Here is a 111646-nt window from a genome sequence, read left to right on the forward strand (position 1 = left end):
CCGCCGGAGCCTTGACGCCACCCCGCCGCCCTGGCTTCTCGCCCCGATGAACAGCCTCGATGCCTTCGCGCAGGACAAGCTCGCCGCGCTCGAAGCCGGCGCCCTGCGTCGGCGGCTCACGATCACCGGGCGCGGGCCGGAGGCCGCCGCATCGCGGGGAGGGCGGGCGCTCGTCTCGTTCTCGTGCAACGATTATCTCGGCCTGTCGCACCATCCCCGCGTCGTCGCGGCGGCGCAGGCGGCGGTGGGGGCGCATGGCGCCGGGGCGGGGGGCTCGCGCCTCGTCACCGGCAATCACGCGGTGCTCGCCGCCCTCGAAGCCCGGCTCGCCGCCCACAAGGGCAAGGACGCGGCCCTCGTCTTCGGCAGCGGCTACCTCGCCAATCTCGGCATCACCCCGGCGCTCGCCGGCCGGGGCGATCTCATCCTCCTCGATGAACTCTCCCATGCCTGCATGTGGGCGGGGGCGCGGCTCTCGGGGGCGACGGTGCTCACCTTCCGCCACAACGACGTCGCCGACCTCGCGGCGATCCTTGCCGAACGGCGCGCCGGCCATGGGCGGGCGCTGATCCTCACCGAGCGCGTCTTCTCCATGGATGGCGACCGGGCGCCGATGCAGGACATCCTCGCCGTGGGACGGGACCGCGAGGCCTGGACCCTGGTGGACGATGCCCACGGCCTCGGCATGGTCGAGGACGGGCCGCGCGCGCCCCTCGAAATGGGCACGCTGTCGAAGTCGCTCGGCTCCTATGGCGGCTATCTCTGCGCCTCGCAGCCGGTGATCGACCTGCTGACCAGCCGCGCCCGCAGCTTCGTCTACACGACGGGCCTGCCCCCGGCCTCGGCGGCGGCGGCGCTGGAAGCCCTGGCGATCCTCGAAGAGGAGCCGGAACGTTGCGCCCGGCCGATCCTGCTGGCCCGCCGCTTCACCGCCCGGCTCGGCCTGCCGGAGGCCGAGAGCGCCGTGGTGCCGGTGCTGGTCGGCGCCGCGCAGAAGGCCCTCGACCTGTCGGGCAAGCTCGAAGCGGCGGGGTTCCTCGTGGTGGCGATCCGCCCGCCGACCGTGCCCGCCGGCACGGCGCGGCTGCGGGTGGCGTTCTCGGCGGCGCACAGCGAATCGCAGGTGGATGCCCTCGCTGAGGCGGTGGCGCGGTTCAGGGCCGGTTGAGCCCGGCTTCGCGAGACGCTACGCGAGGCTCCAACGAGAGAGAGGAAACGAACCCCATGGACGCCACGACCCTGCGCAGCCTCCAGGCCCCCCTGAAGGACCAATATCGCAACGCCCCGGATTCGGCCGTCATCACCCTGAAAGCGAAGGGCACGCTGGACGACGGCAGCATCGCCTGCAAGGTCGAGACGGGCCGCGCCCTGGCCGTGGCGGGGCTCCACCCGGCGACCGGCGGCTCGGGTGCCGAGCTCTGCTCCGGCGACATGCTGCTCGAAGCCCTCGTCGCCTGCGCGGGCGTGACGGTGAAGGCCGTGGCCACCGCCCTCGAAATCCCCCTGCGCGCGGGCACCGTTTCGGCCGAGGGCGATCTCGATTTCCGGGGCACGCTCGGCGTCGACAAGGAGGCCCCGGTGGGCTTTCGCGATATCCGCCTGTCCTTCACCCTCGACACCGACGCCTCGGAGGAGAAGCTGGCGCAGCTCCTCAAGCTCACCGAGCGCTATTGCGTCGTGTTCCAGACCCTGAACCACAAGCCGGCCCTGTCGGTGGCGCTCACCACCGCCTGAGGCGGTTGCGCGGACGGCCGCGCCGCTGCATCAGCGGCGGCGATGGCCGACCCACACCTTGCGCTGCCGATCGAGGCGGCGCTTCCCGATCTCCAAAAGGCCCTCGCGGCCCGCAACGCCGCCGTGCTCGTGGCGCCCCCCGGCGCCGGCAAGACCACGCGCGTGCCCCTCGATCTGCTCGACGCCCCCTGGCTCGGCAAGGGCAAGATCGTGCTGCTGGAGCCCCGCCGCCTCGCGGCGCGGGCCGCCGCCGCCCGCATGGCGAAGACGCTGGGCGAAGAGGTCGGCGGCACGGTGGGCCTGCGCGTGCGCCTCGGCTCCAAGATCTCCGCGCGCACCCGGATCGAGGTGGTCACGGAGGGCGTGTTCACCCGGATGATCCTGGACGATCCCGAACTCACCGGCATCGGCGCGGTGCTGTTCGATGAGTTCCACGAACGCTCCCTCGACGCCGATCTCGGCCTCGCCCTGGCCCTCGACGCGCAGGGCGGCCTGCGCGAGGACCTGCGCATCCTCGTCATGTCCGCGACCCTCGACGGGGCGCGGGTGGCGGGGCTCCTGAACGACGCGCCGGTCGTGGCCTCCGAGGGCCGCGCCTTCCCGGTGGAAACCCGCTACCTCGACCGCGATCCGAATCGCCGGATCGAGGACAGCATCGCCGAGGCGGTGCAGCGGGCGCTGCGGGCCGATCCCGGCTCGGTGCTGGTGTTCCTGCCGGGGCAGGCCGAGATCCGCCGCACGGCCGAGGCTCTGGCCGGGAAGGTCGGGCCGGAGGTGATCCTCGCGCCCCTCTACGGCGCACTCACCCCGGCCGAGCAGGACAGGGCGGTGAGCCCCGCGCCCCCCGGCCAGCGCAAGGTGGTGCTCGCCACCTCCATCGCGGAAACCTCGCTGACCATCGAGGGCGTGCGCATCGTGGTCGATTCCGGCCTCGCGCGGGTCCCGGTCTACGAGCCCGGCCTTGGCCTCACCCGCCTCGTCACCGCGCGGGCCTCGCGGGCGGCGGTGGACCAGCGCCGGGGCCGCGCGGGCCGCACCGAACCCGGCATCTGCTGGCGGCTCTGGGCCGAGGCCGGCAACGGCGCCCTGGAAGCCTTCGCCAAGCCCGAGATCCTGTCGAGCGATCTCGCCGGGCTGCTGCTCGATTGCGCCGCCTGGGGCGTGCCCGACCCGCGCAACCTCGCCTTCCTCGATCCGCCGCCGGCCCCGGCGCTCGCCGAGGCGCGCACCATGCTCGACGGGCTGGGTGCCTTCGATGCGGACGGGCGCCTCACCGACACCGGCCGGCGCCTGCGCGCTCTGCCGCTGCCGCCCCGCCTCGCGCGGATGGTCGCGACGGCCGCGCAGGACGGGCGCGGCCGGGCGGCGGCGAATCTGGCGGCGGTTCTGGTGGAGCGCGGCCTCGGCGGCGATGCCGTCGATCTCGACGAGCGCGTCGAGCGGTTCGCCCGCGACCGGGGCGGCCGGGCGACCGACATGCGCCGGCTCGCGGAGAACTGGGCGCGCATCGCGGGCGCCGGCGGACCCTCCGAGCCCAGCCCAGCGGGCCCGCTCCTGGCGTTGGCCTTCCCGGATCGCGTCGCCCGCGCCAGGGGCCGCGAGGGCGAGTTCGTGATGGCGAGCGGCCGGGCCGGGCGGCTCGATGCCGCGAGCCCGCTCGCACGGGGCAGCTACATCGTCGTGGCCGACCTCGCCGGCAGCGCCGCCAACGCGCGCATCCTGGCCGCCGCCGCCATCGCTGCCGAGGACATCGAGGCCCTGTTCGCGGACCGGATCGAGGCCGTCACTCAGGTGACCTTCGATTCACAGGCCGCCTCGCTGCGCGCCCGCTCGGTGCGCCGCCTTGGCGCTGTGAACCTCGGGGAAAAGACCTTGCCCGTCCCGGCCGACGAGGATTCGGCCACGATCCTCGCCGAGGGCATCGCCCGGCTCGGGATCGAGCGGTGGCCCTGGACATCCGCCCTCTCGCAATGGCGCGCCCGCGTGAACTTCCTCCGCGCGGCCGAAGGTGAGGCGTGGCCGGACCTTTCGGACGCCACGCTCACCGCCACGGCGGGCGAATGGCTCGCCCCGTCCATCGTCGGCCGCACGAGCCTCGGGGCGATCGGCGCCGACGACCTCGCCAACGCCCTGCACGGCCTGCTGCCCTGGGGGCTTCGCGCCCGCCTCGACACGGCCGCCCCGACCCATGTCGAGGTGCCGACCGGCTCACGAATCGCCATCGATTACGCCGCCGAGGAACCCGCCCTGTCGGTGCGGGTGCAGGAACTCTTCGGCCTCGACAGGCACCCGAGCGCCGGAGGGCGGCCGCTGGTGCTCCATCTGCTCTCGCCGGCCCAGCGCCCCATCCAGATCACCCGCGACCTGCCGGGCTTCTGGCGCGGCTCGTGGGCCGCCGTCCGCGCCGAGATGCGCGGACGCTACCCCCGCCACCCCTGGCCGGAGGATCCCCTCGCCGAGGCGCCGACCCGCCGGGCGAAGCCACGGGGCACCTGATTCACCCATGAGGATGCGATGACCGACACCACGGAACGCGACGACCCCGAAGCCTCGGGCTGGGTCCATATCGAGGACGAGGGCTTCATCGCCACGGTCGGCCCGCTCTACGTGCGGGATGGCGTCTATGCCTTCCGCGCCTCGCAGAAGCACGCCAACCTCATCGGCGTCGTGCATGGCGGCATGCTGATGAGCTTCGCCGACCGCGCCATGGGCGTCACGGCCATGGCGGCGGCCGACGGGGCGAGCTGCGTCACCATCCAGCTCGAAATGAAGTTCCTCGAAGCGGGCCGGATGGACGATTGGCTGACCTGCGAAGCCACCGTGGTGAAGCGCACCGGATCCCTGGTGTTCATGCGCGGCGAAGTCCGCGACGGCGAACGCCTCGTCGCCACGGGGGACGGCGTGTGGAAGATCCTGCGCAACCGCAAAGGCTGAGGCTCGCCCATGGTTGAGGCGCCCGCTCGGCGCTATCTTGCAGCGATGAGCGAAGACGCCGCCCCCGATCCGGCCCTGAGCCGCCTGAGCGCGGCCCTCGGCAGCCTGCCCAAGCGCGGCCTGCCGCCGGTCGAGACGTGGAACCCGCCCTATTGCGGCGAGATCGACATCCGCATCGCCGCCGACGGGACGTGGCACCATAACGGCTCGCCGATCCGCCGGGAGAAGCTGGTCCGCCTGTTCTCGACCATCCTGCGGCGGGAGGCGGACGGACGCACCGTCCTCGTCACCCCCGTGGAAAGCGTCGGCATCGTTGTGGAGGACGCGCCGTTCCTCGCCGTCGAGATGGCGGTGGAGGGCGAGGGGCCGGAGCGCAGCATCGCTTTCCGCACCAACGTCGATGACCTCGTGCGCCTCGATGCCGACCACGCCCTGCGCTTCGAGCAGGATTCGGAGGGCGGGCTGAAGCCCTACCTTCATGTCCGGCGGGGCCTCTGGGCGCTCGTGACCCGCGCCCTGACCTACGACCTCGTGGACCTCGCCGAGGAGCGGGAGATCGACGGCGAAGCCTGGCTCGGGATCGCGGCCGGGGGCACGTTCCACCGGATCGCCCCGGCGAATCAGGCGTGAGCCCGGCACTCTCTGAATTCCTCGCCCGCGCCGAGGCGGGCCTTTCGCGCGAGCCGCCGGGCCCGGACGATCCGACCTCGAACCCGCGCGGCGACCACAGCATCGACCCGGACGGCGCGGCGGTGATCCCGCCGCCGCCCCATCGCCGGGCGGCGGTGCTGGTGCCGGTGCTCCACCGTCCCGAGGGCCCGGCCCTCGTGCTGACGCAGCGCGCCAGCGGCCTGCGCGACCATTCCGGGCAGGTCGCCCTGCCGGGGGGCAAGATCGACCCCACCGATCCAGGACCCGCCGAGGCCGCCCTGCGGGAGGCGCAGGAGGAGATCGCCCTGGCGCCAAAGGACGTGCGGGTGCTCGGCTATCTCGACCCCTATCTCTCGGGCACGGGCTTCCTCGTCACACCGGTCATCGGGCTTGCCGCGCCCTCCGCGCCGTTCCGCCCGAACCCCACCGAGGTGGCAGAGGTGTTCGAGGTGCCGCTTTCCTTCCTGATGGACCGGGCGCGGTATGTCCTCCAGTCGCGTGAATGGAAGGGGCGGCAGCGCTGGTTCTACGCCATGCCGTTCGGCGAGCGGCTGATCTGGGGCGTCACCGCCGGCATCCTCAATAACCTGCGCGAGCGGCTTTATCCCGAGAATCCGCCGGTTTACGGCGACAGCGGAGACCGGCCGCGCTAGTCTCGGATTCGTATCGCAGCGTTCCGCCCCGCGAAACATCCTCTCACCGACACATCCATGCTTCGCCGCTTCATCGAAGAGTTCGGCCTCTTCCTGATACCCTTCGGCCTGTTCCTCGTCCTGCTTGTGGTGACGGGGCGCAATCCGTTTAGGTTGCACCACTGGACCAAGCAGGGTACGCGGCTCGTTCTGGCCGGGCTGTTCGTGGTGATCGCCTCCTTGGTCTACGAGGGCCTGTTCTCGACCCGCAGCGAAAGCGGATACGTGCCGCCGCACATGGAGAACGGGCACCTCGTGCCGGGGCAGTTCCGGTGAATCGCAGCCTCGACACGGCGGGTCCGGCGGCGCTCCTCGCCCGTCCGAGCGTGCGTGCCACCCTGGCCGCCCTCGCCGCGCCCGGCGAGGAGACACGCCTCGTCGGCGGCTGTGTGCGCGATGCGCTCCTGGGCTCGGCGGCCTCCGACATCGACATCGCGACGACGCTCCGGCCCGAGGCGGTGATGGAGCACGCGCGCCACGCCGGGCTGAAGGCCGTGCCGACGGGCATCGAGCACGGGACGATCACCGTGGTGACGCCGCAGGAGCCCATCGAGGTCACGACCCTGCGGGAGGACGTCGAGACGGACGGGCGCCACGCCGTGGTGCGGTTCGGCGGCGACTTCGCGCAGGACGCCGCCCGACGCGACTTTACCATCAACGCCCTGTCCCTCGGCGCGGACGGGGCGCTGCACGACACGGTGGGCGGCCTGGACGACCTGCGCGCCCGTCGCGTCCGCTTCATCGGCGAGGCGGCGACCCGCATCCGTGAGGACGCCCTGCGCATCCTGCGCTTCTTCCGGTTTCACGCCCGCTTCGCCGAAGCCGAGCCGGATGGGCCGGCGCTCGCCGCCTGCATCGCCGCCCGCGATGCCGTCGACGGCTTGTCCCGCGAGCGGGTGCGCAACGAATTCCTGAAGCTGCTGCTGGCCCCCGGCTGCGTCCCCGTGGTGACGCTGCTGTCCGGGACGGGCCTGTTGCAGCGGATCAGCGGCGGCGTTGCGGAACTGGGGCGCCTCGCCCGCAGCGCGGCGGCAGGGCAGGGGGCCACGATGCGGCTCGCGGCGCTGTGCGTCCACGCCGCCCACGATGAGCCGCGCCTGCGCGACAGCCTGCGCCTCTCGAATGCCGAGACGGCGCAACTGGACACCTACGCCGCGCTCCTCGCCGCGCTTCACGGCCGCGAGGGGCTCGGCATGAAGGACGTGCGTGCCCTTGCCTCGGTTCATGGCGGACGCATGGTGGGGGAGACGTTGGCGATCCTGGCTGGCGAGCCGCGCCCACGCCCCGACGAAGCCGCCCTGGCGGAGGCCGCCCGCTTGGCGGGTGGGAAGGGCGATCCGGTCTTTCCCCTGACCGGCGGCGATCTCGTTCGCGAGGGTCTTCCCCCCGGCCGCGCCATCGGGAAGGGCCTCGCGGCGGCGAAGGCCGAATGGCTCGCGCTCGGCTGCCCGGAGGATGAGGCTTCGCGCCAAGCCCTGCTGGCCCAGGCGCTGGAGGCCGCGCGCCCATAAAAAAACGTCCCCGGCCAATTGGACGGGGACGTTTGAGAAGTCCGACGATGCGGTGAAGCTCAGAGCTTCAGCAGCGCCTTGGTCTCGCGCAGCTGCACGATCTGAGCGTTCAGCTCCTCGCGCTTCTGCAGATCCTCGGTGGCATCGTATTGCATCTGGATCGCCTCGATGTCGCGATCGAGGGACGCGGCGTTCAGCTCCTCGATGGGAGCGGCGCGCTCGGCGAGAACCGTCACGCCCTTCGGCCCGATATCGGCGAAGCCGCCACGGACGTAGATGCGCTTGCCGGAGCCCTGGCTCTCGGTGACGACGATGACGCCGACCCGGAGGGAGGTGAGGACCGGGGCGTGACCCGCCATCACGGTCATCTCGCCCTCGATGCCGGGCAACTGAACGGCGTTCACTTCGCCGGAATACAGCGTCCGCTCGGGGCCGACGAAATCGAAGTGGAAGGTGGCCATCGTCTCAGAATTCCCGCCTCAAGCTCTCTTCCCGATCACGGGAAGCGTGGCCCCTCCCCGAGAGCGGGGAGGGGACGACTTGCCGGCTTACGCCGCCTTGAGCTTCTTGGCCTTCTCCTGGGCCTGCTCGATGGTGCCGACCATGTAGAAGGCGGCCTCGGGCAGGTCGTCGTAGTCGCCGTTCACAAGGCCCTTGAAGCCCTTGATGGTGTCCTCGAGGGCCACCTGCACGCCCGGCGAGCCGGTGAACACCTCGGCCACCGTGAAGGGCTGCGAGAAGAAGCGCTCGATCTTGCGGGCGCGGGCCACGGTGAGCTTATCCTCTTCGGACAGCTCGTCCATGCCCAGGATCGCGATGATGTCCTGCAGGGCCTTGTAGCGCTGCAGGGTCTGCTGGACGCGGCGGGCCACGTCGTAATGCTCCTCGCCGAGAATGGCGGGCGAGAGCATGCGCGAGGTGGAGTCCAGCGGGTCCACCGCCGGGTAGATGCCCTTCTCGGCAATCGAGCGCGACAGCACGGTCGTGGCGTCGAGGTGGGCGAACGAGGCGGCGGGCGCCGGGTCGGTCAGATCGTCGGCCGGCACGTAGATGGCCTGCACCGAGGTGATCGAACCCTTGTTGGTGGTGGTGATGCGCTCCTGCAGGGCACCCATGTCGGTGGCCAGAGTCGGCTGATAGCCCACCGCCGAGGGGATGCGGCCGAGAAGCGCCGACACCTCGGAGCCCGCCTGCGTGAAGCGGAAGATGTTGTCCACGAAGAACAGCACGTCCTGGCCCTCGTCGCGGAACTGCTCCGCGATGGTCAGGCCAGTAAGGGCCACGCGGGAGCGGGCGCCGGGGGACTCGTTCATCTGGCCGTAGACCAGGGCGCACTTGGAGCCCTCGGCCGAGCCGCCATGCTCCTTCGGATCGACGTTCACCTTGGACTCGATCATCTCGTGATAGAGATCGTTGCCCTCGCGGGTGCGCTCACCGACGCCGGCGAACACCGAGTAGCCGGAGTGAACCTTCGCGATGTTGTTGATCAGCTCCATGATCAGCACGGTCTTGCCGACGCCGGCGCCGCCGAACAGGCCAACCTTGCCGCCCTTGGAGTAGGGGGCGAGCAGGTCCACCACCTTGATGCCGGTCACGAGGATCTGCGCCTCGGTCGACTGGTCGGCATAGGAGGGGGCCGGCTGGTGGATGGCGCGGTAGGTGTCGCACACGACCGGGCCGAGCTCGTCGATCGGCTCGCCGATGACGTTCATGATTCGGCCGAGGGTGTTCATGCCCACCGGAACCTTGATCGGCTCGCCGGTATCCGTGCACTCTTGGCCGCGGGTCAGGCCCTCGGACGTGTCCATGGCGATGCAGCGGACGGTGTTCTCACCGAGCTGCTGGGCGACCTCAAGGACGAGGCGGGCGCCGTTGTTCTTGGTCTCCAGGGCGTTCAGGATCTCGGGCAGGTGGCCCTCGAACTGCACGTCGACCACGGGGCCGATGACCTGGGTGATCTTGCCGACCTTGTTGGAGCCGGCGCCGGGGAGTGCGGTGTTCGCCATTGTCTGCCTACCCTTCAATCTGTGCGGACGGTGCCGATACCCTTAGAGGGCCTCGGCGCCGGAGATGATTTCGATGAGCTCCTTGGTGATCATCGCCTGACGGGTCCGGTTGTAGACCAGCGTCTGCTTCTTGATCATCTCCCCCGCGTTGCGGGTGGCGGAATCCATCGCGCTCATGCGGGCGCCCTGCTCGGAGGCGGCGTTCTCCAGGAGCGCCCGGTACACCTGCACCGCGAGGTTCTGCGGCAGCAGGGTCTCCAGGATCACTTCCTCGGAGGGCTCGAACTCCAGCGCGGCGTTGCCGCCGGGCTTGGCCGTCGTCTCGGTCGTGGCCGGAAGCTCGGCCGGGATGAGGCGCTGCGCCGTGGGGATCTGCGAGATCACCGAGCGGAACTCGGCGAAGAACAGCGTCGCCACGTCGAACTCGCCCGCATCGAAGCGCGCCACGATCTTCTGCGCGATCTCGGAGGCGAAGGCGTAGTCCACCGGCTTGTTGCCGCGGATGTCCATGCTCTCCACGATCTGGTCGCGGAACTGGCGGCGCAGGAGGTCGAGGCCCTTCTTGCCGATGGTCATGAACTTGACCGTCTTGCCCTCGGCCTGAAGCTTCAGGGCATGCTCGCGGATGGCGAGGCGGACGATCGAGGAGTTGAACGCGCCGCAGAGGCCGCGATCGCCCGTGCAGACGACGAGCAAATGCACCTGCTCCGAGCCGGTGCCCGAGAGGAGCTTCGGGGCGTTGTTGCCGCCGATCATGTTGCCGGCGAGGTTGCCCAGCACGCCGGACATCTTCTCGGCAAAGGGGCGGCCCGCCTCGGCGGCCATCTGGGCGCGGCGCAGCTTGGCCGCGGCGACCATCTGCATGGCCTTGGTGATCTTCTGCGTCGCCTTCACCGAGGTGATGCGGTTCCGCAGGTCCTTCAAGCTCGCCATCGAGTGAGGTCCAGGTCCGTTCCTAGGGGCCTCTCCTCCCTCGCGGAGGGAGGAGGCGGATCGTGCCCGCCCCGATCAGGCGAGCGCAAACCTGATCCCGGGCGATCCCGGGATCAGAGGGTCTTGGGTCAGGCGACCGCCTTGGCCACGCTCTCGACGACGCTCTTCAGCTTGCCGGCGTTGTCGTCCGACAGGTCCTTCGAGGCGGCGATCGAGTCGAGCAGGTCCTTGTGCTTGGTGCGCAGGGTGCTGAGGAGCTGGTCCTCGAACGGGCGCACCTTCGCGAGCGGCATCTTGTCGAGGTAGCCGTTCACGCCGGCGTAGATCACCGCGACCTGCTCTTCCATCTTCAGCGGCGAGAACTGCGGCTGCTTCAGGAGTTCGGTGAGGCGCGAGCCACGGTTCAGCAGCTGCTGGGTCGAGGCGTCGAGATCGGAGCCGAACTGAGCGAAGGCCGCCATCTCGCGGTACTGCGCCAGCTCGCCCTTGATCTTGCCGGCGACCTTCTTCATCGCCTTCGTCTGGGCCGAGGAGCCCACCCGCGACACCGAGAGGCCGACGTTCACCGCCGGGCGGATGCCCTGGTAGAACAGGTCGGTCTCAAGGAAGATCTGGCCGTCGGTGATCGAGATCACGTTGGTCGGGATGTAGGCCGACACGTCGTTGGCCTGGGTCTCGATGACCGGCAGGGCGGTCAGCGAGCCGTTGCCGGCGGCGTCGCCCATCTTGGCGGCGCGCTCGAGCAGGCGGCTGTGGAGGTAGAACACGTCGCCCGGGTAAGCCTCGCGGCCCGGCGGGCGGCGCAGCAGCAGGGACATCTGGCGGTAGGCGACGGCCTGCTTGGACAGATCGTCGTACACGATCACGGCGTGCATGCCGTTGTCGCGGAAGTACTCGCCCATGGCGCAGCCGGCGAACGGCGCGATGAACTGCATCGGCGCGGCGTCGGAGGCGGTGGCGGCGATGACGATCGAGTATTCCAGGGCGCCCTGGTCCTCGAGGACCTTCACGAACTGGGCCACCGTCGAGCGCTTCTGGCCGATGGCGACGTAGATGCAGAAGAGCTTCGACTTCTCGTCGCCGCCCGCGGTATGGCCCGGCTTCTGGTTGAGGATCGTGTCCAGGGCGATGGCGGTCTTGCCGGTCTGGCGGTCGCCGATGATCAGCTCGCGCTGGCCGCGGCCGACCGGGATCAGGGCGTCGATGGCCTTCAGGCCCGTGGCCATCGGCTCGTGCACCGACTTGCGCGGGATGATGCCCGGCGCTTTCACGTCGACGCGGCGACGCTCGGTCGACACGATCGGGCCCTTGCCGTCGATCGGGTTGCCCAGCGCGTCCACGACGCGGCCGAGCAGGCCCTTGCCGACCGGCACGTCCACGATGGCGCCGGTCCGCTTGACGGTCTGGCCTTCCTTGATCTCACGGTCGGAGCCGAAGATCACGATGCCGACGTTGTCCTGCTCGAGGTTCAGGGCCATGCCCCGCACGCCCGACTCGAACTCGACCATCTCACCGGCCTGAACGTTGTCGAGGCCGTAGGCGCGGGCGATGCCGTCACCGACGGAGAGAACCTGACCGACCTCGGAGACTTCGGCTTCCTCGCCGAAGTTCTTGATCTGGTCCTTGAGGATCGCGGAGATCTCGGCGGCGCGGATGTCCATGCTCGTGCCCCTGTGGCTTTAGCGTCTGTCGAATTACGGGTCGCGGGGTGGTGGCGCGCTTAGCGCGCAGCCCTCATCGCGAGGCGGATACCGTTGAGCTTGGTCTTGAGCGAGGCGTCGACCATGCGGGAGCCCATCTTCACGACGAGGCCGCCGATCAGGCTCGGATCGATCACGAGGTTGATGTCGACATCCGCCTTCGCGATGTCCCTCAGCGACGCCTTGATCTCCTCGATCACCGCATCGGAGGGCCGCTCTGCCACCCGCACCTCGGCGCGGACGATGCCCTTCGAATCCTGAACGAGGGACCGGAAGGCGGCGATCATACCCGGCAGGGCGAAGAGCCGGCGGTTCGCGGCCGAGAGACGGATGAAGTTGGCGGCGAGCCCGGTGATGCCGGCCTTCTCCAGGATGGCGCTGATCGCGGCTTCCTGCTCCCCGGCGCTGAAGACCGGGCTGCGCACGAGGCGGCGGAGATCCGCGCTCTCCTTGAGCAACCCGTCGAATTGATTGAGGGCCTCGGCCACCGCGTCAAGCTGGCGCTCGTCTCGCGCGAGCTCGAAGAGGGCGGAAGCGTACCGGCCCGACACGCCTGCGACCAGGGGACCAGCCTCGGAACCGTTCTGCGCCACCCGTCGCTCTCTTCTCTCGTTGCCCGCGTGGTCGGGTTTGAGACCCGTCCGCGCGCTGCGCAAGACCTTTCGGCCCTGGGCAATGGTTTTTGGATCGCGCCGGGATCGGACAGGGCTTCCGTCGCCCCCGTCCGGCGCGGCGACCGCCTAGCATGGCTCAGCGGATGGGCGCAAGGCGACGCTGTCGGCTGCGCGACAGGGCGGCAGAAGTGTGACGACCGGTGTCAAGCGGTTTTCAACACGCCAGCCGGTCGCAACGGCGGGTGCTGGCGATCATCTTGGCCATGGATTTCGCGCCGGGATGGCCGAGGATGCCCGAATTGCCGAGTACGTAGGAGGGGGTGGCGTAGAGCCCGAGATCGGCCGCCATGCGCATGTGGCTGCGCAGCGCGAGGCGCACCTCGTTGCTGTCGGCGATCTCCTCGATTTCGGCCTGCGGCACCCCGAGGGACGTCGCGGCGGTCAAGGCGCCGGGGCCGTCGATGCGGCCGGGCTTCGACAGGAGCGTCCGGTAGAAGCCGAACGCCGCCGCCGCGCCGAGCTTGCGCTGCACGGCGAGCGTCACCTTGGCGGCCTGCGCCGAATCCGGGGACAGAATCGGGTTGTGGACGAGGCCGATGCGCAGGGTCGAATCGGATTCGTGCAGGGCGACCACGTCGGCTGCGGCCTTCCGGCACCAGGGGCAATTGAAGTCGAAGAACTCGTAGAGGACCGTCTCCCCGTCCTTCGGGCCGGCATAGGTCACGCCGCGCAGGGCGGGGATCTGGCCGGTGATCTCGCCGGGGAGGATCGAGTTCGCCACCGCCTTCCCGTCGTCGCCCGTGACGGCGACGCGCTGGCCGTAGGATTGCGCGGCGGCGGGGCCCGCGAGGGCGAGGCCGGCGGAGGCCGCGAGGAGGCGGCGACGGGTCATCATCATGGCTGCGGAACCGAGCGGCGTCAGATGGCGCATTTATGGCCGTCGCCCGGTTCGCATCACCTTAAGCCGGGCGGCCGGTCGCCGCTGGCCCAGGCGAGGGCCTGTTCGAGGCGGTCGTTGCCCCAGAACAATTCGCCGTCGTCGGTCAGGAACGTCGGCGCGCCGTAGATGCCGCGCGAACGGGCCTCCTCCACGCTGACGCGGAGCTTCGTCTTGTTGGTGTCGGAGGCGGCGGCCTTCAGCACCTGCGTCCCGTCGAGGCCGAGCGAATCGAGGATCGCGACCACGGCGGACGGCTCGGAGATGGAGCGCCCCTGCGAAAAGCTCGCCGAGAACACCGCCTTCGAGAACGGCACCAGCCACTCCTGATCCTGCCCGAAGATCGCCACCCGCACCGCGTTCAGGCTGTTCTGCGGGAACGGATCGGGCTTGGTGATCGGCGGCAATCCGTAGGCCGCGGCCTGCCGTTCGAGGTCGCGCCACATGTTGCGGCCCTTGGCCGGGAAGAGGTTGAACGGCGAGGTCGTCCAGCCCTGCGAGGCGAAGAGCGGGCCGACGAGGAACGGCCGCCAACGCACGCTCACCTCGGCCTTCTCCGCCGCCGCCTCGATGCGCTGTGCCGCGAGGTGCGAATAGGTCGAGGCAAATTCGTACCAGAACTCCAACACGGGCTGGCGCGCCATCTGTTCGGCCTTTCGGTCATCGTCTCAAAGGGTCGCTCTGGCCAAGTTGGGCCGGCGACGCCAGGGCTCAAGGCGTCCGACGTATGGATTCGGGCCCATCTTCACAGGGGCATACGCTCAAGACGGCATGCCGGTTGCAGGCGGGTGTCGCCCGCGATAAGCCGCCGCGATCCACGCCCTCCCGTTACCGGACGTCGAATGACCGATCCCGCCAAGCCCGCCGTGAAGAAGGTCGTGCTCGCCTATTCGGGCGGCCTCGACACCTCCATCATCCTGAAGTGGCTGCAGACCACCTATGGCTGCGAGGTGGTGACGTTCACCGCCGATCTCGGCCAGGGCGAGGAGCTGGAGCCGGCCCGCCGCAAGGCGGAACTGCTCGGCATCAAGCCGGAGAACATCTACATCGAGGACCTCCGCGAGGAGTTCGTTCGCGATTACGTGTTCCCGATGTTCCGGGCGAACGCGGTCTACGAGGGCGTCTACCTGCTCGGCACCTCCATCGCCCGGCCGCTCATCGCCAAGAAGCAGATCGAGATCGCCCAGCGTGTCGGCGCGGATGCCGTCTGCCACGGCGCCACCGGCAAGGGGAACGATCAGGTCCGGTTCGAGCTCGGCTACTACGCCCTCAAGCCCGACGTGACGGTCATCGCCCCCTGGCGCGAGTGGGACCTGCGCTCCCGCGAGCAGCTGATCGCCTTCGCCGAGCAGCACCAGATCCCGATCGCCAAGGACAAGCGCGGCGAGAGCCCGTTCTCGGTGGACGCGAACCTGCTCCACGCCTCCTCCGAGGGGAAGGTGCTGGAGGATCCGGCCGTCGAGGTGCCCGATTACGTCTACTCGCGCACGCTCTCGCCGGAGGAAGCGCCCGACGAACCGACCATCGTCACCATCGGCTTCGAGCGGGGCGATGCCGTCTCCGTCGATGGCGAGGCGATGTCGCCCGCCACGCTGCTCGCCAAGCTTAACGAACTGGGCCGGGCGAACGGCATCGGCCGCCTTGATCTCGTGGAGAACCGCTTCGTCGGCATGAAGAGCCGCGGCATGTACGAGACGCCCGGCGGCACGATCCTGCTGCCGGCGCACAGGGCCATCGAATCGATCACCCTGGATCGCGGCGCGGCGCACCTGAAGGACCAGCTGATGCCGCAATACGCGGAGCTGATCTACAACGGCTTCTGGTTCTCGCCGGAGCGGGAGATGATCCAGGCGCTGATCGACAAGAGCCAGGAGAAGGTCACCGGCACCGTGCGGCTGAAGCTCTACAAGGGCGGCATCCACGTCATCGGCCGCGAGAGCCCGCACTCCCTCTACGATCAGGACCTCGTGACCTTCGAGGAAGGCGCCGTGGCCTACGACCACCGCGACGCGGCGGGCTTCATCAAGCTCAACGCCCTGCGCCTGCGGACGCTGGCCCAGCGCAAGAAGCGCGAGGGCTGATCACCGCCGCAGGCAGGCGGCCAGACCCTCCGTCCGCCCCATCATCCCCTGGATGCGCGCCGCCCGCCGGCGCACGCCGGCGGAGGGGCGGCCGGCACTGCGCAGGATCGGGTTCGGCAGCACGGCGGCGAGCAGGGCCGCCTCCTGGCGGGTGAGGTCGGCGGCGTCCTTGTGGAACCAGTAGCGGCTCGCCGCCTGCGCCCCGTAGATGCCGTCCCCCCATTCCGCGACGTTGAGATAGATCTCCATCATCCGCCGCTTGCCCCACAGGGTGTCGAGGGCGAGCGCCAGCGGAATCTCGACGGCCTTGCGGATGTAGGACCGCCCCGGCCACAGGAACACGTTCTTCACCGTCTGCATGGCGATGGTCGAGGCGCCGCGCGAGGGGGAATCCTCGTCGTCCACGACATCGCGGATGGCGCCGAAATCGACGCCGTGGTCGAGGCAGAATCGCTGGTCCTCGGAGGTGAGCACCGCGAGCTGCAGGGCGGGCGCAATCCGCGCCAGGGGGACGGCCTGCCGGTCCACCGGCTGCAGCGTCAACCAACGGCCAAGCATGAGAGTCGACGGCGGCGTCACCGCGCTATAGACGAGCGCCAACGTGAGCACGATGACCACAATTAGCGCGGGAACGAGCAGCAGCAGCCCGACCAGCCGCCGCAACGGCGCCGCCCGCCTCGGCCGGGCGCGCGGACGCACCTGCTGCGCCTCCTCCAACGGCCTTTCGGCCCTGATCTTTTCCTCCCTCACGCCGATGCTCAACTCACTCCGCACGGCCAGATCCGGACGCGACGCCCGATGAACCCGAACCCCTCAACGCAGTCGGACGCCCGTCCGGTCAAGGCGAACTCTTCCGCGCCCGACTTTTCCCATAGGCTCGCGCAGGTTGCGCAGCAGGTCGAGACTTTCCTTGTGGAGCGACTCGGCGAGCAGACCGGCCCCGGCGAGATCACGCGCCCGCCGCGTCTGATGGAGGCGATGCGCCACGCGGTGCTCGGCGGCGGCAAGCGTCTGCGGCCCTTCCTCGCCATCGAGACGGCGAAGATGCTCGGCGGGGCCGAGGCGGCGGCGCTGGCGGCCGGCGCGGGCGTCGAACTGGTGCATTGCTACTCCCTCGTCCACGACGACCTGCCGGCGATGGACAACGACGACATGCGCCGGGGCAAGCCCACGGTGCACAAGGCCTACGACGAGGCGACCGCGATCCTCGTGGGCGACGCCCTCCTGACGCTGGCCTTCGAGGTGGTGGCCGATCCGGCGTGGCAGCCCGATCCGGCCATCCGCGCCGACCTCGTCCTCGGCCTCGCCCGCGCGTCGGGCCTCGGCGGCATGGTCGGCGGGCAGTTGCTCGATCTCACGGCCGAGGGCCGCTTCGGCGCCGTGAACCTCGACGTGGACGATACGCTGCGGATGCAGGCGATGAAGACCGGCGCGATCCTGGCCTTCTCGGTGGAGGCCGGCGCTCTGGTCGGCGGGGCCGACAAGGGGCAGCGCGCCGCCTTGCTGCGCTACGGCCACGCCCTGGGCCAAGCGTTCCAGATCGCCGACGACATCCTCGACCGCGAGGCTTCGCCCGAGGCGATGGGCAAGGCGACCGGCAAGGACAAGGACGCGGGCAAGGCGACCCTGGTGGACCGCCTGGGCCTCGACGGCGCCCGCGCCGAGTGCGACCGCCTCGTGGCGGTCTGCGAGGATGCGGTGTCCCAATGGGGCGAGGGCGCCCGCGTCCTGCGCGACGCCGCCCGCTTCACCGTGGCGCGGAAGACCTGAGGGTTTCTACGGCGGCCATTGCCGGGCGCCGTGAAGGACCCTGAGGATCGTCACCGCTCGCTCGTTCTCTGCGTAGACGACGACGTAGGTCGAGCGGACGACCATCTCCCGCGTGTCGGCGACCCGGCCGGCGCGATAAAGCTTCGGGCGTTCGGTTAAAGACGCCGCCTTCGTCTCGATCTCATTCTTCAGCCGCTGCGCGGCTTCGATGTTGTCGTCCGAGATGTAATCCACGATCGCGAGCAGGTCCGCCCGGGCGGCTGGATGCCATTCAAGAACGGGCACCGCGCTTCCGATCAATCAAGGCCTGCGCCTCGTCCATGACCTCGCGGTGAGGGACGGCCGGGCCGGGATCGGCCAGGGCTTCCTGGACCTTGGCCCGAAACCACGCATCGTGGGAATCGGGGTCGGCGGTGAGCCCGGACGGCAGGCCGCCCTCGTGCACGACGCGCGTGAGCAGGATGCGGACGGCATCCGACACCGTCAGGCCGAACTTCGCGAGCGTTTCCGACGCGTCCGCTTTCAGAGCATCGTCGACGCGGACATGGAGCATCGAGGTTCGGGGCATCATCCCTCCGGGCAATCCAGCCTGTGTCTCAAATGAGATGCACGGCCGGTCGCCCGTTTCAAGATGCGTTCACCCCCGCCCGACGAACGGCATCTTCGTCGCCATCACGGTCATGAACTGCACGTTCGCCTCGATGGGCAGGTTCGCCATCATGAGGACGGCCTCGCCGACATGCAGCGGGTCCATCACCGCCTCGGCGCGGACGCTGCCGTCCGCCTGCGGGACGCCCTCCTTCATCCGGCCGCCCATCGGGGTGTCGGCGTTGCCGATGTCGATCTGGCCGCAGGCGATGTCGTAGGCGCGGCCGTCGAGGGAGGTCGATTTGGTGATGCCCGTCACCGCGTGCTTCGTCGCCGTGTAGGCGATGGAGTTCGGGCGCGGCGCGTAGGCCGAGATCGAGCCGTTGTTGATGATCCGCCCGCCGCGCGGACTCTGGTCGCGCATGATGCGGAAGGCGTGCTGCGTGCACAGGAAGATCGCGGTCAGGTTCGTGTCCACCACCTGACGCCACGTCTCCAGCGGCAGGTCCTCCAGGGGAACGGCCGGCGCGCCGATGCCGGCATTGTTGAAGATCATGTCGAGGCGCCCGAACCGCTCCACGGTGGCGTCGAACAGGGCCTTGATCGATTCGGGGTCGGTCACGTCGGTCGGGACGACGAGGGCGTTCCCGGCGCCGATCTGCGCGGCGACCTCGTCCAGTGGCTCGCGGCGGCGCCCCGACAGCACGACCTTCCAGCCCGCCCCGGCCAGCGCGACGGATGCCGCTTTGCCGACGCCGGTGCCGGCGCCCGTTACGATCGCGATCTTGCCCGTGGCGCTCATTCCGTCCTCCCGGTTCTCGTTGCCTGAGGCTGTAGAGCGAGGCTCGCGCGGCACGCAACGCCCGCGCCCGTGATACGGCCGGGAACGCCCCCGATTGTCGCCGCCGGAACGGTTGGCGGGCCGGGGCGTCGAGAGGGTGATGGCCCAGTCTTCCCCAGCCCCGAATGAACTCGTGTTCCGCCGCGTCGATCTCGACGGGGTGACGCTCAATGTCGGCGAGGCCGGGCCGCGCGACGGGCCGGTGGTGATCCTGCTTCACGGTTTCCCGGAAAGCGCGGCCGGCTGGCACCGGCAGGTCGGGCCGCTGGCGCGTGCGGGCTTTCGCGTGATCGTGCCGGACCAGCGCGGTTACGGGCTCAGCGACAAGCCCAGACGCATCGAGGACTATCACCTCGACCGCCTCGCGGCGGATGTCGTCGCCCTGGGGCGGGCCTGTGGAGCGGAGCAATTCTGTCTCGCCGGCCACGATTGGGGCGGCCTCGTCGCGTGGTGGGTGGCGAGCGTCCACCCGGAGCATGTCATTCGCCTGGCGATTCTCAACGCGCCCCACCCGGGTATCGTCGCGAGCTATATCCGGCACCATCCCGGCCAATGGCTGCGCAGCCTGTATGTCGGCTTCTTCCAACTCCGGGGCTTCGCGGAGCGCTGGCTCACGGCGGACGATGCTAAGGCCCTGCGCCGGGCCCTCGTGAGCACCAGCCGGAAGGGCACCTTCTCGAAGGCCGATCTCGACGCCTATGCCCGTGAATGGACCCGGCCCCGCGCGATGACGGCGATGCTCGCATGGTACCGCGCGCTGGTGAAGCTGCCCCGCCGCGATCCGCCCCGGGTGACGATGCCGACGCTCATCCTCTGGGGCAGACGCGACCACGCCCTGCAGCCCGGGCTCGCGGAGGCGAGCCTGCGCCTGTGCGACGACGGCCGGATCCGCTGGTTCCCGGACACGACGCATTGGATCCAGCATGAGGCGCCGGAGGCCGTGTCTTCGACGCTCGAAAACTTCTTCAAGCTGGAGAAAGAGCGCTGAATATCCCGCTCGACTGGCGCTTCTGGTTTTAATCCGAGTCCTACGCACTCGGACACCGTTATTTTTTAATGGCTCGACAGGGAACTCTTGCGATCCCTGCGACCTTGGGCCGCTGCCTGACATTTTCGTCCGGAGGACTTCCTTGATCTCTCTTCGTACCTCTCTCGCCGCCGGCCTCGTGCTCGGCGCGCTCTTCGCGGGTTCGGCCCAGGCCGCGCCCGCTCCGGTCCAGCCGGGCCTCGGTCAGGACGCCCTGATGGAGAACGTGGCGATGCACCGTCACCACCATCACCGGATGCACCGTCACCACTCGACCCGGCACGAGCGCCGGATGCGCCGCATGAACACCATGCGCCATGGCAATCCGAACGCCCGCAACCCGGCGATGCCGGGCCGGGCGCAGCAGCTCGGCAACACCACGGGCGGCCCGCGCTACTGATTTTCGCGTGACAACGGGCCCGGCGCTTCGGTGCCGGGCCGCGACGTCCCCAGGCAAGCGGCCGCGTGGGACTGATTCGGAGCGGGGGCTCTGTTAGGAAGGCGGCATGGGCCGCACCTCTCGTATCCCCCAGTCGCCGCCGGAGACGGGCAACCTCGACACGGCCGGCGCCACGCCGATGATGGCGCAGTACATCGAGATCAAGGCGGCCAACCCGGATTGCCTCCTTTTCTACAGGATGGGCGATTTCTACGAGCTGTTCTTCGGCGACGCGGAGATCGCCTCGCGGGCCCTCGGCATCGTCCTGACCAAGCGCGGCAAGCATGCCGGGGCGGAGATCCCGATGTGCGGCGTGCCCGTCGAGCGGGCCGACGATTACCTCAGCCGCCTGATCGCCCTCGGGCATCGGGTCGCCGTCTGCGAGCAGACCGAGGACCCCGCCGAGGCCAAGAAGCGCGGCCCGAAATCCGTGGTGCGGCGGGAGGTGGTGCGCCTCGTCACCCCCGGCACCATCACCGAGGACCGCCTCCTCGATCCCGCGAGCGCCAACCTACTGCTCGCCATCGGCCGGCAGAAGGCGTCGGAGAGCGGCTTCGTCTACGGCCTCGCGGCCATCGACATCTCCACCGGCCGGTTCTCCCTGAGCGAAGTCCCGGCGGGCGAATTGCCCGGCGCCGTGGCCCGGCACGACCCGCGCGAGATCGTGCTGTCGGAGGCGATCCATGCCGATCCGGCCCTGGCGCGGCTGTGGCAGGATACGAAGGCCGCCGTTGTGCCGCTGGCCCAGGCCGAACTCGAACCCTCGGCCGCCGAGCGGCGAATCCGCGAGCAATACGGTGTCTCGACCCTCGACGGGTTCGGCCGGTTCAGCCGCGCGGAGATCGCGGCGGCGGGGACGGGCCTCCTCTATATCGCCCGCACGCAACTCGCCGCCCGCGCGCCACTCGCCGTGCCGAGCCGCGAGGAGACCGGCGCGACGCTCTCCATCGATGCCGCCACGCGGGCCAACCTCGAACTGACGCGCACGCTCTCCGGCGAGCGGACGGGGAGCCTGCTCGCCACCATCGACCGCACGGTGACGGCGAACGGCGCGCGCCTCCTGGCCGAGCATCTGGCCGGGCCGCTCACCGACCTCACCCGCATCGGCCGGCGGCAGGATGCCGTCGCCCGTCTGGTGGAGGATGCCTCCCTCCGCCATGCCTGCCGCGAGGCGCTGGCCGCCGCGCCCGACCTGCCGCGCGCCCTCTCCCGCATCGGCCTCGGCCGTTCCGGCCCCCGCGACCTCGCGGCGGTGCGCGACAGCCTCGCGGCGGCGCTGCGGATCGCGGAGACGCTACGCGCGGCACCGGACCTGCCATCGGCCCTCACCGAGACCGGCCGGGCGCTGTCCGGCGTCGATCCGGAGATCGGCGCGACGCTCGCCGCCGCCCTGGCGGACGAACTGCCACTTTCGCGGCGCGATGGCGGCTTCGTGCGGCCGGGCTTCCTGGCCGAGATCGACGAGGCCCGCCTGCTCGGGCAGGATTCGCGCAAGGTGGTGGCGGCCCTTCAGGCGCGCTACGCGGAGGAGACCGGCTGCCGGACCCTGCGGATCAAGCACAACAACCTGCTCGGCTATTACATCGAGGTTCCGCAATCGGTCGGCGAAGCCTGCCTCAAGGGATTGCAGAAGGAATTCGTCCACCGGCAGACGATGGTGGATGCCATGCGCTTCACCAGCGTCGAGTTGGGCGAACTGGAACGCAAGATCTCCGGCGCGGCCGACCGGGCGCTCGCCCTCGAGAGCGAAGTGTTCGACGATCTGGCGGGGGCCGTCGTCGCGGCTTCGGCGAGCCTCAACGCGGTGGCCGACGCCCTCGCGTCCCTCGATGTGGCGGGGAGCCACGCCGCGCTGGCGATCGAGGGCGATTGGCGCCGGCCCATCGTGGACGATTCGCTGTCCTTCGCGATCGAGGGCGGACGGCATCCGGTGGTGGAGGCAGCCCTGCGGCGGACGGGCGAGCCGTTCATCGCCAACGATTGCGACCTGTCGGGCGAGGGGCGGGGCCGCATCCGGCTCATCACCGGCCCGAACATGGGCGGCAAGTCGACCTTCCTGCGCCAGAACGCGCTGATCGTCGTGCTGGCGCAGATGGGCGCCTTCGTGCCCGCCGCCTCGGCGCGGATCGGGCGGGTGGACCGCCTGTTCTCCCGCGTCGGCGCCGCCGACGACCTGGCGCGCGGGCAATCGACCTTCATGGTCGAGATGGTCGAGACGGCCGCGATCCTCAATCAGGCGACCCGCCGCTCCCTGGTGATCCTCGATGAGATCGGGCGCGGCACCGCGACCTTCGACGGCCTGTCCATCGCCTGGGCGTGCCTCGAACACCTGCACGAGGCCAATGCCTGCCGCGCGCTGTTCGCCACGCATTTCCACGAATTGACGGCGCTAGGCGACCGGCTCCCCCGGATCGACAACGCGACGCTGAAGGTCGCGGAGCACCGGGGCGGCGTCGTGTTCCTGCACGAGGTGGTGCCCGGCATCGCCGAGCGCAGCTATGGGTTGCAGGTCGCACGCCTCGCCGGTCTTCCGGCGAGCGTCGTCACGCGGGCGGGTTCGATCCTCAAGAGCCTGGAGAAGTCGCAGGGCGGACGCTCGGCCCGCGCGCGGATCGACGATCTGCCGCTCTTCGCGACCCTGAGCCCACCGCCGCCCCCCGAGCCGCCGGCCGAATTGCCGGAGGACAAGCTCGCCCTGCTGCTCGATGCCATCGACCCCGATGCGCTCACTCCCCGCGAGGCGCTGGAGGCGCTCTACCGGCTGAAGCGCGAACGGGAGGAAAGCCGGGTGCCCGGCTGAGCCGCTACTTGGCGCGCAGGGGAATCGCGATGTCGACCCGCGTGCCGGAGGCCTGAGGCAGCCAGCGGACGGTGCCGCGCAATTGCTTGGCGACCATCTCCACGAGGCTGCGGCCGAAGCCGGAGACCTCCGGGACGGTCGCATCGAAGCCGACGCCGTCGTCGCAGATTTCGACGCCCATGCCGACCTCAGTCCGCCGGGCGGTGATCGAGACGCGGCCGGGGCGACCGCCGGGAAAGGCGTGGCGCAGGGCGTTGGCGACGAGTTCGTGGATCATCAGCGCCAGCGGCGCCGCCATGGAGGCGGGGAGCCGGATGGACTCGACCTCCGTGTCGATGCGGATGCGGTCGTCGGCCATGCCCGCATCGAGGTCGGAGAGGAGTTCGCCGACGAATTCCGTGAGGGCGAAGTGGCTGCCGTCCTGCTCGGTGTAGAGGAGGCGGTGGGCGATGGAGAGCGCGCCGATGCGCTCGACCATGCCTTCCAGGGCTTCCCGCGCCTCGCCGTCCTGTATCCGCCGGGCCTTCAGCAGCATCAGCGAGGAGATGACCTGAAGGTTGTTCTTGGCCCGGTGGTCGATCTCGTGGATCAACGCCGTCTTTTGCGCGAGCTCGGCGGTCAGGCCCGTGACCTTCTCAGCCTCGACACGCGCCTTGGTCGTGTCCGTCTGCGACGCGAAGAAATAGGCGAGGCCCTGATCGTCGCGGACGGGCGTGATGGTCAGCGCGTTCCAGAAGGTCGTGCCGTCCTTGCGGTAGTTCAGGATCTCGGCGGAGACCGCACGGCCCGCGCTGACGGCCTCGCGCAGGCGCGCCACCTCGGCGGGGTCGGTCGCCGCGCCCTGAAGCATGCGGCAGTTCCGGCCCGTCACCTCGTCCAGTGCGTAGCCCGTTTGACGGAGGAAGGCCGCGTTCGCCCAGACGATGGGATGGTCGTGCGCGCGCGCGTCGGCGACGAGCATCGGCGAAGGCGTCGTCGCGAACGCCGCCGCGAGGGTTATAGCGGAAGGACCGCTCTCTGGCCCGGTACTCAACGCCTCATCCACTCCGCCCCGTCAGTCGGTCATGTCGCCCCGAAGTAAAAGGCCCGTTAAGCATGCGTTGACCATCATACGGGGGTGAGCCCGCGCGGCAAAACACGGCCAACGCAAGGTCGCCATGTTTCTGCCTGACAAGAGCGAGCCGGTCGAGGAGTTCCAGCGCATGCCCGTCGCCGCTCAGAAGCAAACGCGCCGGTTTCGGATGCGCGACATCGTCGAGGACAAACGCATCCTGCTAATGCTGGCCCTCGGCTTCTCGTCGGGCCTGCCGCTTCTGCTGGTGCTCGGGACTTTCACCCTGCGCTTGGCCTTTTCGGACATCGACGTGAAGACCATTGGTCTCTTCAGCTACGTCGCGCTGCCCTATTCGCTGAAGTTCCTCTGGGCGCCGATGATCGATCGGCTGGATATTCCGCTGTTGTCGCGCGCGCTCGGGCGCCGCCGGGCCTGGATGGTGACGACGCAACTCGCCACGGCGACCGCATTGCTCCTGATGGCCTTCGCGGACCCGAAGACCAGCCTCGCCCTGCTGGGCTTCGGCGCGTTCCTCGTGGCCTTCTGCGCGGCGAGCCAGGACGTGGTGGTCGATGGCTGGCGCATCGACGCCGCCGGCAGCGACATGCAGGGCATCCTCGCCGCCACCTCGAATCTCGGCTACCGGCTCGGGCTCATCACCGCCGGGGCGGGTGCCCTGTTCATCGCGGCCTCCGGCGGCTGGCAGATCGCCTATCTCAGCATGGCCGCGCTCATGCTCGTCGGCTTCATCGCCGCGTTGCTGGCACCGCCCTACGACCGCCGGGTGCAGGCCGTCGAACAGGCCGCGCCGACCTCGCGCCTGTGGTCGGCCCGCCGCGCCCTCGTGGAGCCCCTGACCGAGCTGCATACCCGCTTCGGGCCGGCGCTCTACGCGATCCTGCTCCTCGTCGCCCTGTTCCGCCTGCCGGATTTCCTCTCCGGCGTCATGGCGAGCCCCCTCTACCGGACGCTCGGCTTCGACCTGAAGGAGATCGCCACCGTCACCAAGCTCTACGGCGTGTGGGTCGGCATCGCGGGCGGGTTCGTCGGCGGCTGGGCGCTGGCGCGCCTCGGCATGTTCCCGACCCTGCTGCTGGGCGCCTTCCTGGCGGCGGCCTCGCACCTCGCCTTCGCGTGGCTCTCGGCCGGCGCGCCGGAGATCTGGCGTCTGATCGTGGCGATCTCCGTCGAGAACTTCTGCGGCTCCTTCGCCGGCATCGTGCTCATCGCCTACATGTCGAGCCTCACGAGCCCGGCCTACGCGGCCACGCAATACGCCCTGTTCTCCTCGCTCTACGCCCTGCCGGGGAAGCTCATCGCCGGCTCGGCGGGTTTCATCGTTACGGCCATCGGCTACCCCGCCTTCTTCACGTTCACGTCGCTGATCGGGCTCCCGGTGCTGGCCCTGTGCGTTGCCGTCGGGCGGCGGACGGGGGTCAAAGAGCCGGCGGAGGGGAACTCCCCGAGCGTCTCCCCGCTTCCTTCCCCCGCGAGGGCGCCTAAAACGGCGTGAGAGCGAAGGACACAGCTTTGAGCGGTGGTGCCATGACGAGCGGCGATGTGATCCTCTCCGGGGAGATCCTTCCCCCCGCCGATACGGCGGCTCCGGCCCTGAGCGAGGACGACCTCGCCGCCCTGCGCCGGGCGGTGCAATCTCTGGAACAGCCGGGCCTTGCGGCGCGGCTTTCGGCGGCGGCGGGCACGCCCATCGAGATGATCGGCCGCTCACTTCCGACGCCCGTCATGGATGCGGTGGCCAAGGGCACCGAAGTCGCCCTGCGCACCGCGATCCGCGTCGCCCTGGCGACGCTGCCGAAGAACGGCGATCCGGCGTTGGCGTCCCGCCTGCCGGCGCCGCACACCGAGCCGGAGGGCCGGCTGAAACGGCTGTTCGGTTCCAGCGAGGGCAAGCACCGCGCGCTCGCCGCCCTCTCGGGAGCGCTCGGCGGCGCCTTCGGCCTCGCCACCATCGCGGTGGAACTGCCCGTCTCCACGACGCTGATGCTCCGCTCCATCGCGGAGATCGCGCGGGAGGAGGGCGAGGACATCGAGACGCCGGAGGGGGCGCTCGCCTGCGTCCAGGTCTTCGCGCTCGGCGGCGGCAGGCTCGCGAGCGCCGAGGTCGGTTCGACGCTGACGGAGAGCGGCTATTTCGCCGTGCGCGCGGCCCTCGCCAAGACCATGACCGAGGCCGTGAAATACGCCGGCACGATCTCCCTCGTGGACCAGTCGGGCCCGGCGCTGATGCGCTTCGCGGCGCAGATCGCCGCGCGGTTCGGCATCGTCGTATCGGAGAAGGTCGCCGCGCAGGCGGTGCCGATTCTCGGCGCGGTGGGCGGGGCGGCGGTCAACACCGTGTTCATGAACCACTTCCAGTCGACGGCGCGGGCGCATTTCACCATCCGCCGGCTGGAGCGGCGCTACGGGGCCCCGGCGGTCAGGGCCGCCTACGAGATCGAGAAGGCTGCCCTCGGCCCGGCCTGACATTCATGGGAGCAGTATTCTGATCGGCAACGCAGAGATGATCGCGCGGCTCGCGGCAGCCGCGCTGTTCGGCAGCGTCGTGGGGTTGGAACGCGAGCGGCTGCTCTGGGCCGCCGGCCTGCGCACGCACATGCTGGTCTGCACCGGCTCGTGCCTCATCATGCTCGTCTCGGCCTTCGGCTTCGCCGACGTGCTCGGCGCGCACAACGTGGTGCTCGATCCCTCCCGCATCGCGGCGCAGGTCGTCTCGGGCATCGGCTTCCTCGGCGCGGGCACGATCCTGCTCAAGGGCGAGGTGGTGAAGGGTCTCACCACGGCCGCAAGCCTCTGGGCGGTGGCGGCCATCGGGCTCGCGGTCGGCGCGGGGCTCTACGTGCCGGCCCTCGCCGCGACGGCCATCGTGGTCGGCATCCTCGCCGGGGTGAAGCCGTTCGAGGAGCGCTGGCGCGACCGTCTGCGCGGCCACGGCCTGCGCCTGACGGTGAAGCGCGGGACCATGTCCCTGGATGCGCTCCACGCGATCACCGGGGATTACGCCTCCCGCATCCGCCAGTTCGTCGTCTCCCCCGCCGAGGATGCCGACCACGAGGTGGTGACGGTGCAATTCTCGGCGCTCCCGCCCGCCGCCCTGGCCCTCATCGAGCAGAAGCTGCGCGAGTCGCGCGACGTGGTGACGGTCGAGACCAAGGGCGGGTGAGGGCGGCTCAGATTCCGCCGTCGAGGAACAGGCGGTAGGCCGGGTTCTCGGTCTCTTCCGTCGCCGGGTAGCCCAGATCCTCGATCGCCGCCTCGAACCGCGCCTGGTCCTCGGGCGGCACGTCGATGCCGGCGAGGACGCGCCCGTAATCGGCCCCGTGGTTGCGGTAGTGGAAGAGGGTGATGTCGAAGTTCGGCGCCAGGGCGTCGAGGAACTTCATCAGCGCCCCCGGGCGCTCCGGGAACTGGAAGCGGAACAGCCGCTCGTGCATCAGGCCGGGGCTGCGGCCGCCGACCATGTAGCGCACATGGACCTTGGCCATCTCGTTGTCGCTCATGTCGAGCACGCGGTAGCCGGCCTCGCCGAGCGAGCCCATCAGCTCCTGCTTCTCGCGCTTGCCGCCGGCGAGGTTGATGCCGACGAAGATCTGCGCGTCCGAGGCGGGCGCCTGCCGGTAGTTGAACTCGGTGATGGCGCGCGGGCCCAGCGCATTGATGAAGGCCCTGTAGGCGCCGGGCTTCTCGGGGATGGTGACGCCCAGCAGCACCTCCCGCTGCTCACCGATCTCGGCGCGCTCGGCGATATGGCGCAGGCGGTCGAAATTGAGGTTCGCGCCCGACGAGATGGCGATGAGCGTGCCCGTGCCGCCGTGGCGCTCGGCATAGAGCTTGGCACCCGCCAGACTCAGCGCGCCTGAGGGTTCGGAGACGGCGCGGGTGTCGTCGAAGATGTCCTTCACCGCCGCGCACATGGCGTCGGTGTCGACGGTGATGATCCCGTCGAGATTCTCCCGGCACAGGCGGAAGGTCTCCTCGCCCGCGCGCTTCACCGCCACGCCGTCCGCGAACAGGCCCACGGAGGGCAGGTCCACGAGCGAACCGGCGTCCAGGGCGGCCTTCATGCAGGCCGCGTCGTCGGGCTCCACGCCGATCACCTTGGTGCCCGGCCGCAGGTACTTCACGAAGGTCGAGATGCCGGCCGCGAGCCCGCCGCCGCCCACGGGCACGAAGATCGCCTCGATGGGCCCGGTATGCTGCTGCAGGATCTCCTTGCCGATGGTGCCCTGGCCGGCGATCACGTCCTCGTCGTCGAACGGGTGCAGGAAGGTCAGCCCGTCCTCGTGCTCCCGGCGGCGGGCTTCGGCGAGCGCTTCGTCGAAGGCGTCGCCGTGCAGCACCACCTCGGCGCCCCGCGCCCGGCAGGCATCGACCTTGATGGAGGGCGTGGTGCGCGGCATCACGATCACCGCGCGGGCACCGAGCTTGGCCGCCGCCAGGGCGACGCCCTGGGCGTGGTTGCCGGCAGAGGCGCAGACGACGCCGCGCGCCACCTGCTCCGGCGCGAGGCCGGACATCTTGTTGTAGGCGCCGCGCAGCTTGAACGAGAAGACCGGCTGCAGATCCTCGCGCTTGAGCAGCACGGGGCGTTCGAGCCGGCGCGTGAGGCGCGGCATCGGGTCGAGCGGGCTCTCGATCGCCACGTCATAGACGCGGGCGGTGAGGATCTTCTTGATGTAGTCGGTCATCGGCTGCGAAGGGGCTCGTGAGCCACGGGGCATAGACCCTTGCGCCGGGCGAGGCGAGGGCGGCCCCGGCAGGGCTGCTCCGCTATCGCGTGACGGGCTCGGGCACCAGGCGGCTGATCCACTTGGCCAGAAGCGGCCCGGTCAGCAACACCACGAAGAGCCGCAGGGTCTGCACCGCCAGCACGAAGGACACATCAGCCTGCGACCCCACGGCGATGATCGCCACCGAATCGAGCCCGCCGGGGCTCGTCGCGAGGATCGCCGTGAGGAGGTCGATGGGCAGGAGGAGCGTCAGCAGGAAGCCCCAGCCCGCGCAGAGCAGGATGACCGAGAAGGTCGCCACGAGGATGCCGGGCAGGGCGTTCACCGTCAGCCGCAGCGTCTCGCGGGTGAAGCGCAGGCCGACGTACCAGCCGATGCAGGCATAGGCGAGTTCGAGGATCGGCACCGGCAGCGCCATGCGCACGAGGCCGGTGGCGTGGAGCACGGAGCCCAGCACCATCGGCCCGATCTGCGCCCCGGCCGGCACCCGCAGCTTGATCGCCACGAAGGCGCCGATGGCCGCGACGAGCAGGGTGGCGGCCACCGAACTCGCCGCCGTCGCGTCGCCCGCGGCCGAGGCCGGGCTGGCGGGCGCGCCGCTCATCAGGAAGCGCGCGGCCACGGAGGCGGAGAACACCACGGCGGCGACGCGGACATATTGCATGAAGGCGACGAGGCGCGGATCGGCCCCGAAATCCTCGGCCATGGCGACCATCGCCGAGGCGCCGCCGGGCGAGGAGCCCCAGGCCGCCGTCGTGCCGGGCAGGATGCGCAGGCGCGTGAGCATCCAGCCGACGAAGGCGGAGGCGGCGACCGTCACCAGCACCACGGCCACGATCAGGAAGCCGTCCTCGAACAGCGTCTGCGCGATCTGCCCCGTCACGGCATGGGCCACGAGGCAGCCGATCATCGCCTGCGCCGCCAGGAAGCCTGGTCGCGGCACGGTGAGGTGCGAGCCGCCGACCCCGAAGGCGATGGCCGCGATCATCGGCCCGAGCAGAAGGGCGGCGGGAAATTGCGCGGCGGTGAGACCGTAGGCGATGGCGGCGGAGACCGCGACGAGCGCGAGCCAGAGGCCGATGGTGCGGAGGGGAGGCACGGCGATCGGGGGATGCATTCCCGCCGGAGTTGACGGGCGCCCCGCCGGCTACACCCGTGCGGGCGCCCTGTCACCGCAGAATCGCCCTCACGGGGCGGCGGTCAGGCCTGCGAAGGCCGCATCGAGCCCCGCCCGCGCCGTGGCGAGCCCCTCGCGCTTGGCCGAGAGCCAAGCCCGGTCGGCGGCGAGCTTGTCCTTCGCCACCCGGAGCATCCGCGCGACCTCGGCGGGCTGCGGCCCGCCGAAGCCCTTGGCTGCCGCGATCATGCCCGTCGCCGACAGGGCCTCGCGGAAGCGCGCCTCGGTAAGCGGCAGTTCCTTCGGCATGTCCTGCGGCAGCCCCGCCCCGGCGGCGGCCTCGGCGTAGATCCGCTTCACCGCGTCGAAGGGCAGGTCGGCCGGGCGCAGGTTGTGGCTGCGGCCGTAGGTGACGAGTTCCGAGGCGAAGTGGTGGCCGAGGCGGAAGGGCACGTCCGCCTCCCGCTGCAGCGTGTCCGCGAGTTCGGTGGTGGTCGAGTAATCGGCCGCCACCTCGTCCGCCGCCCGCTCGCGGTCCACGACGAGCCCGTCCAGCACGGAGACCCAGCGGCGGCACATCTCGGCCGCGACCGCGAGGGTACGCGCGGGCGGGATCATCTGGTTGCGCTTGTAGTCCGGCATTCCGGAATCGACGTTGTGCGCCATCACGGTGAAGGCCATGGCCCCGCCGACCACGTCGCTCGCCTTCATCCGCAGGGTGTAGATCGCCACGGGGTTGCGCTTCTGCGGCATGATGCTGCTCGGCCCCGTGAGCGCGCCCTCGCGCAGGAGGATCCACGGCCGGGTCTGGTGATACTGCGCGTAAAGATCCTGCGAGAAGCTGCCCGCCGTGGTGGCGAGGTTGGCGGCGAGGCCGGTCAGTTCCAGGCCGAGATCCATCGGCGCGAGCTGGCCCGCATCATAGCTGTTCTCCACCGGGGCATCGAAGCCGAGGAGCGCGGCGAGGCGCATCCGGTCGACGGGGAAGCTCGACGTGCCGAGCGCCGCCGCGCCCAGCGGCGAACGGTTCACCCGCGCCCAGGCCTCGTGGAGCCTGTCCGAAGCGCGGGCCATCGCGGCGGCGTAGCCGAGGAGGTAGTGGCCCAGCGTCGTGGGCTGCGCCTGGACGCCGTTCGTGTAGGCGGGGATCACCGTCGCGGCCTCGCGCTCGGCGACCGCGAGCAGGCTCGCCCGCGCATCGTCCAGGGCGGCGGCGAGGTCGAGGAGCCGGTCGCGTTGTTCCAGCTTCAGGACGGTGGGGATGATGTCCTGGCGGCTGCGCCCGGCATGCATCCGCGTGGCGTCGGGGCCGGCGATGGCGGTGATGAGCGGTTCGATCCGCAGGTAATCGTCGGGGCGCGAGGCGTGGGGCTTGGCGGCGTTCGCCTGCACCGTGTCGAGCGCCTGCGCGATGGTGCGGCCCAGCGACCGGGGCACGATGCCGGTCTCGACCGTCATCACCAGGGAGGCGCGGTTGATCTCGCCGATCCGCGCGAAGGCGTCGTCCCCCTCGGCGCGGGCGCCCGCGCCCATCGCCAGCACCGCGACCATGGATGTCAGAAGACGCCGCATCGATACTCCCCCGCCGCACCGGGCGGCGCTTGATAGGCTGGGTCCCCCGCCGCCTTCAAGCAGCCTCGCGGCAGGCCGCCGTGCCGGGCGGGGTATGGGCGCGGAAGAACGCGGCCAGATGCGCGAGGCCGGGTGAGCGCGGGTCGCTCGCCCGCCACGCCAGGGCGATGGTGCGGCCAGGGCCGTCCACGTCGAAGGTGCGAATCACGGTGAGGCCGCTCGGGTCGGGGCCGGGCGGCACGGCGAGCGCCGGCAGCAGGGTGTAGCCCGCCCCGGCCCCCACCATCGAGCGCAGGGTCTCCAGGCTGGTGGCGTGCCGCCCCACCGAGGAGCCGGCGCCGCAGGCGGCGATGGTCTGGTCACGCAGGCAGTTCCCCTCGTCGAGGAGCAGCAGGTCGGGCCCCGCGATGGCCCCGGCCGAGAGCGCGCCGCCCTGCGCCAGGGCATGCTCCGCCGGGCAGACGAGGTGGAACGGCTCGATGAACAGCGGCGACAGGGCGAGCCGCCCCTGATTCAGTGGCAGCGAGATCAACGCGGCGTCAATCCGCCCCTCGCGCAGCCCTTCGAGGATGTCGGCGGTGCGCGATTCGGAGAGCGACAGGCTCAGCAGCGGAAACGCCTCGCGCAGGGGCCGCAGGACCAGCGGGAAGAAGTAGGGGCCGAGGGTCTGGATCGCCGCCAGCGACAGCCGGCCGGTGAGGGGCGCGCCCCGTCCCTCGGACGCCATGGCCAGAAGCCGCTGAGCTTCGGCGAGCACCGTGCGCGCCTGCCGCACGATGGCCTGCCCGGCCTCGGTGAGGAGCACCCGCCGGTTGGAGCGCTCGAACAGGGCAAGGCCCAGCGCGCCTTCGAGCTTGCGGATCTGCACGCTCAAGGTCGGCTGGCTGACGTTGCAGCGCTCGGCCGCCCGGCCGAAATGCCCCTCGTCCGCGACGGCGACGACATATTCCAGATCGCGCAGGGACAGTCCTGAAAGGTTCATAGACGGCGTCTATCACAACCTTTGCGACGATGCATTTGTCAGATGGACCGGCGAGGTCCATAAACCCTCAGAACGGTTCCAGCCTGAGGCGTCGCCCTCAGCCTGCCCTCTCTCGGCCCAAGGAAAGAACGAGACGCATGAGCGATCAACGACCGATCCTGACCACCCGCCAGGGCCATCCGGTCCGTGACAACCAGAGCACCCGCACCGTCGGCGAGCGTGGCCCGGCCACTCTCGAGAACTACCAGTTCATCGAGAAGATCACCCATTTCGACCGCGAGCGGATCCCGGAGCGTGTCGTCCACGCGCGCGGCGCCGGCGCCCACGGCTACTTCGAGGCCTACGGCAAGATCGGCAACGAGCCGGCCTCCAAGTACACCCGCGCCCGCGTGCTGAACGAGACCGGCGTGAAGACGCCGATGTTCGTGCGGTTCTCCACCGTGGCCGGCGCCAAGGAATCGCCCGAGACCGAGCGCGACCCGCGCGGCTTCGCGGTGAAGTTCAAGACCGTCGACGGCAACTGGGACCTCGTGGGCAACAACCTCAAGGTCTTCTTCATCCGCGACGCGATCAAGTTCCCCGACATGATCCATGCGTTCAAGCCCGATCCGGTGACGAACCGGCAGGAGGCGTGGCGCTTCTTCGACTTCGTGGCGCAGCACCCCGAAGCGATCCACATGGTGACGCACCTGAAGTCGCCGTGGGGCATTCCGGCCAACTATCGCGAGATGGAAGGCTCCGGCGTGAACACCTACAAGCTGGTGAACGACCAGGGCGAGGCCGTCCTCTGCAAGTTCCATTGGGAGCCGAAGCAGGGCATCCGCAACCTGACCTCGCAGCAGGCGTCCGAGATCCAGGCGAAGGACGTGGGCCACGCGACCCGTGACCTGTACGACAACATCAAGGCCGGCAACTTCCCCGAGTGGGAATTCTGCGTGCAGATCATGCCCGACGGCCCGAACGACCACCTGTCGTTCGATCCGCTGGACGACACCAAGCTGTGGCCCGTCGAGGATTTCCCGCTGCTCCCCGTCGGCCGCATGGTCCTCGACCGGGTGCCGGATAACTTCTTCGCGGAAGTCGAGCAGTCGGCCTTCGGCACGGGCGTGCTCGTGGACGGCATCGACTTCTCGGACGACAAGATGCTGCAGGGCCGGACCCTGTCGTACTCGGACACCCAGCGCTACCGCGTGGGCGCCAACTACCTCCAGCTGCCGATCAACGCGCCGCAGCCCGGCGTGAAGGTCTACTCGAACCAGCGGGACGGGCAGATGACCTACGGGGTCGATGGCACGGGTCCGAACCGGCACATCAACTACGAGCCCTCCACGCTGGCCGAGGGCCTGCGCGAGGCGCCGAAGAAGACCGATTACCACCAGCCCGTCGAGGGCCGGCTCGGCCGGTACCAGACCTCGCGGACCGAGGACGACTACACCCAGGCGGGCGTGCGCTACCGGTCCTTCCAGGATTGGGAGCGTGAGGACCTGATCGCCAACCTCGTGGCGGACATGAAGCAGTGCCCGGAGCCGATCCAGCTGCGGATGGTCTGGCACTTCTGGCACGCCGACGAGGATTACGGCCGTCGCGTCGCCGAGGGCGCGGGCATCGATCTGGAGAAGGCCAAGGCCCTGCCGCCGCTCCCGGGCCGCGCCGCCCCGGGCAAGCGCCTCCCGGCCGAGACCTACACCGAGAACGCCACGCGCGTCGCCGCCGAGTAAGGCTCGGACGAAGCGGGCCCGGTTCGCCGGGCCCGCCCTCGGGACAACGAAAAAGCCCCGCGCGGAGCGATCCGCGCGGGGCTTTTCGTTACGCTGACAGTCGCTTACGGGCAGGAACGACGGATGCCGCCCTTGCCGACATAGGTCTGCGACTGCGGATCGTAGGTCCGGAAGCGGCGGGCGCAGGCCTCGATGGCGCCGTCGTCACCCGTGGTCACGGTCTCGACGGGCGCGTAGCCGACATTGGCGTAGCCGCCGGCCGGGCCGTACTCGGAGCCGTAATAGCCGTCGTCATAGCCGCCATAGCCATAGGCCGACGGGTATCCATAGCCGTAGCTGCCGCCGTAGAGGCCGCCCGCCGCGAGCCCGAGGCCGAACCCGCCGAGCCCGGCCGCGAGGCCATAACCGCCGTATCCGCCCCGGCCGTAGCCACGGCCGTAATAGCCACGGTTGAAGCCACCGCGGTTGTAGCCGTAGGCGCCATGGTTGAAGCCGCCGCCGGCCAGACCAGCGCCACGGCCGTAGCCCGCTCCGGCGAATCCGCCCCGGTTGAAGCCGCCGCCGCCAATCGCGCCGCCACGACCGAAGCCACCACCGCCGATGGCACCGCCGCGACCGAAGCCGCCGCCATTGCCGCCGATCACGAGGCCGCCGCCGGGATTGCCGGCGGAGACGCCGCCGCCGGCCAGGGCGTTACCGCGCCCCTGGGCCTGTGCGCCCGCCGGCATCATGGCGAGGCCGACAGCCATCGCCGAGGCGATAGCAAGTCCGTAAGTGCTGCGAGTCATTTCATCCACCGTGATCGCGTGTATCGTGAATGATGAACGCGCCACTCCGTATTTCGATCATGGAAATAGACACCAAAGCGACAAATCGCACAGACAAGTACGGCAAAGCTTGGGTCAACGCGTCGCAGAAACCGTTCGCGCCGCGCCCGCCGGAAGCCCCGCGACGATGGCCACGACGCAGATGCCGGCGAAGAGGATTCCCGCCAGGCCCCATCCCCCGGTCGCCTCGTGGGCGAGCCCGAACGCCAGGGGGCCGAGCGCCGCGAAGACGTAGCCGATGCCCTGCGCCATGGCCGACAGGCCGGCGGCGGTGCCGGCGTCGGCGGCGCGCAGGACGATGAGCGTCAGCGCCAGCCCGAAGCAGCCGCCCACCCCGAAGCCGAGGATGCCGGCCGCCGGGATGCGGAGGGCATCCGCACCGAAGGCGAGGACGAGGAAGGCGAGGGCGGTGATGCCCGGAATGCCGACGATCCAGGCGCGCTGGTCCCGGGCGCGGGCGGCGAGCGTCGCTGTGATGAGCGCGCCCGGCGCTTGGCAGAGCGTCACCAGCGAGGCGTAGAGGCCGGCATGGAGCGGATCGAGCCCGCGCCCCTGCAGCAGCAGCGGCAGCCAGCCGAACAGGATGTAGGCGAGGGAGGATTGCAGGCCCATGAAGGCCGTCACCCGCCATGCGAGGACGCTGCGCAGCAGCTTCCCCGGCTGTGGCGGACGAGCCGGAGCACCGCGCCTCGCATAGGGAAACCACACCAGGGCCGCAATCATTGCCGGCACCGCCCAGACGGCCAGCGCCACAGGCCAGCCTTCCAGCGCCTGCTCCACCGGCACGGCGGCGCCCGCGCCCGCTGCCGCCCCGAGGCAGAGCGTCATGGTGTAGAGGCCGGTCATCGGCCCGCCGCTCGCGGCGAAATCGCGCTTCACCAGGGCTGGGAGCAGCACGTTGGCGAAGCCGATGCCGGTGGCCGCGACCGCCGTGCCGAGGAAGAGGGTCGGCAACGTTCCGATCCCGCGCAGCGCCAAGCCGGCGGCGATGAGGGCCATGCCCGCCATCACCCCGCGATCCGGTCCCATCGTGCGGATGACCGGCGCGGCCAGGGCGCAGGCGAGGCCGAGGCAGAGCACCGGCAGGGTCGTGAGGGTCGCGGCTCCGGCGGCGCTGAGTCCCGTCGTCTCGCGGATCAGCCCGAGCAGCGGCCCCACCGTGCTCAGCGCCGGCCGCAGATTGAACGCGATCAGCATCATCGCGAGGCCGAGGATCCACCCACCCGCGTTCACCTGACGACCCGTCACACCCGCTCCCTTCCCGCCAGGGCCAGCCCCGCGCAAACCATCAGCATTCCGGCGAACAGGAGGTCGCCGAACCGGGCGTAGGGCGTCCCGCCCAGGATCCGCGCCGGCAGGTCGGCATCGAGATAGGTCTCGACGTCGATGGGCGTCTGCGCGGTGATGCGGCCATGGGGATCGACCACGGCCGAGATGCCGGTATTCGCGTCGCGGACGAGGGGCAGACCCTCCTCCACCGCCCGCAGCCTTGCCTGCGCGAGGTGCTGGCGCGGCCCCGGCGTGTCGCCGAACCAGCCGTCGTTGGTCACGTTCAGGATCAGGCCCGGCGGTCGCGCGCTATCGATCGGCTGGCCCAATGGGCGGATCGCGGCGGGGAAGATCGCCTCGTAGCAGATCGTCCCCACCACGGGCGGCAGGCCCGGCACGGTGAGGATGCGCTGGCTCGCCGCGTTGCCGGCCGAGAAGCCACCGGGGATCGCCACGAACTGGCGCAGGCCGATGGCCCGCAGCGCGCCGTCGAGGACGCCCGGCAGGTACTCGCCGAAGGGGACGAGGTGCACCTTGTCGTAGGTGTCGGTGATCGTGCCGTCGGGCTCGATCACCATGATTGCGTTGTAGATGCGCGGGCGCTCGCCGGGCAGCGGCTCGTCGGCACGGGCGGCGCCCGTCATCAGCACCCGCCCCGGCTTCAGCCCGGCGGCGATCTTCGCCCGAGCGTCGGCGTCCCGCTGGATGAGGAAGGGGAAGGCCGATTCGGGCCAGACGATATGCGTCGGCGCCGGCTCGCCGGCCTCAGGCGGGCGGTCGCTCAGTTCGATGTAGCGGTCGACAATGTCGTCGCGATTCTCGGGCCGGAATTTGGCGTCCTGCTGCAGGTTCGGCTGGACGAGCCGCAGCCGCACCCCCGTCACCACCGGATCGGCCGGGCCGAGGCGGTCGGCCCCGGCAAGAGCGAGGGCGACGAGCAGGATCGCCGCCGCCGCCACCGGTCCGAACCGCTCGCGCGGGGAGGCGGGATCGAAGAGCGTCGCCGGGGCGGCACAGACCAGCACCGCCAGCACCGTCAGGCCGTAGAGGCCGACGAACGCCGCCGCCTGCATCAGCCAGAGGTTCTGGCCCAGCGCCATGCCGAGCACGTTCCAGGGAAAGCCGGTGAGGATGTGTCCACGCAGCCATTCGGCGCCGCCGAGGCCGAAGGCGAGGGCGGCGATCCGTACCGGCCCGCGCGTCCAGGCCAGCCCCGCGACGGCGAAGGCGGCCCCGTAGAACAGCCCGAGCCCGAAGGGCAGGCCGATCACGCCGAGGGGCAAGGCCCACAGGAACTCGTCGGCCTCCACGAGGAAGGCCGAGCCCAGCCACCACAGGCCCGCCGTGAGGAAACCGAAGCCCCAGGCCCAGCCGATGAGGAAGGCCGGGCCGATGCGGCGCCGCCCGGCCATCGCCCCGTCCATCAGCCAGACGGCGACGCACAGGGCGACGGCGAGCGCGGGCAGGAACCCGTAGGGCGGCATCGCCAGGGCGCCGAAGGCCCCCGCGACGAAGGCACAAGCCAGCCGCCGCCACCCGCGCAGGGCGGCCAGAACCCCGATCCGCTCCCTCACGGACGCGGCGTCTCAGCGGCCGGCGTCGGGGAGGGCGGGGGCAGGGCGAGGGGCACGACCGCCGCGATGCGGGCGGGCCCCCGGTGGAAGCGCAGACGCTTCAAGCGGCGCGGATCGGCGTCGAGCACTTCGAATTCGAGATCGCCCGGCCCGGTGATCAACTCACCCCGCGACGGCACACGGCCGGCGAGGGTGACGATCATGCCGCCGATGGTATCGATCTCCTCGGCCATGTCGCCGACGGCCGCCGCGAGGTCGATGCCCGTCGCCTCGGAGACTTCGGCCAGCGACGTGCGGGCGTCGGCCACGAACACGTCGCCCTCGCCCTCGACGCGCTGGACCTGCTTGGCCTCGGCCACGTCGTGCTCGTCCTCGATGTCGCCGACGACGACCTCGATCAGGTCTTCGATGGAGATGAGGCCGTCCGTGCCGCCATACTCGTCGATGACGAGGGCCATGTGCGTGCGCGTTGCCTGCATCCGCACCAGAAGGTCGATGGCCGGCATGGAGGGCGGGACGAACAGCACCGGGCGCTGGATGCGCGCGGCGGCGAGCGTCGTGCCCAGCTCGACCTTGCCGAGGTCGAGGGCGCGCGGCAGGCGCGGGGCCGGGCGGCGGACGCGCGGCGCGGGGGGAGCCTCTTCGCCGGCCTGCTCGGGGGGCGGGGTCGTCACGCGGGAGGCGGCCGGGCGGCGGGTGGACGGCTCGGCCTTGGCGGCGATGAAGTCCACGAGGTCGCGGATGTGCACCATGCCGCGCGGGTCATCCAGCGTCTCGCCGTAGACGGGCAGGCGGGAATGCCCGGCCGTGCGGAACAGCTTGAGGAGATCGCCGAGGTTGGTCTCGTTCGAGACGGCGACGATGTCGGCCCGCGGGATCATCACGTCATCGACCCGCACCTTGTGCAGCCCGAGAACGTTCTTGAGCATCGCCCGTTCGAGGGGCGAGAGGCCTGTCTCGCTCTGGTCTGACTCGGAGAGGGCCTCTTCGAGGCCCTCGCGGAGGGTCTCCCGCGGCTTCAGATGAAGGGCCTGCAGGAGGCGGTCGTACCAGGGCTCACGCTGGGGGGCGTCAGCCTCGGGGGCATTCGGCGCGGCCAGGGCCGCGCCGCGACTTCGATCGTTGCTCATGTCTCTCGGATCAAGGAAGGGATGGTAGTTGCCCGCTCAGTCGGCATAGGGGTCCGGGATGCCCAGGGTCGCGAGGGCCGCGATTTCGAGGGCTTCCATCGCCTCGGCCTCGGTGTTCCCGAGTTCGTGGTCCTGTCCGACAAGGTGCAAGGTCCCATGGACGAGGAGGTGGGCGAGGTGATTCTGGAGCGGCTTTCCCTGCTCCGCACTTTCGCGCACCATCGTCTCGTAGGCAAGGACCACATCGCCGAGGGGGGCGGGCGCCCCCGGCGGCAGGGGCTGCGGCGCGGCCGGAAAAGACAGCACGTTCGTGGGCTTATCCTTGCCGCGCCACGTCTTGTTGAGATCCTGGACCGTCGCGTCGTCCGCGAGCAGCACGCTAACCTCAAGGTTGCCCGCAGGCTTCTCGGGGGCGATGGCGAGCCCCGCCTCCACCGCCCGCAGCACGAGCGATTCGAGATCGGGGATCGCGTTGTCCCAGCGGTCGTCCTCGACCGCGAGGTCGATGTCGTGGTCGGGCATCAGGCGAGGGGCCGGCGGCGGGGGTTCGGATTGCGGTCGGCCTCGGCCTCGCCGTGGGAGGCGTGCTCGTAGGCGGTGACGATCCGGCGAACGAGGTCGTGGCGCACCACGTCCACGTCCTTGAACACGACGCGGCCGATGCCCTCGACCCCGTTGAGGACCGAGACGGCCTCCACCAGCCCGGATTTCTGGCCCGGCGGCAGGTCGATCTGGCTCGGATCGCCGGTCACGATCATCCGCGAGCCCTCGCCCAGGCGGGTGAGGAACATCTTCATCTGCATGGAGGTGGTGTTCTGCGCCTCATCGAGGAGCACCACCGCGTTGGTCAGCGTGCGTCCGCGCATGAAAGCCAGCGGCGCGATCTCGATCTGGCCGGTCTGCAACCCGCGATCGACGTGGCGCGCTTCCATGAAATCGTACAGCGCATCGTAGATCGGGCGCAGATACGGATCGACCTTCTCGCGCATGTCGCCCGGCAGGAAGCCCAGCCGCTCGCCCGCCTCGACGGCGGGACGGGAGAGAATCAGCCGCTCGGCATGGCCCTGTTCGAGCAGCGACACCGCATGCCCCACGGCGAGCCATGTCTTGCCCGTGCCCGCCGGGCCCTCGGCGAAGACGAGTTCGTTGCTGCGCAGGGCCTTGATGTAGGCATCCTGCGCCGGGTTGCGCGCCCGCACCGCGCCCCGGCGACGGGTGGCGATCTGGTCGAAATGCGGGGTGTCGGTCTCGGCGGTGATTTCGGCCGCCGGGAACAGGTTCGCCTGCGCCGTCGATTCGCGGATCGCGCCATCGACATCGCCGAGGCTCAGCGTACCGCCACCGGTTCGCACGCGGGCGTACAATTTCTGAAACACCCGCCGGGCCTTCTCGGCGGCATCCGGCGGACCCTTGATGACGAGGTGGTTGCCGAGCGCCGTCGCGGTGATGCCGAGCCGCCGCTCGATATGGGCGACGTTCTGGTCGTATTGGCCGAAGACGAGGCTCGCGAGCCGGTTGTCGTCGAAGGTCAGCGGAACCTCGACCGCCTCGTCCATGCCGGGCCTCCCGAATCCGGGGGGCCGCCCGCGCAGGGGGTTGCCCCCGCGTCCACCGTCCGCCGCGCTCAAGCGTTGTCTCTCACGTCAGGCATCCTCACGCGGCGGCGGCCTCGGGGAGGCGTTCACCGAACAGGCTGTTGGCCCCGGCCTCGGTGATCCGAACCGGCACGATCCGTCCGATATGGTCCTGCGGAGCGTCGAACTGCACTGCCAGGAGGTGCGGCGTCTTGCCTGCCACCTGTCCGGGGTAGCGCCCGGCCTTCTCGACCAGCACGTCGAACACCTGCCCCACCGCCTCCCGCTGGTAGGCGTGGCGACGGGCGTCGAGCACGCGCTGCAACTCGGTCAGCCGCTCGGACATCACGGCCTCCGGCACATGGTCCGTGCGGTCCGCCGCAGGGGTGCCGGGGCGGGGGCTGTACTTGAAGGAGAAGGCGCTCTCGAAGCCGATGTCGCGCACCAGCGCGAGGGTGTCGGCGAAGTCGGCGTCGGTCTCGCCGGGGAAGCCGACGATGAAGTCCGACGACAGGGCGATATCGGGCCGCGCGGCGCGCACCCGGTCGACCAGCCGGCGGTACTGATCCGCCGTGTGCTTGCGGTTCATCGCGGCCAGGATCCGGTCAGCGCCCGACTGCACCGGCAGATGCAGGTAGGGCATCAGCGCCGGGATCTCGGCGTGGGCCCGCACGAGGTCGTCCGCGAAGTCATTCGGGTGGCTCGTCGTGTAGCGGATGCGCGCGATGCCGGGGAGGCGCGCCACCTCCCGCACCAGCGCCGCGAGGCCGACGGGACCGCCCTCCGCGCCCTCGCCGTGATAGGCGTTGACGTTCTGGCCGATCAGGGTGATCTCGCGCACCCCGCCCGCCGCGAGGCGCTGCGCCTCCGCGAGCACGGCGGCGACCGGGCGGGATACCTCGGCGCCGCGCGTGTAGGGCACCACGCAGAAGGCGCAGAACTTGTCGCAGCCCTCCTGCACCGTCAGGAAGGCCGACGAGCCGAGGTTGCGCCGCGCGGGCAGGTGATCGAACTTGTCCTCGATGGGGAATTCGGTGTCCACGACGCGGCCGCCCCGCGCCAGAAGCTCCGGCAGGCGGTGGTAGCTCTGCGGGCCAACCACCACGTCCACGGCGGGCTGGCGGGCCTGGATCTCGGCGCCCTCGGCCTGCGCGACGCAGCCGGCCACGACGATGCGCGTGTCGAGTCCCTGGGCGCGCCGCTCCTGCTTCAGCACGCGCAGCCGGCCGAGTTCGGAATAGACCTTTTCCGCCGCCTTCTCACGGATGTGGCAGGTGTTCAGCACCACCACGTCCGCGTCCTCGACGCTGTCCGTGGCGGTGTAGCCCTCGGCGCCCAGCACGTCAGCCATGCGGGCCGCGTCGTAGGCGTTCATCTGGCAGCCGTAGGACTTGACGTAGGCTTTCTTCAACGGGCCGGGTTCCGGTTCGGGGCGGGCAATCCCGGGGGGCTCTAGCACAGAAATCGCGCTCGGTCAGGCGGCGGACAATCCACCCATCGTCCCGAGATCGGAGGCCGGCGCCGGGCTGGCGGCGGGTTCGCGGCCCGCGCGGCCGGTCACGACTCCCTGGATCGCCCGGCGCACCTCGTCCTCGGCGGCGGCGGTGGCCACCTTCCGGTCGCTGTCCGCCTCGAACAGGATCGGCGCGCCCCAGACGACGTGCACGTCGATGGGGCCGCCTTGCACGAAGGTGGCGAGGTGCGGCGCCAACTCCATGTCGCCGTACCACGCGATCTCGGCCCGCTCCGAGCGGACGACCGGCAGGCCGTTGCGCTTCGGATAGGTGATCGCCAGCGGCTGGAGCCGCACCCGGCCGCGTTCCCCTTCGGCCTGTAGGGCGGCCCTCGCGGCGCCGACGAGGGAGGAGCGGAAAGGCAGGAGCCGCGTGCCGTCGCCGGTCGTGCCCTCCGCGAACAGCACGACGAGTTCGCCCCCGGCCAGCCGGTGCCCCATGGCCGCGCTGACGGTGGCGGTGGCGCCCCGGCGGGCGCGGTCGATGAACAGGGTCCGCTGCAGCACGGCGAGATGGCCGATCACCGGCCAGCCGGCGATCTCGGACTTCGCCACGAAGGAGAGCGGCCGCAGCGAGCCGATGGCGATGATGTCGAGCCAGGAGACGTGGTTCGCCAGGACCAGGGCGGGCTCGCCCGGCGCGGGCGGCGTGCCGGTCTGCGTCACGCGCACCGAGAACAGCCACAGGAAGACCCGGTGGAACAGCATCGGCACGAAGCCGGACGGGCGCTTCAGGACCCTGAGCACGATGAGATGCGGCGGCCAGATCACCGCGAAGGCCAGCGCGAGGCAGGCGAGCCGGAGGACGAGGCCGACGCGGCTCACGCGTTCACAGCTCGGCCGACATGGTGAGGGCGGTGGCGCGGCTTCCGTCGGCCTTGGTGTAATAGCCCGTCCGGGCGCCGACCTGCTCGAAGCCCAACCGCCGGTAGAGCTTCAGGGCCGGTTGGTTGCCCTCATCGACTTCGAGATGCACCCGGCGCGTCCCGCTGAGGGCGAGGCCGTTCAGGTGCTCCCGTAGCAGCCCACGGGCATGGCCGCCGCCGCGCAGGGGAGGGGCCACGACGACGGTGAGGATCTCCGCCTCGTCGGCGGCCCGCCGGGACAGGACGAAGCCCTGCAACGTCCCCGAGCGAAAGAGGCCGTGCGCGAAGCTCGACCGCTCGCACAGGATGCGCTCGAATTCGTGGCTCTCCCAGGGGCGGGCGAAGGCGGTGGCGTGGATCCGCGCAAGGGCGGGGGATTGCGAGGCATCCGTCAGCGGCGCCACGCTCGGCGGCGGCGTCAGGGCGTCCCACCACGCCATCCACCATTCCATCGGCCAGAAGGGGAAAGCGGGGCGATTCATTGTCGGGCGACCCGGGCGTGGTCCTGCGGGCGCGCATCCGGCCCACGGAGATAAAGGGGACGCGGCAGGGCGTGGGCGGGATCGGCGACCATGCCGAGTTGCGCCACGGCGGCGATATCGGGCGCGCCCGTCCCGGCGATGCTGGCCGCGATGCCGCGCGCGGACAGGGCCTGCGCCACGAGGGGCGCGCCGGAGCCGGTGAGGATGACGGGTCCGGCCCCGAGCCGCGCGGCCGCCTCCTCCACCGGGAGGTAGACCGGCGCCAGCGTCTCGCCGCTCGCCGTCGTCAGGGCCTGGACGTAGACGGCCCCGTGCCGGGCATCGATGGCCGCAACGAGGGTGCCCTCGCCGGGATCGGCGAGCAGCGGCGCGAGCAGGGCCGAAAGGGTGCCGACGCCGACCACCGGCCGATCGACCGCGAGCCCGATGGCCCGCGCCGCCGAGAGGCCGACGCGCAGGCCGGTGTAGCTGCCGGGCCCGACGGTGACGGCGATCCTGTCGAGGGATTCGAAGCCGCCGTCGATGCGCGCCATCACCCGCTCGATCAGCGGCAGCAGCGCCTCGGCATGGCCGCGCGCCATCGGCAGCGATTCCGAGGCCAGCGGCTCGGGCTCGCTGCCCTTCATCACGCAGGCGGCGCAGACATCCAGCGCCGTATCGATGGCCAGTACTCGCACGTCCACTCCCGTCGCGCCCTGTGGCGCGGACGGTATGGCATAAAACGAAACCGCCGCACCGTCAGCGCCGTCCGGCGGCTTCTCCCACTGTCAGATCACGAGTGTTGCCGGCTTGCGCCGGCTCGACCCTCAGACCGCCTGGACTTCGCGCACATCCGGCAGGAAGTGGCGGAACAGGTTCTGCACGCCGTGGCGCAGGGTGGCCGTGGAGGATGGGCAGCCGGAGCACGCACCCTTCATCTCCAGGTAGACGATGCCGTCCTTGTAGCCACGGAAGGTGATGTCGCCGCCGTCGCCGGCCACGGCCGGGCGGACGCGCGTCTCGAGGAGGTCCTTGATCGTCACCACGGTGTCGTGGTCCGCCGCGTCGTAGAATTCCTCGCCGGCCTCGTCATGGGCGTCGGCGGCGCCCTCGGCCAGGACCGGGGCACCGGACTGGAAGTGCTCCATGATCGCGCCGAGCACGGCCGGCTTCACCTGCGGCCATTCCGACCCGTCCTCGGCCTTCGTCACCGAGATGAAGTCGTGCCCGAAATAGACGCCGGAGACGCCCGGCACGCCGAACAGCGCGGAGGCGAGGGGCGAGCGGGCGGCGGCCTGGGCGTCGCGCGCCTCGAAGGTCGAGTCGGACAGAACCACCCGGCCGGGCAGGAACTTCAGGGTGGCGGGATTCGGGGTCGCTTCGGTCTGGATGAACATCGGAGGCTCCGCTGCGCCGGTTCAAGGCCGGCGGGGGGAAGGGTGTCGCGCGCCGTCATCGGCGCTGCGCATCATGTGGACCGCGCGCCGGATTTTCACAACCGCGCCGGCCGCGCAGGTTTAACCGCCTCTTAACCAGCCGGCGGGATCGTCCGACCCATGGCGCTCTCCGGCGCGGTCGGCACCGGCCCGCCGGGAGAGAGTGCAGGATCACGGCCCCGCCGTGCCCCGACCCCAGGCGGTCGCGGTGGCATCGGGTCCGTCCGGAGACCCGATATGCAGATCACCGAGCAGGCCGTCCGCGAGCGCGCCTATTACATCTGGGAAGGCGAAGGCCGCGTCCATGGCCGCGCCGACATCCACTGGATGCGCGCCGAAGCCGAGCTGACGGTCGTCGAGCCCGCCAAGAAGCCGGCCCGCAAGGCGGCCGCCAAGCCGGTGGTTGAGAAGACCGTCGTCGAGAAACCCGCCGCCGCTGCGAAGCCCGTCGCCGCCAAGAAGGCCGCCGTGGCCGCGACCCCCGCGAGCAAGATCGCCAAGCCGAAGGCCACCGCCGGCGCAGCTGTCGCCGCCGCCGCGGTCAAGGCGAAGCCGGCCCGCAGCCGCGCCGCCATGCACTGAGAATCGGCCCCATCGCCGATCCTGCGAGAGGCCCGCCCCGCCGAGGGGTGGGCCTCCGTCGTTTCGGGGGCAGGAACGTCGCCGCCCGGCTGGGGTTGTCCGCGCTCATGGGTAGGCAGCCGGTGGTGCGATGCGGGCGGTGATCTTCGATATCGACGGGACGCTGCTGAACAGCGTCGATCTCCACGCCAAGGCCTGGGTCGAGGCCTTCCGGCATTTCGGCGTCGAGACGAAGGAGGCCGAGGTCCGCAGCCAGATCGGCAAGGGCGGCGACCAGCTGATGCCGATCTTCCTGTCGAAGGAACGGATCGAAAAGGACGGCAAGGAAATCGAGAGCTACCGCTCCGACCTGTTCAAGCGCGAATACCTCGACAAGGTGAAGCCGTTCCCCGCCGTGCGGCCCCTGTTCGAACGCCTGAGGCAAGAGGGCCTGACCGTCGCGCTGGCCTCTTCGGGCAAGAAGGACGAGGTGAAGCACTATCAGGAGCTGCTGGGCATCGCCGATCTGATCGATGTCGCGACGAGTTCGGACGACGCGGAACGCTCCAAGCCCCATCCCGATATCTTCCAGGCGGCCATCGACAAGCTCGACGGCATCGCCCCGGAGGACATGATCGTCGTCGGCGATACGCCCTACGACGCCGAGGCCGCCGCCAAGGCGGGCCTGCGGACCATCGGCGTCCTGTGCGGGGGATTCCCCGAAGGCGATCTGAAGAAAGCGGGCTGCATCGCGATCTACCGCGACCCGCAACACCTGCTGGACTCGTTCAACGACACACTCCTGTCGCGGAAGTAGTGCGATTTTTGCGCACTTGGCCCGCGCCGCATGCAAGCGCCGGGATTGCCCGACGCTATCCGCAGCCGATGCGAGATGGCTTAACCAATTACGCGCAATCTGGTTTTCCACGCATCGCGCGTCGCGTGGTGGCGCCGCGCGGCTGTGGCTTCGCGGCGACTCCTTCCAACGCCGGCTATGGAAAACTCGCGGATGGGGTGGCGCCGGGCGGGCGAAAGGTTTAGCGACCCGCCCGCCCCTGGAATCCTTCATAGGACCGCCGCGCATGATTCACCTCCGCGAACACGCGAACGAGCCATGCTACAGCTCCCGCAGCCGCAGCCTTGCGGAGCAGATCGCCGACGCGGTCCGCAACCGCACCACGCCGCTCAGCCAATTGCTGCGGTTGATGTCGGCGGTCGATGCGCAGGGTGGTGATGCCAGCCTGAAGCAGCTTCTACGCACCCGGATCGGCGCGCCGCTGGACGCCTGAGGGCGTTACCGCGTGCGGTGACGCCGCGCGCGCTTGCGTGATCCTTTGGCCTTGCCGTCGATGCGGGCCATGCACGCGTAGTAGATTCCCTTGCCAAGCTCCTCGATGGGCAGGTTCCGGGGGTTGGGAGTCGAGAAGACGCGGGCCTTGGCCTCACCGCGACAGGCGGCGTCTTCCGGGCTTTGAATCGGCGGCTCCGCCCGGGCGATTCCGACTCCGAAGGCGGCCAGAGCCGCTAGGCCGAATGTGACGCGATAGCCCGTTCCGATTCGTTTCATGTCGTTCGCTGGCCGCTCCCTCTTGCACGCAAGATAGTCCCTTCACGGCAACGGTGAAGCTTTTCGCGACGAAAAATGTTCGCGGGCTCGACCAAATCAGTCGCTACGCAGCGCACAAAAGAAAACCGCCCGCAAAGCGGGCGGCGATTTGGTGCGTGATAGAGCCGTAATGTGCTGGACCGGGCCCGGATGAACCGGGCCAGCGCGCAATTAGCGCTTGGTCTTGGCCTTCGCCTTGCGGGCCGCGTAGCGCGCATCGCGCAGGGCCTTCTTGGCTTCCAGCTCGGCGGACTTCCGCTCCTGATAGGCAGCGAGTTCCGCGGCCTCACGGGCGAGCTTGGCGGCGAGTTCGGTTTCCTCGCGGAGACGCTTCTCCTCGGCAGCCTTGCGCTCGGTCTCGATCCGGGCGGTCTCGCGCTCGCGGGCGCGCTCGTCACGGGCGCGGGCGACTTCGGCGCGCGCCTGGGCCCGGGCCTGGACCTCGGGGTCATCCGACGGAGGGCGGGCCTTGAACTTGGCCAACAGGGCAGCCTTGGCGGCTGCGGAGCTCTCGCGACGGTCGTTGAAGTTCCTGTAGTCGAATGCGCTCATCGGGCCTTTCTCTTGGGTGCGTCACGCGTCTCGCGGGGACGGCCGGCTCGAATCCGCCGGTCAGCGAAGCTGGTGACCGATCCTCACGTCGTCCCCGAGACGCGGGATCCTCTCGAACCATCGAACACAGTCGATGGTTCGACCCGAGCGCTCGCGCGAAAGCAAGCGTTCGGGTCGAACCAAAATCGGGAGCAGCGAGCCCTTCGCACGCTCTCCTTACGGAATGCAACCGGCCCCCGGTGCAATGGGCCGGGCCACCGCAACAAAAGCCGTGAATCCTTTGAAAGTTTCGACGCCAGATGCCGAAAAGCCTCAGAGCGTCACGCGGAAGCGGCCCAGGACCTGCGCGGAGCCGCGTCCGTCGCCCGTGCCAAGTACATGCGAGAAATGGGGCGCCGGGCGCCGCCCGGCAAGGCAATGAGCACTGTGCGCGAGCAGCGAAAGCAACGTAGGTGCCTCATGGCGGGCATTCTGTGCGAAAAGTTACATGCGACCGGTCACAAAGTCGCCAACGGATACATGGCGCCGGGAAAGGCCCGTCCAACATGCCTAAAAGCTAGGCAGCAGAGCCCGCTGCCTTGATCGGGCTCGCTGGCGACGGCGCCAGACCGGTTGGCCGGGGGTTTGCATGATGGCTGTCCCGACCGGGCATGACAGGCCCGGGGCCAGGAGCAGACCCCTTTCTCATGACCGTCGTTCTTCCCAAACTGGGCGCCCGTGCGGCGCTGGCTGGCGCCCTGCTGCTCGCCGCGACCTCCGCGAGCCTTGCGCAGGGCACGCTGCGCATCGGTATGACCGCGTCCGACATCCCCCTCACCACCGGTCAGACCGACAATGGCGGCGAGGGCATGCGCTTCATGGGCTACACGGTCTATGACGGGCTCATCAATTGGGACCTCTCCAGCGCCACCAAGGCGTCGGACCTCGTGCCGGGCCTCGCCGAAAGCTGGGCGGTCGACGCGAACGACAAGACCAAGTGGGTCTTCAAGCTCCGCCCCGGCGTGAAATTCCATGACGGCTTGGATTTCACCGCCGACGCCGTGGTCTGGAACCTCGACAAGCTCCTGAAGGCGGACGCCCCCCAATACGATCCGCGCCAATCGGCCCAGGGCAAGACGCGCATCCCCTCCGTGGCGAGCTACAAGGTCGTTGATCCGCTGACCGTCGAGATCGTCACCAAGGCGCCGGACGCGACGCTGCCCTACCAGATCGCCTGGGTGATGATGTCCTCGCCCGCCCAGTGGGAAAAGCTCGGGAAGTCATGGGACGAGTTCGCCAAGCATCCCTCCGGCACCGGCCCGTGGAAGCTCACGCTGTTCGCCCCGCGCGAGCGCGCCGAGATGGTGCCGAACTCCGCCTACTGGGACAAGAACCGCGTTCCGAAGCTCGACAAGCTCGTGCTGGTGCCCCTCCCGGAGGCCAATGCCCGTGTCGCGGCCCTGCGCTCCGGTCAGGTCGACTGGATCGAGGCGCCGGCGCCGGATGCCGTCGCCTCCCTGAAGGGCGCGGGCTTCACCATCGTCACTAACGCCTACCCGCATAACTGGACGTGGCACCTCTCCCGCGTCGAGGGCTCGCCCTGGAACGACATCCGCGTCCGCAAGGCGGTGAATCTCGCCATCGACCGCGACGGGATGAAGGAACTGCTCGGCGGCCTCTCGATCCCGGCCAAGGGCTTCATGCCCCCCGGCCACCAATGGTTCGGCAAGCCGACCTTCGACGTGAAGTACGATCCCGAAGCGGCCAAGAAGCTCCTCGCCGAGGCCGGCTACAGCACGGCGAAGCCGTTGAAGCTCAAGGTGGCGATCTCGGCCTCAGGCTCCGGCCAGATGCAGCCGCTGCCGATGAACGAGTTCGTCCAGCAGAACCTCGCCGATGTCGGCGTGCAGGTCGAATATCAGGTCGTGGAGTGGAACACGCTCATCAACATCTGGCGGGCCGGCGCCAAGGCCGACATCTCGCGCGGCGTCAGCGCGATCAACTACTCGTACTTCATCCAGGACCCCTTCACCGGCTTCATCCGGCACCTGCAATGCAACCTCGCGCCGCCGAACGGCACCAACTGGGGGTATTACTGCGACCCGGCGATGGACAAGCTGTTCGATCAAGTCCGCAACACCTTCAACAAGGATGAGCAGGAGAAGGTCTTGCAGAAGGTCCACGAGAAGTACGTCGATGACGCCGTGTTCGTGATGATCACGCACGACGTGAATCCCCGCGCCATGAGCCCGAAGGTGAAGGGCTTCGTCCAGGCGCAGAACTGGTTCCAGGACTTCTCCAACATCACCATGGCCACCGCCGGTCGGTGAAGACGAACGACCCTCCCCCCACCGGGGGAGGGTGTCCCTGGTGGTCAGATCGGTCCCATGCTCCTCTACATCCTGAAACGCCTCGTCACCGTCACCCCCGTCGCGTTCGGGGTAAGCATCGTGTGTTTCCTCCTCGTCCATCTCGCCCCCGGCGATCCGCTCAGCGCCGTGCTGCCGGCCGATGCCACTCAGCAGACCATCGACGAGATGCGCGCGGCCTACGGGTTCGATAAGCCGCTGCCGATCCAATACGCGATCTGGCTGTGGCACGTGCTCCATGGCGACCTCGGCGTGTCCATCGCCACCGGGCGCCCCGTCGCGCAGGAGGTCGGCCGCGCGGTCGTCAATTCGCTGATCCTCGCGAGCGTCGCGACGTTGATCGGCTTCACCTTCGGTGTGTTCTTCGGCTTCGTCGCCGGATACCGCCGCAACTCCATTCTCGACCGGGTGGCCTCGGCCCTCTCGGTCTTCGGCGTGAGCGTGCCGCATTACTGGCTCGGCATGGTGCTGGTGATCGTGTTCTCGGCCACCCTCGGCTGGCTGCCGCCGACGGGGGCGGGGCCGGACGGCTCCGGCAACTGGCGGCCGGATCTCGATCACCTGCGCTACATCATCCTCCCCGCCGTCACGATGGCGGTGATCCCGATGGGCATCATCGCCCGCACGGTGCGGGCGCTCGTCGCCGACATCCTATCCCAGGATTTCGTGGAGGCGCTGCGCGCCAAGGGCCTCAGCGAGTTCGGCGTGTTCAAGCACGTGGTGCGCAACGCCGCGCCGACCGCGCTCGCCATCATGGGCCTGCAGCTCGGCTACCTGCTCGGCGGCTCGATCCTCATCGAGACCGTGTTCGCGTGGCCGGGCACCGGCTTCCTCCTCAACGCGGCGATCTTCCAGCGCGACCTGCCCCTGCTGCAGGGCTCGATCCTCGTGCTGGCGATGTTCTTCGTCGCCCTCAACCTCATCGTGGACGTGATGCAGACCGCCCTCGATCCGCGCATCGAGCGCGCCTGAGACAGGAGGAACGGCCATGACTGCCCCCCTCACTGCCGGCTCCGTCGCCCTCGACGGCAATATCACCGCCGCCCCCGATGCGCCGGAGGCCTTCATCGCCTCCCGGGGCTTCTGGGGCCATGTCGGGCATCGGCTGGTGCGCGATCCCGTCGCGATGGCGGCCGGCATCCTCATCGTGATCGTCATCGCCATCGCGATCCTGTCGCCGTGGATCACGCCGATGGACCCGTACAAGGGCTCCATGCTGCGCCGGCTGAAGCCGGTGGGCGACGCGACCTACTGGCTGGGCTCGGACGAGCTCGGCCGCGACATGATCAGCCGGCTGATGCTCGGCTCGCGGCTGTCGCTGTTCATGGGCGTCACGCCTGTGCTGATCGCGTTCGTGATCGGCTCCGGCATCGGCATCCTCGCCGGCTATGTCGGCGGCTGGACGAATACGATCCTGATGCGCACCATCGACGTGTTCTTCGCCTTCCCCTCGGTGCTGCTGGCCATCGCCCTCTCCGGGGCGCTGGGGGCCGGCATCTTCAACTCGATCGTCTCGCTCACCTGCGTGTTCGTGCCCCAGATCGCCCGCGTGGCCGAGAGCGTCACCACCGGCATCCGGCGGCGGGACTATATCGACGCGGCCAAGCTTTCCGGCGCCTCGGCCTTCACCATCATGCGGGTGCAGGTGCTCGGCAACGTGATCGGGCCGATCTTCGTCTACTCGACCAGCCTCATCTCCGTGTCGATGATCCTCGCCTCGGGCCTGTCCTTCCTCGGTCTGGGCGTGCGCCCGCCGGAGCCGGAATGGGGCCTCATGCTCAACACCCTGCGCACGGCGATCTACGTGAACCCCGTCGTGGCGGCCCTGCCGGGCCTCGCGATCTTCATCGTGTCGATCTCCTTCAACCTGTTCTCGGACGGGCTGCGCAGCGCCATGGAGATCCGCCAGTGAGCGTCATCCCGAACGGCCCCGATCCCTTCGCCACCGACCGGGGCGGCCCCGCCCAGCCGCTGCTCTCCGTCTCCGGCCTGTTCAAGCACTTCCCCGTCCGCAAGGGCACCGGCCCGAAGCGGGTGGTGCACGCCGTCGATGGCGTCGATTTCGACGTGCTGAAGGGCGAGACGCTGGGCATCGTCGGCGAATCCGGCTGCGGCAAGTCCACGACGGCCAAGCTCATCATGGGCCTGATCGAGCGCGATTCCGGCGAGATGCTCTACGACGGACAGCCCATCGGCGAGCGGGCCATGCCCTGGCGCAGCTACCGGCGGCAGGCACAGATGGTGTTCCAGGATTCCTACGCCTCGCTGAATCCACGCATGACGGTGGAGCAATCCATCGCCTTCGGGCCGAAGGTGAACGGCGTGCCCGGCCGTCAGGCGGTGGAGCGCGCCCGTGCCCTGCTCGCCCGCGTCGGCCTGGAGCCGAAGCGCTTCGCCGGCCGCTACCCGCACGAGATTTCCGGCGGCCAGCGGCAGCGGGTGAACATCGCCCGCGCGCTGGCGCTCGAACCGCGCCTCGTGCTGCTGGACGAGGCCGTCTCGGCCCTCGACAAGTCGGTGGAGGCGCAGGTGCTGAACCTGCTCCTCGACCTTAAGGCCGAGTTCGGCCTCACCTACATCTTCATCAGCCACGACCTGAACGTCGTGCGCTTCATCTCCGACCGGGTGATGGTGATGTATCTCGGCCGTGTCGCCGAGATCGGCCCGTCGGACCAGGTGCTCGCCGCGCCCTCGCACCCCTACACGCAGGCGCTGCTGGCCTCGATGCCCTCCCTCGACCCCGACAACCGGACGCAGGAAGCCCTGCTCGCGGGCGATCCGCCGAACCCGATCGATCCGCCCTCCGGCTGCCGCTTCCACCCCCGCTGCACCCTGGCCGAGGGCGTCTGTTCGGCGGTCGAGCCGCCGCTCTCTCCCGTCATGCCCCTGCATCGCGTCGCCTGCCTTGCCCGCCAGCCGGGTTCGGGCCATTCGGCCGCCCCCTCGGAGACCATCGCGGCATGAGCACGGCACAGGCACGGGACGGCGCGGCCGTCGAACTGTCCGGCCTGCGGGTCGCCTTCGGCAAGACGCAGGTGGTCGATGGCGTCGACCTCAAGGTCGAACGCGGGCAGGCCCTGGCGCTGATCGGCGAATCCGGTTCCGGCAAGAGCGTCACGCTCCGCTCGATCCTGCGGCTGTTCCCGGCCGGGCGCAGCCGGATCGAGGGCAAGATCCTGGCGGCGGGCAAGGACGTGCTCGCCCTCGACACGAAGGCGCTGTCGCATTTCCGGGGCGGCGACGTCTCGATGATCTTCCAGGAGCCGTTGCTCGCCTTCGATCCGGTCTACACGGTGGGCCGGCAGATCACCGAATCGATCCAGCGCCACGAGAAGATCTCGTCCAAGGATGCGCGGGCGCGGGCGCTCGCCCTGTTCGAGCGGGTCCGCATCCCGAGCCCGGAGCGGCGCCTCGACAATTACCCACACGAGATGTCGGGCGGGATGCGGCAGCGGGCGATGATCGCCCTGGCGCTCGCCTGCCGGCCGCAGGTGCTGCTCGCCGACGAGCCGACCACGGCGCTCGACGCCACGGTGCAGATTCAGGTTCTGCTCCTGCTGCGCGAGTTGCAGCGGGATCTCGGCCTGTCCATCGTCATCGTCACGCACGATCTCGGCGCGGCGGTCGAGGTCGCGGACCGGATCGCGGTGATGTACGCGGGCAAGATCGTGGAGGTCGGCACCGCCAAGGAGATCGTGCGCGATCCGCACCATCCCTACACGATCGGCCTCCTGCGCAGCCGCGCCGAGGGCGCGATGGACAAGGGCAGCCGCCTCCAGACCATCCCCGGAAGCCCGCCCGACCTCGCCAACCGTCCGCCGGGCTGCCCCTTCGCGCCGCGCTGCTTCCTCGCAGAAGACCGTTGCCGGAAGGAGATGCCGCCGGAAGTGGAACTCTCGCCCGGCCATCGGGCGGCCTGCTGGTTCACCGACGAGGCCTCGTCCGCCTACCGCGCCGGCCCGCAGCCGGTGGCGGTGGAAATGGCCTGATCGGCTACGATGCGCCGATGAGCCAAACCGATTCGTCCGAGCGTCTGAACGAGTACGGCCAGCCCATAGGGCCGGCGCTGCCGGACTGGACGCCCCGTCCCCATCCACCGCGCACGCCGATGCGCGGTCGGTTCTGCCACGTCGTGCCCCTCGACCCGGCGGCCCATGCGGCGAAGCTCTACGCGCTGTTCCAGGCGGCGCCCGACCGGCGCAGCTGGACCTACCTGATGGACGACCTCCCAGAGACGGAGGCCGCGTTCCGCGAGCGCCTGGACCGGCAGGCGGCGGGGGACGACCCGCTGTTCCACACCATCCTCGACGCGCAATCGGGCGATCCGCTTGGCATCGCCTCGTATCTCCGGATCGACCCGGCCAATGGGGTGATCGAGGTCGGCCATCTGCATTTCGGCCCGAGCCTGCAGCGCAAGCCGGCGGCGACGGAGGCCATGGCGCTCATGATGGCCCGCGCCTTCGATGAGCTCGGCTACCGCCGCTACGAGTGGAAATGCGACAGCCTCAACGCCCCCTCGCGGGCAGCGGCCCTGCGCTACGGCTTCGCGTTCGAGGGCATCTTCCGCAAGGCGGTGGTGGTGAAGGGCCGCTCGCGGGACACGGCGTGGTACGCCGTGACCGACGCGGACTGGCCGCGCGTGAGGGACGCCTTTGCCGCATGGCTCGCCCCGGAGAACTTCGACGCCGAGGGGCGTCAGCGTCGAAGCCTCGCGGAGATTCGCGGCTGACGGCCCTTATCGCCCGGTGGCGAGGAACCGGTCGGCGCTGCGCAGCCCCAGCGCCATGATCGTCAGCGCCGGGTTGGCAGCCAGCGAACTCGGGAAGGTCGAGCCGTCGCTGATCCACAGGTTGTCGATCTCGAAGCTCCGGCCGAACGGATCGACCACCGCCGTGTCGCCGTCATGGCCCATCCGGCAAGTGCCGATCGTGTGGGCCACCCGCTCCAGCACCCAGATGTCCTCGGCGCCCGCCGCCTCCCACAGGTCGCGCATCACCTTAATGGCGTGGGCGTTCAGCCGCTCCTCGTTGGCGGAGTAGCCGAAGTCGATCTGGGCCTTACGCATCCCCCGCGCATCGACCTCGTCCGACAGGGTCAGGACGTTGGCGTCGCAGGGCAGCGTCTCGCCGTTGATGCCGATTCCGGCGAGGTGATTGTAGCGGCCGAGATAGTCGGTGAGCGCCTTGCCCCACAGGCCGCGCCCGCGCGCGACGGCATTGCCGAAGGTCAGGGGCACCACGCCGAGGCTCTGGATCAGGTAGCCGCCCGCGAAGTCGGCCCCCTCGGCGCGGATGAAATCCTCGGTGATGAGCGAGGAGGGGTAGCCCCGATTCATCCGCACCTCGTGGTCGAAGGTGCCCCAGACCTGCGTCGCCACATGGCCCATGTAGTTGCGCCCGACCTGCCTGCTGCCGTTGGCGAGGTCGTTGTGCAGCAGCAGGCGGGGCGTCTCGACGGCGCCCGCGCAGAGGAAGACCGCCCGGCAGCGCTGGCGCGTCTCGCGTCCCGCGTGGCTGTAGATCACCGCCGAGATCCGCCCATCGGCCCCGCGCTCGAAGCCGGTGACGAAGCATTCCGGCCGGATCTCGGCGCCGTGCGCGACCGCGAGCGGCAGGTAGGTCACGTCCATGCTCGCCTTGGCGCCGTTGCGGCAGCCCTGGTGGCAGAAGCCGCAATTGATGCAGCCATGGCGCAGGGGCCCGTCCTCGGACTGGAACTCGCGCGAAACCAGGGCGGCGGGCGCATCCGCCCAGCGGATGCCCCGGCTGTCGCAGGCGCCGGCCATGAGGTCGGCCGGGCCGTTCCGCTGGACCGGCGGCAGCGGATAGCGTCGGCCGGCATCCCACGGATAGGTCGGCGGGCCGGAGACGCCGAGAAAGCCTTCGACCCGCTCGTAATACGGCACGAGGTCGGCGTGTTCGAGGGGCCAGTCGACACCCTCGCCGCTCTCCGTGAACAGGCGCAGGTCGCGGGGATCGGCGCGGGGGACGAAGGCGCCCCAATGCAGCGTCGAGCCGCCGACTCCGGTGCCGCTGTTGTTGGCGCCGAAGGCCTCCGGCGTCGAGCCGCCGCTCAGGCGCTCGTCGGTCCAGTAGATTTCGTCGGCCAGGGTTTCATCGAAGGCGAACTTTTCGGGCCGGAAGTTCGGCCCGGCCTCCAGGGCGACGACAGACAGGCCCGACGCCGCCAGCTTGGCGATGACGGGGGCGCCGCCGGCCCCGGTGCCGATCACCACGACATCGACCGTGTCGCCCTCGGCGTAAGTCCGCATGGAATCGAGGTTCATCGTGCGGACTCCGAGGAGCGCGGCTCCCAGCTTTCAGGGGAATCGAGGCCGGTGCTGTGGAAGCCCGGCAGGCCGGCGGCCAGGGGCTCGGGGCTGTCGCCGCCCGCGCCGATGCCGGAGAAGCCGATGCTGGCGAGCGCCGCCGGATGGGTGAGATAGAGGCGCACGGCATCCGCCCGCACATCCTCGAACCAGAAGCGCATCCGGTCGGCATCGAGGCGGCCTCCGAGCGAATCCGGCACCGACAGTTCGCCCTTCTGCGCCAGAGTCAGGAACGCGTCCTGCCCCGCCTCGTCCAGCGCCACGAAGGGGCGTTCGTGGGCGGCCCGCGCCGCCGCATCCAGCGTGCGGAGCGCGGCCTGATAGGCCTGCGCATCGGGCGGCAGGGCGACGAAGCGCCAGCCATCGCCGCCACCGGAGGCCAGCCGCGCATCGAGCCGCGCCGCGATGTCGAGGCCCGGCACGGGCAGCACCCGCGCGAAGACCGCCCGCAGGATCGCGAGTTCCACCGCATCCAGCGCCTTCGGCGCGTAGGCCGGATCGTCGGGCTCGGCCCGCTGGCGGAGGGTTTCGCGCAGGCGGGAATTCACCCGGTCGGAGGCGATCAGCGTGGCGTAATCAGCCGGGACGGGGAGGGTTTTCGGCTCGGCGGAAGCGGGCATGGGCTCGCGGAGCAGGCGGGCCAGCTCTTCCGGCTTCTCCATCGGCAGGAGATGGGCGACGCCCTCCACCGTGACGAGCCATCCGTTCGGCAGATGCGGCATGGTCAGCGCCGTCTGGGCGTCGGCGCCGAGATCGGCATCCTCCGACCCGGCGAGAACGAGGGCCGGCATCCGCAGCGTGCCGACGCGGCGGCAGTGATCCTCGTTCGACCCGGAATTCAACCAAGCCTTCCAGGCCTCGGGGGCGGCGCGGAGAACGTCCTCGACCGCCCCGTCCTCAGCCTCGGCCGTGAGATTGGCAGCGACGTTGGCGCGCACGAACGCGCGGGCCTCCTTGGCGCGGGTCTCGTCGTCGGCGTCGATCCACGCGAGCATCTTGGCGCGGCGATCCTCGGGGATCGGCTCCGGGCTCGGCGGCGAGCCGGAGATCAGCACGAGGCCAGAGAGCCCTGCCAGCCGATCATCGCCGTCCTCGGCACGCCGGGCGAGGGCGAGGGCGACCTTGGCGCCCATGCTGTGGCCGGCGATGCGGAACGGGCCCGGCGCGGCGGCAACGATGGCCTCCGTCACCGCGTCGGCCATGGCGTCGATGCCGTATCCCGTATCGCCGCGCGCCGCGCCGAAGCCCGGCAGGTCGATGGGGACGAGACGCAACGTCCCGTCGAGGGCTCGCGCGAGAGCCTCCCAGCTTCGGGTACTTCCACCTAAAAAGTGAAGGCAGAATAGAGTGTCTGGGGGGCGTCCGGTCATCAGCCGGACATCGCGCGAGCTTAACCGAGTTCAAGCCGGTGCGACATCGCAGGATGGACAATGGCGGGATTAGCCATGGATGATTTGTGCTGGCAGGTGGAAGAGGCCTGCCTGAACGCGTGGCCGAGCCCGCGTCACGCCCTCGTCCATGGCTATCTGCTCCGCGCGGCGGGCGGATCCTCGAAGCGCATCAACTCGTGCAATCCCCTGCGCGGGGCGGGCGACCCCGAGGGGGCGATCGCGGCCAGCGAAGCCATCTATGCCGGGCTGGGGCTGCGGCCGATCTTCCGCGTGCCCGACATCGCCGCGCAGATGCTCCCCGGGCTCGAACGGAGGGGCTACCGCGCCATCGGGCAAACCCGAACCCTGTACCGCGATCTCGGCGATTGCGCCGAGGCCGAGGTCTCTGTGGCGCCGGCACCTTCGGCGGACTGGCTCGCCATCCGCGACGCCGTGAGCGGCCATCACGCCGAGACGGCGCGGACGTTCCGCATGGTGACGGAGGCGATCCTGCTGCCACGCGCCTTCGTGTCGGTGGAGGGGCCGGACGGGATCGGCGCCATCTGCTTCGGTGTCCGGGCCGGGGCGCTGCTCGTGATCGAGTCGGTGGCCGTGCCGGAGGCTCTGCGCCGGCATGGCTTCGCGCGGAAGGCGGTGGCCGGCTTGATGCGCTGGGGCGCCGAGACGGGAGCCAGCGCCGTCTGCCTTCAGGTCGAGGACAGCAACATGGCCGCGATCACCCTGTACCAGAGCCTCGGATTCACGCGGGAGTTATACCGCTACCATTACCGGGTCCGGGATTAGGCATCGAACAACGACCCCTGCTTCACTTTCGGGCTTTTCACGCGCGGCGCCGGGCGCTTGCCCTTGGCGGGCACGGCCTCGACGGTCCCGTCCGCGAATTGCAGCGTCAGGCGCGGCGCCGCCTCGGCATCCTCGGCATGCTTGAGGGGGCGGCCGTCGCCGTCGCGGACCAGGGCGAAGCCCCGGTCGAGCACGGAGCGATAGCTGAGGGTCCCGAGCAGGTCGGCCAGCGATTGCAGGCGGCTGTGGCGGCGCTCGATGTCGCGCCGTCCGGCCTGGACGAGCCGCGCCGTCAGCCCGACGAGCCGGTCCCGGCGGCGGGCTTCCAGGGCGCGGGCGCGCTCCAGACCGGATTCCTTCGCCAGGACGAGGCGGCGGCCGAGTTGGGTGATCTGCTCCTCCTTCCGGCGTACCTCGACCATCAGCGCCCGGTGGGCGCGGTTATCGATCCGTTCCAGGCGGGCGCGGGCATGGGCGAGGGCGAGTTCGGGCGAGCGGCGGGCGAGCCTGTCGAGGAGCGCCTGAAGCCTCACCCGGTGGCGGGCGGCACCGGCCGCCAGTGCCGGGGCAAGACGGGCCTCTGCGAGATCGAGCCGCTGGCGCTTGGCCGCGAGCAGCATGTCGGGGCCAGGCAGGGCGCGGGCGAGGCCACGCAGGTCGGAACGGTCACGCTCGATCCGGCGGCGGACGGCGCCGCCGCCCCGTGCCGCCAGATCCGCCACCGTGGCGATCAGGTCGGCGCGCACCGGCACCGCCATCTCGGCCGCACCGGTCGGCGTCGGCGCGCGGCGGTCGGCCACATGGTCGATCAAAGTCGTGTCGGTCTCGTGGCCCACCGCCGAGATCAGCGGGATCACGCTCTCGAACGCGGCGCGGACGACGCATTCCTCGTTGAACGCCCAGAGGTCCTCGATCGAGCCGCCGCCGCGCGCGACGATCAGCAGGTCCGGGCGCGGGATGGGGCCACCGGGCGTCAGGGCGTTGAAGCCCCTTATCGCGGCGGCGACTTCCTCGGCGGCGCCGTCGCCTTGGACGCGCACCGGCCAGACGAGGACGGGGCGGGGGAAGCGGTCCTGCAGCCGGTGGAGGATGTCGCGGATCACCGCGCCGGTCGGCGAGGTGACGACGCCGACGACGTCCGGCAGGAACGGGATGCGCTTGCGGTGCTCAGGGAGGAACAGGCCCTCGGCGGCCAGCATCTTCCGCCGCTCTTCCAAGAGCGCCATCCAGGCGCCGAGGCCGGCGGGTTCCAGGCTGTCGATGACGATCTGGTACGAGGACTTGCCCGCGAACGTCGTGATGCGCCCGGTGGCGATCACCTCCAGCCCCTCCTGCGGCTTCTGGCGCAGGCGTCCGAAGACGCCCTTCCACACCACCGCGTCGATGCGCGCCTGCCCGTCCTTCAGCGAGAAATAGGCGTGGCCGGAGCCGTGGACGCCCCGAAAACCGGAGATCTCGCCGCGCAGCCGGACATGGCCGAAGCGCTCTTCCAGCGTCTGCTTCAGCTTGGCGGCGAGCTCGCCCACCGACCATTCCGGCTGGTTGCCGGCCAGCACCGACGAGGGCGGCACATCGGTGGAAAGCGGCGGAGCCTTGGGGCGGGGAGGGGGAACCAGGGGCATCCCGGAGACGCTAGGCGGACCCGGCGTGCCGGTAAAGATGGAAACCCGCGCAGCCGGGAGCATGTACACCCGGAGACACGAAGGGACGGGACGCCATGAACGCCTTCATCGCAGTGGTGCTGGTCTGCGCCAACGGGATCGCCCAGGAAGCCTGCACCGACGCGCAGGCCCTCGAAGTGCGCAAGGTCCGCGTCGCGAACGAACTCGGCTGCGCCACCGGCTGGCAGGAGATCATCGCCCGCACCGACCTACGCGAGGATATCGGCAAGACCGCCTACCTGAAGACCGAATGCCGGCGGGTGAAGGAGAAGCAATAACCTTCAGCCGATCTCCCGCGCCCGGTCCCGGAGAACGAACTTCTGGATCTTGCCCGTGGAGGTCTTCGGCAGGGGGCCGAACACCACCGTCTTGGGCACCTTGTAGCGGGCCATGCGCTCGCGGCAGAAGGCGATGATCGTCTCCTGGCTCGGCACCTCGCTGCCGGGCTTGGCTTCGAGGAAGGCGCAGGGCGTCTCGCCCCATGTGGCATCGGGCCGGGCGACCACGGCGGCGAGCATCACCGCGGGGTGGCGCATCAGCACCTCCTCCACCTCGAGGCTGGAGATGTTCTCCCCACCCGAGATGATGATGTCCTTCGAGCGGTCCTTGATCTCGACGGCGCCGTCCGCGTGCCAGACAGCGAGGTCGCCCGTGGCGTACCAGCCGCCGGCCAGCGCCTTCTCCGTAGCCGAGGGGTTCCCGAGATAGCCCTTCATGATCGTGTTGCCGCGCAGGCGGATCTCGCCGATCCGGCTGCCGTCCTGCGGCACCGGCTCCCCCGTCTCGGGGTCGGTGACGGTCACACCGTCGAGGGTCGCCAGCGCCACGCCCTGCCGGGCCATGCGCTGGTAGCGCTCCTCGTCCGTCAGGTCGGCCCAGTCGGGCTGGGCGAGGCAGGCGGTGGCCGGCCCGTAGCTCTCCGTCGCCCCGTACAGGTGCGTGATGCGGAAGCCCATCTCCTCCATCGTGCGGATAATGGTGGAGGAAGGCGCCGCGCCGCCGACTGCGCAACGCACCGTTTGGGGGAAGTCCCGCCGCTCGTGGGCGGGGGCGTGGGCGATCATCGACAGGACGATGGGGGCGCCGCACAGATGTGTGACCCCGTGCTCGACGATCAGCCGGAAGATGTCCGCCGGCTCGACCTTGCGCAGGCAGATCTGCGTCGCGCCCGCCGCCACGCAGGCCCACGGGTAGGACCAGCCGCTGCAATGGAACATCGGCAGGGTCCAGAGATACACGCTCTCGCCCGACAGCCCGAAGGTGACGGCGTTGCCGAGCGCCTGCAGATAGGCGCCGCGATGGCTGTAGACCGCGCCCTTCGGATCGCCGGTCGTGCCCGACGTATAGAGCAGGCAGAGGGATTGCCACTCGTCCTCCGGCGGAATCCAGGCATGGGCCGGGTCGCCCGCCTCGATCAGCGTCTCGTAGGGAAGCGCCTGCGCGATCCCGCCCTCGCCGATGGCGATGACGAGGGGCGGCGCTTCCATCGCGGCCAGGGCCTTTGCGGCGAGCGGCGCATGGGCCTCCTCGACGATCAGCACCCGCGCGCCGCCATGCCGGAGGGAAAAGGCGATGGTCGCGGGGTCGAGGCGGGTGTTGAGCGGGTTCAGCACCGCCCCGAGCATCGGCACGGCGAAATGCGCTTCGACCATCTCGGGAATGTTGGAGGCGAGGATCGCCACCGTGTCGAGCCGCCCGATCCCCCGCCCGGCGAGCGACGAGGCGAGGCGGCGGCAGCGGGCATAGAGGGCGGCGTAGGTGAGCCGGCGCTCGCCGTCGATCACCGCGACGCGGGCGCCGAAAGCCGCCGCCGCGCGGGCGAGCAGGCTGACCGGTGTCAGGGACACGTAATTCGCCGCCCTGCGTTCCAGCCCCGCTTCGAAGCGGTGCGCGGCCCCGCCGGCTGGCGGCATCGGGGTGTCCGTCATGACGGCCCTCTCGGTCAGGCGGCGGGCGTGGCGTTCGGCCCTTGGCGCCATGATTTCGAGGGTGGCTCCGGTGTCAATCGCGCGGGGCGGCGGGATCGGATAGGCTGCCGTCTCCGTAACGAGTCACGGGCTCCCGTCACCGCGATGCGGTTGACGGGATACGTTGTCGTGTCAAATGCCACGCGGCCGGGGCGAACCGGCTTCGTCGCGCGCGGGAGCCGAACGTGAACAACGACAACCTGCCGGCCCCATCGGATGCGATGCGCCGCGAAATGGCCGAAAGCGCCGTCGCCAAGGCTCGCGAGGCGTATGAGCGCTACGCCCATGCCGGCGAACAGGCGCTGAATGCGCTCGAAGCCTCCATGGCCCAGGCCTTCGAGGGCTGGAAGCAGGTGGCGGGCTCGACCCGCGAGGCGGCGACGCAGCTCACCGACAGCAACGTCGCGGGCGCCCGCAAGGCGCGCGAACAATGGGAGTCGGCGGGCGCGCGCCTCTACAACGCCTTCGAGGACAACGCGAGCCAGATGCTCTTCGCCATGCGCGAGATCGGCCACCGCATGCTCGTCGCGTCGGACACGAACGTGCGCGCCTCCCTCGACTTCGCCGAACAGCTCGCCTCCACCTCCGATCCGCGGGAGATGCTGCAATTGCAGGTCTCCTTCATGCAGGACCAGTCGCGCCGGATCACCGATCAGGTGGTCGATCTGCACCAGACCACGTCGCGCCTCGCGCGTGAGGCCGCCATCCGCGCCGAAACGCGGTGACGCCGCTGCTGCGGAGCCGTCCCTTGCGGCTCGACGAACTGAGCGAAGCGGATGTCCCGTTCCGCACGGGACATTTCCTCGCCTACGCACCCAAGGACTTCCACCGCATCGCCTATGTCGAGTGGGGCGATCCGGAGAGCCGCCGCGTCGTCATCTGCGTCCACGGCCTGAGCCGGCAGGGGCGGGACTTCGATCCGCTCGCCTACGCGCTCGCCAAGATGGGCTACCGGGTGATCTGCCCGGACCTGCCGGGGCGGGGCCTCTCCGGCTGGCTGCGCGATCCCGAACTCTACGCCCTGCCGCAATACGCCGCCGACATGGCCGCGCTCATCGCCCATCTCGGGTTGAAGGGCGAGATCGACTGGATCGGCACCTCCCTCGGGGGCCTCACCGGCATGGTGCTGGCCTCGGCGCAGGACACGCCGATCCGCCGCCTCGTCATCAACGACATCGGGCCGTTCCTGCCCTGGGCGCCCATCCGCCATATCGGCGACCGGCTGCGGGACGCGCCGCGCCTGCACCACAACCTCGCCTCCGGCGAATCGCGCTTGCGGATCGTGCTCGGCGCGTTCGGGCCCCTCACCGACGAGCAATGGCGCCACATCGCCGTTCACAGCTTCTTCCCCGAGCCGACCGGCGGCTGGCGGCCGCATTACGACCCCGCCATCGGGCAGGCCTTCCGGCCGGGCCGGGTCTACAGCGTGAGCATGTGGCGCGACTGGGACGCGATCACCTGTCCGGTCCAACTGCTGCGCGGGGTCGATTCGGACCTGCTCCAGCGCGAGACGGCCGACGAGATGACCCGGCGGGGTCCGCGGACCTACCGGGTCGAGATCCCCGGTTGCGGCCATGCCCCCGCGCTCCTCGACCCCGACCAGATCCGCATCGTCACGGACTGGATGGGCCCGGCGGCCTGACGGCGCCCGCACAAAAACCCCGCTGCGGCGAGGCCGCGCGGGCAAGTCGAGCCTGGGTCAAAACGAGCAAAGCCGTGGCGGGAGGGCTGAGATGGGGCGTCTCGCGTGTTCGAAGTCGTGCCTGGAAGGCCGCTTCCATGCCCCTGGGGCCGCTCCCGTCCGGTTATCCGTCGAAAGGCCGCTAGGTTACGGGCCGAACGGTCCCGCGCCCATCGAGGCGGCATCCTGCTGAGGTGGAGTCATGCCTGTCTCCTTCAGCTCGCTGCGAGTAATTCCATGGTCAACCGCACTATCCGCTCGGTGTCGGATGACCCGTGCCCGCATCCGCGAAGCACTTGGAGAGACTGCGCCCGTCCAACGACCTCGTCAACTCGAAAAATGAAGCCGCCTTCGCTTTAGTCCCGCCCTTAAGAGACCGTCAGGCTTAGTAAACGCACAGCATGGCGCCGATTGTTTAGGCCGCAATCGAACCGGCCCGTCCTCTACTGCCGCTGGGCCTCGACCGTCGTGTCCGGACGGCCGGCGATGCGGTCGCGCAGGTCCATGAACCACGTCGGGGGCGGGGCGCGTCCGTCGCCCACCACCACCGTCGCGGTCATGCCCGCCACCAGGGGCACCTCCGGCGGCACGCGGTCGATCTTGATGCGAACCGGCACGCGCTGGGCAAGGCGCACCCAGGTGTAGACCGGGTTGACGTCCGGCAGGCCCTGCGTGCTCGCCGTGGCGTTCGCGGTGGAGATACCGAGCGTGATGCTCTCGACCCTGCCGTTCAGGTGCTGCGGATAGCCCATCAGCGCGACATCGGCCGAGGCGCCGACCTGGATGTTGCGCATCTTCGTCTCCTCGAAATACCCGTCGATCCAGTAGGAATCGGTATCGACGACATTGATGTTCGAGCTGCCGCTGCGGGCATAATCGCCGACCCGCATGAGCAGGTTGGTGACGCGCCCGTTCACCGTGGACCGGACCTGCGTGCGCTCCAGATTGACCTTGGCCTGCCGCAACTGCGCCTGCGCCGCTTCCAGGGCCGCCGAGGCGATCTTGGCGTTGCCGGCGTAGATCTGCTTCTCCTCGATGGAGGTCGAAACGGTGGACAGCGCCTCGCGCCGCGCGGCCTGGGCGCTCTTCACCGAGAGGTCGGCTTCGCGGTTCTTCACCTCGGCATCGGCCGACGACACCGCGACCTGAAAGTCGACAGGGTCGATGGTATAGAGAATGTCGCCCTTCTTCACGTTCTGGTTGTCGGCCACCTTCACGGCGACGATCTGGCCGGACACCTGCGGGGCGATGTTGGCGACCTGCACGCGCACCCGCCCGTCGCGGGTCCAGGGCGCCTCGACGTAGAATTGCCAGACGAAGGCCGCCGCCACGAAGGCGACGATCAAGATCAGCCCCGTTGCGGCGAAGCGGAACACCTTCGCCGCGCGGCCGCGCCCGGTGGCCCTGGTGAAGCGGGCATGCGTGGCGGGTGGATCCACCGGCGGCGGCGCGGATTTGCCGTCCTCCGACTCGGCCGGCGCGACCTTCTTGGGATCGTCCTCGTCTGCGGTGGTCTGCGGCATCAGGTCAGGGCAATCAGCAGGGCGAGGACGCAGACGTAGATGCCGGCCTCGGCGAGGGGAGCGTTCGCGACGTAGCGGCTGAGCCGGATGCGGGCGAAGACGAAACGGAGCGCGAGCAGGATGGCGAAGGCGACGAGGGCGTAACCCACGAAGGACGAGATCAGGACCCCGCCGAAGTGGATATCCTCGTGCATGACCAGTCTTGCCGCCTCAATCTCAGAATGGAGCGATGTCGAGCCGCTGTAGAAAGCGTCGATGGTGCGCAATGGTTCGAGCCGCACTGACGAGATCGCTCACCGCCCGCGCGGTCAGGAGCCGCACGCCCCGGTCTTCGCCCCGCGCGCTACGGAGCAGGGCCTTCGCGGATGTCTCCAGGGCGCGGGCGTCGCCGCGGGCCAGGGCGTTGCGAGTGGCGGGGATCACCGTTCGTAGGGGCTCGATCCGCCAGAGGGCCCGCAGCTCCGCATGCGCCCGCGCCGCCGCCGCTTCGAGCCGGGCCAGGGCGAAGGCGTGGCCGAGGTTGGCCTTTCGCACGGCGCTGTTGCCGGAACTGTAGCCCGCGAACTGGAACAGGCGGTCGGCATTCAGGCTGGTGCGGGTCGTGGCGTCGCCGCCCTCTCCGAGCAGGGCATCGGCCAGGGACCGCTTGGCGGAATCGAGGGCGAAGACCCGTTGCTGTGCATTGTTCACCGGCAGGACGAGCCGCACCACCACGCCGAGGATCATCGCCGCCACGAGGACGAGGAAGCCGTTCAGCAGGAAGGTGAGGGCGTCGTAATCCTGCGGGTTCGAGGGGCTGAGCAGGACGGGGAAGAACACGATCAGGATGAAGCCGATGCCGAAGGTCTTCTGGTTCAGCGACAGGAAGCAGCCGAGATAGATGACAGGCGCCATCACCATGGCGAGCATCGGAAAGCCCTGGACGCCGTTCAGCAGGGTGAAGCGGGCGATGCCGGCGAAGGTCGCGGCGAGGGTCATGCCGATCATCACGCCGTTGGCGAACTTCTTCGGGTCCGGCGTCACCGACGACAGCGAGGCGGTGGCCGCCACCTGCACCAGGGCGAAGGAGGCCTGCGGCAAACCCAGGGCCACGAAGCTCGCCGCCGTGACGGCGAAGCCGATCACCACCCGCATCGCGCCACGCGCCGCCACCGGGAAGTCGCGGTGGGTCGGCAGGCGCGCATCGCGCAGGGGTTCGTGTCCGTCGGCGAGCGCCTTCAGCCCGTCCAGGGCGAAGGTCGCCGCACAGGCGAAGTCGAGGGCGCGCTGAAGCACCACGATCTCGTCGATGGGGCGGTCGGCGTCGCGGATCGCCTCATCGATGAGTTCGCGCAGGCGTTCGTCCTCCGCGTCGAGCCGTGCCGGATCGGGCCCGGCGGCGATGCGGCGGCAGATGGCGAGCGCCTCCTCGACGGCCGGCGACGGCTCGCGCAGATGCGCCGCCGCCGCCGCGACGGTGCGGATCGCGGCCGCCATGGCATAGAGCGCCGCGATGCAGCTTCGCGCCCCGGCCGCCCGGAACGGCCCGTCATCGAGTTCCCCGGCGATGGCGCTGGCATCGGCGCGCATGGGCGCGATCTGGCGGATCAACGCCGCCGTGCGCACGACGCCGAGATCGCCCTTCTCCAGCGTCTCCTTCGCGTAGGCGCGGGTGGCGTCCCAGGCCGACGAGAGGGTGGGCAACAGGGAACGCCACGTACTCGGGGACGCGAGGGCATCGTTGATGAAGGTGATCGCCACGATGCCGATGACGATGGCCGCCACGCGCGCGGTCGCGGCGTCGAACGTGTCCTGCGGCGTGTCGATCTGCGCCAGCGCCACGATGCCGACCGTGTAGCCGGAGAGCATGGCCCCGTAGGCGCGGGTATCCTGAAGGTATTGCGCGACGAGCACGCAGAGGCCGAGCCAGACCGCGACCGAGGTGAGGAGCAGCACCCGGTCCTGGCCGAACAGGGCGATGAAGACGATGGAGACGGCCGCGCCGATCAACGTCCCGACGAGGCGGTAGACCGCCTTGGAGATCGCCTGTCCGCGCTTGGGCTGGGCGAGGATCGCCACGCAGGTCGCGGCCGAGGAGGCGCTTTCCAGCTGAAGCCAGAAGGCAACCCCGAGGGCGAGCATCATCGCCAGCCAGATTCGCGTCGCGAAGGCCCAGGCCGCAGGCTTGGGCACGTATTGATCGACGGCATCGATCAGCCGGTCGAGGCGGGAGCCACCGGCCGGCGCGGCACCATCGAGCCGCGCGTTCATCGTCCCACACTCCAGGCTGAGCCGTTCGGCGGGCGTCAACGCGCACGCGGCACCGGGGTTTCACCGCCGCGCCGCCGCAGCCGGTCAGGCCTTGTCGTGGCCCTTCAAGCGCTTGTTGCACTTGCTCCAGAATTGCGGCCACTTCGGCCCCTCGGCCGTCTTCTGGGCATCGGTGAGGGCGCGCCACTCGGAGCCGCAGGTCTTCTGCCGCTCGCGGGCGGCGGCCTGGCCGGCGCTTGGCGCCTTGGCGGACGGCGCGGTCTCGGCGGGGGCGGGCTCCTTGGCGAAAGCCGCCGGGGCGGCGGCGAGGGACAGGGCGAGACACGCAGCCCTGAACAGACGGTCGTTCATCGTAGCGTCCTGATCACCGCCGACACGGGCGGCGACCGGAGCGGGGCATGGCGACCGCCCGCCGGTCGAGCGCGAACCGGCGTTGCGCACAGGAACCTCCCCTCACGAAGACGTGAGACAATCTGGGCGCGTGGCTTGAGCGGCGGGGCAAAATCGTCTTCATTCGCAGCCGCACAGGGTCCGACTGGGATTGCCTGAGGGGAAGCGATTGATGGCAGCGGTCAACGCCCGGCCGATCGACGTGCATACGTGGAGCACGCCGAACGGCTGGAAGGTTCCGATCATGCTGGAGGAGTGTGAGCTCCCCTATCGGATTGTGCCCGTGAACATCGCGAAGAATGAGCAGTTCGCGCCCGACTTCCTGGCGATCTCACCCAACAACAAGATCCCGGCCATCGTCGATCCCGAAGGCCCCGGCGGCCAGCCGATCACCGTCTTCGAATCGGGGGCGATCCTGCAGTATCTCGGCCGCAAGACCGGGAAGCTCTATCCAGTCGACGAGCGCGCGCGGGTCGCGGTGGACGAGTGGCTGTTCTGGCAGGTGGCGGGGTTCGGGCCGATGCTCGGCCAGACGCACCATTTCACCATCTACGCGCCGGAAAAGGTGCCCTACGCCATCGAGCGCTTCACCGCCGAGGCCAAGCGGCTCTACGGCGTGCTGGAACGGCGCCTCGAAGGCCGCGAGTACATCGCGGACGAGTTCTCCATCGCCGACATCGCGGCGGTGACGTGGGCCAAGCTCAACTTCAAGCAGGGCGTGGACATCGCCACCCTGCCGAACGTCGCCCGGTGGCTCGAACGGGTGCTGGCGAGGCCTGCCGTGCAACGGGGCCTCGCCGCGGTCTAGGCGGTCAGTTCTTGTTCGCCGCCTGCTGGTTCACGCCCGGCACGCGCGTCCAGGTCTGCGAGCCGCAGAGCACCTTGAGGAGGCAGCCCGAGACGCTGAGTTCGGATTCGCTCTCGCGCTCCACGCTCACGTCGTAGGACTTGCCCTCCTCGACGTTGTAGATCTGGCCCGAGAACTTGCCGTCCTCCGGCCGCAGGCCCTCGATCAGCTGAAGGCCGATGACCGGGCGGGCGCGCTTCTTCGGGTCGGGGTTCTTGATGTCGGTGCGCGGGGCGCCGGTATCCGTGGTCGGCACCTTCAGCCACACGACCTTGCCGCAGACATGGGACGCGTTTGCGCCGCAGCGGTCGATCTGGATCTTGGCCCGGCCGTCCCCCGTCAGCCACGTGCCGGAGGGGTCGCGGGGCGTCTCGGCCTGGACGGCACCGAGCCCGGCCAGGAGGAAAGCGGGGCTGAGGGCGATGCGCAGGATCGGCTTCATGGGCAGCTCCGGATTCTGAACGACCCGGCGTTGCGCCGGGCCCGATGCGGCAATGGAGCCCCCGCAATCGGGCGATTTCTTGGCCGTGTTGCGGCAAGGCCACGTTTCCCCGATTTTCCCATTCCGCCCCGCCGGGTTGAGGCAGGGGTTGCGCGGGGCTATAAGCCCGCCGCCCAAGGGATTTCGCGCGAGAGGGGATTTCGCAGAAGGCCCCTTGGCCGCGGTGCGATGCGGACCCGGTTCGTGCGCCCGATCTCCCGCCCGAATTCCCGACAGAAAGACCACGGACCATGGCCACCGAGCGCACCTTCTCGATCCTCAAGCCCGATGCGACCCGCCGCAACATCACCGGCGCCGTGAACGCCGTGATCGAGGGCGCGGGCCTCCGCATCGTCGGCCAGCGCCGCATCCAGATGACCAAGGCCCAGGCCGAAAAGTTCTACGAGGTCCACAAGGAGCGCCCGTTCTTCGGCGAGCTCGTGGAATTCATGACCTCCGGCCCGGTGGTCGTGCAGGTCCTCGAGGGCGAGAACGCCGTCGCCAAGTACCGTGAAGTGATGGGTGCCACGAACCCGGCCCAGGCCGCCGAGGGCACCATCCGCAAGCAGTTCGCCGAGTCGGTCGGCGAGAACACCGTCCACGGTTCGGACAGCGCCGACAACGCCAAGCTCGAGATCGCGCAGTTCTTCCAGGATTCGGACCTCACCAAGTAAGGTGACGGTGGCCGGTGGGGCACACAGCCCCGCCGGCACTCTCCGGGAACGCTTCTCCGGCATGATGATCGGAAGGTGTGTCCGCCCCGTCATTGACGGCGCGAAGTCCGGGGGCGACCAGGGAACTCGGTAGAACACCCCGAGACCTGGGACCACGATACGATGACGACCCGCCTCCGCCTGCTGGCCGCGACCGGCCTCCTCGCCCTCGGCGCCACCGCCGCCCTCGCCAGCGGCTCGTCGGCCCCCTTCGAGCAGTACCAGCCCGACCCGGCCCTCAAGACCGCGAGCAAGAGCAGCCTCGAAGGCCGCGTGCGCCACGCCTGCGCCGTCGTGCAGGCGCGCATGACCAGCGCCCCCGAGGCGTCCCTGGACCGTCCCTGCGGCTGCTACGCCAAGCAGACCCTGCGCAGCCTCGACGAGTCCGAGCTCGAAGCCTACCGCGTCACCGGCTATTTCAACGACAGTGCCCGCGCCAAGGCCCTCTCGGCCCTCGATTCCTGCAAGCTGCAGCGCCCGGTCTGATCCGAGCTAGAGGCTGAACAGCACGCCATCCGGCGGCGCGTCGTCGATCACGACGCGCCCGCCGTCGAGGCGAGCCCGGCCGCCCGCGACGAGCGCCAGCGCCGCCGGGTAGAGCCGGCGCTCCTGCACGATGACCCGCGCCGCGAGGCTGTCCGGATCGTCGCCCTGCCGCACCGGCACGGCCGCCTGGGCGACGATGGGGCCGGCATCGAGTTCCGGCACCACGAAATGCACCGTGCAGCCGTGCAGCCGCACCCCGGCCGCCAGCGCCTGCGCATGGGTGTGCGTGCCCTTGAACAGCGGCAGCAGGGACGGGTGGATGTTGATCATCCGGCCCGCCCAGCCTTCCACGAACCCGTCCGTCAGGATCCGCATGAAGCCGGCGAGGCACACCAACTCGGTGCCCGCTTCGCGCAGCGCCGCGTCGATGGTTGCGTCGAAGCTCGGTCGGTCGGGATAGACGCGGTGATCGATGGCCTTCGTCGGGATGCCGAGGGCGGCGGCGCGGGCCAAGCCCTCCGCCTGCGGATCGTTCGAGAGGACGAGGACGATCTCGGCCGGGAAGGCCGGATCGCGCGCCGCCTCTGCGAGCGCGACCATGTTCGAGCCGCGCCCGGAGATGAGAATCGCGACGCGGACCTTCTTCACCGCCGCCGTCACAGGGCGAGCGTGCCCGTGAACGTCACGGGCTCGGCGCCGCGCGGTGTGATCCGCCCGAGGCGGATTGGCGCCTCGCCGGCCTCGGTGAGGGCCTTCGTTACCGCGTCCTCCGAGCCGGCGGCGGCGACCACCACCATGCCGATCCCGCAATTGAAGGTGCGCAGCATCTCGGCCTGCGCGACGCTGCCCTCGCGGGCAAGCCAGCTGAAGACCGGCGGCGGGGCGAGCGCGTCGAGATCGACCTCGATGCCGATGGCGTCGGGCAGCACGCGGGGCAGGTTGTCGGGGAAGCCGCCGCCCGTGATGTGGGCGAGGGCCTTGATGCCGTCCGTCGCGCGCAGCGCCGCGAGCAGGGGCTTCACGTAGATCTTCGTCGGCTCCAGCAGCGCCTCGCCGAGGCTGCGCGCGGGATCGAACGGCGCGGGCGCGTCCCAGCCGAGGCCGGTGCGGGCCACGATCCGCCGCACCAGCGAGTAGCCGTTGGAATGCACGCCGGAGGAGGGCAGGCCGAGCACCACGTCGCCGGGGGCGATGCCGGGCTTCGGCAGCAGGGTGCCGCGCTCGGCGGCGCCCACGGAAAAGCCGGCGAGGTCGTAGTCGGACCCGTCGTAGAGGCCGGGCATCTCGGCGGTCTCGCCGCCAATCAGCGCGCAGCCCGCCTGCCGGCACCCTTCCGCGATGCCGCGCACGATGTCCGCGCCCACACCCGGCACGAGTTTGCCGGTGGCGTAATAGTCGAGGAAGAACAGCGGCTCGGCGCCCTGCACGATCAGGTCGTTCACGCACATCGCCACGAGGTCGATGCCGATCGTGTCGTGCTTAGCCGTCTCGATGGCGATCTTCACCTTCGTGCCGACGCCGTCGTTGGCCGCGACGAGGATCGGATCGCGAAAACCCGCCGCCTTCAGGTCGAACAGGCCGCCGAAGCCGCCGATCTCCGCATCCGCGCCCGGCCGCCGGGTCGAGCGCACCAGAGGCTTGATCGTCTCCACCATGGCATTGCCGGCGTCGATATCGACGCCCGCCTGCGCGTAGGTGAGGCCTTTCCCGTCCGCCGTCATGCCAGCGCCATCCCGAACTGATTGCGGCACCGCCTTAGCGGGTCATGCGTCTTCGCGCGAGTCGGTCTTGACCTCGGCGGGCCGACTGCCGACCCTTGGGACACATGGCAAACGACGCTCCGCCCCGGCAACTCACCTTCGACCTGCCCTTCGATCCCCGCTACGGCCGCGAGGATTTTCTGGTGGGCGATGCCAACGAAGCCGCCTACGGGCTGATCGAGGCGTGGCCCAACTGGCCTGACCGGGTGCTGGTGCTCACCGGCCCGGCGGGGAGCGGCAAGAGCCACCTCGCGGCGATCTGGGCCGAACGCGCCCATGCCTGGACCGTGACCGCCACGGCGGTGACGCATGACCGGGTGCAGCACCTCGCCTCGAACGGCGCCCTCGTGGTGGAGGACATTGACCGGGGGGAGGGCCGCGACGAGGCCTCCCTGTTCCACCTGCTGAACCTCGCCCGCGAGCGAGGGAGCCCGGTGCTGCTCACCAGCGCGAAACCCATCGATGCGCTGGGCCTCGCCACGGCCGACCTGCGCTCGCGCCTGCGGCTCGCGCCCGGAGCGGCCATTGAGGCGCCCGACGACGCTTTGCTGCGGGCCGTCCTTGTGAAGCTGTTCGTGGACCGCCAATTGATCGTGGATCTCGGGGTGATCGAGGCGGTTGCCCTCCGCATCGACCGCTCCCTCGGACGGGCGCGGGACGTGGTGGCCGAACTCGACCGCGACGCCCTCGGACGCGGGCGGCGGATCAGCCGGCCGCTGGCCGTCGCCGTGCTGCGGCGGATGGGACTCGATGAGAGTTCGGGGGATGCCGAGCCCTGAATCGGCACTGTCATCGAACTGTCGTGACGGCGGCGATGGTCGGGTGGTAAGGGGCGCCGAACGCAGACGACACGGGAAAGCGGGACCAGCCGATGGAATCGACGCCCAAGCCCCTCGACCGCAAGGATAAAGGGGATCAGGCGGAAGGATCGGCCGCTCCGGCGGCCCGGCCTCCGGCCGCCCGGCGCCCGGCTGCGCCCCGCCGCACCATGGGCACCGCATCCGCGAAGGGCTCGGCCCCGGAGACCGACGCCAACGAGGAATGGCCGACCTCCCCGGCGACGCCTGAGCCCGCCACGCCCGTCGATGGCCCCGCCCGCGATCCCGTGCTCGAAGCCGGGCGCAGCCTGCGCCACGCGCCGGAGCGTTTCGTCAACCGCGAACTCTCCTGGCTGCAGTTCAACCGGCGGGTGCTGGAAGAGGCGTCGAACACCAATCATCCGCTGCTGGAACAGCTCCGCTTCCTGTCGATCTCGGCCAACAATCTGGACGAGTTCTTCATGGTGCGCGTCGCCGGCCTGCACGATCAGGTGCGGGCGGGCATCACCATGCCCTCGCAGGACGGATTGAGCCCATCCGAGCAATTGTCGCGGATCGGCGCCGAGGTTTCGAGCCTCGCCGCTGACCAGCAGACGCGCTGGCGCGAATTGCGCGCGATGCTCCACGATGCCGAGATCGACCTCGTGGAGCCCGCCGACCTGACGGGAGATCAGTCGGCGTGGCTGGAGGAGTACTTCCTCACCTACGTCTTCCCGGTGCTGACGCCGCTCGCCATCGATCCGGCCCACCCGTTCCCGTTCATCCCGAACCTCGGCACGACGCTGGCGCTGATGCTGGTGCGCCCCCGCGACGGGCGGGTGCTGCGGGCGCTGATCCGCATGCCGGGCCTACTCGACCGCTTCGTGCGCCTGCCGGCGTCGGAGGGCGATTCCCAGGCCCGATTCATCGCCATCGAGCAGGTGATCGTAATGTTCACCGGACGGCTCTTCCCCGGCTACCTCGTGAAGGGGCAGGGGGCGTTCCGGGTGGTACGCGATTCGGACCTCGAAATCGAGGAAGAGGCGGAAGACCTCGTCCTGCACTTCGAATCGGCGCTCAAGCAGCGCCGCCGGGGCGTGGTGATCCGCATCGAGGTCGAGGCGGGCATGTCGGAGGAGTTGCGCAACTTCGTCGTGGACGAGTTGGAGATCTCGTCCGATGCTGTCTTCCTCGTGGACGGGATGCTCGCCCTCAACGAACTCTCGCAGATCGTCGGGATTGACCGGCCGGACCTGAAGTTCAAGCCCTACACGCCACGCTTCCCGGAGCGGATCCGCGAGAGCGGCGGCGATGTCTTCGCCGCGATCCGGCAGAAGGACTTCATCGTCCACCACCCCTACGAGTCGTTCGATTCGGTGGTGCAGTTCCTGGCCCAGGCGGCGCGAGACCCGAACGTCGTCGCCATCAAGCAGACGCTCTACCGCACCTCCTCGAACTCCCCGATCGTCGCGGCCCTCGCCGAGGCGGCCGAACTCGGCAAGTCGGTGACGGCTCTGGTCGAGTTGAAGGCCCGGTTCGATGAGGAAGCGAACATCCGCTGGGCGCGCAACCTCGAAAAGGCGGGCGCGCAGGTGGTGTTCGGCTTCGTCGAGCTGAAGACCCACGCCAAGCTGTCGATGGTCGTCCGCCGCGAGGGGGATCGCCTCGTCACCTACTGCCATGTCGGCACGGGCAATTATCACCCGATCACGGCCCGCGTTTACACCGACCTGTCGTTCTTCACCGCCGACCCGGCCATCGCCCGGGACGTGAGCCGGATCTTCAACTTCATCACCGGCTATGCCGAGCCCGCCGAACTGGAGCGGATGGGCGTGTCGCCGCTCACCCTCAAGAACCGCCTGCTCGAACACATCGAGGCCGAGGTGGCGCACGCCAAGGCGGGGCGCCCGGCGGCGATCTGGATCAAGTGTAACTCCCTCGTGGACCAGCAGATCATCGACGCGCTATACGACGCCTCGGCGGCCGGGGTGCAGATCGATTGCGTGGTGCGCGGCATCTGCTGCCTGCGGCCGGGCATCCCCGGCCTGTCGGAGACGATCCGGGTGAAGTCCATCGTGGGGCGCTTCCTGGAGCATGGGCGCATCTACGCCTTCGGCAACGGGGTGGGGCTGCCGCACCCGAAGGCCATCGTCTACATTTCGTCGGCGGACCTGATGAGCCGCAACCTCGACCGGCGCGTGGAGGCCCTGCTGCCGATCACCAACCCGACGGTGCACCAGCAGGTGCTGGACCAGATCATGCTGGCTAACCTCCTCGACAACAGGCAAAGCTGGCGTGTACTGGCCTCTGGTGGCTGCGAGCGGATCCAACCGTCGGACGGTGAGGAACCCTTCAACGCGCACAAATACTTCATGACCAACCCGAGTCTGTCGGGGCGCGGGAAATCCTCGAAGAAGTCGAGCCCGCGGGCACTCAGCCGCCGGGCCCGCGCCACGCAGAACGACTAGGACCACACCGCTTGGCAAGTCCCAGCGCCATCCTCGCCCCTGCCGAGTTTGCTCAGGGGTCCGTCTGCGACCGGAACCGCCCGGTCGCCATCATCGATATCGGCTCGAACTCGGTGCGGCTCGTCGCCTATGACGGGCTCGGCCGGGCGCCGACCCCGATGTACAACGAGAAAGTGTTGTGCGGCCTCGGCCGGAACGTGTTCACCACGGGCCGGCTGAACGACGAGGCGGTGGCGCGGGCGCTGGCCGCGCTCAGCCGCTTCCGCGTCCTGTGCCGGACGATGCGGGTGTCGCAGGTGTTCGTGATGGCGACCGCCGCCGCCCGCGACGCGCAGAACGGACCGGATTTCCTGCGCGCCGCCGAGGAGGCGTGCGGCCAGGAGATCCAGCTCCTCTCGGGCCGGCGCGAGGCGGAACTCTCGGCGCTCGGCGTCGTCTCGGGCTTCCACGCGCCGGACGGCGTCGTCGGCGACATGGGCGGCGGATCCCTCGAATTGGTGGACGTGCGCGGCACGGTGGTCGGCCAGGGCGTGACGATGCCCCTCGGCGGCCTCACCCTCCAGGACCTCTCCGGCGGCTCGATCAAGAAGGCCGGCAAGCTGGTGCGCGAGCATATGCGCAAGGCGGCGCCGCAACTGGAGATCCTGAAGGGACGGACCTTCTACGCGGTTGGGGGGACGTGGCGGGCCATCGCCCGGCTGCACCAGGCCTCGCGCGGCTATCCCGTCCACGTGATGCACGGCTACACGGTCGATCCCACGGACGAACTGAGCTTCCTGCAGGTCGTGGAGCAGACCGACGCCTCGCAATTGCAAGACGTCGAGATGGTGTCCGAGGCGCGCCGCCCGCTTCTGGCCTATGGCGCTCTGGTCCTCGAAGAGATCATCCGCGTCGGGCGACCGCGCGCCGTGGCGATCTCGGCCTCCGGCGTGCGCGAGGGCCTGCTGTTCGAGCAACTCGACCGCGACACGCGGCTGGTCGATCCGCTCCTCGCCTCGGCATCGGAGTTCAACGCCCTGCGGGCGCGGGCGCCGGGGCATGGCGAGGAACTGATCGCCTGGACGGACCGGTTCGTGGCTGATCTCGACGGGCCAGAGACGGCCGACGAGCGACGTCTGCGCCATGCCGCCTGCCTCCTGGCCGATGTCGGCTGGCGGGCGCACCCGGATTACCGGGGGGAGCAATCCATCGCGGTGATCCAGAACGCCGCCTTCGTGGGCGTCGACCATCCCGGCCGGGCCTATCTCAGCCTCGCGGTGTCCCTGCGCCATACCGGCGTCGGGCCGGAGAAGGCCAATCAGATCCTGCGGGCGCTGGCCGGACCGCGCTTGTTCGACCGGGCGCGCCTGCTCGGCGCGCTGTTGCGCGTCGCCTTCCCGGTCTCGGCTGGGATGGACGGCGCCCTGCCTCGGGCGCCGCTGGGGGTGGAGGAGGGCCGCGTGACCCTGCGTCTCCCGGCCGACTGGAAGGATCTCGGCGGAGACCGCCTGCTCAACCGCGTCCGGGGCCTTGCCCGCCTCATCGGGCTCGATGGGCGGGTCGTGGTGGGCTGAGCGGGGCTCAGCCTTCCGCCGACTCGCGGAAATAGGGCTCGACTTTGCCCTTCAGCTTCACGGTCATCGGGTTGCCCGCGCGGTCCAGCGTCTTGCCGGCCGAGAGGCGCACCCAGCCCTCGCTGACGCAATACTCTTCCACGTTGGTCTTCTCGGCGCCGTTGAAGCGAACGCCGATGCCGCGCTCGAGGAGCGCTTCGTCGTAGAAGGGGCTGTTCGGGTTCGCCGCCAGGCGGTCGGGGGGCGTCTCGCTCATCGCCTAGGTCCGGCTTCCATCTATTGCGCCGCGCAGGGTGCGGGCGCGGCCCCGCCGTTACGGGATTCCGCCGGCCCGCGCAACGCGGCGAGCAGGGCGGCGAGGTCCGTGCTCTGGAGGAGCGGCACGAGGCGGCTCACCTCGTCCTTCGGCCTGTCCCACCATGCCGACGCCACCAGCGCCTCGGCCACCTCCGGCGGAAACCGGTGGCGGACGACGCGGGCCGGGTTCCCGGCCACGATCGCGTAGGGGGGCACGTCGCGGGTCACGACCGCGCGGGCCGCGACCACCGCCCCGTGCCCCAATGTGACACCCGACAGGATCATGCAGCCGGAGCCGAGCCAGACGTCGTGGCCGATTACCACGTCGCCCCGCGAGGCATGATAATCCTCCGGCGCCTTTGCGTCCGCGAAATGCCCCCGCATTGCAGCAAAAGGATAGGTGGACGCCCAATCGAGCCGGTGATCGCCCCCTAAAAGGATCTCCACCCGGTCGGCGATGGAACAATAGCGGCCAATCGTCAGCTTCCGGCCGCTTTCAGGGAAGCGGACCTTGGGCTTGCCGTAGGAATAGGCACCGATGGAGAATCCGTAGCGCCCCGCCATTCGGGCGAGGTGCAGCCGGGTTTCGTTGAGCGGGTTGCGCCCCCTGCGCAGGCGTTGCAACAGACCCATCAGCGCACGATCCCGCCCGGCCGGCGGGGCCGGCACGGCGTAGGGCGATCAGGAGGGCTATTGATGGCCGACAACATGTCCGAGGACCTCAAGACAGGGGCGCTCGTCTACCATCGGCTGCCGCAGCCCGGAAAGCTCGAGATCCAGGCGACGAAGCCCCTGGGCAACCAGCGGGACCTCGCGCTCGCCTATTCCCCCGGCGTCGCCGCCGCCTGCATGGCGATCTACGACGACCCGCAGGAGGCCGCGACCCTCACCATCCGCCAGAACCTCGTGGCGGTGCTCTCGAACGGCACGGCCGTGCTGGGCCTCGGCGATATCGGCCCGCTCGCCTCGAAGCCGGTGATGGAGGGCAAGGCCGTCCTGTTCAAGAAGTTCGCCGGCATCGACGTGTTCGACATCGAGGTGAACCAGAAGGACGTCTCCAAGCTCGTGGACGTCGTCTGCGCCCTGGAGCCGACCTTCGGCGGCATCAACCTTGAGGACATCAAGGCGCCGGAATGCTTCGAAGTCGAGGAGCAGTGCCGCGCGCGGATGAACATCCCGGTCTTCCACGACGACCAGCACGGCACGGCGATCATCGTCGCGGCGGCGGTGCTGAACGGGCTCGAACTCGCTGGCAAGAACCTTGAGGACGTCCGCATCGTGACCTCGGGCGCGGGCGCGGCGGCGCTCGCCTGCCTGAACCTGCTCGTGTCGCTGGGCGCCCGGGTCGAGAACATCACGGTCACGGACATCAAGGGCGTGGTCTACAAGGGCCGCCCGGAACTGATGGACCGCTGGAAGGACGTCTACGCGCAGGAGACCGAGAAGCGGACCCTCGCGGAGGTGATCCCCGGCGCCGACGTGTTCATCGGCCTTTCGGCGGGCGGCGTGCTGAAGCCGGAATACCTGCGCGAGATGGCCGAGAAGCCGCTCATCATGGCGCTCGCCAACCCCTACCCGGAGATCATGCCCGACCTCGCCGAGAAGGAGCGGCCGGACGCGATGATCTGCACCGGCCGGTCGGACTTCCCGAACCAGGTCAACAACGTCCTCTGCTTCCCCTACATCTTCCGGGGCGCCCTCGATGTCGGCGCCCACAAGATCAACGAGGAAATGAAGAAGGCCGCCGTGAAGGCGATCGCGGGCCTCGCCCACGAGACGACCTCCGATGTGGTGGCCCGCGCCTATGGCGGCGAGGTCCGGCCCTTCGGCCCGAAATCGCTGATCCCGAGCCCGTTCGATCCGCGCCTCATCCTGCGCATCGCCCCCGCCGTCGCGCAGGCGGCGATGGATTCGGGCGTCGCCGGGCGTCCGCTGGAGGATCTGCAGGCTTACACCGAGAGCCTGGACCGGTTCGTCCACCGCTCCGGCCTCATCATGAAGCCGCTCTTCTCCAAGGCGAAGGAGAACCCGAAGCGGGTGATCTACGCCGAGGGCGAGGACGAGCGCGTGCTGCGCGCCGTGCAGGCCATCGTGGAGGACAGGGTCGCCCTGCCGATCCTCGTCGGCCGCCCGCGCGTGGTGGAGACCCGGCTGAAGCGCTTCGGCCTGTCGATCAAGCTCGGCCGCGACTTCGAACTGATCGATCCCGAGGACGATCCGCGCTACCGCTCCTTCGTCCAGACCTATCTGGACATCGCCGGCCGCAAGGGCATCACCCCCGACGCCGCCCGCACGCTGGTGCGCACCAACAGCACGATCATCGGCGCCGTCGCCGTGCGCCGGGGCGAGGCCGACGCCCTGATCTGCGGCCTCGAAGGCCGGTTCGAGACGCGCCTGCGGATCATCCGCGACGTGATCGGCCTGCAGCCGGGCATCAAGCAACTCGCGGCGATGAGCCTGATCATCACCAACGAGGGTCCGTACTTCCTGACGGACACCCATGTCCGCCAGAACCCGAACGCGGAGGAGATCGCCGAGATCGCCATGGCGAGCGCAGGCCATGTGGCCCGCTTCGGCATCACGCCGAAGATCGCGCTACTCAGCCATTCCGATTTCGGCCAGTCCGATTCGAGTTCGGCGATGAAGATGCGCGAGGCGCTGGCGCTGATCGAGGAGCGCGACCCGAGCCTGCAGGTCGATGGCGAGATGCAGGCGGATTCGGCCCTGTCAGAGACGGTGCGCGACCGGGTCCTGCCGGGCTCGCGGCTCAAGGGCGCGGCCAACGTGCTGGTGTTCCCGAACCTCGACGCAGCCAACATCGCGTTCCAGTTCGCCAAGGTGCTGGCCGATGCCCTGCCGGTCGGCCCGCTGCTCATCGGCCCGGCCAAGCCCGCCCACATCCTCACGCCGTCGGTGACGGCGCGGGGCATCGTCAACGTCACGGCGGCGGCGGTGGTGGAGGCTCAGTCGGTCGATGAGACGCCGAGGGAAGGCGGCGAGGGCGGCGCCGCGATGAGCTCGGACTGATCGCGGCGGGCCAGCGCGGCTGCGAAGTCACGCTGAGCCCCCCGCACCAGGGTGGCGACCTGATCGGCCGAGCGCGGCCCGTCGATGACGAGGCTCGTCAGGATGTCGGTGCGCCGCCTGCGCTGCTTGGCCGTGCGGGAATGGTTCGACAGCCGCAGGTGCCAGGGGCATCCGGGCCTTTGCAGATAAAAGCTGTCGCCGCGCTCGTTCCGCGCGGCGACCACGAACCCCTCGGCCGACAGGAGCCGGGCGGCGAGGTCGAGGGCGGCAAGCGGCGGCAGGACCGCGCTCACGGCCCCGCCGGCTCGATGGTGCCGAGGCTCCGGCGGCCCAGCGCGCGGGCCTTCAGGGCGAGGGCAGGGCGCTCGACGGCGTACCAGGACAGGGCCGCCGCCGGCACCGTGACGAGGAGCGAGGGCAGAAGCAGCGCGAGCCCGGTCTGCGCCGGCCAGAGGGCGTGCAGGGTCTGCTGCACCGGCCAGCCGTAGAGATAGATCCCATAGGAGAGATCGGCCGGCGGGTCGAAGAGCCGGAAGGCCAGCGGCCCCAGCGCCAGCCAGATGGCGGCGTAGGCGCTGCCGAGGAACAGCAGGGCCGGGTAGGCGGGCGTCCGCGCCAGCACGAACAGGGCGACGCCCAGGCACAGCATCGCCGGGGCGGCGAGGCGCAGCTTGTCCCGCCAGAGATAGAGGCACGCCCCGGCGGTGAAGATCATCGGCAGGCGGAGCGCCGTCTCGACACCCTTCGCCAGCTCGTCGCCGTGCAGGGCGACCTCCACGGACAGGGCGAGGGCGAGGCCGAAGCAGAGCAGCGTCGCGATCCAGCGCCGCCGCAGCAACCCGCTCAGGCCGGCGGCGAACACGCCGCAATAGCAGAGCACCTCGTATTTCAGCGTCCACACCGTGCCTAGGGGCGAGCGGTAGGGGTTGCCCTCGAACACGCCCGGCAGGGCGGCGTTGCTCTTGAAGCTCACGAGCGTGTTGCGCACGAAGGACCAGAGGCCCGGATCGCGCCAGTACTCGCCGGCCGGCAGGCGGGTCATCGCCGTGCCGAGGGCGAGGGAGACGACCAGCGTCGCCGCGATCAGTCCCGGCAGGATGCGCAGGGTCCGCGCCAGGGCGTAGTCGCGCAGGCCGCGCCGGTCGCAACTCATGGTCACGAGGAACCCGGAGACGGCGAAGAAGCCGTTCACCGCATGCTCGCCGAGGGTGTAACCGGTGGCCTTGGCCAGGGGCTCGTCGGCGCCGATGCCGGTGGCGACGCTGAACGCGTGCGACACGACGACGGCGAGCGCCAGGATCAGGCGCAGGCCGGTGAAGCCGTTGGGCTTGCGCGCCAGCGCTTCCGCGATGGTCGGGGCGGCGCTCACGACAGGCCCTCCCGGGCCAGGGCCGCACGGCCGCGCCACGCCGCATAGGCGCCGGCCACGGAGCCGCCGTAGCGCTCGAATCCGGCCCTCCGGAAGACCAGGGCCGAGAGGGCGGCCTTGGGCAGGTTGACGATCATCGTGGTGAGGCTCGGATCCGGCAGGCCGTATTTGCGGCTCACATAGGCCCGCGACCAGGCCTGATGCCAGCGCGACCGGAACGCGCGGCCCGGCTCCGGCGCCGAGGATCGCCCCCGCCCGTGGAGCGCGACCGCCCCATGGACATGGACGAGTGCACGGCCGGAATCGGCCACCCGGCGGCACAGGTCGTCGTCCTCGTAGAACAGGAAGATCGCCTCGTCGAAGCCGCCGAGCGCCAGGAACAGGTCGCGCCTCACCATGAAGCAGGCGCCCGAGAGGAACGGCGCGCAGGCATCGCCGCCGGGCAGGTCGCGGCGGCCGGACGGGTTGGTGAGGTAGGGGGCGAGGAGCGAGCGCGGCTGGTAGAAGAACCGGCCGTCCAGCTCCACGATGCGGGGGGCGAGGAGCCCGGCATCGGGCCAGTCCCGCGCGGCGGCGAGCAGCGCCTCGGCGGCGCCCGGCGCCAGTTCCACGTCCGGGTTGACGATCAGCACATGGGCGGCGCCCTCGGCGGCCCTCACGCCGATGTTGTTCGCGCGCCCGTAGCCCTCGTTGCGCGCGTTGCGCACCACGCGGGCGCCGGCAGCCTCCGCCACCGCGACGGAACCGTCGCGGCTGGCATTGTCCACGACGATGGCCGGGACACCCTCCCGCCCCAGCGCCGCGAGGCAGGCGGGGAGGGCGTCGGCGCTGTCATGGGCGACGACGATGGCGACGAGATCCGCCATCGCGGCCCCTCACAGCGCCGTCGGGAGCGTCGTCAGGCCTTCTTCTCCGGCAGATTCAGACGGATGTGCAGCTCACGGAGCTGCTTCGCCGTCGCCTCGGAGGGGGCGCCCATCATCAGGTCCTCGGCGCGCTGGTTCATCGGGAACAGCACGACCTCGCGGATATTCGGCTCGTTGCAGAGGAGCATGACGATGCGGTCCACACCCGGCGCGATGCCGCCGTGCGGCGGGGCGCCGAGGCGAAGCGCGTTCAGCATGCCGCCGAACTTGGCTTCCAGCACATCCTTGCCGTAGCCGGCGATGGCGAAGGCCTTCTCCATCACGTCGGGGCGATGGTTCCGGATGGCGCCCGAGGACAGTTCCACGCCGTTGCAGACGATGTCGTACTGGAACGCCTTGATGTCGAGGATCGTCTTGGTCAGTTCGCCGGTCTCGCCATCGGCGGCCAGCTTCTCGACATCGAACTCAAGGAAGTCTTCCCGCTCGATGTTGGGCATCGAGAACGGGTTGTGGGAGAAGTCGACCTTCTTGTCTTCCTCGTTCCACTCGTACATCGGGAAGTCGGTGATCCAGCAGAAGGCGTACTGATCCTTGTCGGACAGGTTCAGCTCGTCGCCGATGCGGATGCGCGCCTTGCCGGCGAGCCCGGCGGCCTTGGCCTCGACGCCGGCCGAGAAGAACACGGCGTCGCCCGCCTTCACCTTGGCCTTCTCGGCGATGATCGCCTGGACCGGGGCCGGGATGAACTTGGCGATCGGGCCCTTGCCGACGAGCGTGCCGCCCTCGTCCTCGAACACGACGTAGCCCAGGCCCGGCGCCCCTTCGGAGCGGGCCCATTCGTTGAGCTTGTCGAAGAACGAGCGCGGCTGGCCGCCGGCCCCCGGCGCGGGGATCGCGCGGACGACGCCGCCCGACTTGATCGCGCCCTTGAACGCCTTGAACTCCACGTCGTCGCGGGCGAACTCGTCGGTCACGTCGGCGATGAGGAGGGGATTGCGCAGATCCGGCTTGTCGACGCCGTACTTCAGCATGGCGTCGGCATAGGTGATGCGCGGGAATTCCTTCGTGACGCGCTTGCCCTCGGCGAACTCCTCGAACACACCGCGCAGCACCGGCTCCACGGCCTGGAACACGTCCTCCTGCGTGACGAAGCTCATCTCGATATCGAGCTGGTAGAACTCGCCGGGGGAGCGGTCGGCGCGGGCATCCTCGTCGCGGAAGCAGGGCGCGATCTGGAAGTAGCGGTCGAAGCCCGCGATCATCGTCAGCTGCTTGAACTGCTGCGGCGCCTGCGGGAGCGCGTAGAACTTGCCGGGATGGACGCGGGACGGGACGAGGTAGTCGCGCGCGCCCTCCGGCGAGGAGGCCGTGAGGATCGGCGTCTGGAATTCGAAGAACCCGCCTTCGCGCATCCGGCGGCGGAGGGAGTCGATGATCGCGCCGCGCTTCATGATGTTGGCGTGAAGCTTCTCCCGGCGCAGGTCGAGGAAGCGGTACTTGAGGCGCGTCTCCTCCGGGTACTCGACATCGCCGAACACCGGCAGCGGCAGTTCGCCCGCCGGGCCGAGCACTTCGAGCTCATCGATATAGACCTCGACCGCGCCGGTCGGCAGTTCCGCGTTCTCCGTGCCGGCGGGACGGGTGCGCACCCGGCCATCGATGCGGACCACCCATTCGGAGCGCACGGCCTCGGCGGCGGCGAAGGCCTTCGAATCCGAATCCACCACGCATTGCGTCACGCCGTAATGGTCGCGCAGGTCCACGAACAGCACGCCGCCGTGATCGCGGACGCGATGGCACCAGCCGGAGAGGCGGACGGTCTGCCCGACTTCGGACGGGCGCAATGCCCCGCAGGTATGGGTACGGTAACGGTGCATGACGGTTTCTTCTCAGGGGAGGCCGGCACCATTCACGCGAGTGCCTTCAAGTCAAGCGCGACGTCGGGAAGCCGGCTCCGCGCCCGCCCGCCGCCGCCCCGCAGGGAGCGCGCCGGCTCCGTTAACCGAGCTGGCCGGGTAACGCGCGGAAAATGCGACAAGTCCCGGCGAAATAGACCGGGGAGCCTCAAGCCGCCTCCCCAACCCGTTGAGGCTTGCGTATAGCCGAGTCATGGATCTGATCACCGACACCGCCGAACTGCGCGACGTCTGCACGCGGCTGGCCGCGCAGCCTTTCGTGACCGTCGATACCGAGTTCATGCGGGAGACGACCTACTATCCCAAGTTGTGCCTCATCCAGATGGCCGCGCCGGACGGCAGCGCCGTCCTGGTGGATCCCCTGGCGCCGGGCATCGACTTGCAGCCCTTCGTGGATCTGATGTCCGACGAAGGGGTGGTGAAGGTGTTCCACTCCGCCCGGCAGGATCTGGAGATCGTCTGGATGCTGGGGCGCACCCTGCCGCATCCGTTCTTCGACACCCAGGTCGCGGCGATGGTCTGCGGCTACGGCGATTCGGTCTCCTACGAGCAGCTGGTCAACGATGTGGCCAAGGCCAAGATCGACAAGTCCTCGCGCTTCACGGACTGGTCGCGGCGGCCGCTCTCCGAGGCGCAGCTTGCCTATGCCCTCTCGGACGTGACGCACCTCGTGAAGATCTACGAGGCGCTGGTAGCGGAACTGCTCCGCACCGACCGCGGCGCGTGGCTCGATGAGGAGATGGGGGTTCTCACCTCTCCGGAGACCTATCAGGCCGATCCGCAACAGGCCTGGCGCCGCCTCGCCGGACGGATGCGCAAGCCCCGCGAGATCGCCGTGCTGATGGAAGTCGCCGCGTGGCGGGAGCGGGAGGCACAGTCGCGCAACGTCCCGCGCGGGCGCGTGCTGAAGGACGAGGCGGTGATCGACGTGGCCTCGGCCGCGCCGCGCAGCGTCGAGGCGCTGGGGCGCCTGCGCACGATCCCCGCCGGCTTCGAGCGCTCGCGCACGGGGGCCGACATCCTGTCCGCCGTCGAGCGTGGCCTCGCGAGCGACCCGACCGTCATCGCCATGCCCGAGCGCATCCGCCGCTCCGGCGGCAACGGGGCCCTGGTGGAGCTGCTGAAGGTGCTCCTGAAGGCCGTGTGCGAGGCGGAGGGCGTCGCGCCTAAGATCATCGCGACGGTGGACGATCTCGAAGCCCTCGCGGACGACGACGCCGCCGAAGTGCCGGTGCTGCAGGGCTGGCGGCGGACGCTGTTCGGGGACAAGGCACTGGCGCTCAAGCACGGGCGGCTCGCCCTTTCGGCGCGCGGCAACCGCATCGTCGTCCACGATCTCGACACGCCCGTCGCCTGACAGATCGCAGGAACCTCGCGGGAAGCCGGTGACAGAACGCCTCGCCGGGATTAAATGGCAACGGGATTGCCGCTTTTCCCTGGCGCTGCTTTGCGTATGTCCGAGCCCGAGGACGGTCCGAACATCCATACCGGACGCGGCGTGGTCATCGCGGAGGGCTGCGAGTCCGTGCGCGTGCGCTACCGGATCGTCGTCGAGTCGCGCTCCGGCGGCCTGATGGTCCACGGCACGCTCACCGGGCGCCATGCCGGCCTCTGGCCGATCTGGCTGGAGCCCGACGCGCAGCTGCGGCTGAAGAGCGGACGCAGCTTCGCCATATCCGTCACCGACCTCATCGGCGACGTGGCCGAATTCGAGTCGACCGGCCCGGTCCCCGAACTCTGATTCTTAAATTTTTAGCAGTTCGCGCGCCGCGTCCACCCGTCGCGGGCGCTATCCCTTTGCCGAATTTCCCCGGCCCGGACGGGTGGATCATGCGGCAGGACGGCGCAATCCCCACGATCCGCTCGCGGCCCGCTACGTAGGCACCGTCGCCCCGCTCTGCCGGCTCTCCCGCACTGCGATACCGGTACCGCCGATGCCTCTTAAAGCGGCCGAGCTTTACTGACTTTCCACTATGCCGCGCCGGGACAAGAGACTTTTCCACTTTCCACGAAACCCAAACGCCTCCGGTCGACCATGGCATCACCGATTCAAATTCGTTTTGAACGCGGTGCAATATGAATTTGTGCGCGGCAGCAACTAAGCCGTTTTCACATCTATGAAACCATCCGCGGCCTCACCGGGCGAACCGGCCCCAAACTCCGTGTTGACGGCGCTCAAAAATCTCTTAAGGTCCGTCTCAGCTTCGGTTTCGAGGAGGCCGCCTAAGGGGATGGGCAGCCTCTGGCCGGAGATCTGATAAAGATCTCCGTCACCCACTCGCCCGCTATCGAGGCTCTATCCCTGTCGCGAAAGAGTCAGGTTGCAGTTCTTCTGGCATTGCCCCCGTGGCATGCTCGGAGACTTACTAATGACTTGTCGGAGGAATCCATGAGAGCGGTACATCTCCTTGCCCTGGGGGCAGGCGTTGCGGCCGTCGCCACGCCGGCGCTTGCCAACGAAAGCGTTCTGAAGGGCATTGCCAACCCTGCTGAGCAGGTCCTGCAGACGGTCGACTATGCGAACACGCGCTTCTCGAAGCTCGACCAGATCACCAAGGACAACGTGAAGAACCTCCAGGTCGCCTGGACGTTCTCGACCGGCGTCCTGCGCGGCCACGAGGGCGCTCCGCTCGTCGTCGGCAACATCATGTACGTGCACACGCCGTTCCCGAACATCGTGTACGCCCTGGATCTGGACCACGACGCCAAGATCATCTGGAAGTACGAGCCGAAGCAGGATCCGTCCGTGATCCCGGTCATGTGCTGTGACACGGTCAACCGTGGTCTCGCCTACGCCGACGGCACCATCATCCTCCACCAGGCCGACACCACCGTCGTCTCGCTCGACGCCAAGACCGGCAAGGTGAACTGGTCCGTCAAGAACGGCGACCCGTCCAAGGGCGCGACCAACACCGCCACCGTCCTTCCGGTGAAGGACAAGGTCATCGTCGGCATCTCCGGCGGCGAGTTCGGCGTGCAGTGCCACGTCACCGCCTACGATCTGAAGACCGGCAAGCTGGCCTGGCGCGGCTTCTCGGAAGGCCCGGATGACCAGATCCTGGTCGACCCCGAGAAGACCACCGAGCTCGGCAAGCCCGTCGGCAAGGACTCTTCGCTGAAGACCTGGGAAGGCGATCAGTGGAAGACCGGCGGCGGCTGCACCTGGGGTTGGTTCTCCTACGATCCCAAGCTGAACCTCGTGTACTACGGCTCGGGCAACCCCTCGACCTGGAACCCGAAGCAGCGTCCGGGCGACAACAAGTGGTCCATGACCATTTGGGCGCGTAACCCGGATACCGGTGTCGCCAAGTGGGTCTACCAGATGACCCCCCACGACGAGTGGGACTTCGACGGCATCAACGAGATGATCCTCACGGATCAGAAGATCGACGGCAAGGATCAGCCGCTCCTGACCCACTTCGACCGTAACGGCTTCGGCTACACGCTGAACCGCGACACCGGCGCCCTCCTGGTCGCCGAGAAGTTCGACCCGGTGGTGAACTGGGCTTCGAAGGTCGACATGGACAAGGGCTCCAAGACCTACGGCCGTCCGCTCGTCGTGGCGAAGTACTCGACCGAGCAGAACGGTGAGGACGTGAACTCCAAGGGCATCTGCCCGGCGGCCCTCGGCACCAAGGACCAGCAGCCCGCTGCCTTCTCGCCGAAGACCAACCTGTTCTACGTGCCCACCAACCACGTCTGCATGGACTACGAGCCGTTCCGGGTGACCTACACCCCGGGCCAGCCCTACGTCGGTGCGACCCTCTCGATGTACCCGGCTCCGAATTCCCACGGCGGCATGGGTAACTTCATCGCTTGGGACGGCGTGAACGGTAAGATCAAGTGGTCGAACCCCGAGCAGTTCTCGGTGTGGTCGGGTGCTCTCGCCACCGCCGGTGACGTGGTGTTCTACGGAACCCTGGAAGGCTACATCAAGGCTGTCGACGACAAGTCCGGTAAGGAGCTCTGGAAGTTCAAGACTCCGTCGGGCATCATCGGCAACGTGATGACCTACCAGCACAAGGGCAAGCAGTACGTGGGCGTCCTCTCGGGCGTCGGCGGCTGGGCTGGCATCGGCCTCGCGGCCGGCCTGACTGACCCGAACGCCGGCCTCGGCGCGGTGGGTGGCTACGCGGCTCTGTCGCAGTACACCAACCTCGGCGGCCAGCTGACCGTCTTCGCTCTGCCGAACTAATCGGCCGCAGTGAACATCTAAACATCGGTGCCGGCGCGGGCTTCCGCGCCGGCATCCTTTTGATTAGAAGTGGTTCAAGAGGTCTCTGCTCGAAGGGAGACGGAAAGACCTCATTCAGGGAGAAGCGCACGTTGCTGCACCTCAGCACTTTCATCACGCGGCCGGTACTGGCCGCCCTCGCCCTAGCGACCGTCTCTGCGGTCGCCGTACATGCTGAGGATGCCAAGCCGGATCCGGCACTCGCCAACTCGATCAACAAGGACGACAAGACGGCTGAAAGCGAGCCGGAGCTTCTGAAGAAGGACGCCGCGGTCAAGGTCGACGATGGTAAGTACATCGACGCCGACGGCCACCCGACCTTCCACATCACCGACAACGGTAAGAAGCTCGACTGGTACAGCTACTCCGGCTACCGCCGCTATCACGCCGAGTGCCACGTCTGCCACGGCCCGGATGGCATGGGTTCGACCTACGCCCCCGCGCTCAAGGATTCGCTGAAGCACCTCTCCTATGAGGAGTTCATCGGCATCCTGGTCGGCGGCAAGCAGGACATCAATGCCGCCGAACAGAAGGTCATGCCGGCCTTCGGCGACAACAAGAACGTCATGTGCTACTCGGACGACCTCTACGTCTACCTGAAGGCTCGCGCCGCAGGTGCCATCGGCCGTATCCGGCCGAGCGACCACGAGGACAAGCCCCCGGCAGCCAAGAAGGCCGAGAAGGAGTGCATGGGCTTCTAATGGCCCGTGCCCCCCAGCTTGCGATCCTCTGCGCCCTGTCGATGACGGTGGCGCAGGGGGCCGTCGCACAGCATCTGCCGGACACCGTCACGACCGACGTGCTCCGCGTCTGCGGCGACCCCGGCAACATGCCGTTCTCCGAGCGCCAGGAAGACGGCTTCGAGAACAAGATCGCCGCGATCATCGCGGACGAGTTGAAGGTCAAGGTCCGCTACTACTGGCTGACCCAGGGTCCGGGCTTCGTCCGCAACACCCTCGGCACCGGCCTGTGCGATGTGGTGATCGGGCAAGCCTTCGGCAGCGACCTCGTCCAGACGACGAACCCCTATTACCGCTCCACCTACACCCTCGTGACCCGCAAGGGTGAGTTCGACGGCGCCACCGCGCTGGACGACCCGCGCCTGAAGGGCAAGAAGATCGGCGTCATCGCCGGTACGCCGCCCGTGAACCGCATGGGCGACCTCGGGCTCGTCTCGGCCATGAAGGCGTACTCGCCCTACGCCTTGGATCCCAAGCGGAAATTCCAGACCGTCTCGGCCGAGGTGATCGCGGATCTCGCGGCCAAGGACATCGACGCCGCCGTTCTGTGGGGTCCGGCCGCCGGCTGGCTCGCGAAGCAGAGCGGCATTGAGATGACGGTCACGCCCCTGCTGAAGGAGCCGGAGCGCCCGCCGATGGCCTACCGGATCGCCATGGGTGTGCGTCTCGGCGAGAACGACTGGAAGCGCGCCCTCAACACCGCCCTGCGCAAGCGCAGCGCGGATATCGAGAAGGTTCTGCGTGACTACGACGTGCCGCTTCTCGACCAGGACGAGAACAAGCTGATCACGCCGGGCGAGCGCTGAGTTCGCCCTCCGCGCCGCGCAGGGGAGGGGGCGCTACCGCCCCTTCCAATCCGGCGCGCGCTTGCCCAGGAAGGCTTCCATCCCCTCGCGGAAATCCTGGCTCATGTAGCACATGAGGATCAGGTCATCGCCCGGCCGTGCCTCGCCCTCGGCGCCGGCTTCTTCCTCCGCGAGGCGGCGCAGCCCTTCCTTCGTGGCCTGCATCGTCAGCGGCGCGTGGCCGGTGAGCAGGGTCGCGAGGGCTTCGGCACGCTCGTTGAGCGCGTGCAGATCGTCCACGACTTCGCCGACGAGGCCGATCGCGAGGGCTTCGTCCGCGCCGACGAGGCGGGCGGTGAAGATGATGTCCTTCACCCGCGCCGGGCCGATCAGGTTCGACAACCGCTTGAGGTTGCCCTGGCTGAGGCAATTGCCCAGCGTCCGGGCGATGGGGAAACCGAACCGCGCGTCGCGGGTGGCGATCCGCAGGTCGCAGGCCGCCGCGATGGCGGCGCCGCCGCCCGTGCAGGCCCCGGCGATGGCCGCGATGGTCGGCACGCGCAGCCGCTCCAGGCCGCCGAGCACCTGATCCATGAAGCGCTCGTAGCCGAGCGCATCCTCCGCCGTCGCGAAGCTGCGGAACTGCGCGATGTCGGTGCCGGCGGCGAAGGCCTTCTCGCCCGCGCCGGTGATGATGAGCGCCTTCACGGACGGGTCCGCCGCGATGTCCTCGCAGCAGGCGATCAGCCCGCGATACATCGCGAAGGTGAGGGCGTTGCGGGCCTGGGGCCGGTTCAGGACGATGCGGGCGATGCCGGCCTCGTCCTTGGTGAACAGCAACTCGTCGGTCGGGGCGTGAGCGTTCATCGGGGCCTCCGCGCAGCCGGGATCAGGCGAGGGTTTCGCGCACGATGCCGCGGGCGATCAGGTCGTCGATCGCGGCATCATCGTAGCCCGCTTCCGCCAGGATGGCACGGGAATGCTGGCCGAGGAGCGGCGCCGGCCCGTGGACGCGGCCGGGCGTCTCCGAGAACTTCACCGGCAGGCCGAGGGTCTTCATCCGCCCGACGCGGGCATGCTCGACCTCCACCACCATCTCGCGGGCCAATGTCTGCGGATCGCGGTGCATGGCGTTCACGTCGAGCACCGGCCCGGCCGGTACGCCCTCGGCTTCGAGGCGGGCGAGCCAGTCTCCCGAACTGCGCTCGCGGAAGGCGGGGGCCAGGGTTGCGGCCAAAGTCTCGCGATTGGCCATCCGGTCGCGGTTCAGGGCGAAGCGGGGATCCTCCGCGAGGGTTTCCATACCGACCGCCTTCAGCATCCGCAGCCAATTGGTCTGGTTGGCCGCGCCGATGGTGATCCAGCCATCGGCCGTCTCGAACGCCTCGTAGGGCGCGTTCAGCGGGTGGGCCGAACCCATCGGGCCTGGCGCCGTACCGGTCGCCATGGCGATGGCCGATTGCCAGTAGGTGTGCGTGATGCCCGCCTCGAACAGCGAGGTGTCCACCACCTGGCCCTGACCGGTCTTGAGCCGGCGCGTATAGGCGGCGATCACGCCCATCGCGGCGAGGATGCCGGCGGTGATGTCGGTGACGGGCGGCCCGCACTTCATTGGCGGACGGCCCGGCCCTTCGCCGGTCACGGACATGAGGCCGCTCATGCCCTGGGCCACGAGGTCGAACCCCGCCCGGTCGGCATAGGGGCCGCTGCGGCCGAAGCCGGACAGCGAGCAATAGACGAGGCCGGGGAAATCCTGGCGCAGGCTCTCGTAGCCGAGTCCGAGGCGCTCCATCGTGCCCGCGCGGTAATTCTCAATCAGCGCATCGGCATTCCCGAGGAGCCGCCGCAGGACGGCGACGCCCTCAGGCGTCTTGAGATCGAGGCTGAGGCCGCGCTTACCCCGGTTCATCATCATGTAGGCGGCGCTCTCGCCGTCCAGGGCCGGCGGGACCGTGCGGCGGGTGTCGTCACCGTCGAGCTTTTCGACCTTGATGACCTCCGCGCCCATGTCCGCGAGCATCAGCCCGCAGACCGGCCCGGCCATGATATGCGCGAGCTCGATCACCCGCATCCCGGCGAGCGGCCCGTGCCGCTCCATCGTCGCGACGGCCATCGGATCACTCTCCCGCAGGGACGCTGGCGACCCGCCCGGTGGGCTCGACCGGGGGATCCACGAACTCGCGCTCGGGATGCATCGTGAAGGCCAGGGCCGCGCCCAGCAGGCAGAGGCCGATGGAGCCGATGAAGGGCAGCGTCCAGCTTCCCGTGCGATCCACGATGAAGCCGAACACGATCGGGGACACGATGGCGGCCAGCGCTGAGCCGGTGTTCATCAGGCCGCTCGCCGTGCCGGCATATTTCGGCGCGATGTCCATGGGCACCGACCAGATCGGGCCGATCACCAGTTCGGCGAAGAAGAAGCCGGAGGAGAGCAGCAGGGCGACGTAGGTGAGGTCGCGGGTGAAGAACACGCCGGTCAGGCTCGCCGCCGCGCCGAGGAAACCGATGACGATCACCGACAGGCGGGCGAGCTTCACGTTCCCGGTGACGTGGCCGATCTTGTCGCTGGCGATACCGCCGACCGTGTCGCCGACCACGCCGGCAAAGAATACGCCGGAGGCGAACAGGGCCGAGTTCTTCAAGTCGAGCCCGTAGCTCTCCTTGAAGAAGGTCGGCAGCCAGCCGAGGAACAGCCACAGGGTCCAGCCGTAGCAGAAATAGGTGATCGACACCGGCAGCATCCGCCGGGTGAGGGCGCCCCACGGCACGCTCTGGCGGACACCGACCACGCGCGGCGCGGGCAGGGTGTCCAGCTCGGCCTGGGTGATGTCCGGATGGTCCGAGGGATCGTCGCGGAAGTAGAGATACCAGATCACCACCCAGACGAGGCTCACGCCGCCGAGGACGAAGAAGCTCACGCGCCAGCCGAAATGGTAGATCAGGAAGGCGACGATGGGCGGGGCGACGGCATTGCCGAACCGCGCGAAGGCGTGGGTGATGCCCTGCGCGAAGCCGCGCTTGCCCGGCGCCGTCCAGTTCTGCATGGCGCGGGTGGCGGTGGGGAACGTCGCGCCCTCGCCGAAGCCGAGGAGCACGCGGGCGAGGAACAGGCTCACGAGGCCGCCGACAAAGCCGGTGAGGATTGTCGCGATCGCCCAGATGATGCCGCAGATCATCAGGGTCCGCCGGGCGCCGAACTTGTCGCCCACCGAGCCGCCGATGACCTGGAAGATCGCGTAGGGATAGGCGAAGGCGGAGAGCATCAGCCCGAACTCGGTCTTCGACATGCCGAGGTCGTGCATCATCACCGTGCCGGCCGTCGCCAGGTTCACCCTGTCGAGGTAGGTGATGAAATACATCAGGCAGAGCAGGCCGAGCACGCCATTGGTGGCGCTCACGCGCTTCATCATCGCCTTCCCCTCCCTGGCGGCGCCGGGAGCTTGCTGCCCCTCGTGCCCGCACGGTGCCTCGGCCTCGCGGCCTGACACTTCGATTAATACGTTATTCAATCCGGTCTTGGCGCCTTTGGCAACAGCCTATGATCATAAAGCGCTCATGGCCCCCAAAAGCGAACGGGGGCCGTGCGGCCCCCGTCCTCGTGGTGATGTTGACGCTGTTCAGGCCGTGGCGGGCCGGAGCTTGGTGGTCTCTTCGGCCGGGGCCGAGAGCGCCTTGCCGCGCGGGCCGACCCAGGAGCCCACCCAGTTGCGCTGCCACAGGGCGAGGCAGCCGAGCACCACCGCCGCGAAGACGGCGTAGATGACGAAGCCGGTGGCGAAGTGCCCGGTATATTGCTTCGACAGACCCATGACGTTCGGCAGGATCGCGCCGCCGAGGGCACCGACCTCGCCGATCATCGAGCCGGCCACGGCCGTGTTGTTCGGCCAGCGCAGGGGCACGAGCTGGAACAGCGCGCCGTTCCCCGCGCCCAAAGCGGCGAAGCAGAACATGAACAGGATGGTCGTCATGGCGAGCGACGGGTTCGCCGTCAGCGCCAGGAAGGCCGCCACCGCCGCAAGCAGCACCACCGAGAGTACCGCCACGCCGCCGAGCTTGTCGGCGAAGTAGCCGCCGACGATGCGGATGCCCGAGCCCATCAGCGCCGCGAGCATCGTGAGACGCCCGGCCTCGACCTTCGTCACCGAGAACTGCTCGTAGAAGAAGGTCGGCAGGAAGTTCGACAGGCCGATGAAGCCGCCGAAGGTGATGACGTAGATCAGCGAGAAGGCCCAGCCGTCCTTCGTGAACAGGCAGGAGACGTGCTCCTTGAAGGACTGGCCGTGCAGGTCCGGCGGCTCCTTCGCGAGGATGATCATCACCACCAGGGGGATGAGCATCACGACGCCCGCGAAGCCGTAGACGGCCTGCCAGCCGTACATCTGCGCCAGCGGCGGGGCGAACAGCACCGCGAGCACGGTGCCGGAATTGCCGGCTCCCGCGATGCCCATGGCGAGGCCCTTGTGCTCCGGCGGGAACCAGCCCGAGCCCAGCGACAGCGCCACGCCGAACGACGCGCCGGCAATGCCGAGCAGCACGCCCATGGCGAGGACGTCGTTGTAGGAGGAGACCGCGAAGAAGCCGTAGGCCATCGCCAGGACGATGACACCCATTTCGGTGATCGCGGCGTTCTTCCGGCCGATATACTGGGCCAGCACGCCGAGCGGGAAGCGCATGATCGCGCCGGCCAGGATCGGCAGGGAGATCATGAAGCCGGTCTGCGCCGGGGTGAGCTTGTAGGTTTCGGTGATGAACGGGCCCATCGCGCCGTTCAGAACCCAGATCGCGAAGCAGAAATCGAAGTAGAGGAAAGCGGCAAACAATGTCGGGGGGTGGCCCGACTTCATCACGGTCTTGAAGCTCGCCATGGGTGAGGTGCTCGTCAGAGTTTGCGAGCCGCGACGCGGCCGCACATGCCGGGGATCCGGACTCACACCGTCCGCTCTGCGGAGCGCCGTTGCTCCGCGTGCCGCGCCTAAGCCGGCAGGGTGGGTCATGCAGGAGCTGTGCCAGCCGCCTCGGACGGCGTATTGGGGTGCGACTCCAAGCTGTGCCGCGCAACGAGGCAGGGGTGACGCGCAAACGGGCGCGTGAGCAAATTCAGTCGCAATTGATGGGATTAACTTGCTGCATGCGTGCAACAGCCTCGCGGAAAGCCCGGCGGCAAGTCATACGCGGGTCCGGTATGGCATGGCCGCGCTTGGCGGCGCCTGGCGGCTTTTGTAGATCTCGTTGAAGCTTGACCGGATGACGCGCGGCCGACTCCGTCCGTGATGCGCCTTCGTCTTTCAGGAAGACCCACGATGTCCGCCCCGATTCGCCTTCTGCTCCTCGCCGGCCTCGCCGTCTGCGCGGCGGCCGCGCCCGCCCTGGCGCAAACCCGCACCGCTCTCGCCGATCCCGATGCCGACCGGCTCTTCCAGGACCAGAATGGCGCCTACTACCTGAAGCGAGGCGACCGCTACGTTCCGTATTCCGGCCGCGTCGAGTTCGGCCGCGCGGTCCTCGACCGTCAGGCCGCCGCCGCCGTGCCGGCGCTCGCCCCGGCTCCGGCCCCGGCGATGCAGCCGCCGGCCTCCCGGCAGGCCGCCCTGGTCCAGCCGGAGGCGTCCGGCGATCCGGCGCTCTCGCCAATCGAGGCCGCGAAGGCCAAGGCCGTGCTGCGCACGCCCGACAACGGCCCGATCGACTACGCGAAGGCCTACGGCCCGATCGAGGACGACGTGTATCCCGTCCGCGCCTTCGACTACAAGAAGATGAGCCCGGCCTACCTCCGCCAGGAGATCGCCTATAACGGCCCCTACGAGCCGGGCACGATCATCGTGGACCCGCGCGCCCACCAGCTGACCCTGGTGCAGGAGGGCGGCCGTGCCCGCCGCTACGGCGTCGGCGTGGGCAAGCAGGGCTTCTCGTGGTCGGGCACGGCCACCGTCAACTCGAAGCAGGCGTGGCCGGATTGGTACCCGCCGAAGGAGATGATCGCCCGCAGCCCGAAGCTGGCGAGCGAGGTCGACAAGCTCCAGAGCGGGCTCGGCGTCTCCGGCGGCCTGCGCAACCCGCTCGGCGCCCGCGCCATGTATCTCTGGCAGGGCAACAAGGACACGCTGTTCCGCATCCATGGCACGCTGGAGCCCTTCTCCATCGGCAAGAGCGTGTCCTCGGGCTGCATCCGCATGATCAACCAGGACGCCATCGACCTGTTCAGCCGCGTCAACGTCGGCTCGAAGGTGGTGGTGCTGAACTGATCGCGCTTGCTCAGCGCGCGAGGTCGGCGACCAGCGCGTTGAGCACCGGAGCCCCGGCGGCGGTCGCGGCGATGCGGCCGTCGGGCTTGGCGGTGAGCAAGCCGTCGCCGACCAGAGCGGCGATTCGCGCGGGGTCGATGGGCCGCCCGCCGAGGGCGGCGTAGCGGGCGGGGTCGATCCCCTCCGACAGGCGCAGGCCCATCACGAGGAATTCGTCGGCCTGGGCCGGGGCCGCGAGGTGTTCGGTCTCCGCGATTCCGTGGCCGTCCGCCTCGACACGGGCGAGCCACGCTTCGGGGCCGCGCTCGGTGACGGTGCCGATGCGCCCCTCCGGCGTCACGAGGCGCCCATGGGCGCCGGGCCCGATCCCGGCATATTCGCCGTAGCGCCAATAGAGCAGGTTGTGCCGCGCCTCGGCGCCGGGCCGGGCGTGGTTCGAGATCTCGTAGGCCGGCAGGCCCGCCGCCTCGCAGACCTCCTGCGTCACGTCGTAGAGGGCGCGGGACACGTCCTCGTCGGGCGTCACCAGCTTGCCGGCGGCGGCGAGGCCGTAGAACGGCGTGCCGGGCTCGATGGTGAGCTGGTAGAGCGACAGGTGCTCCGCCGCCCGCGCGATGGCCTCGGACAGTTCGGCGCGCCACGCCGCCGGGCTCTGGTTCGGCCGCGCATAGATCAGGTCGAAGGAGGTCCGCGTGAAGGTGGTCTGCGCCACCTTGATCGCGGCGAAGGCTTCCTGCGCGTTGTGCAGGCGGCCGAGGGTCTTCAGCGAGGCATCGTCCAGCGCCTGCACGCCGAGGGAAACGCGGTTCACCCCCGCCGTCCGGTAGCCCCGGAAGCGCCCGGCCTCGACGCTCGACGGGTTGGCCTCCAGCGTCACTTCGGCCCCCGGCGCGACGCGCCAATGCCCGGCGATGGCATCGAGCAGCCCCGCCACGGTCTCCGGCTTCATCAGAGAGGGCGTGCCGCCGCCGAGGAAGATGCTCGTGACCTCCCGCCCCGGCACGCGGGCGGCGACATGGGCCATCTCCGCGCGGAAGGCCGCGAGGAAACGGGCTTCATCGACGCCGGCATGGCGGACGTGGCTGTTGAAGTCGCAATACGGGCACTTCGCCGCGCAGAAGGGCCAGTGCAGGTACACCCCGAACCCCGCATCGCGGGTGGGGTGGTCCGGGATCGCGGCGGTCAAGTCCGCTCCGTCGGGGCGAGGCATTCGCGGGCGAGGTCCACGAAGGCCCGCGCCCGGTGGGACAAGCCCTTGCCCGATTGCCAATCGACGCCGTGCTTCTCCTCGGCGCTCATCTCGCCGAAGGTCCGCTCATGGCCCTCCGGCCGGAACAGCGGATCGTAGCCGAAGCCGGCCGTGCCGCGCGGCTCCACGAGGTCGCCGAACACCCGGCCCTCGAACAGCTCGGTATGGCCATCGGGCCACGCCAGGACGAGGGCCGACACGAAATGTGCCTTACGATTCGCGGCGCCGCGCGTGTCGAGTTCGGAGAAGATCCGGGCCATGGCGCCGGAGAAGTCCTTGGTCGGCCCGGCCCAGCGGGCGGAGAAGATGCCCGGCGCGCCGTCCAGCGCATCGACGCAGAGGCCGGAATCGTCGGCGAAGGCCGGCAGGCCTGTGGCCTTGGTCGCCGCATGGGCCTTGATCGCCGCGTTCTCGGCGAACATCGTCCCGGTCTCATCGGGCTCGGGCAGGCCGAGTTCGCCCGCCGAAACGGCCTCGATGCCGAAGGGCGCCAGAAGCTCGCGCATCTCCACGAGCTTGCCCGCGTTGTGGGTGGCGATCACCACCTTGCCGGTCAGGCGGCGCCTCACGCGATGGCCTCCTTCTGCAGCGCGACGAGGCGCTCGGTGCCGAGGCGGGCGAGGCGGAGCAATTCCAGAAGCTGCGCCTCCGTGAAGGGCTCGGCCTCGGCGGTGCCCTGCACCTCCACGATGCCGCCCTTGCCGGTCAGCACGAAGTTCGCGTCCGTGTCGGCGGCCGAATCCTCCTCGTATTCGAGGTCGAGGACCGGCATCCCCCTGTAGATGCCGCAGGATACGGCGGCGACGTGATCGCGCAGCGGATCGACGGAGATGATCGAGCGGGTGCGCATCCAGGCGAAGCAATCGTGCAGGGCCACCCAGGCGCCGGTGATGGCGGCGGTGCGGGTGCCGCCATCGGCCTGGATCACGTCGCAATCCACCGTCACCTGCTTCTCGCCGATGGCCGAGAGGTTCGTGACGGCGCGGAGCGAGCGGCCGATCAGGCGCTGGATCTCCTGCGTGCGGCCGGAGGGCTTGCCGGAATTCACTTCGCGGCGGGTGCGCTCATGGGTCGCTCTCGGCAGCATCGCGTATTCGGCCGTGACCCAGCCCTTGCCGGAGCCGCGCAGCCACGGCGGGGCGCGCTCCTCCAGGGAGGCCGTGCACAGCACCTTGGTGTTGCCGAAGCTGATGAGGCAGGAGCCCTCGGCGTAGCGCGCCACGGCGCGTTCGAGGGTTACGGGCCGCATCGCGTCGGCGGCACGGTTGGATGGCCGCATGCGACACCCTTTCATTGCGAGAAGTGCGGGCCGGGCTCATAGGCTGCACGGCCCCGACGAGCAAGCAGCGGATTGATCCGCGAGCCCAGGGCAGACATGATCGGGAGTCAGGATCCGGCGACCGTGACACATCAGAGCTTCGACATTTCACAAAATCAATCGATGCAGGCCCTGTCTGCCCTCAACGAGCGCGCCAGGGAGATCTTCCGGCAGATCGTCGAGAGCTACCTGACGACGGGAGAGCCGGTGGGCTCGCGCAACCTCGCGCGCATCCTGCCGATGGCGCTCTCCGCCGCCTCGATCCGCAACGTGATGGCGGATCTGGAGCATTCCGGGCTGATCTTCGCGCCCCACACCTCGGCGGGGCGCCTGCCCACCGAGCAGGGCCTGCGCTTCTTCGTGGATGCCATGCTCGAACTGGGCGATGTCGGGCAGGACGAGAAGGACCGGATCGAGGGCCAGATGCGGGCGGTCGCCTCGCGCCACACCTTCGAATCGGCGCTGACGGAGGCGTCGAGCCTGCTGTCGGGCGTGTCGCGGGGGGCCGGCGTGGTGCTCACCACGAAGGCCAATGCGAGCCTGAAGCATATCGAGTTCGTGCGGCTCGACCCCGCCCGCGCCCTGGTGGTGCTGGTCTCGGACGACGGCACCGTCGAGAACCGCCTGCTCGACCTGCCCCCCGGCCTGCCGGCCGGAGCCCTGCAGGAGGCGACGAACTACCTCAACGCCCGTCTCGCAGGGCGAACCCTCGGCGTGCTGCGCGCGGAGATCGAGGTGGGGCGCCTCGCGAAGAAGCGAGAGCTGGACGAACTCACCGAGCGGCTGGTGGATGCGGGCCTCGCGACCCCGGTCGGGCCCTCGGAGGCGCGGCAGCTCATCGTGCGCGGGCAAGCCAACCTGCTGGACGACCTGCGCGCGGCCGAAGACCTGGAGCGCATCCGGCTGCTGTTCAACGATCTCGAGACGCAGAAGGACGTGATCGACCTCCTCGCCCGCGCCGAGCAGGGGGAGGGGGTGCGGATCTTCATCGGCTCCGAAAACAAATTGTTCTCGCTCTCGGGCTCCTCGCTCATCGCGGCGCCGTTCCGCGACGGGTCGCAGAAGATCGTCGGCGTGGTCGGCGTCATCGGCCCGACGCGGCTGAACTATGCCCGCATCGTGCCGATGGTGGATTACACCGCCCGCGTCGTCTCGAAGCTTCTCGACGGCGGGCGGTGATCGTTCGCCCGCTCAGGCGGGGATCACGTCCACGATCTCGTAGGTGTCGGGATCGATGATGACGATGTCGTCGCGCACGAGGATGAAGTCGTAGCCCTCGTAATCCGGCACCAGCTCGACGATGGCCGGCGGCAGGCGGTGCAGCCGCACCGAACGCGGGATCGCCGTGCCGACGCTCAGCGCGAAGTTCACGCTGTCGAGGCGCGAGATGCCGCCCCGCAGGATCGACTGGCGGAACTCCGTGCGCCGCCCGGTATCGAGGCGGGAATACCCGCCGCGCACCGCACCGCCATCACGACCGCCACGGGCGCCCGGCCCCCGCTCGGCACCGCGCCGCTCGCCGGCCGCACCCGGACCGTTCCGGCCATCGGGACCGCCGCGCTCGGCCGCACCGTTGCGCTCGCCGGGTCCGCCACGCTCGCCGCGCTCTCCACGCTCGCCGGGGCCACCGCGCTCTCCGCGCTCTCCGCGCTCGCCGCGCTCGCCGCGCTCGCCGGGGCCACCACGCTCACCGGGACCGCCGCGTTCCGCGCCGCCGCCGGCCGCCGGGCCGCGCCCGCCGCCTTCACCGCCGCGCATCCCGGCACCGCCGCCCGCGCCACCCGGACCCGCCGCGCCCGGTCCACCCGCACCGGGGCCGCCGCTCGCGCCGCCACCCGGGCCGCCACCGCCGCCCGGACCGGCCGCCGCGCCCCCGGCGCCGCCCGCGCCAGCACCACCGCCCCCTCCGGCCCCGCCACCGGGTCCGCCCTGGGCGAAGGCCGTCGTCGCGCCCGCCATGATGACCGCCGCGGCCACCGTGCTGCGAAGAATCCTGTTCATGTGCCGTCCACCGTCCCAGAGGGCGCGCCCTCCGGACGCTCGACCCGGGCCGGAACGGGGACGGAATCGAAACCGTTCCGGCATCGTTCGTCCAAGGCTGGTGACAAGCCGCCGCGTCTCGCACACGCGAACGTGAGGAAGTCTTGCGGGCAGGGGTTGGGGCTGTAACGTCCGCGCACGCCAGAGAAGCCGGCGCAGTGTCGGCCCAGCGAGTCCCGGAGACGCCATGTCCGCACCTCCCGTTGACCGTATCAACATCACGTCGGAGGTCCACGATGCCGCCGACCGGCGCCGCCGCATCATGGCGATCGTCGGCTCCTCCTCGGGCAATCTGGTCGAGTGGTACGACTTCTACTGCTACGCCTTCTTCGCCCTCTACTTCGCCCCGGCCTTCTTCCCGAAGGGCGATTCCACCAGCCAGCTCCTGCAGACGGCAGGCATCTTCGCGGTGGGCTTCTTCATGCGCCCGGTGGGCGGCTGGCTGTTCGGGCGCATCGGCGACCGGGTGGGCCGGCGGACCTCGATGGTCATCTCCGTGCTGATGATGTGCTTCGGCTCGCTGCTGATCGGCATCCTGCCGACTTACGACACCGTAGGCACCCTGGCGCCGGTCCTGCTGCTGCTGGCGCGGATGCTCCAGGGCCTCTCGGTCGGCGGCGAGTACGGCACGTCGGCCACCTATATGAGCGAGGTCGCGATCAAGGGGCGGCGCGGGTTCTTCGCCTCGTTCCAGTACGTCACGCTGATCGGCGGGCAGCTGCTCGCCTCCCTGGTGCTGGTCGGCCTGCAGGCCGTCATGACGAGCGCGGAACTGACGGCCTATGGCTGGCGCATCCCGTTCTTCATCGGCGCGGGCCTCGCGGTCGTGGCGCTCTACCTCCGGCGCTCGCTGGCCGAGACCAAGGAAGCCGGCGACAAGGAGAATGCCGGCACCTTCAGCGAGCTGTTCAAGCACTGGCGGGCGTTCTGCGTCGTCCTGGCCTACACGGCCGGTGGCAGCCTGAGCTTCTACACCTTCACGACGTACATGCAGAAGTATCTCGTCAACACCGCCGGCATGCCGAAGACATCGGCCTCACAGGTCATGACCTGGGTTCTGCTGGTCTACATGCTGATCCAGCCGATCTTCGGCGCTCTGTCGGACAAGATCGGCCGCAAGGCCAACATGATCCTCTACAGCGGCCTCGGCATGCTGATGGTGGTGCCGATCATGTCGTTCCTGCACACCAACAAGGACCCCTACCTCGCCTTCGCGATGATCACCCTCGGCCTGTCGGTGATCTCGTTCTACACGGGCATCAGCGGCATCGTGAAAGCGGAGCTGTTCCCGACCAACGTCCGGGCGCTGGGCGTCGGCCTGTCCTACGCCCTCGCCAACGCGATGTTCGGCGGCACCGCCGAATACGTGGCGCTGTGGTTCAAGGATGCGGGGATCGAGACGACCTTCTTCTGGTACGTGACGATCATGCTGGCGATCGCCTTCATCGCCTCGCTCATCATGCCGAACCCGAAGGTTCACGGCTATCTCGATGGCGCGGGCACGGTGGAAGAGGCGCTGGGCAAGAAGAAGAAGAAGGCGGGCCTCGCCGCCGCCTGAACGAAAAAGGGGCGGGCCTCGCGGCCCGCCCCCTTTCGCTTGTCGAGGACCGGACCTCAGTCCTGATCGATCTGCTTGCCGATGATGGCGATGGCCTTCTCGTAGACCTGGGCGGCGTTCCAGCCCTGGAGGGCCGCGAAGTTCGGCTCGCCCGGCTGGTAGCCGGCGCCGCGCTGCCAGCCATGCGCCTTCAGGAAGTTCGCCGTGGAGGAGAGCGCCGCGCCGACATTGTTGAGGTCGCCGCCGGTGCCGTAGTTCAGCACGTTCTTCGGCAGGAACTGGGTGTGGCCGATCTCGCCGTGGGCGGCGCCGCGGGTGCCGGCCGAGATGATGCCCCGGTCGATCAGGGTGAGGGCGGCGCGGAGCTGATCGGTGAAGTATTCCGAGCGGCGGCAATCGTAGGCGAGGGTCGCGACGGCCGAGAGCGTATTCACGTTGCCCTTCACGGCGCCGAAGCCGGTCTCCATGCCCCAGATCGCCAGCAGCGGGCCCGGCGGCACGCCGTAGCGCTGCTCGATGGAATCGAACAGGGCGGCGTTGGTGCGCTTCAGGGCGCGGCCGCGCTTCACAATGGTCGTGGCGCCGCGCTTGGCCATGAACTGGTCGAGGGAGAGCTTGAAGCTGTGCTGCCCCCGGTCGGCCGAGATGGTGGCGGTGGAATAGCTGGTGCCGGCGAGGGCATCGAGGCTTTCGGCGCTGGCGCGGCCCCGGTTCTCGGCGATGAACTCGCGCTTCCAGGTCTCGAACCCGGCCGAATTGTTGCCGCACTGGGCGGCCTGCGCCTCGGTGAGGGCGCCGCCGAGCAGGCTGAGCGCCGCGACGGCGAGGCTGAAGTGACGCATGCGTGCAGCCACGTGGAACTCCTGAAATCCCGGCCGGGGCGAATGGTCCGCCCGGCAATATCGTTGCGGTCTAAAGCATATCGCGAAGGTTGGCGCACGCGGGGACGGCCCCAAGACGTGCGGATTCCCCCCTTCCGCGACAGAAGTGATGGCAGCGTGGTTTCCGAGACGCTTCCGGCCTCACGGGAGCCAGGATCTCGCGCCAAGGCCCTCGCGGCGCCGGTCGAACCGAGCGGAACGCGAAGCGTTTGAGCGAGGCGGCGGGGAGGCCGGCGAATGCGAAACGGTCGGGGGCGATGACGAAACCCACCCTTGCGGATGCACCGGAACTGGCGGGCGCGCAGCTCGTGACGCCAGCCGGCCTCGACACCCCGGCGCCGGCCTTCAAGATCGTCAGCTGGAATCTCCTGCGGCGGGTGGGGGCGGCCATCGAGGACGTTATCGCCCTGATCGAGCAGGAATCGCCCGATCTGCTGCTGATGCAGGAGGCCACGCGGGCCATCGGCTTCCTGAAGGAGCGCGTCGGTGGCCATTATGCCTGGGCGCCGCTGCCGGGGCGCATCCACGGGCTCGCCATGTGGAGCCCGACCCCGTTCCCGAGCCCGCCGCGCACGGTGACGCTGCCCTCCGGCGCCGTGGTGCACCGGGTGTGCCAAGTGCTCGATCTCGGCACGTTCGGCGTGGCCAACGTCCACCTTTCCCACGGGCAGATGCTGAACCGGCGGCAGTTGCGGCGGATCGTGATGGGCCTTCCGCCCCGCGCGGCGGTTCTGGGCGATTACAACATCGTCGGCCCGGCCATGGTGCCGGGGTTCCGCGACATCGGCCCCCGGCGGCCGACCCATTCGATGATCGAGGTACTGCCCCTGCGCCTCGACCGCTGCATCGCCCGGGGGCTCGTATGCCGGGAGAGCGCGGTGCTGCCGCGCGGCCCCTCGGACCACCGGCCCATCGTCGTGCATCTCTGCCCAGAGCCGGATTCGCCCGCGCCGCTCAGAGGTATGGCAGCAGCAGCCGAACGCCTGCGTCGCGCAAGCGCACGGGCAAGAATCGGTCTGCGAGATCCTTCTCGGTGAGCGGCAGGTCCATCTTCGCCTGGATCAGCGCGTCGATCTGCCCGGCGAGGTCGGCGTCGATCACCTCGACGTTCAGTTCGAAGTTCAGGCGGAAGCTACGCATGTCCCAGTTGGCGCTGCCGACGAAGCACCACACGTCATCGACCACCATCGCCTTGGCGTGGTCGAACGGATCGCGGTCGAGATAGACCCGCACGCCCGCCCGGATCAGCACGTCGAGATGGGCGCGCATCGCCCAATCGATGAAGCGGTGATCGCTGACCGCCGGGATCACCACCTCGACGGAGATCCCCCGCGTCGCGGCCTGGATGAGGGCGCCGGTCACGAGTTCGTCCGGCAGGAAGTACGGCGTAGCGATCCGCACCCGACGGCGGGCGCAGTTCAGCGCCTGGATCACCACCTGCTCGACCTTCTGCACGTCGGCATCGGGCCCCGACGTCACCACGCGGGCGACGCAATCGCCGACCGCGGGCGCCTCCACGAGCCAGGGCGGCCCGTCGAGGCTCTCGCCGTCGGCGAAGGCCCAGTCCGCCGTGAAGGCCGTGACGAGCTGGTCCACCACCGGCCCCTCGAACCGGAAATGGATGTCGCGGATCGGATGCCGGGGCTTCGTCCCGACGCGATTGGCGGCGGCGATGTTGAGCCCGCCCGTGAAGGCGACCGTCCCGTCGAGGATCAAGAGCTTCTTGTGGTTGCGCAGGTTGAGGAACGGCATCCGCCAGGGCAGGGCGGAATGCATGAACAGGGCGGCGGGCACGCCGGCCGCGTGCAGGCGCTTGTAGGCCGGCGTCCGGAAATAGCCGCCACCGATCCCGTCGATGATGACCCGCACCTCGACGCCCCGTCCCTTGGCCTGCGCCAGGGCCTCGCAGAATTCGCGGCCGGTGGCATCATCGCGGAAGATGTAGCTCGTCATGGCGACGCTCGCCCGCGCGTCGCGGATCGCCGCCAGCATCTCCGGGTAGGCCTCGTCGCCGTTGCGGAACATCCGCACCCGGTTGCCGATGAGCGCGGGCGCCCCGGTGATGCGCCGGATCGCCCGGTCCAGGGGCCACAGGGTCTCCGGCACGACGGCGTCGTCCGCGTCCGGCGGCGGCACCGCCTCGGAGGGCCGCCCGCGCATCTTGCGCGCCCGGCGATACACGCGGTTGATGCCGAGCAGCAGGTAGAGGGCCGATCCGAAGATCGGCGAGAGCCACGCCAGCCCGATCCACCCCACGGCCACGCTCACGCGCCGCTTGCGCAGCAGCGCATGCACCGTCACCGCGATGGCGAGGCAGATGCCGACCAGCGCCTCCACGTCCGCCCGCAGCAAAGCTGTCGAGTTGATCCAACGATAGACGACCTGGTCCACTGGCATCCCATGCGGCTGAAGCCTGCGGGCGATATAACCCAGCCTCGGCGCAAGTCTGCCCGTCCTCTGCGCCTTCTCAGTGCCTGGACGGTGGATCGCAGCGGAACTCGCTGCCGTCGAGGGCGCCGTAGACGATGCGCCCGCCCGCATGGAGGCAGCGCGTCTTCGCCGCTTCGAGCGGCCTGTGGAAGGTCCAGATCGTGATCATCGGCATCACGGTGGCGAGGCAGACGCCGCCGATGAGGAGCGCCGCCGCCCAGGTCGGGCCGTCGCGCTCGGGCCGGGGAGGGCGCGGGGGCGGCATCGACCCGTAGAAGGCCAGGGTCAGGCCGATCAAGTCGGTGGTGGCTGTCATCGCCCGTCCCGCACCGGCGGCCCGCCGCTGCGGGACAAGGGACAGACTAGGGCAGGGCGCCCGCGCCGCCTACCACCCGGGAGGCGCGGCGGATCACCCCTCCCAGACGGGCGCCCGCTTCTGCAGGAAGGCGTCGATGCCTTCCTGTGCGTCGGCCATCGCCATGTTCCGTGTCATCACCTGCGCGGTGTAGGCGTAGGCCTCGTCGAGACTCATCTCGCCCTGCCGCGCGAAGGCCTCCTTGCCGATGGCGAGCACCTTGCGCGCCTTGGCGGCGATGCGTCCCGCCATGTCGGCGACGGAGGCGTCCAGACGGTCGGCGGGCACCACGCGGTTCACGAGGCCGATGCGCAGGGCCTCGGCGGCGTCGACCGGCTCGCCAAGCAGGAGCATTTCCATCGCCGCCTTGCGTGGCACCACCCGCGAAAGGGCGACCATCGGCGTCGAGCAGAACAGGCCGATCTGCACGCCCGGCGTGGCGAAGCGCGCCTCCTCGGAGCAAATCGCGAGATCGCAGGAGGCGACGAGCTGGCAGCCCGCCGCCGTGGCGATGCCGTGGACCTGCGCGATGACCGGCTTCGGCAGGCGCACGAGGCTCGTCATCAGCCGGGCGCAGGTTCGGAAGAGGTGGTCCGTCGTCTCGGGCGAGGAATCGGCGCGCATCTCGCGCAGATCGTGCCCGGCGCAGAAGGCGGGCCCGGCGGCCTTGAGGACCACCACCCGCACCGAATCGTCGGCGCGGATCGCGTCGAGGGCGTCCTGCAGGGCGGTCATCAGCGCCAGCGACAGGGCGTTGCGCGCCGCCGGGCGGTTCAACACGAGGGTGGCGATCCCCTCCGCATCGTGCCGGAGAAGGACGGGCTCAGCAGCGGTCAACGGCGTCTCCCTTCGGGCTCTGCGGCCCTAAGGAGACGGATCTAGCACACCCGGCCGGGCTCGGCATGCTCCGCCAGGGCGTGGTCGAGCCGGGCGAAATCGGCGCCGGGGCCGTTCCACCACAGGGGCGGCAGGCGGTCGAGCCGGCCGAGCGCCCGCGCGTAGTTCGGCGCGAGGGCGCTGTCCACGATAGCGAGGCTCGCGCCCGAGAGGACGAGGGCGAGTTCGTGTTCGCCGATCGCCGGGTCGAGGTCCTTCGTCCGGGCGCCGACCCAGGCGAAGCCCTGCCGGAGCGCCGCCGCCTCGAGGGGGTCGGCCACCATCAGCACGGCGAGGTCGCCGAAGCCGATGCCCTCGGCCCGAGCCCACTTGGCGCAGGCGCCGGGCACGAACGGCGAGGGGTTCTCCTCCACGGGAGCCGGGCGCAGCAACGCCGGCTTCTCCAGGGAGGCGGGGTGGGTCACGCTGTGTCTTGCGCCGAGCATGCGGTGAAAACCGGCCTGTTCATTGGCTGAACCATTCCGGGTTCGCGCGTCCCGGTTAAGACTTCCTGATCTTGGCCCTCTCGGGTGCAGCAAATCCGGCCGGAACCGGGCGGTTCGTCGGCGCAAAGCGGCTCATGGCCAACGCGGGATGAAGATTACGCAGAAATTCCGCCCTGGCGGACGAGGCCTGAACGTCTATCTGATGCCCTCGGAAGCGGCCCGCTCGACGAGGCCGCGACACACCGGAGGACGTCCTTGACCCGCCATTTCGCCCCGCTCGCTGCGGCCCTGCTGCTCTGCGGCCCGGCACAGGCCGAGATGCGCAACGCGCCCTCGCCGCGCGCCCTCGAATTCGCCGCCTACATCTTCGCGGCGTCCAATGTCTGCGGCTACCGAATCGGCGCCCCCGAGTTCGAAGCCCTGCTCGCCAAGCAGAACACCCGCGTCGCCGACGTCCAGCCCGGCGGCCCCTTCGGCAACCGCGTCCAGACGATCTTCACGCTGATGTCGAACCAGATGCAGATGAACCGCGACGGCGCGTGCCTCGCCGTGGCCGGCGAATACGGGCCGGAGGGCAACATCGCCAAGAACGTGCTGCAGCCCTCCGCCGAGGTGCCGAAAGCCCCGGAGCCGGCCAAGCCCGCGCAGCCGGCCAAGCCCGCGCAGTAGCCCTCAGCCGAGCCGCCAGTCGATCGGCGCCAAGCCCCGTTCGGCGAGCCATGCGTTGGCCCGGCCGAACGGATTGGAACCGGGGAAGTCCCGCGCCCGGTTGAGGGGCGAGGGATGCCCGCTCTCGATGATCGCGTGGCGTGCCGCATCGATCAGCCCGGCGCGGGCCCGGGCCTGCGCCCCCCACAGGAGGAACACGGCGGGCTCGTCGCGCGCGGCGACCGCCGCCACCGCCTCGTCGGTGAGCGCCGCCCAGCCCGAACGCAGATGCGCCCCAGCCTTGCCGGCCTCGACGGTGAGCGCGCTGTTGAGGAGCAGCACTCCCTGCCGCGCCCAGGGCGTGAGATCGCCCCCCGCCTCGCGGGGCGAGCCCGCCTCGGCGAGGATGACCTTCAGGGAGGCGGGCAGCCGGCTCTTGCCCACATAGGAAAACGCGAGCCCGTTGGCGTCGCCCGGCGTCGGGTAGGGGTCCTGCCCGAGGATGACCGCCTTCACGGACGGCAGCGGCGTCTCGCGCAGCGCCCGGAAGATGTCGCCGGGGGCGGGCAGCACCTGCGCCCCTGCGGCGATGCGTCCATCGATCGTCTGCGCCACCCTGTCGGCCGCGCCGTCGCGGAAGAAAGGGAGGGCGAGCCAGGGGGAACCGCTCGCGCGGAACGCAGCGAGGGCGGCGGCGACGGGCCGGTCGGTCATCGGACTGTGGAGATCCTAAGCCGGAGCGGCATTTGCCGCCGCGTGCCGCGTCTCTATACCGGTATGTACGCGGCACCGCAGCAAGGGTGCCTTCGCCGGAGCCGCCCGGCGACCTACATAGGGGCGACTTCCCGCCCTGCGGGTCCGAACTCAGCTTCGAAAGGGAATCGGCGCCAGGGCGCCGGAACGCTCTGATGAACGAACGTATCGAACCAGCCGCGCTCGCCAACAACCGGCCCGTCCCCGCCCGCGAGAACGGGACGCGCGGCCTGCCGGGCGACCATCCGCAGGTCCGCTGGGGCCGCGTCGGCGTTCTGCTGATGAATCTCGGCACGCCCGAGGGTACGTCCTACTGGCCGATGCGCCGGTACCTGAAGGAGTTCCTGTCCGACCGCCGGGTCATCGAGGTGCCGCGCCTGATCTGGTGGCCGCTGCTCAACCTCATCATCCTGTCGAAGCGGCCGGGCCCGAAGGGGAAGGACTACGCCAGCGTCTGGAACAACGACCTGAACGAGGGGCCGCTCAAGACCATCACCCGCGGCCAGAGCGACAAGCTCCAGGCGGCGATGGGCGACAGCGTCGTGGTCGATTGGGCGATGCGCTACGGCAAGCCGGAGGTGGCGGGCCGCATCCAGGCGCTGCTCGACCAGGGCTGCGACCGTATCCTGCTGGTGCCGCTCTATCCGCAATACGCGGCGGCGACCTCGGCCACCGCCTGCGATCAGGCGTTCCGCGCCCTGATGGACATGCGCTGGCAGCCGACGGTGCGCGTCTCGCCGCCTTATCACGACGATTCCGTCTATATCGAAGCCATGGCGCAATCGATCCGCGAGGGTCTGGCCAAGCTCGATTTCGAGCCGGAGGTGATCCTCACTTCGTTCCACGGGGTGCCGCGCAGCTACCTGCTGAAGGGCGACCCCTATCATTGCCAGTGCCACAAGACCGGCCGGCTCATCCGCGAGGCACTGGGTCTTTCACCGGACAAGATGCGGGTGACGTTCCAGTCCCGCTTCGGCAACGAGGAATGGCTGAAGCCGTATACCGACGAGACGGTGATGGAACTCGCCAAGTCCGGCGTGAAGCGCATGGCCATCGTGGCGCCGGGCTTCACCGCCGACTGCCTCGAGACCCTGGAAGAACTCGACGGCGAGAACCGCCATTATTTCGAGGAGAACGGGGGCGAGCAATTCGCCTACATCCCCTGCCTCAACGACACCGATCTCGGCATGCGCGTGATCGAGCACGTCGTCCGCCGGGAATTGCAGGGCTGGCTGTGACGACCACTTAATCGACATCGACCGCGCCGGTTGCGCTTGCTGCGCGGCCGGCGCGGCCTATCATCCTCTTAACCGGCGCGAGTCCGGTCCAAATGGGAGGGTCGTCGCGTGGCGTTCTTCATCGGTATCGCCTGTCCGTGGATCCTCGTCATCATCTTGGACCGGCTGTCGGAGGCACGGCGCGCCTCCGAACTGGAATCCCTCGGCGTCACGCCCCGGCCGGCGAGCCAATCGGCCTACATCATGAAGCCCGACCGTCCGTATTAGTCGAATCGTCCTGCGCCAAACCTCATCCTGAGGGGCCCGCCGTGGCGGGCCTCGAAGGATGAGATAGGCGAGTGAGGACGAACGCCTGAGCGGCCTTACTTCGTCGCGGGCGCAGCTTCCTGGGTCGCGGCCGGCGCGTCCTTGCGGTCGATCTTCGCCTCGGCGCGGAGCTTCAGGATCAGATCCTGCTGCGACTTGCGGATGAGGTGCTGGTCGATCTGCTCCTTCAGCTCGTCGAAGGTCGGCTGCGGCTTCGTCCGCTTCTCCTCGATCTTGATGACGTGCCAGCCGAATTGCGTCTTGACCGGGTCGGAGACCTGGCCGGGCTGCATCGCGAAGGCGGCGGTGGCGAAATCCGGCACCATCCGTTCCTTGGTGAACCAGCCGAGATCGCCGCCCTCGGCCTTCGAGCCCGGATCCTTCGAGGTCTCGGCCGCGACCTTGGCGAAATCCTCGCCGCCCTTGATCCGCCCGGCGATCTTCTTCGCCTCGCCCTCGTTGTCCACGAGGATGTGACGGGCGTGGATCTCCTCCTCGGGCTTCATCAGCTTCACCGAGGTGTCGTAGATCGCGTGCTCGGCCTCCGGCGTCACCGCCTTCTTGGCCTCCTGTTCGAGGTAGTCGTCGAGCAGGAGCTTGTCGCGGAAGTAGGCGAGCTTGCGCTTGAAGTCGGCGCTCTCGCCGACCTTGGCCGCCTCGGCGGCCTGCGCGCCGACCTTCAGGTCGACCATGTAATCCACGAGCAGGTTCTTCTTCTGCGCCTCGTCCACGCCCGGCAGGGACAGGGCCGGATCGTCGGCCGCCACGGCGAGGTCGGCCTGGGTGATCGGCTGGCCGTTCACCGTCGCGACGATGGCGGTGGGATC

The 111646-nt window shown here is 69.6% G+C and carries 110 protein-coding genes (1 of these 110 running past the window's edge); 49 read left to right on the top strand and 61 right to left on the bottom strand.

Annotation, left to right across the window (positions count from 1 at the left end):
• Positions 1–46: 46 nt before the first annotated feature.
• Genes ACXJ1Y_RS00565 through ACXJ1Y_RS00600 form a run of 8 tightly spaced genes read left to right on the top strand, consistent with a single transcriptional unit; the run spans position 47 to position 7522 of the window.
• Entirely contained in the window at positions 47–1168 is a 1122-nt protein-coding gene (locus ACXJ1Y_RS00565; RefSeq protein ID WP_463849996.1) for an aminotransferase class I/II-fold pyridoxal phosphate-dependent enzyme, read from the top strand.
• A gap of 56 nt (positions 1169–1224) precedes the next feature.
• Positions 1225–1734 carry an OsmC family protein gene (locus ACXJ1Y_RS00570; RefSeq protein ID WP_463848262.1) on the top strand — a complete coding sequence of 170 codons (510 nt, stop codon included), beginning with the start codon at positions 1225–1227 and terminating at the stop codon, positions 1732–1734.
• A gap of 42 nt (positions 1735–1776) precedes the next feature.
• Entirely contained in the window at positions 1777–4230 is a 2454-nt protein-coding gene (hrpB, locus tag ACXJ1Y_RS00575; protein ID WP_463848263.1) for an ATP-dependent helicase HrpB, read from the top strand.
• Positions 4231–4248: 18 nt separating this feature from the next.
• Positions 4249–4668 carry a PaaI family thioesterase gene (locus ACXJ1Y_RS00580; protein WP_463848264.1) on the top strand — a complete coding sequence of 140 codons (420 nt, stop codon included), beginning with the start codon at positions 4249–4251 and terminating at the stop codon, positions 4666–4668.
• A 45-nt stretch (positions 4669–4713) separates the two neighbouring features.
• The gene (locus ACXJ1Y_RS00585; RefSeq protein WP_463848265.1) at positions 4714–5298 is read left to right on the top strand and encodes a DUF1285 domain-containing protein; all 585 of its coding nucleotides are present in this window, start codon (positions 4714–4716) and stop codon (positions 5296–5298) included.
• The gene (locus ACXJ1Y_RS00590) at positions 5295–5972 is read left to right on the top strand and encodes a CoA pyrophosphatase (RefSeq protein WP_463848266.1); all 678 of its coding nucleotides are present in this window, start codon (positions 5295–5297) and stop codon (positions 5970–5972) included. Before ACXJ1Y_RS00585 ends, ACXJ1Y_RS00590 begins: the two co-directional genes overlap by 4 nt.
• A gap of 57 nt (positions 5973–6029) precedes the next feature.
• Positions 6030–6287 (top strand): DUF6111 family protein, encoded by a 258-nt coding sequence (locus ACXJ1Y_RS00595; RefSeq protein ID WP_463848267.1) that lies wholly within the window; start codon positions 6030–6032, stop codon positions 6285–6287.
• Positions 6284–7522, top strand: coding sequence for a CCA tRNA nucleotidyltransferase (locus ACXJ1Y_RS00600; RefSeq protein WP_463848268.1), 1239 nt, complete (start codon positions 6284–6286; stop codon positions 7520–7522). The genes ACXJ1Y_RS00595 and ACXJ1Y_RS00600 overlap by 4 nt, the downstream gene beginning before the upstream one ends.
• 59 nt (positions 7523–7581) lie before the next feature.
• On the opposite strand, the gene ACXJ1Y_RS00605 is transcribed toward ACXJ1Y_RS00600, so the two are convergent.
• From ACXJ1Y_RS00605 to ACXJ1Y_RS00635, 7 genes are all read right to left on the bottom strand, one after another.
• Positions 7582–7983: a F0F1 ATP synthase subunit epsilon gene (locus ACXJ1Y_RS00605; protein WP_463848269.1), complete on the bottom strand. Its 402-nt coding sequence runs from the start codon at positions 7981–7983 to the stop codon at positions 7582–7584.
• Between the two features lie 87 nt (positions 7984–8070).
• On the bottom strand, positions 8071–9528 hold the full coding sequence (atpD, locus tag ACXJ1Y_RS00610) for a F0F1 ATP synthase subunit beta (RefSeq protein WP_463848270.1): 1458 nt from the start codon (positions 9526–9528) through the stop codon (positions 8071–8073).
• Between the two features lie 42 nt (positions 9529–9570).
• Positions 9571–10461 (bottom strand): F0F1 ATP synthase subunit gamma, encoded by an 891-nt coding sequence (locus tag ACXJ1Y_RS00615; RefSeq protein ID WP_463848271.1) that lies wholly within the window; start codon positions 10459–10461, stop codon positions 9571–9573.
• A 128-nt stretch (positions 10462–10589) separates the two neighbouring features.
• A complete protein-coding gene (gene atpA / locus ACXJ1Y_RS00620; RefSeq protein ID WP_463848272.1) occupies positions 10590–12122 on the bottom strand; it encodes a F0F1 ATP synthase subunit alpha in 1533 nt (510 codons plus the stop codon).
• A 59-nt stretch (positions 12123–12181) separates the two neighbouring features.
• Positions 12182–12754, bottom strand: coding sequence for a F0F1 ATP synthase subunit delta (locus tag ACXJ1Y_RS00625; protein ID WP_463848273.1), 573 nt, complete (start codon positions 12752–12754; stop codon positions 12182–12184).
• A gap of 235 nt (positions 12755–12989) precedes the next feature.
• On the bottom strand, positions 12990–13673 hold the full coding sequence (locus tag ACXJ1Y_RS00630) for a DsbA family protein (RefSeq protein WP_463848274.1): 684 nt from the start codon (positions 13671–13673) through the stop codon (positions 12990–12992).
• Positions 13674–13729: 56 nt separating this feature from the next.
• Positions 13730–14356: a 2-hydroxychromene-2-carboxylate isomerase gene (locus tag ACXJ1Y_RS00635; protein WP_463848275.1), complete on the bottom strand. Its 627-nt coding sequence runs from the start codon at positions 14354–14356 to the stop codon at positions 13730–13732.
• 198 nt (positions 14357–14554) lie between these two features.
• Here ACXJ1Y_RS00635 and ACXJ1Y_RS00640 point away from each other — a divergent pair, with 198 nt between their 5' ends.
• Positions 14555–15793 (top strand): argininosuccinate synthase, encoded by a 1239-nt coding sequence (locus ACXJ1Y_RS00640; protein ID WP_463848276.1) that lies wholly within the window; start codon positions 14555–14557, stop codon positions 15791–15793.
• On the opposite strand, the gene mtgA is transcribed toward ACXJ1Y_RS00640, so the two are convergent.
• Entirely contained in the window at positions 15794–16492 is a 699-nt protein-coding gene (mtgA, locus tag ACXJ1Y_RS00645; protein ID WP_463848277.1) for a monofunctional biosynthetic peptidoglycan transglycosylase, read from the bottom strand.
• A gap of 99 nt (positions 16493–16591) precedes the next feature.
• Here mtgA and ACXJ1Y_RS00650 point away from each other — a divergent pair, with 99 nt between their 5' ends.
• Positions 16592–17563, top strand: a complete 972-nt coding sequence (locus ACXJ1Y_RS00650; protein ID WP_463848278.1) for a polyprenyl synthetase family protein — start codon at positions 16592–16594, stop codon at positions 17561–17563.
• A gap of 6 nt (positions 17564–17569) precedes the next feature.
• Here ACXJ1Y_RS00650 and ACXJ1Y_RS00655 read toward each other — a convergent pair whose 3' ends face one another.
• From ACXJ1Y_RS00655 to ACXJ1Y_RS00665, 3 genes are all read right to left on the bottom strand, one after another.
• Positions 17570–17848 carry a type II toxin-antitoxin system RelE/ParE family toxin gene (locus ACXJ1Y_RS00655; RefSeq protein WP_463848279.1) on the bottom strand — a complete coding sequence of 93 codons (279 nt, stop codon included), beginning with the start codon at positions 17846–17848 and terminating at the stop codon, positions 17570–17572.
• Complete coding sequence (locus ACXJ1Y_RS00660; protein ID WP_463848280.1) at positions 17835–18134, bottom strand: type II toxin-antitoxin system RelB/DinJ family antitoxin; 300 nt, start codon at positions 18132–18134, stop codon at positions 17835–17837. Before ACXJ1Y_RS00660 ends, ACXJ1Y_RS00655 begins: the two co-directional genes overlap by 14 nt.
• Positions 18135–18200: 66 nt before the next feature.
• Positions 18201–18953 carry an SDR family oxidoreductase gene (locus tag ACXJ1Y_RS00665; protein WP_463848281.1) on the bottom strand — a complete coding sequence of 251 codons (753 nt, stop codon included), beginning with the start codon at positions 18951–18953 and terminating at the stop codon, positions 18201–18203.
• A 139-nt stretch (positions 18954–19092) separates the two neighbouring features.
• On the opposite strand from ACXJ1Y_RS00665, the gene ACXJ1Y_RS00670 reads away from it, so the two are divergent.
• The 3 genes from ACXJ1Y_RS00670 (at position 19093) to mutS (ending at position 23258) form a co-directional block, all read left to right on the top strand.
• Positions 19093–19980, top strand: coding sequence for an alpha/beta fold hydrolase (locus ACXJ1Y_RS00670; RefSeq protein WP_463848282.1), 888 nt, complete (start codon positions 19093–19095; stop codon positions 19978–19980).
• 145 nt (positions 19981–20125) lie between these two features.
• The gene (locus ACXJ1Y_RS00675) at positions 20126–20419 is read left to right on the top strand and encodes a hypothetical protein (RefSeq protein ID WP_463849997.1); all 294 of its coding nucleotides are present in this window, start codon (positions 20126–20128) and stop codon (positions 20417–20419) included.
• A gap of 106 nt (positions 20420–20525) precedes the next feature.
• Positions 20526–23258, top strand: a complete 2733-nt coding sequence (gene mutS / locus ACXJ1Y_RS00680) for a DNA mismatch repair protein MutS (RefSeq protein WP_463848283.1) — start codon at positions 20526–20528, stop codon at positions 23256–23258.
• 4 nt (positions 23259–23262) lie between these two features.
• Here the strand turns inward: mutS and ACXJ1Y_RS00685 are convergent, their stop codons facing one another.
• The gene (locus ACXJ1Y_RS00685; RefSeq protein WP_463849998.1) at positions 23263–24258 is read right to left on the bottom strand and encodes a PAS domain-containing protein; all 996 of its coding nucleotides are present in this window, start codon (positions 24256–24258) and stop codon (positions 23263–23265) included.
• Between the two features lie 202 nt (positions 24259–24460).
• On the opposite strand from ACXJ1Y_RS00685, the gene ACXJ1Y_RS00690 reads away from it, so the two are divergent.
• The 3 genes from ACXJ1Y_RS00690 to ACXJ1Y_RS00700 are packed head-to-tail and all read left to right on the top strand — an operon-like array spanning position 24461 to position 27493.
• Positions 24461–25825, top strand: a complete 1365-nt coding sequence (locus ACXJ1Y_RS00690) for an AmpG family muropeptide MFS transporter (RefSeq protein ID WP_463849999.1) — start codon at positions 24461–24463, stop codon at positions 25823–25825.
• 32 nt (positions 25826–25857) lie between these two features.
• Positions 25858–26796: an EcsC family protein gene (locus ACXJ1Y_RS00695; RefSeq protein ID WP_463848284.1), complete on the top strand. Its 939-nt coding sequence runs from the start codon at positions 25858–25860 to the stop codon at positions 26794–26796.
• 37 nt (positions 26797–26833) lie between these two features.
• On the top strand, positions 26834–27493 hold the full coding sequence (locus ACXJ1Y_RS00700; protein WP_463848285.1) for an MgtC/SapB family protein: 660 nt from the start codon (positions 26834–26836) through the stop codon (positions 27491–27493).
• A gap of 7 nt (positions 27494–27500) precedes the next feature.
• On the opposite strand, the gene ilvA is transcribed toward ACXJ1Y_RS00700, so the two are convergent.
• From ilvA to ACXJ1Y_RS00720, 4 genes are all read right to left on the bottom strand, one after another.
• Positions 27501–29018, bottom strand: a complete 1518-nt coding sequence (gene ilvA, locus ACXJ1Y_RS00705) for a threonine ammonia-lyase, biosynthetic (protein WP_463848286.1) — start codon at positions 29016–29018, stop codon at positions 27501–27503.
• An 82-nt stretch (positions 29019–29100) separates the two neighbouring features.
• On the bottom strand, positions 29101–30159 hold the full coding sequence (locus ACXJ1Y_RS00710) for an AbrB family transcriptional regulator (RefSeq protein ID WP_463850000.1): 1059 nt from the start codon (positions 30157–30159) through the stop codon (positions 29101–29103).
• An 87-nt stretch (positions 30160–30246) separates the two neighbouring features.
• A complete protein-coding gene (locus ACXJ1Y_RS00715; RefSeq protein ID WP_463848287.1) occupies positions 30247–31749 on the bottom strand; it encodes a lyase family protein in 1503 nt (500 codons plus the stop codon).
• Between the two features lie 55 nt (positions 31750–31804).
• Entirely contained in the window at positions 31805–32731 is a 927-nt protein-coding gene (locus ACXJ1Y_RS00720; protein ID WP_463848288.1) for a LysR substrate-binding domain-containing protein, read from the bottom strand.
• Between the two features lie 137 nt (positions 32732–32868).
• Here ACXJ1Y_RS00720 and ACXJ1Y_RS00725 point away from each other — a divergent pair, with 137 nt between their 5' ends.
• A complete protein-coding gene (locus ACXJ1Y_RS00725) occupies positions 32869–34449 on the top strand; it encodes a catalase (RefSeq protein ID WP_463848289.1) in 1581 nt (526 codons plus the stop codon).
• Between the two features lie 104 nt (positions 34450–34553).
• Here the strand turns inward: ACXJ1Y_RS00725 and ACXJ1Y_RS00730 are convergent, their stop codons facing one another.
• From ACXJ1Y_RS00730 to ACXJ1Y_RS00780, 11 genes are all read right to left on the bottom strand, one after another.
• Complete coding sequence (locus tag ACXJ1Y_RS00730) at positions 34554–35198, bottom strand: BA14K family protein (RefSeq protein ID WP_463848290.1); 645 nt, start codon at positions 35196–35198, stop codon at positions 34554–34556.
• A gap of 153 nt (positions 35199–35351) precedes the next feature.
• A complete protein-coding gene (locus ACXJ1Y_RS00735) occupies positions 35352–36476 on the bottom strand; it encodes an MFS transporter (protein ID WP_463850001.1) in 1125 nt (374 codons plus the stop codon).
• 44 nt (positions 36477–36520) lie between these two features.
• Positions 36521–38119 carry an apolipoprotein N-acyltransferase gene (gene lnt, locus ACXJ1Y_RS00740; RefSeq protein WP_463848291.1) on the bottom strand — a complete coding sequence of 533 codons (1599 nt, stop codon included), beginning with the start codon at positions 38117–38119 and terminating at the stop codon, positions 36521–36523.
• The gene (locus ACXJ1Y_RS00745) at positions 38116–39249 is read right to left on the bottom strand and encodes a hemolysin family protein (protein WP_463848292.1); all 1134 of its coding nucleotides are present in this window, start codon (positions 39247–39249) and stop codon (positions 38116–38118) included. The genes lnt and ACXJ1Y_RS00745 overlap by 4 nt, the downstream gene beginning before the upstream one ends.
• A 36-nt stretch (positions 39250–39285) precedes the next feature.
• On the bottom strand, positions 39286–39771 hold the full coding sequence (ybeY, locus tag ACXJ1Y_RS00750) for an rRNA maturation RNase YbeY (protein ID WP_463848293.1): 486 nt from the start codon (positions 39769–39771) through the stop codon (positions 39286–39288).
• Positions 39771–40805 (bottom strand): PhoH family protein, encoded by a 1035-nt coding sequence (locus ACXJ1Y_RS00755; protein WP_463848294.1) that lies wholly within the window; start codon positions 40803–40805, stop codon positions 39771–39773. Before ACXJ1Y_RS00755 ends, ybeY begins: the two co-directional genes overlap by 1 nt.
• Before the next feature lie 97 nt (positions 40806–40902).
• Positions 40903–42234, bottom strand: coding sequence for a tRNA (N6-isopentenyl adenosine(37)-C2)-methylthiotransferase MiaB (miaB, locus tag ACXJ1Y_RS00760; protein ID WP_463848295.1), 1332 nt, complete (start codon positions 42232–42234; stop codon positions 40903–40905).
• Between the two features lie 63 nt (positions 42235–42297).
• Positions 42298–43161 (bottom strand): lysophospholipid acyltransferase family protein, encoded by an 864-nt coding sequence (locus ACXJ1Y_RS00765; protein ID WP_463848296.1) that lies wholly within the window; start codon positions 43159–43161, stop codon positions 42298–42300.
• A gap of 4 nt (positions 43162–43165) precedes the next feature.
• Entirely contained in the window at positions 43166–43684 is a 519-nt protein-coding gene (locus ACXJ1Y_RS00770) for a GNAT family N-acetyltransferase (RefSeq protein WP_463848297.1), read from the bottom strand.
• Entirely contained in the window at positions 43681–44361 is a 681-nt protein-coding gene (tsaB, locus tag ACXJ1Y_RS00775) for a tRNA (adenosine(37)-N6)-threonylcarbamoyltransferase complex dimerization subunit type 1 TsaB (RefSeq protein ID WP_463848298.1), read from the bottom strand. The genes ACXJ1Y_RS00770 and tsaB overlap by 4 nt, the downstream gene beginning before the upstream one ends.
• 129 nt (positions 44362–44490) lie before the next feature.
• Positions 44491–45060 (bottom strand): NifU family protein, encoded by a 570-nt coding sequence (locus ACXJ1Y_RS00780; RefSeq protein ID WP_463848299.1) that lies wholly within the window; start codon positions 45058–45060, stop codon positions 44491–44493.
• A 276-nt stretch (positions 45061–45336) separates the two neighbouring features.
• Between ACXJ1Y_RS00780 and ACXJ1Y_RS00785 the strand changes: the two genes are divergently transcribed.
• The 3 genes from ACXJ1Y_RS00785 (at position 45337) to ACXJ1Y_RS00795 (ending at position 46949) form a co-directional block, all read left to right on the top strand.
• Positions 45337–45681, top strand: a complete 345-nt coding sequence (locus tag ACXJ1Y_RS00785) for a DUF2934 domain-containing protein (RefSeq protein WP_463848300.1) — start codon at positions 45337–45339, stop codon at positions 45679–45681.
• A 130-nt stretch (positions 45682–45811) separates the two neighbouring features.
• Positions 45812–46477, top strand: a complete 666-nt coding sequence (locus ACXJ1Y_RS00790) for an HAD family hydrolase (protein WP_463848301.1) — start codon at positions 45812–45814, stop codon at positions 46475–46477.
• 265 nt (positions 46478–46742) lie between these two features.
• On the top strand, positions 46743–46949 hold the full coding sequence (locus ACXJ1Y_RS00795) for a hypothetical protein (protein WP_463848302.1): 207 nt from the start codon (positions 46743–46745) through the stop codon (positions 46947–46949).
• A gap of 5 nt (positions 46950–46954) precedes the next feature.
• Here the strand turns inward: ACXJ1Y_RS00795 and ACXJ1Y_RS00800 are convergent, their stop codons facing one another.
• Both ACXJ1Y_RS00800 and ACXJ1Y_RS00805 read right to left on the bottom strand, forming a co-directional pair.
• A complete protein-coding gene (locus tag ACXJ1Y_RS00800) occupies positions 46955–47227 on the bottom strand; it encodes a hypothetical protein (RefSeq protein ID WP_463848303.1) in 273 nt (90 codons plus the stop codon).
• A gap of 210 nt (positions 47228–47437) precedes the next feature.
• Positions 47438–47818: a DUF6481 family protein gene (locus ACXJ1Y_RS00805; protein ID WP_463848304.1), complete on the bottom strand. Its 381-nt coding sequence runs from the start codon at positions 47816–47818 to the stop codon at positions 47438–47440.
• Positions 47819–48504: 686 nt separating this feature from the next.
• Between ACXJ1Y_RS00805 and ACXJ1Y_RS00810 the strand changes: the two genes are divergently transcribed.
• The 6 genes from ACXJ1Y_RS00810 to ACXJ1Y_RS00835 are packed head-to-tail and all read left to right on the top strand — an operon-like array spanning position 48505 to position 54895.
• Positions 48505–50127, top strand: a complete 1623-nt coding sequence (locus ACXJ1Y_RS00810; RefSeq protein WP_463848305.1) for an ABC transporter substrate-binding protein — start codon at positions 48505–48507, stop codon at positions 50125–50127.
• A gap of 57 nt (positions 50128–50184) precedes the next feature.
• Entirely contained in the window at positions 50185–51138 is a 954-nt protein-coding gene (locus ACXJ1Y_RS00815; RefSeq protein WP_463848306.1) for an ABC transporter permease, read from the top strand.
• Positions 51139–51154: 16 nt separating this feature from the next.
• Positions 51155–52078 (top strand): ABC transporter permease, encoded by a 924-nt coding sequence (locus tag ACXJ1Y_RS00820; protein WP_463848307.1) that lies wholly within the window; start codon positions 51155–51157, stop codon positions 52076–52078.
• A complete protein-coding gene (locus ACXJ1Y_RS00825) occupies positions 52075–53130 on the top strand; it encodes an ABC transporter ATP-binding protein (protein WP_463848308.1) in 1056 nt (351 codons plus the stop codon). Before ACXJ1Y_RS00820 ends, ACXJ1Y_RS00825 begins: the two co-directional genes overlap by 4 nt.
• The gene (locus ACXJ1Y_RS00830; protein WP_342163264.1) at positions 53127–54155 is read left to right on the top strand and encodes an ABC transporter ATP-binding protein; all 1029 of its coding nucleotides are present in this window, start codon (positions 53127–53129) and stop codon (positions 54153–54155) included. The genes ACXJ1Y_RS00825 and ACXJ1Y_RS00830 overlap by 4 nt, the downstream gene beginning before the upstream one ends.
• A 17-nt stretch (positions 54156–54172) precedes the next feature.
• On the top strand, positions 54173–54895 hold the full coding sequence (locus tag ACXJ1Y_RS00835; RefSeq protein ID WP_463848309.1) for a GNAT family N-acetyltransferase: 723 nt from the start codon (positions 54173–54175) through the stop codon (positions 54893–54895).
• A gap of 6 nt (positions 54896–54901) precedes the next feature.
• Here ACXJ1Y_RS00835 and ACXJ1Y_RS00840 read toward each other — a convergent pair whose 3' ends face one another.
• Entirely contained in the window at positions 54902–56452 is a 1551-nt protein-coding gene (locus tag ACXJ1Y_RS00840; RefSeq protein ID WP_463848310.1) for a GMC family oxidoreductase, read from the bottom strand.
• Complete coding sequence (locus ACXJ1Y_RS00845) at positions 56449–57864, bottom strand: alpha/beta hydrolase (protein ID WP_463848311.1); 1416 nt, start codon at positions 57862–57864, stop codon at positions 56449–56451. Before ACXJ1Y_RS00845 ends, ACXJ1Y_RS00840 begins: the two co-directional genes overlap by 4 nt.
• 75 nt (positions 57865–57939) lie before the next feature.
• Here ACXJ1Y_RS00845 and ACXJ1Y_RS00850 point away from each other — a divergent pair, with 75 nt between their 5' ends.
• Entirely contained in the window at positions 57940–58668 is a 729-nt protein-coding gene (locus ACXJ1Y_RS00850) for a GNAT family N-acetyltransferase (protein ID WP_463848312.1), read from the top strand.
• Here ACXJ1Y_RS00850 and xseA read toward each other — a convergent pair.
• Positions 58665–60290 (bottom strand): exodeoxyribonuclease VII large subunit, encoded by a 1626-nt coding sequence (gene xseA, locus ACXJ1Y_RS00855; RefSeq protein WP_463848313.1) that lies wholly within the window; start codon positions 60288–60290, stop codon positions 58665–58667. The genes ACXJ1Y_RS00850 and xseA overlap by 4 nt on opposite strands.
• A 95-nt stretch (positions 60291–60385) precedes the next feature.
• Between xseA and ACXJ1Y_RS00860 the strand changes: the two genes are divergently transcribed.
• On the top strand, positions 60386–60607 hold the full coding sequence (locus ACXJ1Y_RS00860) for a hypothetical protein (protein ID WP_463848314.1): 222 nt from the start codon (positions 60386–60388) through the stop codon (positions 60605–60607).
• 3 nt (positions 60608–60610) lie between these two features.
• On the opposite strand, the gene ACXJ1Y_RS00865 is transcribed toward ACXJ1Y_RS00860, so the two are convergent.
• Positions 60611–62257 (bottom strand): AMP-binding protein, encoded by a 1647-nt coding sequence (locus ACXJ1Y_RS00865; RefSeq protein ID WP_463848315.1) that lies wholly within the window; start codon positions 62255–62257, stop codon positions 60611–60613.
• A gap of 224 nt (positions 62258–62481) precedes the next feature.
• Here ACXJ1Y_RS00865 and ACXJ1Y_RS00870 point away from each other — a divergent pair, with 224 nt between their 5' ends.
• Both ACXJ1Y_RS00870 and ACXJ1Y_RS00875 read left to right on the top strand, forming a co-directional pair.
• Entirely contained in the window at positions 62482–63021 is a 540-nt protein-coding gene (locus ACXJ1Y_RS00870) for a phasin family protein (RefSeq protein WP_463848316.1), read from the top strand.
• 23 nt (positions 63022–63044) lie between these two features.
• A complete protein-coding gene (locus tag ACXJ1Y_RS00875; RefSeq protein ID WP_463848317.1) occupies positions 63045–63938 on the top strand; it encodes an alpha/beta fold hydrolase in 894 nt (297 codons plus the stop codon).
• Positions 63939–64420: 482 nt separating this feature from the next.
• Here the strand turns inward: ACXJ1Y_RS00875 and ACXJ1Y_RS00880 are convergent, their stop codons facing one another.
• The 4 genes from ACXJ1Y_RS00880 to ACXJ1Y_RS00895 form a co-directional block, all read right to left on the bottom strand.
• Positions 64421–65500, bottom strand: a complete 1080-nt coding sequence (locus ACXJ1Y_RS00880) for an efflux RND transporter periplasmic adaptor subunit (RefSeq protein WP_463848318.1) — start codon at positions 65498–65500, stop codon at positions 64421–64423.
• Positions 65500–65694 (bottom strand): DUF1656 domain-containing protein, encoded by a 195-nt coding sequence (locus tag ACXJ1Y_RS00885; RefSeq protein ID WP_342163253.1) that lies wholly within the window; start codon positions 65692–65694, stop codon positions 65500–65502. Before ACXJ1Y_RS00885 ends, ACXJ1Y_RS00880 begins: the two co-directional genes overlap by 1 nt.
• 22 nt (positions 65695–65716) lie before the next feature.
• Positions 65717–67750, bottom strand: coding sequence for an FUSC family protein (locus tag ACXJ1Y_RS00890; protein WP_463848319.1), 2034 nt, complete (start codon positions 67748–67750; stop codon positions 65717–65719).
• 84 nt (positions 67751–67834) lie between these two features.
• On the bottom strand, positions 67835–68101 hold the full coding sequence (locus tag ACXJ1Y_RS00895; RefSeq protein WP_463848320.1) for a hypothetical protein: 267 nt from the start codon (positions 68099–68101) through the stop codon (positions 67835–67837).
• 211 nt (positions 68102–68312) lie between these two features.
• Between ACXJ1Y_RS00895 and ACXJ1Y_RS00900 the strand changes: the two genes are divergently transcribed.
• On the top strand, positions 68313–68948 hold the full coding sequence (locus ACXJ1Y_RS00900; RefSeq protein ID WP_463848321.1) for a glutathione S-transferase family protein: 636 nt from the start codon (positions 68313–68315) through the stop codon (positions 68946–68948).
• Between the two features lie 4 nt (positions 68949–68952).
• Here ACXJ1Y_RS00900 and ACXJ1Y_RS00905 read toward each other — a convergent pair whose 3' ends face one another.
• A complete protein-coding gene (locus tag ACXJ1Y_RS00905; RefSeq protein WP_463850002.1) occupies positions 68953–69417 on the bottom strand; it encodes a DUF2147 domain-containing protein in 465 nt (154 codons plus the stop codon).
• A gap of 302 nt (positions 69418–69719) precedes the next feature.
• On the opposite strand from ACXJ1Y_RS00905, the gene ndk reads away from it, so the two are divergent.
• The gene (ndk, locus tag ACXJ1Y_RS00910; protein ID WP_463848322.1) at positions 69720–70142 is read left to right on the top strand and encodes a nucleoside-diphosphate kinase; all 423 of its coding nucleotides are present in this window, start codon (positions 69720–69722) and stop codon (positions 70140–70142) included.
• A gap of 162 nt (positions 70143–70304) precedes the next feature.
• Entirely contained in the window at positions 70305–70667 is a 363-nt protein-coding gene (locus ACXJ1Y_RS00915) for a hypothetical protein (RefSeq protein WP_463848323.1), read from the top strand.
• Between the two features lie 6 nt (positions 70668–70673).
• Here the strand turns inward: ACXJ1Y_RS00915 and purN are convergent, their stop codons facing one another.
• Positions 70674–71327 carry a phosphoribosylglycinamide formyltransferase gene (gene purN, locus ACXJ1Y_RS00920; protein ID WP_463848324.1) on the bottom strand — a complete coding sequence of 218 codons (654 nt, stop codon included), beginning with the start codon at positions 71325–71327 and terminating at the stop codon, positions 70674–70676.
• The gene (gene purM, locus ACXJ1Y_RS00925) at positions 71324–72388 is read right to left on the bottom strand and encodes a phosphoribosylformylglycinamidine cyclo-ligase (RefSeq protein ID WP_463848325.1); all 1065 of its coding nucleotides are present in this window, start codon (positions 72386–72388) and stop codon (positions 71324–71326) included. The genes purN and purM overlap by 4 nt, the downstream gene beginning before the upstream one ends.
• A 104-nt stretch (positions 72389–72492) precedes the next feature.
• Here purM and ACXJ1Y_RS00930 point away from each other — a divergent pair, with 104 nt between their 5' ends.
• The 3 genes from ACXJ1Y_RS00930 (at position 72493) to ppx (ending at position 77245) form a co-directional block, all read left to right on the top strand.
• Positions 72493–73206 (top strand): P-loop NTPase family protein, encoded by a 714-nt coding sequence (locus tag ACXJ1Y_RS00930; protein WP_463848326.1) that lies wholly within the window; start codon positions 72493–72495, stop codon positions 73204–73206.
• Between the two features lie 92 nt (positions 73207–73298).
• Positions 73299–75692 carry an RNA degradosome polyphosphate kinase gene (locus ACXJ1Y_RS00935; RefSeq protein ID WP_463848327.1) on the top strand — a complete coding sequence of 798 codons (2394 nt, stop codon included), beginning with the start codon at positions 73299–73301 and terminating at the stop codon, positions 75690–75692.
• 11 nt (positions 75693–75703) lie between these two features.
• Positions 75704–77245, top strand: a complete 1542-nt coding sequence (gene ppx / locus ACXJ1Y_RS00940) for an exopolyphosphatase (RefSeq protein WP_463848328.1) — start codon at positions 75704–75706, stop codon at positions 77243–77245.
• Between the two features lie 7 nt (positions 77246–77252).
• Here the strand turns inward: ppx and ACXJ1Y_RS00945 are convergent, their stop codons facing one another.
• Both ACXJ1Y_RS00945 and ACXJ1Y_RS00950 read right to left on the bottom strand, forming a co-directional pair.
• The gene (locus tag ACXJ1Y_RS00945) at positions 77253–77501 is read right to left on the bottom strand and encodes a DUF3297 family protein (protein WP_463848329.1); all 249 of its coding nucleotides are present in this window, start codon (positions 77499–77501) and stop codon (positions 77253–77255) included.
• A gap of 20 nt (positions 77502–77521) precedes the next feature.
• Positions 77522–78166, bottom strand: a complete 645-nt coding sequence (locus tag ACXJ1Y_RS00950; RefSeq protein ID WP_463850003.1) for a CatB-related O-acetyltransferase — start codon at positions 78164–78166, stop codon at positions 77522–77524.
• Between the two features lie 72 nt (positions 78167–78238).
• Here ACXJ1Y_RS00950 and ACXJ1Y_RS00955 point away from each other — a divergent pair, with 72 nt between their 5' ends.
• Positions 78239–80569: an NADP-dependent malic enzyme gene (locus ACXJ1Y_RS00955; protein ID WP_463848330.1), complete on the top strand. Its 2331-nt coding sequence runs from the start codon at positions 78239–78241 to the stop codon at positions 80567–80569.
• Here ACXJ1Y_RS00955 and ACXJ1Y_RS00960 read toward each other — a convergent pair.
• Genes ACXJ1Y_RS00960 through aspS form a run of 4 tightly spaced genes read right to left on the bottom strand, consistent with a single transcriptional unit; the run spans position 80506 to position 84681 of the window.
• Positions 80506–80862, bottom strand: a complete 357-nt coding sequence (locus ACXJ1Y_RS00960) for a hypothetical protein (protein WP_463848331.1) — start codon at positions 80860–80862, stop codon at positions 80506–80508. The two genes, ACXJ1Y_RS00955 and ACXJ1Y_RS00960, sit on opposite strands and share 64 nt — an antisense overlap.
• Positions 80859–81938, bottom strand: coding sequence for an acyltransferase family protein (locus ACXJ1Y_RS00965; RefSeq protein WP_463848332.1), 1080 nt, complete (start codon positions 81936–81938; stop codon positions 80859–80861). Before ACXJ1Y_RS00965 ends, ACXJ1Y_RS00960 begins: the two co-directional genes overlap by 4 nt.
• The gene (locus ACXJ1Y_RS00970; protein WP_463848333.1) at positions 81935–82804 is read right to left on the bottom strand and encodes a glycosyltransferase family 2 protein; all 870 of its coding nucleotides are present in this window, start codon (positions 82802–82804) and stop codon (positions 81935–81937) included. Before ACXJ1Y_RS00970 ends, ACXJ1Y_RS00965 begins: the two co-directional genes overlap by 4 nt.
• Before the next feature lie 32 nt (positions 82805–82836).
• On the bottom strand, positions 82837–84681 hold the full coding sequence (gene aspS / locus ACXJ1Y_RS00975; RefSeq protein WP_463848334.1) for an aspartate--tRNA ligase: 1845 nt from the start codon (positions 84679–84681) through the stop codon (positions 82837–82839).
• Between the two features lie 232 nt (positions 84682–84913).
• Here aspS and rnd point away from each other — a divergent pair, with 232 nt between their 5' ends.
• The 5 genes from rnd (at position 84914) to xoxJ (ending at position 90500) form a co-directional block, all read left to right on the top strand.
• Positions 84914–86077 carry a ribonuclease D gene (rnd, locus tag ACXJ1Y_RS00980; protein WP_463848335.1) on the top strand — a complete coding sequence of 388 codons (1164 nt, stop codon included), beginning with the start codon at positions 84914–84916 and terminating at the stop codon, positions 86075–86077.
• A gap of 96 nt (positions 86078–86173) precedes the next feature.
• Positions 86174–86461, top strand: a complete 288-nt coding sequence (locus tag ACXJ1Y_RS00985) for a hypothetical protein (RefSeq protein WP_463848336.1) — start codon at positions 86174–86176, stop codon at positions 86459–86461.
• Between the two features lie 648 nt (positions 86462–87109).
• Complete coding sequence (xoxF1, locus tag ACXJ1Y_RS00990) at positions 87110–88915, top strand: lanthanide-dependent methanol dehydrogenase XoxF1 (protein ID WP_463848337.1); 1806 nt, start codon at positions 87110–87112, stop codon at positions 88913–88915.
• A gap of 131 nt (positions 88916–89046) precedes the next feature.
• Positions 89047–89655, top strand: a complete 609-nt coding sequence (locus ACXJ1Y_RS00995; protein WP_463848338.1) for a c-type cytochrome, methanol metabolism-related — start codon at positions 89047–89049, stop codon at positions 89653–89655.
• Positions 89655–90500, top strand: a complete 846-nt coding sequence (xoxJ, locus tag ACXJ1Y_RS01000; RefSeq protein WP_463848339.1) for a rare earth element methanol dehydrogenase accessory protein XoxJ — start codon at positions 89655–89657, stop codon at positions 90498–90500. The genes ACXJ1Y_RS00995 and xoxJ overlap by 1 nt, the downstream gene beginning before the upstream one ends.
• 33 nt (positions 90501–90533) lie before the next feature.
• On the opposite strand, the gene ACXJ1Y_RS01005 is transcribed toward xoxJ, so the two are convergent.
• The 4 genes from ACXJ1Y_RS01005 to ACXJ1Y_RS01020 form a co-directional block, all read right to left on the bottom strand.
• Positions 90534–91346, bottom strand: coding sequence for an enoyl-CoA hydratase/isomerase family protein (locus ACXJ1Y_RS01005; RefSeq protein WP_463848340.1), 813 nt, complete (start codon positions 91344–91346; stop codon positions 90534–90536).
• A 22-nt stretch (positions 91347–91368) separates the two neighbouring features.
• Entirely contained in the window at positions 91369–92577 is a 1209-nt protein-coding gene (locus ACXJ1Y_RS01010; protein ID WP_463850004.1) for a CaiB/BaiF CoA transferase family protein, read from the bottom strand.
• Positions 92578–92596: 19 nt separating this feature from the next.
• Complete coding sequence (locus tag ACXJ1Y_RS01015; RefSeq protein ID WP_463848341.1) at positions 92597–93889, bottom strand: MFS transporter; 1293 nt, start codon at positions 93887–93889, stop codon at positions 92597–92599.
• Positions 93890–94096: 207 nt separating this feature from the next.
• Entirely contained in the window at positions 94097–95344 is a 1248-nt protein-coding gene (locus ACXJ1Y_RS01020; protein ID WP_463848342.1) for an MFS transporter, read from the bottom strand.
• 435 nt (positions 95345–95779) lie between these two features.
• Here ACXJ1Y_RS01020 and ACXJ1Y_RS01025 point away from each other — a divergent pair, with 435 nt between their 5' ends.
• The gene (locus ACXJ1Y_RS01025; RefSeq protein ID WP_463848343.1) at positions 95780–96721 is read left to right on the top strand and encodes a L,D-transpeptidase; all 942 of its coding nucleotides are present in this window, start codon (positions 95780–95782) and stop codon (positions 96719–96721) included.
• A gap of 10 nt (positions 96722–96731) precedes the next feature.
• On the opposite strand, the gene hemW is transcribed toward ACXJ1Y_RS01025, so the two are convergent.
• The 3 genes from hemW to rph are packed head-to-tail and all read right to left on the bottom strand — an operon-like array spanning position 96732 to position 99249.
• Entirely contained in the window at positions 96732–97907 is a 1176-nt protein-coding gene (gene hemW, locus ACXJ1Y_RS01030) for a radical SAM family heme chaperone HemW (protein WP_463848344.1), read from the bottom strand.
• A complete protein-coding gene (gene rdgB, locus ACXJ1Y_RS01035; RefSeq protein WP_463848345.1) occupies positions 97904–98539 on the bottom strand; it encodes an RdgB/HAM1 family non-canonical purine NTP pyrophosphatase in 636 nt (211 codons plus the stop codon). The genes hemW and rdgB overlap by 4 nt, the downstream gene beginning before the upstream one ends.
• Positions 98536–99249: a ribonuclease PH gene (gene rph, locus ACXJ1Y_RS01040; RefSeq protein ID WP_463848346.1), complete on the bottom strand. Its 714-nt coding sequence runs from the start codon at positions 99247–99249 to the stop codon at positions 98536–98538. Before rph ends, rdgB begins: the two co-directional genes overlap by 4 nt.
• A gap of 162 nt (positions 99250–99411) precedes the next feature.
• Between rph and hrcA the strand changes: the two genes are divergently transcribed.
• The gene (hrcA, locus tag ACXJ1Y_RS01045) at positions 99412–100467 is read left to right on the top strand and encodes a heat-inducible transcriptional repressor HrcA (protein WP_463848347.1); all 1056 of its coding nucleotides are present in this window, start codon (positions 99412–99414) and stop codon (positions 100465–100467) included.
• 12 nt (positions 100468–100479) lie between these two features.
• On the opposite strand, the gene ACXJ1Y_RS01050 is transcribed toward hrcA, so the two are convergent.
• Positions 100480–101289 carry a DUF1236 domain-containing protein gene (locus tag ACXJ1Y_RS01050; RefSeq protein ID WP_463848348.1) on the bottom strand — a complete coding sequence of 270 codons (810 nt, stop codon included), beginning with the start codon at positions 101287–101289 and terminating at the stop codon, positions 100480–100482.
• 226 nt (positions 101290–101515) lie between these two features.
• Here ACXJ1Y_RS01050 and ACXJ1Y_RS01055 point away from each other — a divergent pair, with 226 nt between their 5' ends.
• Entirely contained in the window at positions 101516–102886 is a 1371-nt protein-coding gene (locus tag ACXJ1Y_RS01055) for an MFS family transporter (RefSeq protein ID WP_463848349.1), read from the top strand.
• A gap of 56 nt (positions 102887–102942) precedes the next feature.
• On the opposite strand, the gene ACXJ1Y_RS01060 is transcribed toward ACXJ1Y_RS01055, so the two are convergent.
• A complete protein-coding gene (locus tag ACXJ1Y_RS01060; protein ID WP_463850005.1) occupies positions 102943–103728 on the bottom strand; it encodes a lytic murein transglycosylase in 786 nt (261 codons plus the stop codon).
• A 296-nt stretch (positions 103729–104024) separates the two neighbouring features.
• Between ACXJ1Y_RS01060 and ACXJ1Y_RS01065 the strand changes: the two genes are divergently transcribed.
• Positions 104025–104804: an endonuclease/exonuclease/phosphatase family protein gene (locus tag ACXJ1Y_RS01065; RefSeq protein WP_463848350.1), complete on the top strand. Its 780-nt coding sequence runs from the start codon at positions 104025–104027 to the stop codon at positions 104802–104804.
• Here ACXJ1Y_RS01065 and ACXJ1Y_RS01070 read toward each other — a convergent pair.
• From ACXJ1Y_RS01070 to ACXJ1Y_RS01085, 4 genes are all read right to left on the bottom strand, one after another.
• Positions 104722–106158, bottom strand: a complete 1437-nt coding sequence (locus tag ACXJ1Y_RS01070) for a phospholipase D-like domain-containing protein (RefSeq protein ID WP_463848351.1) — start codon at positions 106156–106158, stop codon at positions 104722–104724. The two genes, ACXJ1Y_RS01065 and ACXJ1Y_RS01070, sit on opposite strands and share 83 nt — an antisense overlap.
• Positions 106159–106234: 76 nt before the next feature.
• Complete coding sequence (locus ACXJ1Y_RS01075) at positions 106235–106513, bottom strand: hypothetical protein (protein ID WP_463848352.1); 279 nt, start codon at positions 106511–106513, stop codon at positions 106235–106237.
• Between the two features lie 93 nt (positions 106514–106606).
• On the bottom strand, positions 106607–107389 hold the full coding sequence (locus tag ACXJ1Y_RS01080; protein WP_463848353.1) for an enoyl-CoA hydratase: 783 nt from the start codon (positions 107387–107389) through the stop codon (positions 106607–106609).
• 41 nt (positions 107390–107430) lie between these two features.
• On the bottom strand, positions 107431–107853 hold the full coding sequence (locus tag ACXJ1Y_RS01085) for an AMP-dependent synthetase (protein WP_463848354.1): 423 nt from the start codon (positions 107851–107853) through the stop codon (positions 107431–107433).
• Between the two features lie 339 nt (positions 107854–108192).
• On the opposite strand from ACXJ1Y_RS01085, the gene ACXJ1Y_RS01090 reads away from it, so the two are divergent.
• Positions 108193–108543: a hypothetical protein gene (locus ACXJ1Y_RS01090; RefSeq protein WP_463850006.1), complete on the top strand. Its 351-nt coding sequence runs from the start codon at positions 108193–108195 to the stop codon at positions 108541–108543.
• Between the two features lie 3 nt (positions 108544–108546).
• Here ACXJ1Y_RS01090 and ACXJ1Y_RS01095 read toward each other — a convergent pair whose 3' ends face one another.
• The gene (locus ACXJ1Y_RS01095) at positions 108547–109236 is read right to left on the bottom strand and encodes a uracil-DNA glycosylase (protein WP_463848355.1); all 690 of its coding nucleotides are present in this window, start codon (positions 109234–109236) and stop codon (positions 108547–108549) included.
• Positions 109237–109430: 194 nt separating this feature from the next.
• Here ACXJ1Y_RS01095 and hemH point away from each other — a divergent pair, with 194 nt between their 5' ends.
• Positions 109431–110513 carry a ferrochelatase gene (hemH, locus tag ACXJ1Y_RS01100; protein ID WP_463848356.1) on the top strand — a complete coding sequence of 361 codons (1083 nt, stop codon included), beginning with the start codon at positions 109431–109433 and terminating at the stop codon, positions 110511–110513.
• Between the two features lie 108 nt (positions 110514–110621).
• Positions 110622–110780 (top strand): hypothetical protein, encoded by a 159-nt coding sequence (locus ACXJ1Y_RS01105; RefSeq protein ID WP_463848357.1) that lies wholly within the window; start codon positions 110622–110624, stop codon positions 110778–110780.
• Between the two features lie 95 nt (positions 110781–110875).
• On the opposite strand, the gene ACXJ1Y_RS01110 is transcribed toward ACXJ1Y_RS01105, so the two are convergent.
• Positions 110876–111646: the 3' portion of a peptidylprolyl isomerase gene (locus tag ACXJ1Y_RS01110; RefSeq protein WP_463848358.1), read on the bottom strand. It continues 126 nt past the right edge of the window; 771 of the gene's 897 nt are visible here — the last part of the coding sequence; the start codon falls outside the window, past its right edge; it ends in the stop codon at positions 110876–110878.

The sequence above is a fragment of the Methylobacterium sp. TK26 genome (genome assembly GCF_055361565.1).

Bases quoted from the DNA above. Each gene is read 5' to 3' on its own strand.
- ACXJ1Y_RS00635 (WP_463848275.1), bottom strand. From the start codon at position 14,356: ATGGCGCGCCAGCCCGTGTTGGAGTTCTGGTACGAATTTGCCTCGACC.
- ybeY (WP_463848293.1), bottom strand. From the start codon at position 39,771: ATGCCCGACCACGACATCGACCTCGCGGTCGAGGACGACCGCTGGGAC.
- ACXJ1Y_RS00860 (WP_463848314.1), top strand. From the start codon at position 60,386: ATGAACGCCTTCATCGCAGTGGTGCTGGTCTGCGCCAACGGGATCGCC.
- ACXJ1Y_RS00695 (WP_463848284.1), top strand. From the start codon at position 25,858: ATGACGAGCGGCGATGTGATCCTCTCCGGGGAGATCCTTCCCCCCGCC.
- rnd (WP_463848335.1), top strand. From the start codon at position 84,914: ATGGATCTGATCACCGACACCGCCGAACTGCGCGACGTCTGCACGCGG.
- ACXJ1Y_RS00715 (WP_463848287.1), bottom strand. From the start codon at position 31,749: ATGCGGCGTCTTCTGACATCCATGGTCGCGGTGCTGGCGATGGGCGCG.
- ACXJ1Y_RS00850 (WP_463848312.1), top strand. From the start codon at position 57,940: ATGGATGATTTGTGCTGGCAGGTGGAAGAGGCCTGCCTGAACGCGTGG.
- ACXJ1Y_RS00790 (WP_463848301.1), top strand. From the start codon at position 45,812: ATGCGGGCGGTGATCTTCGATATCGACGGGACGCTGCTGAACAGCGTC.
- ACXJ1Y_RS00755 (WP_463848294.1), bottom strand. From the start codon at position 40,805: ATGGACGAGGCGGTCGAGGTTCCGCTGACCTTCGACGACAACCGGCTC.
- ACXJ1Y_RS01005 (WP_463848340.1), bottom strand. From the start codon at position 91,346: ATGAACGCTCACGCCCCGACCGACGAGTTGCTGTTCACCAAGGACGAG.
- ACXJ1Y_RS00640 (WP_463848276.1), top strand. From the start codon at position 14,555: ATGACCGATCCCGCCAAGCCCGCCGTGAAGAAGGTCGTGCTCGCCTAT.
- ACXJ1Y_RS00580 (WP_463848264.1), top strand. From the start codon at position 4,249: ATGACCGACACCACGGAACGCGACGACCCCGAAGCCTCGGGCTGGGTC.
- ACXJ1Y_RS00970 (WP_463848333.1), bottom strand. From the start codon at position 82,804: ATGGCGGATCTCGTCGCCATCGTCGTCGCCCATGACAGCGCCGACGCC.
- ACXJ1Y_RS00615 (WP_463848271.1), bottom strand. From the start codon at position 10,461: ATGGCGAGCTTGAAGGACCTGCGGAACCGCATCACCTCGGTGAAGGCG.
- ACXJ1Y_RS00865 (WP_463848315.1), bottom strand. From the start codon at position 62,257: ATGACGGACACCCCGATGCCGCCAGCCGGCGGGGCCGCGCACCGCTTC.
- ACXJ1Y_RS00935 (WP_463848327.1), top strand. From the start codon at position 73,299: ATGGAATCGACGCCCAAGCCCCTCGACCGCAAGGATAAAGGGGATCAG.
- ACXJ1Y_RS00720 (WP_463848288.1), bottom strand. From the start codon at position 32,731: ATGAACCTTTCAGGACTGTCCCTGCGCGATCTGGAATATGTCGTCGCC.
- ACXJ1Y_RS00690 (WP_463849999.1), top strand. From the start codon at position 24,461: ATGCCCGTCGCCGCTCAGAAGCAAACGCGCCGGTTTCGGATGCGCGAC.
- aspS (WP_463848334.1), bottom strand. From the start codon at position 84,681: ATGCACCGTTACCGTACCCATACCTGCGGGGCATTGCGCCCGTCCGAA.
- ACXJ1Y_RS00630 (WP_463848274.1), bottom strand. From the start codon at position 13,673: ATGATGATGACCCGTCGCCGCCTCCTCGCGGCCTCCGCCGGCCTCGCC.
- ACXJ1Y_RS00795 (WP_463848302.1), top strand. From the start codon at position 46,743: ATGATTCACCTCCGCGAACACGCGAACGAGCCATGCTACAGCTCCCGC.
- atpD (WP_463848270.1), bottom strand. From the start codon at position 9,528: ATGGCGAACACCGCACTCCCCGGCGCCGGCTCCAACAAGGTCGGCAAG.
- ACXJ1Y_RS01020 (WP_463848342.1), bottom strand. From the start codon at position 95,344: ATGGCGAGCTTCAAGACCGTGATGAAGTCGGGCCACCCCCCGACATTG.
- ACXJ1Y_RS00735 (WP_463850001.1), bottom strand. From the start codon at position 36,476: ATGATGCTGATCGCGTTCAATCTGCGGCCGGCGCTGAGCACGGTGGGG.
- ACXJ1Y_RS00785 (WP_463848300.1), top strand. From the start codon at position 45,337: ATGCAGATCACCGAGCAGGCCGTCCGCGAGCGCGCCTATTACATCTGG.
- ACXJ1Y_RS01015 (WP_463848341.1), bottom strand. From the start codon at position 93,889: ATGATGAAGCGCGTGAGCGCCACCAATGGCGTGCTCGGCCTGCTCTGC.
- ACXJ1Y_RS00945 (WP_463848329.1), bottom strand. From the start codon at position 77,501: ATGAGCGAGACGCCCCCCGACCGCCTGGCGGCGAACCCGAACAGCCCC.
- ACXJ1Y_RS00830 (WP_342163264.1), top strand. From the start codon at position 53,127: ATGAGCACGGCACAGGCACGGGACGGCGCGGCCGTCGAACTGTCCGGC.
- atpA (WP_463848272.1), bottom strand. From the start codon at position 12,122: ATGGACATCCGCGCCGCCGAGATCTCCGCGATCCTCAAGGACCAGATC.
- ACXJ1Y_RS00880 (WP_463848318.1), bottom strand. From the start codon at position 65,500: ATGCCGCAGACCACCGCAGACGAGGACGATCCCAAGAAGGTCGCGCCG.
- ACXJ1Y_RS00725 (WP_463848289.1), top strand. From the start codon at position 32,869: ATGAGCGATCAACGACCGATCCTGACCACCCGCCAGGGCCATCCGGTC.
- hemH (WP_463848356.1), top strand. From the start codon at position 109,431: ATGAACGAACGTATCGAACCAGCCGCGCTCGCCAACAACCGGCCCGTC.
- ACXJ1Y_RS00805 (WP_463848304.1), bottom strand. From the start codon at position 47,818: ATGAGCGCATTCGACTACAGGAACTTCAACGACCGTCGCGAGAGCTCC.
- ACXJ1Y_RS00670 (WP_463848282.1), top strand. From the start codon at position 19,093: ATGGCCCAGTCTTCCCCAGCCCCGAATGAACTCGTGTTCCGCCGCGTC.
- ACXJ1Y_RS01010 (WP_463850004.1), bottom strand. From the start codon at position 92,577: ATGGAGCGGCACGGGCCGCTCGCCGGGATGCGGGTGATCGAGCTCGCG.
- rph (WP_463848346.1), bottom strand. From the start codon at position 99,249: ATGCGGCCATCCAACCGTGCCGCCGACGCGATGCGGCCCGTAACCCTC.
- ACXJ1Y_RS01025 (WP_463848343.1), top strand. From the start codon at position 95,780: ATGTCCGCCCCGATTCGCCTTCTGCTCCTCGCCGGCCTCGCCGTCTGC.
- ACXJ1Y_RS00835 (WP_463848309.1), top strand. From the start codon at position 54,173: ATGAGCCAAACCGATTCGTCCGAGCGTCTGAACGAGTACGGCCAGCCC.
- ACXJ1Y_RS01065 (WP_463848350.1), top strand. From the start codon at position 104,025: ATGACGAAACCCACCCTTGCGGATGCACCGGAACTGGCGGGCGCGCAG.
- ACXJ1Y_RS00930 (WP_463848326.1), top strand. From the start codon at position 72,493: ATGGCAAACGACGCTCCGCCCCGGCAACTCACCTTCGACCTGCCCTTC.
- ACXJ1Y_RS00585 (WP_463848265.1), top strand. From the start codon at position 4,714: ATGAGCGAAGACGCCGCCCCCGATCCGGCCCTGAGCCGCCTGAGCGCG.
- xseA (WP_463848313.1), bottom strand. From the start codon at position 60,290: ATGCCCCTGGTTCCCCCTCCCCGCCCCAAGGCTCCGCCGCTTTCCACC.
- ACXJ1Y_RS01050 (WP_463848348.1), bottom strand. From the start codon at position 101,289: ATGAACAGGATTCTTCGCAGCACGGTGGCCGCGGCGGTCATCATGGCG.
- ACXJ1Y_RS01075 (WP_463848352.1), bottom strand. From the start codon at position 106,513: ATGACAGCCACCACCGACTTGATCGGCCTGACCCTGGCCTTCTACGGG.
- ACXJ1Y_RS00800 (WP_463848303.1), bottom strand. From the start codon at position 47,227: ATGAAACGAATCGGAACGGGCTATCGCGTCACATTCGGCCTAGCGGCT.
- ndk (WP_463848322.1), top strand. From the start codon at position 69,720: ATGGCCACCGAGCGCACCTTCTCGATCCTCAAGCCCGATGCGACCCGC.
- ACXJ1Y_RS00885 (WP_342163253.1), bottom strand. From the start codon at position 65,694: ATGCACGAGGATATCCACTTCGGCGGGGTCCTGATCTCGTCCTTCGTG.
- ACXJ1Y_RS00650 (WP_463848278.1), top strand. From the start codon at position 16,592: ATGAACCCGAACCCCTCAACGCAGTCGGACGCCCGTCCGGTCAAGGCG.
- ACXJ1Y_RS00565 (WP_463849996.1), top strand. From the start codon at position 47: ATGAACAGCCTCGATGCCTTCGCGCAGGACAAGCTCGCCGCGCTCGAA.
- ACXJ1Y_RS00770 (WP_463848297.1), bottom strand. From the start codon at position 43,684: ATGAATCGCCCCGCTTTCCCCTTCTGGCCGATGGAATGGTGGATGGCG.
- ACXJ1Y_RS01060 (WP_463850005.1), bottom strand. From the start codon at position 103,728: ATGCGTCACTTCAGCCTCGCCGTCGCGGCGCTCAGCCTGCTCGGCGGC.
- hrpB (WP_463848263.1), top strand. From the start codon at position 1,777: ATGGCCGACCCACACCTTGCGCTGCCGATCGAGGCGGCGCTTCCCGAT.
- ACXJ1Y_RS00890 (WP_463848319.1), bottom strand. From the start codon at position 67,750: ATGAACGCGCGGCTCGATGGTGCCGCGCCGGCCGGTGGCTCCCGCCTC.
- ACXJ1Y_RS00915 (WP_463848323.1), top strand. From the start codon at position 70,305: ATGACGACCCGCCTCCGCCTGCTGGCCGCGACCGGCCTCCTCGCCCTC.
- ACXJ1Y_RS00820 (WP_463848307.1), top strand. From the start codon at position 51,155: ATGACTGCCCCCCTCACTGCCGGCTCCGTCGCCCTCGACGGCAATATC.
- ACXJ1Y_RS01095 (WP_463848355.1), bottom strand. From the start codon at position 109,236: ATGACCGACCGGCCCGTCGCCGCCGCCCTCGCTGCGTTCCGCGCGAGC.
- ilvA (WP_463848286.1), bottom strand. From the start codon at position 29,018: ATGACCGACTACATCAAGAAGATCCTCACCGCCCGCGTCTATGACGTG.
- ACXJ1Y_RS00605 (WP_463848269.1), bottom strand. From the start codon at position 7,983: ATGGCCACCTTCCACTTCGATTTCGTCGGCCCCGAGCGGACGCTGTAT.
- xoxF1 (WP_463848337.1), top strand. From the start codon at position 87,110: ATGAGAGCGGTACATCTCCTTGCCCTGGGGGCAGGCGTTGCGGCCGTC.
- ACXJ1Y_RS00810 (WP_463848305.1), top strand. From the start codon at position 48,505: ATGACCGTCGTTCTTCCCAAACTGGGCGCCCGTGCGGCGCTGGCTGGC.
- ACXJ1Y_RS01090 (WP_463850006.1), top strand. From the start codon at position 108,193: ATGCGCAACGCGCCCTCGCCGCGCGCCCTCGAATTCGCCGCCTACATC.
- ACXJ1Y_RS00900 (WP_463848321.1), top strand. From the start codon at position 68,313: ATGGCAGCGGTCAACGCCCGGCCGATCGACGTGCATACGTGGAGCACG.
- ACXJ1Y_RS00660 (WP_463848280.1), bottom strand. From the start codon at position 18,134: ATGATGCCCCGAACCTCGATGCTCCATGTCCGCGTCGACGATGCTCTG.
- ACXJ1Y_RS00955 (WP_463848330.1), top strand. From the start codon at position 78,239: ATGGCCGACAACATGTCCGAGGACCTCAAGACAGGGGCGCTCGTCTAC.
- ACXJ1Y_RS00895 (WP_463848320.1), bottom strand. From the start codon at position 68,101: ATGAACGACCGTCTGTTCAGGGCTGCGTGTCTCGCCCTGTCCCTCGCC.
- purM (WP_463848325.1), bottom strand. From the start codon at position 72,388: ATGACGGCGGACGGGAAAGGCCTCACCTACGCGCAGGCGGGCGTCGAT.
- ACXJ1Y_RS00700 (WP_463848285.1), top strand. From the start codon at position 26,834: ATGATCGCGCGGCTCGCGGCAGCCGCGCTGTTCGGCAGCGTCGTGGGG.
- ACXJ1Y_RS00985 (WP_463848336.1), top strand. From the start codon at position 86,174: ATGTCCGAGCCCGAGGACGGTCCGAACATCCATACCGGACGCGGCGTG.
- ACXJ1Y_RS00730 (WP_463848290.1), bottom strand. From the start codon at position 35,198: ATGGCTGTCGGCCTCGCCATGATGCCGGCGGGCGCACAGGCCCAGGGG.
- xoxJ (WP_463848339.1), top strand. From the start codon at position 89,655: ATGGCCCGTGCCCCCCAGCTTGCGATCCTCTGCGCCCTGTCGATGACG.
- ACXJ1Y_RS01055 (WP_463848349.1), top strand. From the start codon at position 101,516: ATGTCCGCACCTCCCGTTGACCGTATCAACATCACGTCGGAGGTCCAC.
- ACXJ1Y_RS00845 (WP_463848311.1), bottom strand. From the start codon at position 57,864: ATGACCGGACGCCCCCCAGACACTCTATTCTGCCTTCACTTTTTAGGT.
- mutS (WP_463848283.1), top strand. From the start codon at position 20,526: ATGGGCCGCACCTCTCGTATCCCCCAGTCGCCGCCGGAGACGGGCAAC.
- ACXJ1Y_RS00815 (WP_463848306.1), top strand. From the start codon at position 50,185: ATGCTCCTCTACATCCTGAAACGCCTCGTCACCGTCACCCCCGTCGCG.
- ACXJ1Y_RS00570 (WP_463848262.1), top strand. From the start codon at position 1,225: ATGGACGCCACGACCCTGCGCAGCCTCCAGGCCCCCCTGAAGGACCAA.
- ACXJ1Y_RS00840 (WP_463848310.1), bottom strand. From the start codon at position 56,452: ATGAACCTCGATTCCATGCGGACTTACGCCGAGGGCGACACGGTCGAT.
- hrcA (WP_463848347.1), top strand. From the start codon at position 99,412: ATGCAGGCCCTGTCTGCCCTCAACGAGCGCGCCAGGGAGATCTTCCGG.
- ACXJ1Y_RS00665 (WP_463848281.1), bottom strand. From the start codon at position 18,953: ATGAGCGCCACGGGCAAGATCGCGATCGTAACGGGCGCCGGCACCGGC.
- ACXJ1Y_RS00745 (WP_463848292.1), bottom strand. From the start codon at position 39,249: ATGAGCAACGATCGAAGTCGCGGCGCGGCCCTGGCCGCGCCGAATGCC.
- ACXJ1Y_RS00780 (WP_463848299.1), bottom strand. From the start codon at position 45,060: ATGTTCATCCAGACCGAAGCGACCCCGAATCCCGCCACCCTGAAGTTC.
- ACXJ1Y_RS00595 (WP_463848267.1), top strand. From the start codon at position 6,030: ATGCTTCGCCGCTTCATCGAAGAGTTCGGCCTCTTCCTGATACCCTTC.